At 69.9% G+C, this 111133-nt stretch carries 109 protein-coding genes and 3 pseudogenes (2 of these 112 only partly in view); 65 read left to right on the top strand and 47 right to left on the bottom strand.

Annotated features, from left to right (window positions below; genetic code table 11):
• A protein-coding gene (locus FM076_RS00825) for an amidase (RefSeq protein WP_173868031.1) crosses the window boundary here: on the top strand, positions 1–773 show its 3' portion. It extends 655 nt beyond the left edge of the window; only the last 773 of its 1428 coding nucleotides appear in the window; its start codon lies beyond the left edge, outside the window; it ends in the stop codon at positions 771–773.
• A gap of 275 nt (positions 774–1048) precedes the next feature.
• Here the strand turns inward: FM076_RS00825 and FM076_RS00820 are convergent, their stop codons facing one another.
• Positions 1049–2605 (bottom strand): AMP-binding protein, encoded by a 1557-nt coding sequence (locus tag FM076_RS00820; RefSeq protein WP_173868030.1) that lies wholly within the window; start codon positions 2603–2605, stop codon positions 1049–1051.
• Positions 2606–2943: 338 nt separating this feature from the next.
• On the opposite strand from FM076_RS00820, the gene FM076_RS00815 reads away from it, so the two are divergent.
• Positions 2944–3090, top strand: a complete 147-nt coding sequence (locus tag FM076_RS00815; protein WP_180217688.1) for a serine hydrolase — start codon at positions 2944–2946, stop codon at positions 3088–3090.
• 11 nt (positions 3091–3101) lie between these two features.
• Here FM076_RS00815 and FM076_RS00810 read toward each other — a convergent pair whose 3' ends face one another.
• Positions 3102–4061 (bottom strand): phosphotransferase family protein, encoded by a 960-nt coding sequence (locus tag FM076_RS00810; RefSeq protein WP_345944833.1) that lies wholly within the window; start codon positions 4059–4061, stop codon positions 3102–3104.
• A gap of 575 nt (positions 4062–4636) precedes the next feature.
• Between FM076_RS00810 and FM076_RS00805 the strand changes: the two genes are divergently transcribed.
• Positions 4637–5128: a DinB family protein gene (locus FM076_RS00805; protein ID WP_173868029.1), complete on the top strand. Its 492-nt coding sequence runs from the start codon at positions 4637–4639 to the stop codon at positions 5126–5128.
• A 165-nt stretch (positions 5129–5293) separates the two neighbouring features.
• Here FM076_RS00805 and FM076_RS00800 read toward each other — a convergent pair whose 3' ends face one another.
• Both FM076_RS00800 and FM076_RS33230 read right to left on the bottom strand, forming a co-directional pair.
• Entirely contained in the window at positions 5294–5743 is a 450-nt protein-coding gene (locus FM076_RS00800; RefSeq protein WP_173868028.1) for a hypothetical protein, read from the bottom strand.
• Positions 5740–6195 carry a DUF2867 domain-containing protein gene (locus tag FM076_RS33230; RefSeq protein ID WP_345945386.1) on the bottom strand — a complete coding sequence of 152 codons (456 nt, stop codon included), beginning with the start codon at positions 6193–6195 and terminating at the stop codon, positions 5740–5742. The genes FM076_RS00800 and FM076_RS33230 overlap by 4 nt, the downstream gene beginning before the upstream one ends.
• A gap of 112 nt (positions 6196–6307) precedes the next feature.
• On the opposite strand from FM076_RS33230, the gene FM076_RS00790 reads away from it, so the two are divergent.
• A complete protein-coding gene (locus FM076_RS00790) occupies positions 6308–6871 on the top strand; it encodes a TetR/AcrR family transcriptional regulator (protein ID WP_345945385.1) in 564 nt (187 codons plus the stop codon).
• Positions 6872–7096: 225 nt separating this feature from the next.
• Here FM076_RS00790 and FM076_RS00785 read toward each other — a convergent pair whose 3' ends face one another.
• The 3 genes from FM076_RS00785 to FM076_RS00775 all read right to left on the bottom strand — a co-directional run bounded on the left by FM076_RS00785 (position 7097) and on the right by FM076_RS00775 (position 9007).
• The gene (locus FM076_RS00785; protein WP_173868026.1) at positions 7097–7513 is read right to left on the bottom strand and encodes an arsenate reductase ArsC; all 417 of its coding nucleotides are present in this window, start codon (positions 7511–7513) and stop codon (positions 7097–7099) included.
• Entirely contained in the window at positions 7506–8531 is a 1026-nt protein-coding gene (arsB, locus tag FM076_RS00780) for an ACR3 family arsenite efflux transporter (RefSeq protein ID WP_243274719.1), read from the bottom strand. The genes FM076_RS00785 and arsB overlap by 8 nt, the downstream gene beginning before the upstream one ends.
• 83 nt (positions 8532–8614) lie before the next feature.
• Positions 8615–9007: an ArsR/SmtB family transcription factor gene (locus FM076_RS00775; RefSeq protein ID WP_173868025.1), complete on the bottom strand. Its 393-nt coding sequence runs from the start codon at positions 9005–9007 to the stop codon at positions 8615–8617.
• A gap of 80 nt (positions 9008–9087) precedes the next feature.
• Here FM076_RS00775 and FM076_RS00770 point away from each other — a divergent pair, with 80 nt between their 5' ends.
• The gene (locus tag FM076_RS00770; RefSeq protein ID WP_173868024.1) at positions 9088–9561 is read left to right on the top strand and encodes an ArsI/CadI family heavy metal resistance metalloenzyme; all 474 of its coding nucleotides are present in this window, start codon (positions 9088–9090) and stop codon (positions 9559–9561) included.
• Between the two features lie 259 nt (positions 9562–9820).
• Here FM076_RS00770 and FM076_RS00765 read toward each other — a convergent pair whose 3' ends face one another.
• Positions 9821–10534: an SDR family NAD(P)-dependent oxidoreductase gene (locus FM076_RS00765; RefSeq protein WP_173868023.1), complete on the bottom strand. Its 714-nt coding sequence runs from the start codon at positions 10532–10534 to the stop codon at positions 9821–9823.
• A 106-nt stretch (positions 10535–10640) separates the two neighbouring features.
• Positions 10641–11630 carry an amidohydrolase family protein gene (locus tag FM076_RS00760; protein ID WP_173868022.1) on the bottom strand — a complete coding sequence of 330 codons (990 nt, stop codon included), beginning with the start codon at positions 11628–11630 and terminating at the stop codon, positions 10641–10643.
• A gap of 269 nt (positions 11631–11899) precedes the next feature.
• On the opposite strand from FM076_RS00760, the gene FM076_RS00755 reads away from it, so the two are divergent.
• The 4 genes from FM076_RS00755 (at position 11900) to FM076_RS00740 (ending at position 14428) form a co-directional block, all read left to right on the top strand.
• On the top strand, positions 11900–12352 hold the full coding sequence (locus FM076_RS00755) for a MarR family transcriptional regulator (RefSeq protein ID WP_173868021.1): 453 nt from the start codon (positions 11900–11902) through the stop codon (positions 12350–12352).
• A 511-nt stretch (positions 12353–12863) separates the two neighbouring features.
• Positions 12864–13397 (top strand): sigma-70 family RNA polymerase sigma factor, encoded by a 534-nt coding sequence (locus FM076_RS00750; RefSeq protein WP_173868020.1) that lies wholly within the window; start codon positions 12864–12866, stop codon positions 13395–13397.
• Complete coding sequence (locus tag FM076_RS00745) at positions 13394–14125, top strand: hypothetical protein (protein WP_345944831.1); 732 nt, start codon at positions 13394–13396, stop codon at positions 14123–14125. The genes FM076_RS00750 and FM076_RS00745 overlap by 4 nt, the downstream gene beginning before the upstream one ends.
• A gap of 108 nt (positions 14126–14233) precedes the next feature.
• On the top strand, positions 14234–14428 hold the full coding sequence (locus FM076_RS00740; protein ID WP_173868019.1) for a hypothetical protein: 195 nt from the start codon (positions 14234–14236) through the stop codon (positions 14426–14428).
• A gap of 13 nt (positions 14429–14441) precedes the next feature.
• On the opposite strand, the gene FM076_RS00735 is transcribed toward FM076_RS00740, so the two are convergent.
• On the bottom strand, positions 14442–15104 hold the full coding sequence (locus FM076_RS00735) for a TetR/AcrR family transcriptional regulator (protein WP_173868018.1): 663 nt from the start codon (positions 15102–15104) through the stop codon (positions 14442–14444).
• A gap of 63 nt (positions 15105–15167) precedes the next feature.
• Between FM076_RS00735 and FM076_RS00730 the strand changes: the two genes are divergently transcribed.
• From FM076_RS00730 to FM076_RS00715, 4 genes are all read left to right on the top strand, one after another.
• A complete protein-coding gene (locus tag FM076_RS00730; protein WP_173868017.1) occupies positions 15168–16676 on the top strand; it encodes a monooxygenase in 1509 nt (502 codons plus the stop codon).
• Positions 16677–16696: 20 nt separating this feature from the next.
• A complete protein-coding gene (locus FM076_RS00725) occupies positions 16697–17104 on the top strand; it encodes a RidA family protein (RefSeq protein WP_173868016.1) in 408 nt (135 codons plus the stop codon).
• 797 nt (positions 17105–17901) lie between these two features.
• On the top strand, positions 17902–18867 hold the full coding sequence (locus FM076_RS00720) for an amidohydrolase family protein (protein ID WP_173868015.1): 966 nt from the start codon (positions 17902–17904) through the stop codon (positions 18865–18867).
• Positions 18868–19538: 671 nt separating this feature from the next.
• A complete protein-coding gene (locus FM076_RS00715; RefSeq protein WP_173868014.1) occupies positions 19539–19985 on the top strand; it encodes a spore-associated protein in 447 nt (148 codons plus the stop codon).
• A 199-nt stretch (positions 19986–20184) separates the two neighbouring features.
• Here the strand turns inward: FM076_RS00715 and FM076_RS00710 are convergent, their stop codons facing one another.
• The gene (locus tag FM076_RS00710) at positions 20185–20700 is read right to left on the bottom strand and encodes a hypothetical protein (protein WP_173868013.1); all 516 of its coding nucleotides are present in this window, start codon (positions 20698–20700) and stop codon (positions 20185–20187) included.
• Between the two features lie 211 nt (positions 20701–20911).
• Between FM076_RS00710 and FM076_RS00705 the strand changes: the two genes are divergently transcribed.
• Positions 20912–22144 (top strand): hypothetical protein, encoded by a 1233-nt coding sequence (locus tag FM076_RS00705; protein ID WP_173868012.1) that lies wholly within the window; start codon positions 20912–20914, stop codon positions 22142–22144.
• A gap of 75 nt (positions 22145–22219) precedes the next feature.
• Here the strand turns inward: FM076_RS00705 and FM076_RS00700 are convergent, their stop codons facing one another.
• Positions 22220–23296: a hypothetical protein gene (locus FM076_RS00700; RefSeq protein WP_173868011.1), complete on the bottom strand. Its 1077-nt coding sequence runs from the start codon at positions 23294–23296 to the stop codon at positions 22220–22222.
• Between the two features lie 1594 nt (positions 23297–24890).
• Here FM076_RS00700 and FM076_RS00695 point away from each other — a divergent pair.
• The 5 genes from FM076_RS00695 (at position 24891) to FM076_RS00680 (ending at position 27793) form a co-directional block, all read left to right on the top strand.
• On the top strand, positions 24891–25322 hold the full coding sequence (locus tag FM076_RS00695; protein ID WP_173868010.1) for an Rrf2 family transcriptional regulator: 432 nt from the start codon (positions 24891–24893) through the stop codon (positions 25320–25322).
• 88 nt (positions 25323–25410) lie between these two features.
• Complete coding sequence (locus FM076_RS00690; RefSeq protein WP_173868009.1) at positions 25411–26163, top strand: SDR family NAD(P)-dependent oxidoreductase; 753 nt, start codon at positions 25411–25413, stop codon at positions 26161–26163.
• A 60-nt stretch (positions 26164–26223) separates the two neighbouring features.
• Positions 26224–26349: a hypothetical protein gene (locus FM076_RS34560; protein WP_274598774.1), complete on the top strand. Its 126-nt coding sequence runs from the start codon at positions 26224–26226 to the stop codon at positions 26347–26349.
• 198 nt (positions 26350–26547) lie between these two features.
• Positions 26548–26964, top strand: a complete 417-nt coding sequence (locus FM076_RS00685) for a nuclear transport factor 2 family protein (RefSeq protein WP_173868008.1) — start codon at positions 26548–26550, stop codon at positions 26962–26964.
• 388 nt (positions 26965–27352) lie between these two features.
• Positions 27353–27793, top strand: a complete 441-nt coding sequence (locus FM076_RS00680) for a hypothetical protein (protein ID WP_173868007.1) — start codon at positions 27353–27355, stop codon at positions 27791–27793.
• A gap of 681 nt (positions 27794–28474) precedes the next feature.
• Here FM076_RS00680 and FM076_RS00675 read toward each other — a convergent pair.
• Positions 28475–30469 (bottom strand): SMI1/KNR4 family protein, encoded by a 1995-nt coding sequence (locus FM076_RS00675; protein ID WP_173868006.1) that lies wholly within the window; start codon positions 30467–30469, stop codon positions 28475–28477.
• Positions 30470–30700: 231 nt separating this feature from the next.
• Between FM076_RS00675 and FM076_RS00670 the strand changes: the two are divergent.
• Positions 30701–31341: pseudogene (locus tag FM076_RS00670) on the top strand (LysE family translocator).
• On the opposite strand, the gene FM076_RS00665 reads toward FM076_RS00670, so the two are convergent.
• Positions 31249–31983 (bottom strand): TetR/AcrR family transcriptional regulator, encoded by a 735-nt coding sequence (locus FM076_RS00665; RefSeq protein ID WP_345944830.1) that lies wholly within the window; start codon positions 31981–31983, stop codon positions 31249–31251. The pseudogene FM076_RS00670 and the gene FM076_RS00665 sit on opposite strands and share 93 nt — an antisense overlap.
• Before the next feature lie 36 nt (positions 31984–32019).
• On the opposite strand from FM076_RS00665, the gene FM076_RS00660 reads away from it, so the two are divergent.
• The 4 genes from FM076_RS00660 (at position 32020) to FM076_RS00645 (ending at position 35519) form a co-directional block, all read left to right on the top strand.
• Positions 32020–32346 carry a rhodanese-like domain-containing protein gene (locus tag FM076_RS00660; protein WP_173868005.1) on the top strand — a complete coding sequence of 109 codons (327 nt, stop codon included), beginning with the start codon at positions 32020–32022 and terminating at the stop codon, positions 32344–32346.
• A 228-nt stretch (positions 32347–32574) separates the two neighbouring features.
• Positions 32575–33060, top strand: coding sequence for a MarR family winged helix-turn-helix transcriptional regulator (locus tag FM076_RS00655; protein WP_173868004.1), 486 nt, complete (start codon positions 32575–32577; stop codon positions 33058–33060).
• Between the two features lie 493 nt (positions 33061–33553).
• Positions 33554–34534, top strand: coding sequence for a zinc-binding dehydrogenase (locus FM076_RS00650; RefSeq protein WP_173868003.1), 981 nt, complete (start codon positions 33554–33556; stop codon positions 34532–34534).
• Between the two features lie 76 nt (positions 34535–34610).
• Complete coding sequence (locus FM076_RS00645; RefSeq protein WP_173868002.1) at positions 34611–35519, top strand: NmrA family NAD(P)-binding protein; 909 nt, start codon at positions 34611–34613, stop codon at positions 35517–35519.
• A 148-nt stretch (positions 35520–35667) separates the two neighbouring features.
• Here FM076_RS00645 and FM076_RS00640 read toward each other — a convergent pair whose 3' ends face one another.
• Positions 35668–37068, bottom strand: a complete 1401-nt coding sequence (locus tag FM076_RS00640) for an MFS transporter (protein WP_243274249.1) — start codon at positions 37066–37068, stop codon at positions 35668–35670.
• Between the two features lie 212 nt (positions 37069–37280).
• Between FM076_RS00640 and FM076_RS00635 the strand changes: the two genes are divergently transcribed.
• Positions 37281–38198 (top strand): LysR family transcriptional regulator, encoded by a 918-nt coding sequence (locus FM076_RS00635; protein ID WP_173868001.1) that lies wholly within the window; start codon positions 37281–37283, stop codon positions 38196–38198.
• Positions 38199–38297: 99 nt separating this feature from the next.
• On the opposite strand, the gene FM076_RS00630 is transcribed toward FM076_RS00635, so the two are convergent.
• The 3 genes from FM076_RS00630 to FM076_RS00620 all read right to left on the bottom strand — a co-directional run bounded on the left by FM076_RS00630 (position 38298) and on the right by FM076_RS00620 (position 40960).
• Positions 38298–38963 (bottom strand): maltokinase N-terminal cap-like domain-containing protein, encoded by a 666-nt coding sequence (locus tag FM076_RS00630; protein ID WP_173868000.1) that lies wholly within the window; start codon positions 38961–38963, stop codon positions 38298–38300.
• A gap of 411 nt (positions 38964–39374) precedes the next feature.
• Entirely contained in the window at positions 39375–39767 is a 393-nt protein-coding gene (locus tag FM076_RS00625; RefSeq protein WP_428814619.1) for a DJ-1/PfpI family protein, read from the bottom strand.
• 263 nt (positions 39768–40030) lie between these two features.
• A complete protein-coding gene (locus FM076_RS00620; RefSeq protein ID WP_243274246.1) occupies positions 40031–40960 on the bottom strand; it encodes a LysR family transcriptional regulator in 930 nt (309 codons plus the stop codon).
• A 118-nt stretch (positions 40961–41078) separates the two neighbouring features.
• Between FM076_RS00620 and FM076_RS00615 the strand changes: the two genes are divergently transcribed.
• Positions 41079–42404: an MFS transporter gene (locus FM076_RS00615; RefSeq protein ID WP_345944829.1), complete on the top strand. Its 1326-nt coding sequence runs from the start codon at positions 41079–41081 to the stop codon at positions 42402–42404.
• 23 nt (positions 42405–42427) lie between these two features.
• Here FM076_RS00615 and FM076_RS00610 read toward each other — a convergent pair whose 3' ends face one another.
• Positions 42428–43003: a CGNR zinc finger domain-containing protein gene (locus FM076_RS00610; RefSeq protein ID WP_173867999.1), complete on the bottom strand. Its 576-nt coding sequence runs from the start codon at positions 43001–43003 to the stop codon at positions 42428–42430.
• Between the two features lie 103 nt (positions 43004–43106).
• On the opposite strand from FM076_RS00610, the gene FM076_RS00605 reads away from it, so the two are divergent.
• On the top strand, positions 43107–44279 hold the full coding sequence (locus tag FM076_RS00605) for an epoxide hydrolase family protein (protein WP_173867998.1): 1173 nt from the start codon (positions 43107–43109) through the stop codon (positions 44277–44279).
• A 322-nt stretch (positions 44280–44601) separates the two neighbouring features.
• Here the strand turns inward: FM076_RS00605 and FM076_RS00600 are convergent, their stop codons facing one another.
• Positions 44602–45096, bottom strand: coding sequence for a hypothetical protein (locus tag FM076_RS00600; RefSeq protein WP_173867997.1), 495 nt, complete (start codon positions 45094–45096; stop codon positions 44602–44604).
• Between the two features lie 347 nt (positions 45097–45443).
• Positions 45444–46055 (bottom strand): TetR/AcrR family transcriptional regulator, encoded by a 612-nt coding sequence (locus FM076_RS00595; RefSeq protein WP_173874418.1) that lies wholly within the window; start codon positions 46053–46055, stop codon positions 45444–45446.
• 239 nt (positions 46056–46294) lie between these two features.
• Between FM076_RS00595 and FM076_RS00590 the strand changes: the two genes are divergently transcribed.
• The 3 genes and pseudogenes from FM076_RS00590 (at position 46295) to FM076_RS00580 (ending at position 49423) form a co-directional block, all read left to right on the top strand.
• On the top strand, positions 46295–47437 hold the full coding sequence (locus FM076_RS00590; RefSeq protein WP_345944828.1) for an MFS transporter: 1143 nt from the start codon (positions 46295–46297) through the stop codon (positions 47435–47437).
• Positions 47438–47789: 352 nt separating this feature from the next.
• A pseudogene (locus FM076_RS00585) lies at positions 47790–48347 on the top strand (FAD-dependent oxidoreductase); the annotation flags it as partial.
• A 287-nt stretch (positions 48348–48634) separates the two neighbouring features.
• Entirely contained in the window at positions 48635–49423 is a 789-nt protein-coding gene (locus tag FM076_RS00580; protein ID WP_173867995.1) for an MBL fold metallo-hydrolase, read from the top strand.
• Between the two features lie 255 nt (positions 49424–49678).
• Here FM076_RS00580 and FM076_RS00575 read toward each other — a convergent pair whose 3' ends face one another.
• Positions 49679–50815, bottom strand: a complete 1137-nt coding sequence (locus tag FM076_RS00575) for a glycosyltransferase 87 family protein (RefSeq protein WP_173867994.1) — start codon at positions 50813–50815, stop codon at positions 49679–49681.
• 143 nt (positions 50816–50958) lie between these two features.
• Between FM076_RS00575 and FM076_RS00570 the strand changes: the two genes are divergently transcribed.
• From FM076_RS00570 to FM076_RS00560, 3 genes are all read left to right on the top strand, one after another.
• Entirely contained in the window at positions 50959–52188 is a 1230-nt protein-coding gene (locus tag FM076_RS00570) for a sensor histidine kinase (RefSeq protein WP_173867993.1), read from the top strand.
• Positions 52167–52850, top strand: a complete 684-nt coding sequence (locus FM076_RS00565) for a response regulator (protein ID WP_173867992.1) — start codon at positions 52167–52169, stop codon at positions 52848–52850. Before FM076_RS00570 ends, FM076_RS00565 begins: the two co-directional genes overlap by 22 nt.
• A gap of 485 nt (positions 52851–53335) precedes the next feature.
• A complete protein-coding gene (locus FM076_RS00560) occupies positions 53336–54433 on the top strand; it encodes a serine hydrolase domain-containing protein (protein WP_173867991.1) in 1098 nt (365 codons plus the stop codon).
• Positions 54434–54743: 310 nt separating this feature from the next.
• On the opposite strand, the gene FM076_RS33225 is transcribed toward FM076_RS00560, so the two are convergent.
• Positions 54744–55325 (bottom strand): hypothetical protein, encoded by a 582-nt coding sequence (locus FM076_RS33225; RefSeq protein WP_243274245.1) that lies wholly within the window; start codon positions 55323–55325, stop codon positions 54744–54746.
• A 967-nt stretch (positions 55326–56292) separates the two neighbouring features.
• Here FM076_RS33225 and FM076_RS00545 point away from each other — a divergent pair.
• The 4 genes from FM076_RS00545 to FM076_RS00530 all read left to right on the top strand — a co-directional run bounded on the left by FM076_RS00545 (position 56293) and on the right by FM076_RS00530 (position 60821).
• The gene (locus FM076_RS00545; protein WP_173867989.1) at positions 56293–56733 is read left to right on the top strand and encodes a MarR family winged helix-turn-helix transcriptional regulator; all 441 of its coding nucleotides are present in this window, start codon (positions 56293–56295) and stop codon (positions 56731–56733) included.
• An 83-nt stretch (positions 56734–56816) separates the two neighbouring features.
• Positions 56817–57902, top strand: coding sequence for an FAD-dependent oxidoreductase (locus FM076_RS00540; RefSeq protein ID WP_173867988.1), 1086 nt, complete (start codon positions 56817–56819; stop codon positions 57900–57902).
• A 355-nt stretch (positions 57903–58257) separates the two neighbouring features.
• Positions 58258–60021: a pyridoxal phosphate-dependent aminotransferase gene (locus FM076_RS00535; RefSeq protein WP_173867987.1), complete on the top strand. Its 1764-nt coding sequence runs from the start codon at positions 58258–58260 to the stop codon at positions 60019–60021.
• Positions 60018–60821 (top strand): phosphatidate cytidylyltransferase, encoded by an 804-nt coding sequence (locus FM076_RS00530; protein ID WP_173867986.1) that lies wholly within the window; start codon positions 60018–60020, stop codon positions 60819–60821. The genes FM076_RS00535 and FM076_RS00530 overlap by 4 nt, the downstream gene beginning before the upstream one ends.
• 203 nt (positions 60822–61024) lie before the next feature.
• On the opposite strand, the gene FM076_RS00525 is transcribed toward FM076_RS00530, so the two are convergent.
• Both FM076_RS00525 and FM076_RS00520 read right to left on the bottom strand, forming a co-directional pair.
• Positions 61025–61384, bottom strand: coding sequence for a DoxX family protein (locus tag FM076_RS00525; RefSeq protein ID WP_173867985.1), 360 nt, complete (start codon positions 61382–61384; stop codon positions 61025–61027).
• A gap of 615 nt (positions 61385–61999) precedes the next feature.
• Positions 62000–62449: a MarR family winged helix-turn-helix transcriptional regulator gene (locus tag FM076_RS00520; RefSeq protein ID WP_173867984.1), complete on the bottom strand. Its 450-nt coding sequence runs from the start codon at positions 62447–62449 to the stop codon at positions 62000–62002.
• A gap of 354 nt (positions 62450–62803) precedes the next feature.
• On the opposite strand from FM076_RS00520, the gene FM076_RS00515 reads away from it, so the two are divergent.
• Both FM076_RS00515 and FM076_RS00510 read left to right on the top strand, forming a co-directional pair.
• Positions 62804–63124, top strand: coding sequence for a DMT family transporter (locus tag FM076_RS00515; protein ID WP_173867983.1), 321 nt, complete (start codon positions 62804–62806; stop codon positions 63122–63124).
• Positions 63125–63172: 48 nt separating this feature from the next.
• Entirely contained in the window at positions 63173–63574 is a 402-nt protein-coding gene (locus FM076_RS00510; protein ID WP_173867982.1) for a DMT family transporter, read from the top strand.
• A 283-nt stretch (positions 63575–63857) separates the two neighbouring features.
• On the opposite strand, the gene FM076_RS00505 is transcribed toward FM076_RS00510, so the two are convergent.
• Positions 63858–64781 carry an alpha/beta hydrolase gene (locus FM076_RS00505; RefSeq protein WP_173867981.1) on the bottom strand — a complete coding sequence of 308 codons (924 nt, stop codon included), beginning with the start codon at positions 64779–64781 and terminating at the stop codon, positions 63858–63860.
• Positions 64782–64824: 43 nt separating this feature from the next.
• Here FM076_RS00505 and FM076_RS00500 point away from each other — a divergent pair, with 43 nt between their 5' ends.
• A complete protein-coding gene (locus tag FM076_RS00500; protein ID WP_173867980.1) occupies positions 64825–65301 on the top strand; it encodes a MarR family transcriptional regulator in 477 nt (158 codons plus the stop codon).
• 510 nt (positions 65302–65811) lie between these two features.
• On the opposite strand, the gene FM076_RS00495 is transcribed toward FM076_RS00500, so the two are convergent.
• A complete protein-coding gene (locus tag FM076_RS00495) occupies positions 65812–66252 on the bottom strand; it encodes a WapI family immunity protein (RefSeq protein WP_173867979.1) in 441 nt (146 codons plus the stop codon).
• A 300-nt stretch (positions 66253–66552) separates the two neighbouring features.
• Complete coding sequence (locus FM076_RS00490) at positions 66553–67479, bottom strand: NAD-dependent epimerase/dehydratase family protein (protein WP_173867978.1); 927 nt, start codon at positions 67477–67479, stop codon at positions 66553–66555.
• Positions 67480–67852: 373 nt separating this feature from the next.
• Here FM076_RS00490 and FM076_RS00485 point away from each other — a divergent pair, with 373 nt between their 5' ends.
• The gene (locus tag FM076_RS00485) at positions 67853–68122 is read left to right on the top strand and encodes a DUF1330 domain-containing protein (protein ID WP_173867977.1); all 270 of its coding nucleotides are present in this window, start codon (positions 67853–67855) and stop codon (positions 68120–68122) included.
• A 314-nt stretch (positions 68123–68436) separates the two neighbouring features.
• Here FM076_RS00485 and FM076_RS00480 read toward each other — a convergent pair whose 3' ends face one another.
• Positions 68437–69219, bottom strand: coding sequence for a polysaccharide lyase family 7 protein (locus FM076_RS00480; protein ID WP_345944827.1), 783 nt, complete (start codon positions 69217–69219; stop codon positions 68437–68439).
• 317 nt (positions 69220–69536) lie between these two features.
• Between FM076_RS00480 and FM076_RS00475 the strand changes: the two genes are divergently transcribed.
• Entirely contained in the window at positions 69537–71462 is a 1926-nt protein-coding gene (locus tag FM076_RS00475) for a protein kinase domain-containing protein (RefSeq protein ID WP_173867976.1), read from the top strand.
• A 22-nt stretch (positions 71463–71484) separates the two neighbouring features.
• Here FM076_RS00475 and FM076_RS00470 read toward each other — a convergent pair whose 3' ends face one another.
• Both FM076_RS00470 and FM076_RS00465 read right to left on the bottom strand, forming a co-directional pair.
• Positions 71485–72273 (bottom strand): FHA domain-containing protein, encoded by a 789-nt coding sequence (locus tag FM076_RS00470; protein ID WP_173867975.1) that lies wholly within the window; start codon positions 72271–72273, stop codon positions 71485–71487.
• Between the two features lie 3285 nt (positions 72274–75558).
• Positions 75559–76122, bottom strand: a complete 564-nt coding sequence (locus FM076_RS00465) for a hypothetical protein (RefSeq protein WP_180217686.1) — start codon at positions 76120–76122, stop codon at positions 75559–75561.
• 363 nt (positions 76123–76485) lie between these two features.
• On the opposite strand from FM076_RS00465, the gene FM076_RS00460 reads away from it, so the two are divergent.
• From FM076_RS00460 to FM076_RS00445, 5 genes are all read left to right on the top strand, one after another.
• Positions 76486–76788, top strand: coding sequence for a hypothetical protein (locus FM076_RS00460; RefSeq protein WP_428814618.1), 303 nt, complete (start codon positions 76486–76488; stop codon positions 76786–76788).
• Complete coding sequence (locus tag FM076_RS00455; RefSeq protein WP_173867974.1) at positions 76785–77537, top strand: SDR family NAD(P)-dependent oxidoreductase; 753 nt, start codon at positions 76785–76787, stop codon at positions 77535–77537. Before FM076_RS00460 ends, FM076_RS00455 begins: the two co-directional genes overlap by 4 nt.
• A gap of 329 nt (positions 77538–77866) precedes the next feature.
• Positions 77867–78730, top strand: coding sequence for a viomycin phosphotransferase (vph, locus tag FM076_RS00450; RefSeq protein ID WP_173867973.1), 864 nt, complete (start codon positions 77867–77869; stop codon positions 78728–78730).
• A gap of 336 nt (positions 78731–79066) precedes the next feature.
• A complete protein-coding gene (locus FM076_RS34555) occupies positions 79067–79192 on the top strand; it encodes a hypothetical protein (protein ID WP_274598771.1) in 126 nt (41 codons plus the stop codon).
• A gap of 291 nt (positions 79193–79483) precedes the next feature.
• The gene (locus tag FM076_RS00445) at positions 79484–79933 is read left to right on the top strand and encodes a DUF6196 family protein (protein ID WP_173867972.1); all 450 of its coding nucleotides are present in this window, start codon (positions 79484–79486) and stop codon (positions 79931–79933) included.
• A 473-nt stretch (positions 79934–80406) separates the two neighbouring features.
• Here FM076_RS00445 and FM076_RS33020 read toward each other — a convergent pair whose 3' ends face one another.
• Positions 80407–80706 carry a hypothetical protein gene (locus FM076_RS33020; protein ID WP_202034899.1) on the bottom strand — a complete coding sequence of 100 codons (300 nt, stop codon included), beginning with the start codon at positions 80704–80706 and terminating at the stop codon, positions 80407–80409.
• 522 nt (positions 80707–81228) lie between these two features.
• Between FM076_RS33020 and FM076_RS00435 the strand changes: the two genes are divergently transcribed.
• Both FM076_RS00435 and FM076_RS00430 read left to right on the top strand, forming a co-directional pair.
• Positions 81229–81588, top strand: a complete 360-nt coding sequence (locus tag FM076_RS00435) for a hypothetical protein (protein ID WP_173867971.1) — start codon at positions 81229–81231, stop codon at positions 81586–81588.
• Between the two features lie 193 nt (positions 81589–81781).
• A complete protein-coding gene (locus tag FM076_RS00430) occupies positions 81782–82237 on the top strand; it encodes a VOC family protein (RefSeq protein ID WP_173867970.1) in 456 nt (151 codons plus the stop codon).
• A 759-nt stretch (positions 82238–82996) separates the two neighbouring features.
• On the opposite strand, the gene FM076_RS00420 is transcribed toward FM076_RS00430, so the two are convergent.
• On the bottom strand, positions 82997–83623 hold the full coding sequence (locus tag FM076_RS00420) for a TetR/AcrR family transcriptional regulator (RefSeq protein ID WP_173867968.1): 627 nt from the start codon (positions 83621–83623) through the stop codon (positions 82997–82999).
• Positions 83624–83794: 171 nt separating this feature from the next.
• On the opposite strand from FM076_RS00420, the gene FM076_RS00415 reads away from it, so the two are divergent.
• Entirely contained in the window at positions 83795–84868 is a 1074-nt protein-coding gene (locus FM076_RS00415) for an aldo/keto reductase (protein WP_173867967.1), read from the top strand.
• A 321-nt stretch (positions 84869–85189) separates the two neighbouring features.
• Here FM076_RS00415 and FM076_RS00410 read toward each other — a convergent pair whose 3' ends face one another.
• Both FM076_RS00410 and FM076_RS00405 read right to left on the bottom strand, forming a co-directional pair.
• Entirely contained in the window at positions 85190–86089 is a 900-nt protein-coding gene (locus FM076_RS00410) for an MBL fold metallo-hydrolase (protein ID WP_173867966.1), read from the bottom strand.
• A gap of 189 nt (positions 86090–86278) precedes the next feature.
• Positions 86279–87181 (bottom strand): LysR family transcriptional regulator, encoded by a 903-nt coding sequence (locus FM076_RS00405; RefSeq protein ID WP_173867965.1) that lies wholly within the window; start codon positions 87179–87181, stop codon positions 86279–86281.
• 307 nt (positions 87182–87488) lie between these two features.
• Here FM076_RS00405 and FM076_RS33220 point away from each other — a divergent pair, with 307 nt between their 5' ends.
• Entirely contained in the window at positions 87489–88880 is a 1392-nt protein-coding gene (locus FM076_RS33220) for an SDR family NAD(P)-dependent oxidoreductase (protein WP_243274243.1), read from the top strand.
• Between the two features lie 354 nt (positions 88881–89234).
• On the opposite strand, the gene FM076_RS00395 is transcribed toward FM076_RS33220, so the two are convergent.
• Positions 89235–90086, bottom strand: a complete 852-nt coding sequence (locus tag FM076_RS00395) for an SDR family oxidoreductase (RefSeq protein ID WP_173867964.1) — start codon at positions 90084–90086, stop codon at positions 89235–89237.
• Positions 90087–90207: 121 nt separating this feature from the next.
• Here FM076_RS00395 and FM076_RS00390 point away from each other — a divergent pair, with 121 nt between their 5' ends.
• Positions 90208–90603 (top strand): winged helix-turn-helix transcriptional regulator, encoded by a 396-nt coding sequence (locus FM076_RS00390; RefSeq protein WP_173867963.1) that lies wholly within the window; start codon positions 90208–90210, stop codon positions 90601–90603.
• Positions 90604–90673: 70 nt separating this feature from the next.
• Positions 90674–90898, top strand: a complete 225-nt coding sequence (locus tag FM076_RS00385; protein ID WP_173867962.1) for a hypothetical protein — start codon at positions 90674–90676, stop codon at positions 90896–90898.
• Between the two features lie 695 nt (positions 90899–91593).
• On the opposite strand, the gene FM076_RS00380 is transcribed toward FM076_RS00385, so the two are convergent.
• Positions 91594–92712 carry an FAD-dependent oxidoreductase gene (locus tag FM076_RS00380; RefSeq protein WP_173867961.1) on the bottom strand — a complete coding sequence of 373 codons (1119 nt, stop codon included), beginning with the start codon at positions 92710–92712 and terminating at the stop codon, positions 91594–91596.
• A gap of 110 nt (positions 92713–92822) precedes the next feature.
• On the opposite strand from FM076_RS00380, the gene FM076_RS00375 reads away from it, so the two are divergent.
• Positions 92823–93584, top strand: coding sequence for a TetR/AcrR family transcriptional regulator C-terminal domain-containing protein (locus FM076_RS00375; RefSeq protein WP_173867960.1), 762 nt, complete (start codon positions 92823–92825; stop codon positions 93582–93584).
• A gap of 9 nt (positions 93585–93593) precedes the next feature.
• On the opposite strand, the pseudogene FM076_RS33215 reads toward FM076_RS00375, so the two are convergent.
• Both FM076_RS33215 and FM076_RS00370 read right to left on the bottom strand, forming a co-directional pair.
• A pseudogene (locus FM076_RS33215) lies at positions 93594–93803 on the bottom strand (hypothetical protein); the annotation flags it as partial.
• Positions 93804–93987: 184 nt separating this feature from the next.
• A complete protein-coding gene (locus FM076_RS00370; RefSeq protein WP_173867959.1) occupies positions 93988–94653 on the bottom strand; it encodes a TetR/AcrR family transcriptional regulator C-terminal domain-containing protein in 666 nt (221 codons plus the stop codon).
• A 64-nt stretch (positions 94654–94717) separates the two neighbouring features.
• On the opposite strand from FM076_RS00370, the gene FM076_RS00365 reads away from it, so the two are divergent.
• The 9 genes from FM076_RS00365 (at position 94718) to FM076_RS00325 (ending at position 100930) form a co-directional block, all read left to right on the top strand.
• Positions 94718–96232 (top strand): monooxygenase, encoded by a 1515-nt coding sequence (locus tag FM076_RS00365; RefSeq protein ID WP_173867958.1) that lies wholly within the window; start codon positions 94718–94720, stop codon positions 96230–96232.
• An 11-nt stretch (positions 96233–96243) separates the two neighbouring features.
• Positions 96244–97104 (top strand): Rid family hydrolase, encoded by an 861-nt coding sequence (locus FM076_RS33210; protein ID WP_243274242.1) that lies wholly within the window; start codon positions 96244–96246, stop codon positions 97102–97104.
• Positions 97101–97457, top strand: a complete 357-nt coding sequence (locus tag FM076_RS00355) for a hypothetical protein (protein WP_173867957.1) — start codon at positions 97101–97103, stop codon at positions 97455–97457. Before FM076_RS33210 ends, FM076_RS00355 begins: the two co-directional genes overlap by 4 nt.
• Positions 97457–98140 (top strand): alpha/beta fold hydrolase, encoded by a 684-nt coding sequence (locus FM076_RS00350; RefSeq protein WP_173867956.1) that lies wholly within the window; start codon positions 97457–97459, stop codon positions 98138–98140. The genes FM076_RS00355 and FM076_RS00350 overlap by 1 nt, the downstream gene beginning before the upstream one ends.
• Positions 98141–98649: 509 nt before the next feature.
• Positions 98650–99339, top strand: a complete 690-nt coding sequence (locus FM076_RS00345; protein WP_173867955.1) for a DJ-1/PfpI family protein — start codon at positions 98650–98652, stop codon at positions 99337–99339.
• Positions 99340–99403: 64 nt separating this feature from the next.
• A complete protein-coding gene (locus tag FM076_RS00340) occupies positions 99404–99721 on the top strand; it encodes a hypothetical protein (protein ID WP_173867954.1) in 318 nt (105 codons plus the stop codon).
• Positions 99718–100194: a hypothetical protein gene (locus tag FM076_RS00335; RefSeq protein ID WP_173867953.1), complete on the top strand. Its 477-nt coding sequence runs from the start codon at positions 99718–99720 to the stop codon at positions 100192–100194. The genes FM076_RS00340 and FM076_RS00335 overlap by 4 nt, the downstream gene beginning before the upstream one ends.
• Before the next feature lie 2 nt (positions 100195–100196).
• On the top strand, positions 100197–100493 hold the full coding sequence (locus FM076_RS00330; protein ID WP_173874414.1) for a DUF3817 domain-containing protein: 297 nt from the start codon (positions 100197–100199) through the stop codon (positions 100491–100493).
• Positions 100490–100930: a DUF6010 family protein gene (locus tag FM076_RS00325; protein ID WP_173867952.1), complete on the top strand. Its 441-nt coding sequence runs from the start codon at positions 100490–100492 to the stop codon at positions 100928–100930. Before FM076_RS00330 ends, FM076_RS00325 begins: the two co-directional genes overlap by 4 nt.
• Positions 100931–101323: 393 nt before the next feature.
• On the opposite strand, the gene FM076_RS00320 is transcribed toward FM076_RS00325, so the two are convergent.
• Positions 101324–102151, bottom strand: coding sequence for an alpha/beta hydrolase (locus FM076_RS00320; protein ID WP_180217683.1), 828 nt, complete (start codon positions 102149–102151; stop codon positions 101324–101326).
• 106 nt (positions 102152–102257) lie between these two features.
• Positions 102258–103970 (bottom strand): MFS transporter, encoded by a 1713-nt coding sequence (locus FM076_RS00315; RefSeq protein WP_173867951.1) that lies wholly within the window; start codon positions 103968–103970, stop codon positions 102258–102260.
• Positions 103971–104286: 316 nt separating this feature from the next.
• Between FM076_RS00315 and FM076_RS00310 the strand changes: the two genes are divergently transcribed.
• Positions 104287–104445: a hypothetical protein gene (locus tag FM076_RS00310; RefSeq protein ID WP_173867950.1), complete on the top strand. Its 159-nt coding sequence runs from the start codon at positions 104287–104289 to the stop codon at positions 104443–104445.
• Between the two features lie 196 nt (positions 104446–104641).
• Here the strand turns inward: FM076_RS00310 and FM076_RS00305 are convergent, their stop codons facing one another.
• The 4 genes from FM076_RS00305 to FM076_RS00290 are packed head-to-tail and all read right to left on the bottom strand — an operon-like array spanning position 104642 to position 107936.
• Positions 104642–105547: an SCO6745 family protein gene (locus tag FM076_RS00305; RefSeq protein ID WP_173867949.1), complete on the bottom strand. Its 906-nt coding sequence runs from the start codon at positions 105545–105547 to the stop codon at positions 104642–104644.
• Positions 105548–105604: 57 nt separating this feature from the next.
• On the bottom strand, positions 105605–106495 hold the full coding sequence (locus FM076_RS00300) for a fumarylacetoacetate hydrolase family protein (RefSeq protein ID WP_173867948.1): 891 nt from the start codon (positions 106493–106495) through the stop codon (positions 105605–105607).
• Complete coding sequence (locus FM076_RS00295; RefSeq protein ID WP_173867947.1) at positions 106492–106830, bottom strand: hypothetical protein; 339 nt, start codon at positions 106828–106830, stop codon at positions 106492–106494. The genes FM076_RS00300 and FM076_RS00295 overlap by 4 nt, the downstream gene beginning before the upstream one ends.
• Positions 106827–107936 carry an epoxide hydrolase family protein gene (locus tag FM076_RS00290; RefSeq protein ID WP_180217682.1) on the bottom strand — a complete coding sequence of 370 codons (1110 nt, stop codon included), beginning with the start codon at positions 107934–107936 and terminating at the stop codon, positions 106827–106829. The genes FM076_RS00295 and FM076_RS00290 overlap by 4 nt, the downstream gene beginning before the upstream one ends.
• Positions 107937–108030: 94 nt before the next feature.
• Between FM076_RS00290 and FM076_RS00285 the strand changes: the two genes are divergently transcribed.
• The gene (locus tag FM076_RS00285) at positions 108031–108957 is read left to right on the top strand and encodes a LysR family transcriptional regulator (protein WP_345944826.1); all 927 of its coding nucleotides are present in this window, start codon (positions 108031–108033) and stop codon (positions 108955–108957) included.
• A 538-nt stretch (positions 108958–109495) separates the two neighbouring features.
• Here FM076_RS00285 and nhaC read toward each other — a convergent pair.
• Positions 109496–110983: a Na+/H+ antiporter NhaC gene (nhaC, locus tag FM076_RS00280; RefSeq protein WP_173867944.1), complete on the bottom strand. Its 1488-nt coding sequence runs from the start codon at positions 110981–110983 to the stop codon at positions 109496–109498.
• A 42-nt stretch (positions 110984–111025) separates the two neighbouring features.
• A protein-coding gene (locus tag FM076_RS00275) for a PLP-dependent transferase (protein ID WP_173867943.1) crosses the window boundary here: on the bottom strand, positions 111026–111133 show its end. Its footprint extends 1050 nt past the window's final position; the window shows 108 of its 1158 coding nt (coding positions 1051–1158); its start codon lies off the right edge, out of view — the gene reads right to left on this strand; the stop codon is at positions 111026–111028.

The following is a 111133-nucleotide window of genomic DNA, read 5'->3' as shown; positions in this document are numbered from 1 at the left end:
CCATGGCCCGCAGTGTGCGGGACGTCGCGGCGGCGTTCTGGGTTCTCGCCGGTCCCGACGGGCACGACGGCTACGTGCGCCAAGCGCCGCCGTTCCCGCGGCCCGCATCGGCCGGCGGCGATCCACGACGGCTCGCAGAGCTGCGGATCGGCTGGGCGAGCGATCCCGCCTTCGGCCCGGCGGACAGCGAAGTGACCGCCACCGTGGCGGCTGCGGCGGACGCGCTGAGCGACCTCGGTTGCACCGTCGAGCCGGCGGCTCCCGCCGGTCTGCAGACCATCGACGCGACAGCGCTGAGCGCGGTGCTCTTCACCGCTGAGGTCGTGCCGTATTTCCGTGAGGCCGCCGACGGGCGCACGGCAGAGCTGAGCACCGTCCTCCAGCGGACGCTTGCCGCGCCGGAGGTGGCTCTTGCCGACTATGTCGCAGCACAGCAGCAGGTCGAGCAGCTCAGTCGGATGTTCGCCGGGTACTTCGAGCGCTATGACGCACTGCTCTGCCCTGTGTGTCCCATTCCGGCCCCGCCGCACGCCAGGAGCACGTTCGAGGCCGGCGGAGTGACCGTCCCGGCACGCGGCATCATGCGGGCGACCGTTCCTTTCAACCTCACCGGACTCCCCGCTCTTGCGCTGCCGTTCGGAACCACGAGCGGCGGTCTGCCGGTTGGTGTGCAGCTCGTCTCCCGCTGGTATGCCGAAGCGACCATCCTCGGGCTGGGGAGCGCCCTCGAAACGGTCAGCCCCGTACGCGGTCGCAGCCCCGGCCTCACCTGACGCGACCGCCGTACCCGTCGCAGGCGGCGCCCCAGCGCATCAGCGCCCTGGCATGGCACTGGCAGGACACCTGGACCGGCTCCCGTGCACCCCGTCCCGGAGGCGGCGGGCCGGGCAGCACGCCCGGCCCGCCGCCCGCCTCTGTGGTATTTCTTCCGCCCCCGGCGCCGACGTACTCCGTCTGCCCTCCGCCGCATTCGGCGGCGATCCGGCCCCGGCCGTACGGCTGACGGCCGGGGCCGAAGCAAGGTGGCGGGAGGGGGTTGCCCGATGGCCTACGCGGCCGCCAGCAGGGCTGCTCGGAGCGCCTTTTTGTCGGTCTTGCCGACAGCCGTCCTCGGGAGGGCGTCGGCTACCACATAGGAGGCGGGTGTGTAGAGGTCTCCCAGCGCATCGACGATCTCACGTGTCAGCCGCGGCAGGTCCGGGACGTTGGCAGGGTCCCGGGGTACCAGGACCACGTGCACGGTCTCCTTGTCGTCGTCCCCGGGCAGGCCGACGGCGGCGGCGTCTTTGACACCGGGCTGCGCCAGGAGGAAGTCGTCGAGAAGCCGGGAGTAGACATTGTCGGCGGTGGTGCCCGTGACGATGACGTCCCGTACCCGGTCGACCAGGTACAGGTAACCGTTCTCGTCCTGACGGGCGATGTCTCCACTGCGGAACCAGCCCTGGTCGTCGAGCACCTCGGCGGTGCGTTCCGGGTCGTTCCAGTAGCCCTCCATGACCGTGGGGCTGCGGACGTACAGTTCGCCGGGCTCACCTACCGGTACCGGCTTGCCCTCCTCGTCCCGCAGCTCCACCTCGACCCCGGGTGCCGGCCGCCCGCAACTGGTCAGGGACTCGGGCCGCTGCGGGTCGTGCTCCTCGGGGCCGAGCTGGGTGACGAGCCCGTCCTCGGACGCGCCGTAGATCTGGTGCAGCACCGGACCGAAGCATGCCATCGCCTGCCTGAGGCGTTCGGGGGAGGCGGCCGCGCCCGTGTAGGTGAGGGACGTCAGCGCGGGGAAACGCCCGGGGACGCAGTCCGGATGGCCGAGCAGCTCGTACAGCATGGGCGTCACCAGTATCACCCTGGTGATGCGCTCGCTGTCCATCACGGACAGGGCCGTGCCGGCGTCGAACGTCCGCAGCAGCACAACGGTGTGTCCGCTCAGGATGCCTTTCAGGAAACCGCCGTGGCCGCTGCTGTGTGTCAACAGCGTGCACACCAGCAGCGCGCCGGAAGACGCCTCGCCGGCGTACCTCTCAGTGGCGATCCGCGCGTGGTCGTCGTAGAAGCTGCTGCGGTGGACGACCAGCTTCGGCAGCCCGGTGGTACCGCCGGTGTAGAGGAGCGTCGCGAGGTGACGGCCGTCGGCGGCCGCGTGGAGCGGGAGGCCGGCACTCTCGGACGCCGTGACCAGGAAGTCGTCAGCGAGCGAGGACGCGCCGATACCGAGGACATGCGGAATGTCAGTCCGCTCAGTGATCCGCCGGGTCCGCTCCTCGAAGACCGGGTCGAAGAGAAGCATCTTGACGTCGGCGCGCCGGATCAGTGCTTCCAGCTCGGAGTTGCCCGGCTCGGGCGGCACGAAGACCAGTCGGCAGCCCGCGAAATGGACGGCTATCTGCAGCAGCAGCGCTTCGGGGGAGTTCTCCACGAACAGCGCCACGCCGTCACCCTCCCGCAACCCGCTGTCCCGCAGAGCTGCGGCGAAGCGCAGGACCGTACCGGCGGCTTCGGTGCCGCTGATCCTCCGCTCTCCCGCGACGATCGCGTCGCGGTCGCCTTGCGCCAAGAGCCGTTGCAGCACCGGGACGGTGTAGTTCTCGCTGGCAAAAACCTTGCTCATGATCCTTCTTCGTGCTTACGCATGTCTCCCGGGGAGGCGGTCCCCGGGCTCCTCATCACTCCTCAGCAAACCATGTGCATAATGCAGTTAATTCACCGGGCCGGGGGGCGGTGATCGGGCGACCCGACGCGTGCACCCCGAGCACGGGCAGACCGGGAGGCCAACTCGCCCCGCCCCAGGCCGATTCTCAGTGCTCCGGACCGGTCGGCGGTTGGACGGCTGTGACCGACCAGGACGACGTCCGGCCGCGACTCGGACCGCACCATCGAGTGGGACGAGAACACCCTCACCAACGTCTGGTCCGTCACCAAGACCGTCACCAGCCTCACCGCGCGCTCATGCTCGTCGACGGCGGTGACCCCGACGTCCACGCGTCCGTAGCCGGGTACCGGCCCGAGTTCGCGGCCAACAGCAGGCGGGACGTCGAGATCCGGCACCTGCTCTCGCACACTTCCGGAGTCTCCGGCCTCCGTACCGTGCCCTGAATCGAGGTATTTCAGCCCAGCGTGGCCATCAGGGCGGTGACGTAGGCATCCAGCCGCTGCTCCACGACTCGCGTCGTCAGATCGGCCCTTCCTGCCTCACGCCACGGCCGGGCCACCTGACGCACTTCTTCCGAGCACGCCAGCCCGTCCCGCACCTGCCAGTACAGCCGCTCACTCGCGGTCGCGGCCAGCACACCACCGGCCTCCTCGTACGCCTCGGAGAACCGTAGCCCCCATGCCGGGCCGTGCAGGAGCGCGAGAACGGCCGAGCAGTGCGCCACATCGAGATCCGCCGGGCCCCAGGAGACCGCCGCCCAGTCGACGACCCCGGTGATCCGAGCGCCGTCCGGCTCGGAGGACGACACATCGAACAGGACGTTGCCGGGCTGGAAATCCCGGTGCAGGAACCGCCCCTCATAGGGCGGCGCCGGCTGGCGGATCACGTCGATCGCCGCGGACCATACCGCCGCGTCGGCACCCCTCGGCGTGACGACGGTGTCGGCCGTCGTCAACGTCGCGTACTCCGGGGGCCGCTCGGCGGGTCGCAAGGCGTGAATCGCCACGAGCTGACGGGCCAGCAGCTGGACGCGCGTCTCCACTCCCTCATCGGTGAGGACGGTCCGGCCCGTCAGATGTGTCATCAGCAGGGACGGGTGCTCGCAGTGCGCGGCGGTCGCATCCACCGCGACCAGGCCAGGAGTCGGCACGTCGGTCCCCGCGAGCTGGGTCAGGGCGACGGCCTCCCTGTTCAACCAGTCCTCGGCGTACTTCGCAGAGAGCGGATCGACGAAGGACCGCAGCACCAGGTCGCGGGTACTGCCATCGCGAGCGCCGACGGTCAGCCTCCGCATCTCAGCAGTGATGCCGCCGTGCAGCGCGTCAATTTCGACGATCCGTTCGCCGGCCTCCAGGTGGCGGCTCACCCACGCCAGCGTCAACGGTCCGACAGCCGCCTCGTCATGGTTGCTCACCGGTCCACCCCAACATCCGGACGGCTGCATACGCAAAGGCTTTCCTTACGGCGCGGCCCAGACCGGCCCCAGCCGCGAACATGCCGAGTCGGCAGAGGCCCCGTCCGGACACCCGGCCAGGAGGCCAGGTCCCTCGGACGACTCTCTCAGCTCCTTGACGGTGGCAGGCTACTGAGACGGACCTGCGCCCTCTGCTGGGGTAGAGTTGATGTCGGCGAGGTCTTCTGCGGCAGCTCGGACGCAAGAGTCCGAGGAGATGCCGGCCTTGTCGTCTCGATGGGCCAGTTGTTCGTCATCGACGTTCCCCCTCCCTGCTCGGCCCCCTCGGCCATGGCGACCCGGCCGACGCCCGGTTCGCCTCCGACTCCGAACCGATCGCATCGGCCCGCTCTGCCGCGTGCAGCCGGATGCATCGCCGCCTCTCGGGCCGGCTGGAGCCGGCAATCCTCGCCCGCCACACCGAAACCGCGCGAGGCGGCGGCCTCGATACACCCGTCCGGCCTGGGCACATCGCCAGCCCAGTCGAGCGGAAGCGTGCGCGCTCCCACCCATTCCCGCGAAAGGACACATGACCAATGAAGAACCCGACTCGTCTCACCGTCGGCCCCGAGCGCCGGCTGCTCGAGTACATGCTCGACCACATGCGGACCGAGTTGACCGACACGGTGCGCGGTCTGTCGGAAACAGAGGCACGCCGCCGGCTCGTCCCGTCCATGACGACGCCGATCGGGCTGGTCAAGCACGCCGCGTTCGCAGAACGCATGTGGTTCCAGCACGTCCTGGGAGGTCTGCCGGAATCCGCATGTGACGGTGCGATGGCGGGTGAGGACAGTTTCTCGGTCAGCGAGGACGAAACGGTCGCTGACGTGATCGCCGAGTTCGAGCGCGCCAGCAGCCGCTCACGAGCGATCGCCGCGGACATCGACCTGGACGCCACTCGACAGCGCCCCGGCTTCGGCACCGTCACCCTGCGATGGATCTACCTGCTCATGATCCAGGAATTCGCCCGCCACGCCGGGCACAGCGACATCCTGCGCGAGCAGATCGACGCCACCCGCCGGACATGAGCCAGACGGCCGGATTCCGCCCAGCCCGCGCCGCGTCCGGTCACCTGCCGCCCCGGGGCTGCGTCACCGCAGGATCACCGACCCACCCACGGCACGCGGCAGAGGAAGACGGCTCACGACGGTGTTGGGAGACCTGGCGTGGGAGTGTTTCGCAGGGTTCCGCCGTCAGCCGCGTCTCCCGCCAGGACAAGAGGAACTCGGGTTCGCTGCCGCGCCCGCGTGTGAGACGCGAGGGATGCCGCGGCCGATGGCGCGGCGGCCTCCGACCAACAGCAAGATGTTCGCGAGCAGGAGGAGCGGCCAGGGAGTGGTGATGAGGATGATGGCGTCCACCGCCCCCCAGATTCCCAGCGTCCACGCGAGGAACAGCGGTGGGGTGATGCCACGGCGGTCCAGCCACAGGACGAGCGGACCGGCCACGACGAGAGGCGGGCCGAAGCCCTCCAAGGACAGCCGGAGCGCGCTGTTGGCCGGGCTCATGCCGGAGAAGTCGTCGCCCCACGGCGCCCCGCTGAACCACTCTCCGGCGTGGCGGGCCGCTCCCTCCGGCGTCAGGGCCAGGAGTGTGTGGGCGCCCCCGAGGAACACGAGGAGCCAGCCGGCACATTTGCTCATTTCGGTCTTCCCATCCGTTGGGGAGGTGCGGCGGGTTCGGACACGGCTGTTCTTCCGGCATGGCCCGGTCGGTCAGGGCCGGCGCATTCTGCGCTCACGGCGCGTCCGTCCGGCTGCCGGGGGTGACGGCCGTGGTCGAGCCAGGCACGTTCCCATGGGCGGGTCAGCGCCGGGTAGACGACGGGATACCGGGACGGTGCGATGGCGGCCATATAGAGCCGTCCGAACAGCCCGTTGGGTCTGACCAGGGCGGCCCTGCGCAGTTCGTATCCACCCTCGATGGTCGGCGCCCAGCCCAGGTGCATGATGCTGTGGACGGTTTTGTCGGCCGGTTCGCGGGCCGCTTCGTCGTCCAGCTGGTACACCTCGGTGAACGGGTCGGCGCCGTGGACCGCGCCACCCCGGTGCGATCGCTGTGCCGGCTGTCGACTTCGCCGAGACGAAACCCCCAGTTCTGGAACCGATGCTTCCGTTACTCATGATCTCGTGTGATGCAGCCATGTCCGTGCGAAAGCAAGCCCGTAATCAGGGGGCCGCCCCCGCGACAGCCGCGTCGACGACGCCATCGCCTCCGCCGTTCGAGAGTTGCTGACCGAGGTGGGATATGCGCGGCTCATCATGGCCGAGGTGGCCGCGCGGGCCGGCGTGGGCAAGGCGGCGATCTACCGGCGCCACGCCACCAAACAAGGAATGATCTTCGACGTTCTCCTGCCGGATCAGTTCCTGGCGGTACCGCCCGACCGTGGGTCGCTCCACGCCGACCTGTCCGCCGTGCTGGCCGAGATCGCGGACAGCATGGCCTCTCCGCCGCAGGGGACGGTCCCCGGCCTGCTGGCGGATATCCACGCCTATCCCGCACTCCGCGACCGGTTCGCTGAGAAGTATCTCGAAGCCCAGCGCCAGACCCTCACGGAGATTCTGGACCGCGCGGCCGCACGCGGTGAACTGACCACCCGCCCCGACCCGGTCGCCCTCAACGCCCTGCTGGTCGGCCCCGTCCTCGCCTGGCTGTTCCTGCTGCCGGAATCCCCCGAGCAACTCCCCGTCCTGAACTCCGTATTTCTCGACGCGACACTCGCCCTCACCGGCACCCGGTCTCCGGGCGCACCGGACGACTCCCCGCGGTGAGACGGTGAGGTGTGCCAGGTGCACGAAGGCGGGCGAGGGGCGGGCGCACGAGGCCGATGGCTGGTCACTTCCCGGTGGCGCACGGGGGGTCCGCGGTGGAGAACGGGCGAGGTGGGGATGCCGCCTTGCCGTCGGCGACGACCGCCTGGGGGCCCGGAGCGCCGCCGCCTGCGGAACCGGCACGTGCCGCGTCATCGGACGAGGCACGTACGTCGGTCTCGGCAGTCACGCGCGCGTCTCGATGCCGAGTTCGGAGAGAAGGCCGCGGGTGTGTTGCTCGATCTGGTCACGGATGGGGCGGACGGCCTGGATGTCTTGCCCGGCGGGATCGGCCAGGGCCCAGTCGAGATAGCGCTTTCCGGGGAAGACCGGGCAGGCATCGCCACAGCCCATCGTCACCACCACGTCGGAGGCGCGCACCGCTTCCGTGGTGAGCACCCTCGGCCGTGCTTGGGTCAGGTCGATGCCCACTTCGCGCATGGCGTCGACCACGGCCGGGTCGACCTGGTCGGCCGGAGCGGAACCGGCGGAGCGGACCTCGACCTGGTCGCCCGCGAGGTGGGTGAGGAGGGCGGCGGCCATCCGGGAGCGTCCGGCGTTGTGGACGCACACGAACAGCACCGATGGCTTGTCCTCAGACATGGGCGGAGTCCTTTTCGGAAGGAGCCGGTGCGAGGCCGGTGCCGGGCTGGGGGAAATAGCGGCGGGTGTGCAGGGCGACGTGCACGAGTCCGATGAGGACGGGGACTTCGATGAGAGGGCCGACGACTCCGGCGAGGGCCTGCCCGCTCGTCGCGCCGAAGGTGGCGATGGCCACCGCGATGGCCAGCTCGAAGTTGTTGCCCGCAGCGGTGAACGCCAGCGTCGTCGTCTTCGGGTGGTCCAGGCCGATGGCCCGGCCCAGAGCCATGGATCCAGCCCACATCAGCGCGAAGTACACCAGCAGGGGCAGTGCGATCCGGGCGACATCCTGTGGCCGGGATGTGATCGCCTCCCCCTGGAGGGCGAAGAGGACGACGACCGTGAACAGCAGCCCGTACAGGGCGAAGGGCCCGATGCGCGGGAGGAGCCGGCTCTCGTACCAGGTACGGCCTCTGACCTTCTCTCCCAGGCGGCGGGTCGCGTAGCCGGCTGCCAGGGGAATGCCGAGAAAGATCAGCACGCCCCGGGCGATCTCCCACACCGCCACATCCAGCGTGGCTTGTTCCAGGCCGAGCCAGCCGGGCAGAACAGTCAGGTAGAACCAGCCCAGGGCGGAGAAGGCGATCACCTGGAAGACGCTGTTGAGCGCTACGAGAACGGCGGCGGCCTCACGATTGCCGCAGGCCAGGTCGTTCCAGATGATGACCATGGCGATGCAGCGTGCGAGACCGACGATGATCAGCCCGGTGCGGTACTCGGGCAGGTCCGGCAGGAAGAGCCACGCGAGAACGAACATCACCGCCGGGCCGAGAACCCAGTTCAGCAGCAGAGAGGGCAACAGGAGCCGCCTGTCGCGGGTCACGGTCTCCAGCCGGTCGTAGCGGACCTTGGCCAGGACCGGATACATCATCACCAGCAGCCCCAGCGCGATCGGCAGCGAGACGCCGGCCACCGTCACCCTCGCCAGTGCGTCACCCAGACCGGGTGCCAGACGCCCGAGACCCAGGCCGACTGCCATCGCCGCGAGGATCCACACCGCCAGCCACCGATCCAGGAACGACAGCTTCCCCCTCACCTGCTTGTCCGCGGTCGCATCGTCCTTCACGAGGCGGCGTCCGCGCGGTCGGGCAGCGAGGTGCCTGCGGGTCGGGTGAGGATGCCTGCCAGGCGGTCGGTCATCTCGGGAATGAGCCAGTAATACACCCACGTACCCCGCCGCTCGCAGTCGATGAGGCCGGCCTGCCGCAACAGTTTGAGGTGGTGGGAGATGGTCGGCTGGGACAGATCGAAGTGCGGCGTCAGGTCGCACACGCACACCTCCCCACCGGCCTGCGAAGCGATCATCGACAGCAACCGCAGCCGGACCGGATCCCCCAGCGCCTTGAACACCCTCGCCAGCTCCGCTGCTTGGTCCTCGGCCAGCGGGGCGGTCAGCAGTGCCGGGCAACAGCCCTCGACGTCCCGGCCGAGCACCTCGGGCCCTTGTTTCGTCATATCTCTATGTTGGCGTCTTTCGATCCAGGGTGCAAGCTCGAAATTGAAGAGTATCGATGCAACCTGTTCGGAGGTTTGCCATGTCGCGTCTGCAGCTCGCTTTGAACGTCCCTGACCTGGAAGGATCGGTGGCCTTCTACACCAAGCTCTTCGGTGTCGAGCCGGCCAAGCGCCGCCCCGGCTACGCCAACTTCGCGATCGACGAACCGCCGCTGAAGCTGGTGCTGATCGAGGGCGAGGACGGCCAGGACACCCGGCTTGACCACCTGGGTGTCGAGGTCGGGGACACCGCACAGGTCACCGCCGCCACCGAACGCCTGAAGGACGCCGGGCTGGCCGCCTTCGAGGAGAATGACACCACCTGCTGCTACGCCCTTCAGGACAAGGTCTGGGTCCACGGCCCCGGCCGCGAGCCGTGGGAGGTTTACGTCGTGAAGGCCGACGCCGACTCGCTCGACGGGGCATCGGTCCCTGGCGGGGACGGCACCCCACGCGTCAGCAGCGCCACGACAGCCGACGCGGCGTCCGCGCCGGCCGGATGCTGCGGAAGCTGAGCCGTCGGCATCAAGGCCGTCCGGCATCAGCCGGGCGGCCTTTACGTGCCCCGAGCGGCCGACGATGGCCGCCCGACGCTCGACGCACCGGCCACTGTGACGGGGCTCCCAGCCGCCGCCTGCTCGTCCTCTCCGGTGGCCGGCTGTTCACCGGGGCGGGCAACGACACCGTAGGCGCGTAGCGGTCTGCGGCGATGGTCCGTGTTCGGCGCGCGTCCTTCGACTCGATGGGGCGACATCTCAGGTCACCAGTCACGAGTCACCAGGGGACGGGCTCCCCGAAGCGGTCCAGGTAGGCCAGGCCCTTGTTGCCGAGGTGCGAGAGCAGTACGTCCACGATGAGCGGGATGCTTTCCCGCACGGTGTACGGCGCGTCGTCGCCGCCCAGTTCGGTGCGGATCCAGCCGGGAGCCATCAGGAGCAGCGCTCGCTCGGTGTCGGCCTGGCGGGTGGCGTAGCTGCGCAGGAACATGTTGAGTGCGGCTTTGCTGCCACGGTAGACCTCGCGCATCCCGTTTGTGTTGTTGGTGATGCTGCCCTGCCCCGAGGACATCACACCGATCAGGCCGCTTGAGGTCACCAGGCCGTCAAGCGCCTCGATGACGCGCAGGGGGCTGAGCGCGTTGGTCACCATGACATCGATGAAGTCCTCGGTGGGAACGGCTCCGATGGGGGTCTGCTCGTTGTTGGTGGTTCCTGCGTTGACGAACAGGATGTCGAGCTGCCGCCCGGCCAGGCGCTCGTGCAAGGGGGCCAGTTGCTCCGGCTCGGTGATGTCGAGGTGTTCCACGCGTACGCGTTCGGGATGACGGTCGGCGAGGTCGTGCAGGGGCGTTCGGGCAGTACCCCGGACGGTGCCGATGACCGACCATCCCCGGTCGGCGAGTTCGGCGGTCATGGCGCATCCGAGTCCGCGGGACGCGCCGACGATCAGGGCGGTCGGGTGGTGTTCCTCTGTGATGGGCTGCGACATGTCGCGTCCTTTCCGAGTCGGTGCTGTGAACCTTCATCAGGCAGGCGCTGGTAGATACCGGCAGAGGCGAGGGGGAGGGGTGCGGACGGGCGGAGGGGGCTGTCGGTCAGGGGGCGGGGGCGGTGCGGCCGATACCGAAGAGGTCGGCGGCGTTCGCGGAGCGGACCTTGTACCGGTCGGCGTCGGTGGCGAGGTGGCCGAAGAAGGCGTCGATCTCGTCCCGGGAGGGCTGTTGGAAGGGGTAGTCGGTGGAGAAGATCAGCCGGTCGGTTGTCGTCACCGTCAGGGCGTGGTGCAGAAAGGCGGGGTTGAGCATTCCCGAGGTCGTGATGAAGACGTTGGTGCGGGGGTAGTCCGAGACCGGTCGCTGGAGACCCGCGAGACGCGAGAGGCTGTCGGCCCGGTCGAGCCAGAAGAGCAGCAGCTCGCCCCAGTGCCCCAGCACGATCCGCAGGCCGGGATGGCGGTCGAGAATGCCGCGCAGGATGAGCCGCAGTGCCGCGGTCGCCGCTTCCACGTGCCAGCCCCAGCCGAAGGTTGCCAGGCCCAGGTCGGTCATGGGGTCGAAGCCCCGGTAGGCGGCGTCCCGCAACGCGTCGGAAGGGACCTGCGGATGGATGAAGACCGGCTGGCGCAGGTCGGCCGCGGTGGCGAAGAAGTCGTCGTAGACGGGATCGTCGAGGAACCGGTCGCCGGACCGTCCGTAGACCATGGTTCCCACGTGGCCCTGGGCTGCGGCGCGTTCAAGTTCGGCGGCGACGTGGCGCGGCGAGGACATCGGCAAGGTCGACAGGGACCGGAACCGTGTCGGGTGGGCGTTGACCGCTTCGATGGCTGAGTCGTTCGCCAGGCGACTGAGCGCGACTGCCTCCTCGGGCGGCAGCGCCTGGGTTCCCGGAGGGGTGAGGGCGAGTACGGCCAGGTCGATGCCCTGGGCGTCCATGGTGGCGATCCGGCCGTTGCCGAGGTCTTCGAGTCGTTCGCCGGCATCGCCCCGCTCGTTGAAGAGGAGGCTCTCGTCCGGCTGTGAGGCGGCCTTGAGGGCGGAGGTCAGCTCCGGCAGCATCCAGTGTTCTTCGATGGCGATGAGGGGCATGGGCAGCGTCCCTTCGGTGGTGCTTCGGTATCGCAGACGGATGTGCGTGCGTGCAGGTGGAAGGGAGTGGGAGGACCGCGAGTGCCACGGGACGCGGACGAACCCTGCGGGGCGGACGAACCCTGTGGGGGGGGAGGGTGCGCTTGTGGGGAAGGAGCGCGCAGGAAATGAGACCAACGGGCGTCCCATGCTCACGGGCAAACGTAGATGCGGGCGAATTTGTCTGTCAAGTGATAGGAATCGGATGACGGTCAAATTACACTGAGGTCGTGGACGAGGAGCACAAGGCCAGACTGTTCGAGCTCGCCGACCTGATTCTGGCGATCAGCCGGCACCTTCACGCCGCCAAGGCGGACGCGGCAGAGCCGTGGACGCCGCTCGAAGCGGCGGTCATGCGCTTCATCGACCATCGGCCGGGCGCCACCGCGACACAGGCGGCCGAGGCAACGCAGCTGATCTCCAGCAACTTCAGCCGGGCACTGCGCAAGCTGGAGCGGAAGGGGATGGTGCGCCGCGAAGCCGACCCCGCCGACGCCCGGCGTGTGCGCCTGTATCCGACGCGGAAGGCAGGTGAGAACCTGGCGCGTCTCCAGGACGCCTGGAGCCGTCTCCTGGGCGAGGTCGTCCCCGGCACCGCTGAGGTGGACGCGGCGATCGCCACACTCCGACGCGTCGAGTCGCAGCTCCTGGAGCGAATCCGCAGCGGTGCGGACCGCGACTGAGCGGGTCGCTGAGAGTCGAGTGGATCAGGCGACCCGTCGGCGCCACCAGCGGTCGCCCCGCACGGACATGACGCTCGCCCCATGCGGGCCGCAGTCTTGCTGATGTCGCCGATCAACCCCCTTGCTGAGCAAGTGACTTGAGGTGTTTTTCACTCGGCTCCGAAGGGTGTGTCCCTTCGGGTTGCGAGGCTTCGAGAGGCCAGAGGTGTCGATGCTCTTCGAGTGAGTGCGTGGCTCCCACACCTCCGTACGGTATGACATGCGTCACGTTGGCGGAGTGCTAAAGGTGTAGACCCCCACCCTGAAGCCGCCGTGAAAGGGCAGCTCATGCGCGTGTTACCTATGGGTAGAGCATTACCGCGCGCGACGCGTTGCCTTCATTGTGTGATTTTCAGTTCCCGGAGCCATGCGTGAATGCCCGGTTCGAGGGGTTGAGTAGCCGTCACTCGAACGCGACTCGCCGTGACGTGGGTCACCGCGCCGTCGTGCCACTCCTCGACGAAGAGGCCCCATGACAGAAGACGCCCACACCACCGCCGCCGCCTTCAGCAAGACCGCACCGGGAGTGCTGCCGAGACCGATGCCTCTGGAGTTCGAAGCGCTCTGGGTGGCCAACCAGGAGGATTTCCACCAGTACGCCCGCCTGGTGTCCGGCAGTTGGCAGGCCGCTGAAGAAACGGTGCACCGCGCCTTCCTGGAGATCCTGAACCTGTGGGACGAACTGCTCCACTCGCGCAACATGCAGGCCGAGATCTGGGCGATCTTCCGCAAGACGGTGGTCTCCCAGGAGCTGAACGCCTTCCGGGAGGGACTCTCCCGCCTGGAACCGGAGGAGGAGATCGGCCTCTACCGCGCGCTGCGGAAACTTCCCCCGCGCCAGTTCGACGCCATCATCCTGAAGCAGGTGATGAACCTCGAGACCGACAAGATCGCCTGGTACCTGGGCGTGACCACGCGCACCGTCGACTATCACTGCCGCAAGGCCAAGGAGCGTCTGGAGCAGGCGGTTCCCTCCTACCTCAAGGCCGAGGGGGACTCCAAGTGAGCAACATCTCCACAAGCGTCGACACCATGCTCACTTCGCTCGGCCAGTCGCTCCGTGCCGAGGAGCGCGTCTTCGACGAGGCCGCCGCGCTGCGCAGGCTGGCAGGGGAGGCCGGGTACCGCACCCCGCCGCCCGACCCGCCCTCTGCCGTGCTGCCCGATCTGCCGGCCGCGGCCAGCCGGCAACTGACCGTCGTCGTGAGCTGGGGACTGGAACAGCCCGGCGCCGTCGAACACGTGGAGCGCCTGGCCGAGGCGATCGGTGAGAGAAGGGGCACCGGCATCGAGGACAGCTGGATGCTCCTGGTACGTCTACGCGACCTCGCGGAGATCGATGTGGACGGCGCACATGTCTTCGCCTGCATGCTCCACCAGGCTCAGCACCATGAGAGCGCCCAGTTCTGGTGGCAGTTCGCCGCCGGAGCCGGCAAGGGGATTTCCGCCTTCTGCCTCCACCTCCACCACCTCAGCCGGGGCGAGATACCCGAAGCCCAGCACTGGTTCCGGATGCTCGCGGCCTTGGAGACCCGGGAGATGCTGGACGCGGTCTTCTTCCGGGCCACCCGCCAGTTCGCCGCCTGGCAGTGGCGCCACGGGAAGCCCGCCATCGGTCAAGTGCCTGCTCTGACCGACGAGGTCCACCGGCTGGCCACCCTCCAGGACGCCGACGAGGTCCTGGTGTGCCGGCCCGACCACGAACTGGCCCTGCGCCTGCAGGAATCGGCCTGAGAGCACGGACAGCGAAGAGCCCGCCCGGCGGTCTCCGGTTCCGAGGCCAGTGGACCGCCGGCGGGCTCCTCATCCCTCGAGAACGCCCACAGAATGGACGGCTCTGCCATGCAGCGTAAGCCTCCGCGCGCCCTCGTACCGGACAGTTCCACGACGCCGAACGCCTGCACCTCTTCGCAGCGCAGACGGTGGCATGGGCGCCACTACCGCCTCCTTGCCGCGTGTCTGCTGCGGGGCCTTGCCTACGGCACCGGCACAGGGATCGCCGGTCTCCTCGCCTACTGGGCCCAACAGCATCTGTAGACCGGCCGCCGGCTCAGCGCCGTGCCCTCAGTCCCTCGATGAGCAGGCCCAGGCCGAACTCGAAGAGCTGGGTGAAGTCCGTACTGGTGAGCGCGGGCAGGCCGGCCTCGAGGTTCGGATACGGTCCGGTCGCCACCGTGTCGGCGAGGACACCCGGGTCCGCCGTGCCGCTGCTCTCCTCCTGGAGGGCGGCCTGCTCCTCCAGGGTGTGGCCCACGGTGAAGTTGGCCACGGTGTAGAGCGCCCGCGCCGCGTCGTCGTCGGGGAAACCCGCCGCACGCATGACGCCTACGACCGTGTCGGCGAAGCCCAGGATGTTCGCCCCTGTCGAGTGCGTACCGGCGAAGACCCGCGCGCCGTCGCGACGGGCGAGCAGGGCTGTGCGCATCGCGCGGGCCAGGGCGGCCAGTCGCTCGCTCCAGTCGTCGCCGCCCGCATCGGCGGCGGCGTCCGCGACGCCGTCCATCATGCGCTCGGCCATCGCTGTCAGCAGGTCCTGCTTGGTCGCGAAATAGCGGTACAGCGCGCCGGCCTGCACGTCCATCGCGTCGGCGAGCCGCCTCATGGTCAATGCGTCGAGCCCTGACCGGTCCAGCAGGTCGAGGGCTGTCCGCAGGGTGCGCGCACGGTCGAGTCGCGGGGGCCGGCCCCGGGCCGGGCTTGACGAGGAGCTCATGGATCCCAGTATAGTGAACCTTGTTCACGTGAACGTCGTTCACAAAAAGACAAGGACACTCCGATGAACGTCGATGTGATCATCGCGGGAGCAGGGCCGACCGGGCTCATGCTCGCCTGCGAGCTGGCGCTGGCGGGTGTGCGGACCCGGATCCTGGAGCGCCGCACCGAGCCGCAGCGGGATTCGCGGGCACTCACACTGCATCCGCGCAGCCTGGAGCTGATGGATCAGCGCGGGCTGCTCGACCGGTTCCTGGCGCTCGGCCGGACCGTGCCCGGCTGGCACTTCGCCCAGCTCCCCACCCATCTGGACTTCTCCGCGCTGGACTCCCGGCACGGCTACACGCTCTTCCTCGCCCAGGCCCGCACCGAGGCGCTGCTCGCGGAGCGGGCCCGTGAGCTGGGCGTGGAGATCCTGTACGGACACGAGGTCGTCGCGCTGAGCCAGGACGACGACGGCGTCGAGGTGCGGGTGCGGGGCCCCCAGGGCGTCGGCACGCTCCGCGCCCGGTTCGCGGTCGGCTGCGACGGCGGGCGCAGCCGGGTGCGGGAGGCCGCCGGGATCGGCTTCCCAGGCACCGACGAGACCCTCACCGGCGTGCTCGGTGACGTCGCCGTGATCGACGACGACCCGGCGGTCCTCGGCGCGGCCCGGGCCCGTGGCATTCTCGTCGCGCCGCTGGAGGACGGTCTGACCAGGCTGGTCTACGTGGATCCGGAGCGGATGCGGGTGCCCGCGCGTGAGCCCGTGGCCTGGGAGGAGTTCCGCGCCTCTCTGATCAGGATCTGCGGATCCGACTGCGGTGTCGCGGAGCCCCGGTGGCTCTCCCGCTTCGGCAACGCCACCCGGCTCGCGGAGAATTACCGCTCCGGCAGGATCCTCCTGGCCGGCGACGCGGCCCACATCCACTTCCCCGCAGCGGGCCAAGGGCTGAACACCGGCCTCCAGGACGCCATGAACCTCGGCTGGAAGCTCGCTGCCGCCGTCCACGGCTGGTCGCCGCCCGGGCTGCTGGACAGCTATGACGCGGAGCGCAACCCGGTCGGCCGGGCGGTCACCGAGAACACCGAGGCGCAGACGCTGCTCGCGGAGCTGACGCTCGTCCCGCAGTACCAGCGGCCCGGAGCGGCACTCCGCCAGCTCCTCGACGAACTCCTGCAAATCGAAGAGGTCAACCACAGTCTCGCCGCCCAGGTCTCCGCGCTCGGCACCGCCTACCCGCCCGCGAACCCCGGGGCTGATCCGCTGGTGGGACGGCGGATGCCCGATGTCGGACTGACCGCCACCGGGTCGGAGGCGACGCGGGTCTACGAGCTGCTGCACGAGGGCCGGTTCGTCCACCTCGACCTCGCGGGCGACCCGCAGCTCGGGGCGGCCGTCGCGGGCTGGGGCCCACGTGTCACCGCCGTCACCGTCACGAAGCGGGACGACCACCCGGACCTGGAGGGCGTGAGCGAGATCCTCGTACGCCCCGACGGGCACATCGCCTGGGCCACACGCACCGCAGACATCGTCACGCGCCGTGACGAGCGGCACGAGGCGCTTTCCGCCTGGGCCGGAACACACTCCTGAACCACCGAAAGGGCTTGGACATGTCTGTAGAACGCCTCAACCCCCCGGCCGTGCACAACCCGTCCGGGATGATCAGCCAGGTCGTCACCGTCGAGGGAGAACGGCTGGTGCACCTGTCGGGCCAGGTCGCCTGGGACGCCGAAGGCCGGCCCGTCGGGCCTGGTGACCACGAGGCCCAGAGCGCGCAGATCGCCCGGAACATCGAGGCAGCCCTCGCGGCCGTCGGTGCCACCCGGGACGACATCATCATGGAAACCGTCTACGTCGTGGACTACAGCCCCGAACTGATGCCTGCGATCTTCGGACCGCTGCGAGCAGGTGTCACCCAGGCCCCCGCCAGCACACTGGTGGCTGTGACCGCGCTCTTCGCACCGGAATACCTGCTCGAGGTCTCGGTGGTCGCGGTGGCGCGAGACCGAGAGAGCTGAGGCGGGGAGGGCTGAGACCGGGAGAGCTGAGGAGGTGTCGAGGAGGGGCCTCGCGGATGGCGGCCGCCCCGGTCTCCATCCGCAAGCCGGAACGCGCGTCGTACCGGGACAGGTCCGCGCCGCGGCCTCGTCGATCTCGGCGGCAGCCCGGTAGGCGTGCGGTTGTGCCGAGCCGATCAGCGACTCGGCCTGCGCGACGGGGAGTCGCGTGGCGGGCGCGGCGGCCTGGTTGGCGTAGAAGGGGCAGGTCACGGCCCGGCTCGGGGCCCTCCGCGAAACCAGGTCGAACGCGGCCTGCGCCAGCCCGGGCCGGGCTCCGGCGGGTACCGCCGCGGACACCGGTGCGAAGGCCGGCGACAGACGGTCTCCTTGGTGCGGGGGGCGGTATACCGGCCCTCCACCGTGTCCGGTGACGATGGGGAGCGGTGGCCCGGAACAACGGCCGCGAGCCGTCCCGCACACGTCGTTCCCGCCCGAGCGCCCGCCCGCCCGGGGAAACGGTGGCCCGAGAAGGCACGCCTGGTACGCCACCGGTGGGCAAACTTGGTACACCGGGCGAAGCCGCCGCCGGCCTCGGCGGTACCGTTCGTTGGTGTCGTCGGTCTCCAGGCCGGCAACCGCTGCTGGAGGATGATTGCCATGCATGATGCCGTGCCCTGTGGCCGGGCGAGCATCGCGACGGCGGGAGCCCCGCCCCGAGCGCCGGGCGCTGCCACGCCCTCCTCCGGCGGAACACGTCTCCGGTTCCCGGCGGTACCGGTACCTTCCCACCAGCCCACGCGAGGATGTGGTCGGCCATGACGACAGTGACGACCGGTCGGATCGATCTGCACCAGCACCTCGTGCCGCGCGGGTACCGGGAGGCTTTCGCCGCAGCCGGCGGGGAGCACGCACTGCCCCAGTGGAGCCCGTCCGCGGCGCTGGCGATGATGGACGAACACCTCATCGCGACCGGGGTACTGTCGCTTTCGACCCCGGGCACCCACTTCGGTGACGACGCCGCGGCACGGCAGCTCACGGAGCGGATCAACGACGACCACGCCGAGTTGGTCAAGGACCGGCCCGACCGGTTCGGCATGTTCGCCACGCTCCCGCTGCCCGACGTGGACGGAGCGCTGGCCGCCCTCTCCCATGCCTATGACGACCTCCGGACCGATGGCGTGATCCTGCTCGCCAACTACCAGGGGACGTATCTGGGCGACCCCGCCTTCGACCCGGTGTTCGCCGAACTCGACCGCCGCGGTGCGCTGGTGCTCGTGCATCCCGCCGAACTGCCCGGCCCGAGTATCCCCGGACTGGCCCCGCCTGTCGTGGACTTCCTGCTCGACACCACCCGGGCGGCGGTCAACCTCGTCCTGCACGGCGTCGCGAGCCGCTACCCCCATGTGCGGATGATCCTGTCCCACGCGGGCGGCTTCCTGCCCTATGCCGCGCACCGCATCGCCAACCTGACCGGCGCGAACGAGTTGGTGACCCCGCGGGCGGGCCTTCATCCCGGACTCGACCAGGAGGCCGTGCTGGAAGGGCTGCGCGGCTTCTGGTTCGACACCGCTCTGTCGGGCAGCCCCTCCGCCCTGCCCAGCCTGCTGGCCTTCGCCCGGCCCGGGCACGTGGTGTTCGGCTCCGACTGGCCCTTCACCACCCCCGAAGGAGTCGACTACTTCACCAGCGGGCTCGACGCCTACCCCGGTCTCGACGCGGCCGGGCACGCCTCGGTCGATCGCGGCAACGCAGAGGCGCTGCTTCCCCGGTTGGCCGGCTGAAACCGGCCTCTTCCACGCGGCTGCAGCCGACACCGTGCCGCCACGTGCCCTGGGCGACACTGAGCAAGCCGAGGTATGCGCCGAGATCGCGGAGTGCTCGGCGGCGATCTCCCTGACGGCTGGGCGAAGGTGACCCTGCGGTGGTCCGAGCATGGCCGTCGGCGGTTCGTCGGCCTCCCTGGCCGTCGTGGCCGAGGACGGCAGGAGTCTCAGCGCTGTGGGAATCCCGCGGGGCGTCACGGAACTGTGCCGGCGGCTGCGGCTGGGGATGTACACGGAGACCGGCGGCACTTGGTTCTGCTCGGCACGATCCGGGTGGTCGACGCGGTCGCCCCTCGCGAAATCGTGGTGAAAGGCGTGCGCGCGCGTGCACCGTCGGGCCGCGCGGACTGGGCGGGCCGGCCTGCCACGGCTGCGCCCGCGCGGACGGCATCGTGCCCAGCCTACCCGATCGGGAAGGACAATATTACTTATCTCATGGAAAGATCGGTATGCCGGAAATTCGTTTCTCGCTCCAATGCGCTGGGCATGCAGTCGGTTGCCAAACGAAACCCTCAAGAGCGGTCGGAGTTCACGCCACTGCCGTCGAGTTGGCGGTGAGCCTCGACGGGGCCCGCGTGTTCGGAACTCGGAGCCTCAGGTTTCGCGGTGTCGACAAGTGAGGAGAAGCAGTGGGGTCCACACGTTCTGCCTTGGCCCTTACGGCGTTAGCAGGTCTGTTGGCGGGGTTCACAACCGCCGTGGCGGCACCCGCCTTCGCTGCCCCCGGCGTCACACCACAGGGCGTCTGCGGAAAAAGCTACAAGACGGTGAACTCGATGCCCGTGCGGTCGTTGGGAACCGTCTATCTGACCTACAACTCTTCCAACGGCATGAACTGCGTCGCGACGATCCGCCAAAAACCCGGCCGGGCGGTGAGCATGTCCGTGTGGCTCGAAGTCCCCGACACCGGAAGCGCGGCTCAGGACAGCGGTCAGTACACCTCACACGCGGGGCCGGCCTACCTCAGAGGCAAGGGATACTGCGTGAACTGGGGTGGCAACATCGACAACAGATTTGTGCAGGTCTACAACTCCAATTGCAGCCTCAGGGAGCACCGGGTCTCCTTCACACGTTGACCCTGGTGTGTGTCTGCTCTGGGGGAGGAGCGTTTGAGGACGGGCCCTCGTCTGTTCAGGACGGACGAGGGCAGACGCATGCAGCGTTCGATCGATCAACGTCCAGTGACCCGGAATCCTGCGGGAATGAAGACGTGGATACGGCGGTTCCACGTCATGGAGGACTCATCGGAGTCCTGCTCGACCCGGTCGCACACTGTCAGCGGACCAGGGCGGCGATGCCTCCCGTGAGCAGGCCCACGACGAGGATGACCGGGCTGCCCTTGAGGGCAGCGTTCAGGTGGAACCGCAGGTCGCGGTATTCCGCCATGCCCTCGGTGCCGGGCAGGACCAGCAGGCGGGGGCGCAGCCCGGCGAGGACCATCCAGTCGAGGACGACCAGGTCCCAGGCGGTCAGGGTGGCGAAGACGAGTGCTGCGCAGACCGCCGCGGGCAGGAATTCCAGGCCGTCGGCCAGTGCGCCGTCCAGTCCGATCATGGCGGCGGTCATCAGCGGCAGGCCGCAGACGCCCCAGACGAACACGCCGAAGAGGGTCGCCACCCGGCGTCCGCGGGCGCTCTTGGGTTTGCCGTACCGGCGCTGGATCGCGGGCGGGTAGTCGTCCAGCAAGAAATCCCTGCTGGCGGCCGCGCCAGCGAAGACCGCCGCCGTGAAGAACAGGCTGAGCACCAGCCCGTATCCCACGCCGTAACCCACCACCGCCGACCACCGCACACCGGCCCTCCCGACACTCTCCCCACCCAATCTTCGGTAAGGCTTACCTAACCTCCTCGTGTTCCCGAAGTCAACGACCTTTCCGCTCAGTCGGTCCACGGCGGCATCAACGGCCGGACCGGTGGGCACAACGTTCCGGGCAAACCTGGACTCGCCGGTCGGCTGCCGGGTAGGGGGCGGGGTGTACATGATCGAGTGCTAGGAGTCTCAGGTGAGGAAAGGTTGGTCACGGCGGGGGATACTGGGCGCCTCTGGTGCGGTACTGCTCGCCGCGGGATGCTCGAGCGGACCGGACGGCCACGATGTCGGTCCCTCCGAGGGCTCGCGCCCGGTTGACGGGCCTGAGGGGGCGCTGGGCGCGAACTTCAATGAAGACGCCGACAGCGTCACTTTCAATGAGCTGCGCGACCTCTCCGCGTGCTGGCTGCGTGGTTTCGTCCCACTGCGCGAGCTGCCGGACGAGGTTGCCGAACAAGCCGCGGTCAAGAAACTGCTGGCGGCCCATCGCGACGGCTATGGCACGGTGCTGTCGCTGAAGTTCCCGTTCAACCACCGCTCGATACCGGAGCCGGGCAGCGCCGCGATGGCGGTGCAGCTCTCCCGGGTCGACAAGGTGCTGGAATCCGTCCTGGACAGCGTCGACGTCCTGGCCATCGGCAACGAGCCGTTCATCGAAAGCCTGCCGGAGGACCGCCGCTCGGGCGCGCTCAACTCCTTCTACGAGAAGGTGGCCACACATGTCATCGCCTACCGCGAGAAACATTTCCCCAAGGGCTGCCGTACCCGGCTGTACATGGGGGCGCTCAACCACCTCGACCAGCCGGACAAGCGCACAGAGGCCACCGGGCGCTGGCTGTCCTTCGTCCGCGCCACTCCGCAGATCGAGGGCGTGGACATCCACCCGCACGTGTCCTCACCGCAGGGCGCGCAGGCGTATCTCGACTACATCCTTCCCCGGCTCCGCAAGGACCAGAAGTTCCTCGTGACGGAGTTCTCCTTGGTGCAGCTGTGGGAGCAGCACCTGAGCGACCCCGTTCCCGCCGGGTTCGCGCGAAAATACCGTATACCGCAGGACACCCCGGTGTGGAAGCTGATCAGGGACGCGATCGAGCAGCCGATGCCGGCGGGGAAGTGGCGGGACTTCCTCTCCATGAGCCCCTGGTTCGAGAGCCACCAGCACTTCTTGCGCAATCAGGTGCGTGCGTTCCGCCGCACCGGCCGCCTCGCCGTGGCCACGTACGGGGTCAGCCAGGCCGCCGCCATGACCGAGGACTTCGGCCCCCGCAAACAGCCCTGGCTGCTCAACAGCCTCTACTCCAACCGCACCGTCGAACCGTCCCGTGACGGCCTGCCGGCCCGCTCCTACGGGTTCTTCGACGACTTCCGCGCCCTGCAACGCGAGCAGGACCGCCGTCCGGTGCGGTGGAAAAAGGTCCCCACCTGACCCCACCTGGCCTCGGCGATCAGACGCCCGCGCGCGGGGGCTTCGAACGACGCTCCTCCTCCGACCACGGTGCTTTCAGCCGTGCCGCACACCCCTTCCCTCCGCCGGCACCGTCACGTTCACCTCGCCGCAGCCGACGTGCCTCGCCTCGGCCTTGACGTACGAGGGAAGCACGGCGAGACCCAGCGATCGGCGGTCCCGGGGCGCGTCGTCCCCCTCCGCGGGCTCCTTCTCCCACGCCACGAACGCGGCCCGGCCCCGTCGGCAGTCCGCCGTGTAGACGCTGAGGCCGCCCGCGTGGGCGCCCTTGCCGTCGCCGCCGAGAGGGTCGGCGCGCTCTCCGAGTACACGGGCGACGAGGCGCGCGAGTCGCGGATCCGCCACGGTCGTCAGCCGGATCCTGTTCAGACCGAAAGGCCGCCCCACGTCACACGAGCGGACCCTGCCCGGGATGGGCCCGTCCGGCTTCGTACCCGGTGTCGTGCGCGCCGCGGACACGTCCTCCCCGCGGGCCCAGCGGGGCAGTTCCACGCCCCGGAGGCCGCACAGCCGGTCGTTGTCCACTGGCGTGACGCTCTTCCCCTCCGGCGGGCCGGGCAGCCTCGGCGGGTCGGGATACCGGTTCTCGCAGCCATACCTTTTCATGACCCCGTTGACCAGCCGCACGATCGCGCGCGACATCGCGTCGAGGCCCCGCCGCGCATCGACCTCGTTCACGTAGGAGGGGTCGGACGCCCCCGAGGCGAGCGTGACCACCCGCAACGGCGGCTTCTCACCCGGCTCGTAGGTCCGTTCATGGCAGCTGGTCGGCAGCGCCACCCAGGCGCGCTGGGAGGACGCCATGCCGGTGATCCCGCCGCCCAGCGGAGTCATACGGGAGGAGAGGTACTGCCTCGACCAGTCCCACGCCTGCGCGCCCTTGAGCCGGCCCAGCGTCCGCACCGAAGCGGTGACCTCCGACTCCAGCTCATCGGAGCCGAACCCCTGCATGCTGCACTCCGTGTGCATCTGGTCCACCGTTGCCCGGCGCAGCGGCAACTCCTGACTGCGGACATCCGTGTCGGAGAACAGCGCCCCCGCGACTTCGGGCGAGAGCGAGCCCCAGCACATGTCCCGTGCCAGAAACGGCAGTTCACCGGCGCGCCAGCTCATGATGCCGGTGCCGAGCAGCGCCCCGACAAGCGCGCCGATGACAGCGGTGCCGCCTCGGCTGCGGGCGGTCCGGCGCAGGCGTCCGGGAGACTTTGGGGCGGAAGGCTGGGCGGCGAAGGTGGACGGATCGGTATTCCGCGGCTCGCGGGCTGACGCTTCGGGAGCATGCGGTTCGTGGTTCAGGTTCACGTTCAGGTTCCGGTCCTGCGGTTCGCAGGCCCCGGACGCAGAGACATACGGCCTTTTGGGCTCGTGACCGGCAGCTTCGGTCTCGGATTCCTCCGGCTTGTCGTTCATATCGCGCTTCCTCTGTGGTCTTCCCCGGCCATTCGCGTGGCCCTGACCTTTCCACCTGTCCACCTGCCGACAACCGACAGGGGAGAAAACGAAGTTGGGGGACTGGTGAATCCGCGTCACATATCCGGGGCGGCGGGCTCGGGCCCGGGAGCCGTCCGGGTGCAGGGAACGGACGAAAAAGCGGCGGCCCGCCCCCGCACTCACTCGTGACCAGCCCGCTCTCACCCCCGCTCAACGGCCCCGTCCCACAGCCCGGGGCGGGAGGTTGCCGAGTTGCTGCCCGCCAGAACCGCCCCTTCCCAGGAACACGAGGCGGCACAGGCGAGGACACGGGCGAGGGCACGGGCGAGGGCACGAGCAAGGTGTCGCGCTGAGGTGTCCGCACCGTCTCCGCCACGCTTCTCCCTCCCCCGTTCCATGAGGCTCCCGCCCGCTGTTCGACGGGCGACAACCCGAGGAGACTATCCACCCTGTGGTTCACCCAGCATGGCTGCCACCCATGGACGCAGGGATTCGAGGAACTCTTTCCGGGGATCGCACGAGAGACGGCCATCGCGCTCACCATGGCCACAGCCGCGTACAGGCTGCCGACCACGGCCCATCGGAGGATGTACCTGGCCTCCGCCGATGTGACCCGGCGGAAGGAGCGCTTGGCTGCCGTGAGGGTGATCGGCAGAAGTACGCCGACGGTGACGCCGCATCCGATGCCGTCAGCCGGCCAGTACGCGGCCAGACCCCACAGCTCGTCACCGAGTCACAGCGACACTGCGATGAACCCGCACAGGGCTACGACGGCGGCGGCCTGCTTGGCGTTCGTCTTCGGGCTCGCCTTGGAACGGCTCATCAGCGGGTCCTTTCGGTGGTCTCGTGCGAGCGGCCGATGCGTGGCCCGCGGTCGCGAGCCCGCCGCGCCTGTGAGGAGTACGAGGTGGGCGGGCGCATGGCGCGCTACCTGCGAGCGGCCGACTGCGCCAGGTGAACCAGAGCGGCTGCGATGCGTTGCCTCATCAGGCTCGGGCCTTCAGCAGGCACGGTTCCCGGTTTCCGCGCCTGCGGGGTGGTGGTTTCGCGGACACCGTATCGGCACGGTCCGGACCAGGAGCTGCCGGCCGTGGGGGTGTACGAGCAGAGCGACGAGGTCGTCGGCCACCGGGGCGGGGGAACCACGGGAGGTGCAGGGTGGTGTGCTCTGCGACGAGGCCGGACAGGCCCGGCCAGCACCGCGGAGCTTGCCCGATGTCATCGTAACGATTACTGTTACAACAGGGCGCGGAGAAGTGAGGAGGTGGAGTCCGATATGAGTGCCAACAGCAGGCTGACCATTGCGGCGCACGCCCTGACATGGATCGGGCTGTATCAGCGGCGCGGTCACGAGGTCGCCACTTCCGAGCAGATCGCCACGAGCGCCAACACCAACCCGGTGGTGATCCGCCGCCTGCTGGGCGAGCTGCGCAAGGCGGGGCTGGCCGATTCGCGGCGCGGCGCGGGGGCGGGTTGGATGCTCGTGCGGGATCTGGCGGAGATCACCCTGCTCGACGTCTACCAGGCGATCGAGCCCGGACCGGTCTTCGCCCTGCACCCCGCGACCCCGGACCCCGAGTGCGTCGTGGGCCATGGCATCGGGCCGGCGATGAGTGCCGTGTACGACAAAGTGGAGGCCGCCCTGCGCAGGGAGCTGGCCAGGACCACGCTGGAGGACGTACTGCGGGACATCCTGAAAGCCGCCTGACCTCCGACCGTTGGCTCCCTGGAGCGAAGGGGGTCGCGCCCACATCACTGTCGTAACGAAAATGGTTACATCAAGGCTGGAGAAACTCATGGGACAGCTGAACGACAAGACCGCCCTCGTCACCGGCGCCTCCAGCGGCATCGGCCTGGCGATCGCCCGCCGGTTCGCCGCCGAGGGTGCGACCGTCTACCTCACCGGCCGCCGCAAGGCCGAGCTGGACGCCGCCGTCGCGCAGGTCGGCGCCCGGAGCATCGCCGTCCAGGGTGATGTCTCGGACCTCGGCGACCTCGACCGGCTCTTCGCCGAGATCACGAACCGCAGCGGTCGCCTGGACGCCGTGGTGGCCAACGCCGGGGTCGGGGAGTACAGCCCGCTCGGCGCGATCACCGAGGAGGAGTACGACCGCACCACCTCGATCAACCTCAAGGGAACGGTCTTCACCGTCCAAAAGGCACTGCCGCTGCTGACGGCCGGCGCCTCGGTGATACTGCTCTCCTCCAGCTCGGCCCTGCGGGCCACCCCGGGCCTGGGCGTCTACGCCGCGACCAAGGCCGCGATCCGCAGCCTCGCCCGCACCTGGGCCGCCGAACTGGTCGGCCGCGGAATCCGCGTCAACGCCCTCACCCCCGGCCCTGTCGAGACCCCGGGCCTGGAAGAGCTGCTCGCCGCTTTTCCGCACGGTGATCGGCCCAGCGCGGTCGAGCCCGCCCCGCCGACCCCGCTCGGCCGCGCCGGGCGTCCCGAGGAAGTCGCCGCCACCGCCCTCTACCTGGCCGGCGACCACAGCAGTTTCACCACCGGTGCGGAACTGTTCGTCGACGGCGGCGCCACACAGCTTTAGGCGTCAAACCTGCGACGCCGACGCGTTCGGCGCTCCAGGACGCGGGTCGGCGAGATCGGAGTGCGTGTCAGAGCCTCCCCGTTCGCCACCTACATTCCTCCCGCCCCCGGCGGGAGGAACGGCAACCAGGTCGCGTTCTTCGCCGGTGACGAGGAGGGCGCCGAGACCCCTTCGCGCGGCTGCTGACCGAATGCGGTTTCGCGCCGGTCGAGCTTGGTGCGCCGGTCGACCTTGGCGCGCTGTGCGAAGGCAGGGCGCTCATGCGGCTCGGCGGGCCGCTGAGCTTCGAGCACTTCCTGTTCCAGGGCTGAGATGCGACCGATACCTGGGGCAAACGAAGAGATAAAGGATAAGAAGGCAAGAAGGGTTAGAAGGGTAAGCACGATGGCAACAGATGCACAGACCTCGCGGACCGTGGCCGAGAAGTTCGTGGAGCGCCTCGGTGGGCAGGACCCTGACGGTATCCAGGAACTGTTCGCCGAGGAGATCGACTGGTACGTCCCCGGCAGTGACGCGCTGCCCTGGACCGGGCGCCGTACCCGCCGGGAGGAGGTCGCGCCGTACTTCACCACGATGTGGCCGCACTTCGCGCCCGGCAGGAGCAAGGTCGCGCTGGACCGCGTCATCGTCGACGGTGGTGACGTGGTGCTGCTGGCGGTCTGGACGCACACCGCTGTGGCCACGGGGAAGGAGTTCACCACACCCGCGGCCATGCACCTGGTGGTCGAGGACGGCCGGATCGTCCGCATGCACCTGTACGAGGACACGTTGACCGTCGACGAGGCGTTCAACGCAGGCTGAGCGGACGGTAATCAGGGGCCCAACGCGTCCGGGGCGGCCCCGGCCGCACCCGGCGCGCCCGCTTCCACCATTCCGCCCCCCAAGGCCCGCGTCGGGGAACGCAACCTCACCGACCAGGTGCGTGCCCTGCGCGAGGCCCTCCCGCCCCTGACGGCTCCGGACGTGCGACGGCCCCCCAGCGCGCCTGGGCACTCCCGAACAGAAGTGCCCAGGCGCCCGGCCGGCCCGGAGACAACCGCCGCCGACGAGACGAAAAGCCAGTGACCGCCCGCTCACACGGCACACTCCAGGCTCACACGTCCCTCATCCCACTCCCTGTACCGCTCGACCAAGCACTTGGCGCGACATGCCCTTGACGCCGCACCTGGGCAAGGCTGCACTTTTCTCCATGCCGAGACACAGGACTGTGGTCTTCCTTCTTCCCCTGGCGCTCCTGGCTGCGTGTGCGGAGGAGAAAGCTCCAACGAAGAACGCAGCCTGCGCCGAGGGCGACGCCCGCGCCGACCTCAAGGGGATGGGTTCTGGCAGCAGCGGGGACGGCGACCGCACAATGACCGTTGAGTTCCAGATCACGAACAGTACGGCCGCGACGTGCGACTACGACTTCAAGTTCGTCTACACGGACCTCAAGGGCAAGCAGCGGACACTTACCGCCGACATGGGCTCCAAGGGTCCCGACACCTGGCGTGCGGTCGGTCCAGGAGAGAACCGAACGCACGACATCCAGGACGTCCCGGCCAAGGCGCCCGGGGAGGACTGGGAAGACGCTTCCGGGGACATCTCCTCCGAACACCTTGTCGCCTTCGAGCGGAAACCGCACACGGATTGACGACCACGAACTCCTTCTCCGTCATATCTGACATGTCTGACCGAACTCCGGCCCGGGGGCAGGGATCGCGACGGAGGCCGCTCTCACCGGTGATGCTCTTTGGTTGCTGTGGGGGAGCGTGCCGCGTATTCAAACTGAAGTAGGGTGCCCCGCCGCCCCTGGCGGGGAAGGTCCGCTCTCAAGGACACTGCCGTCCCCTGAGCGGTGAATGGACAAGGGGCGGTGGGGCCTGGGCACGTCGCACCCAGAAGGGCCGGAGGCTCTGGCCGCTGCGGGGCAACGGCCCTCGCAACCGGGCCCCCACCGCAGTGTTGCCAACCGCGGAGCCCGCGAATCCAGTTGATCGCTGCATCCAGCGGCCCGTCGCGCCCAGGGCGCACCACCCGCGTGGTCCCTGGGCGAGAGGCTGTTGCTTCATTTGAAGGAGGACGTTTCGACACACCCCTCGGTCACCCGCAACCACCAAGCCCGCTGTCCGCAGGCGGAAGGCGACCGGTCCCGCAGCCGGCGTGTCGGGCGATCCCGGCCCGGGCCGAACGTCGCCCACACGCCGGCCCTGCAGGGGTTTTCCGGAGCGCCCACCGGGGACCCGCACTCCGCACGGCCCGGGACGAGTCGGTGGCGGCAGGCCCTCGTCCGCTCCGCCGCCGAACCGGTCCCCGCCTGCCTGCACTCCGGGCTCTACGCGCCTCCCGGTCCGCCACCGTCTGCCGTCCACGCGCTGTCCGGAACAGGACCGGGGTGGAAGCCGAGGCGGATCACCGCGTACGTCTCTCCGTCCCTGGGCGGACGCGTCCAGGAGCGGGTGGTGCATGTGTGCAGCCGTCCGTTCACGAGGGCGTGTCGTGGCAGCTGGACGCCGAACTCCTGGGACACCGCTTCCAGCAGCGGCCGCTCCGCCTCCGCGACGCTCTCCGGCTCGCCGAGGAACCGGCTCGGGTCCAGCGCCGGGGGTATCTGCCCACTCCGCCGGACCTCGCCTTCCGCGTAGGTGAACGCGTACTGCTCGACGCCGTCCCGCGCCACCGACAGGTGGAAGAACTGCTCCAGGCGCTCTCCCTTCAGGCCGCTCCACACCACCACCGCGCGGGTGCCCGCGCCGACAGCCGTGGCCGGGGAGACGAACCGCTCCTTGTCGAACGGGGCCGGGGTACCGTCGAAGGCGAAGCTCCAGCCGGTGCCGGTGCCGGTGCCGGTGCCGGCCCGGCCGACGGCCATGACCGGCCGGTCGTCATAGGCCGAGAACTCCACCTGGCCGCCCCGCAGGCTGTCGCCTGCCTCCCACAAGGTCATGGGCTCGTTCAGTACGACGCCGTTCTGGTCTCCGGCCGTGCTCGCGTCCTCGTCCCCGAGACGGGCGGCCAGCTCCTCCGGCCCCAGCCCCTCCGCCAGGACGAACCGGTAGGACGCGAAGCCGTTGCCCGCAGCCGACTCCGCGAGCCATGCCAGATCGCCGGGATCGAGCGCGGCTGTCGGCTTCGGCTTCTCGCCCGCCATCCCGCCCCTGGGGGTCGACAGCAGCTCCCGGCCCCGCTCCGGGGTCCACAGCGGCCCGAGCACGGGGTCGGCCACCCAGCCCAGTGGGGCCAGGTGGTCCGGACCCAGTGGTTCCCACAGGGGCAGAGCGTTCATCAGCGTCCGCCACGCCCCATCGGTGTCTCCCCACCGTGCCAGCTCGCGCGCCCGCTCGACCGCCTCCCCGAACGGTCCGGTCGCCGCGTAGCGATAGGTGCCCCGCCTCACCCGGTCCAGCGTCGCGTGGGCCAGCGACACCACATCCTCATCGGCGCCCCGCAGATGGAACATCAGTATGGAGTCGTCGCGGTACGAGTGCTTTGCATGCTCGGCGACCAGCGGGGGCAGCAGATCGGGCGCGTAGCGCGGGTCGGACACCAGGTCCTCGAAGTGGACCGTGGAGGTCTCTGCGAGCAGGCGGCGTATCTGGTCGCCCAGTCCGGCGGCCCGCGGCCTGCCGTACTCCTTGGCCTCGTCCAGGGCCTCCTGGGCCTGCTCCCAGCCGCCGCGCAGAGCCTCCAGCCGGGCCTCCTCCACCAGCGAGTCCAGTTCTCGCGTCGTGTCGTTGGCGAACTCCGGTTCCCCGACGCCCGGCCGGGCCTGCAAACTGTGGAACTCCCGGTACAGGTCCTGCATGAGCTCGGTGAAGTTCGCATACCGCTCGGGTGGCTCAGCCCGCCAGCTCGCCCACGTGTACACGGCCCACTCGCCGCACTCGTCCACGTCCTCGGGGTCCAGGAGGATGTAGGTGGCGTCGGACTCGACATCGAGTTGCAGCCCGCGCCGCCAGATCTCGGCCTCTTGCCGCTCCTCGGGCCCGGCGTCCTCGTCCAGGTACTCCTCGAATATCTCGGCAAGCCCTGACTCGTCGTTGTGCCAGTGCGCGTCCGCCGTTCCCGCCAGCAGCCACACGAATTCGCCAGCGTGCCGCCACCCGTCGCTGACCTTGAGGAACCCCCGGTAGGAGGGCGGCATTCGCCGGCCGAGGCGTTCCTCCATGGCTGTGATCCGCTCCTCGGAGGCGGGCGGGAACCCCAGCCACCGCGCCTGGCGGGCGGCCTCGTCGTCCTCGGTCCGGTTCTCATCCGGCAGGCAGTCCGCCCACTCCTCGCTCCACCGCAGGAGGAATGGCCGCCAGTCGAATGCCGTGGTGTCCGTCATGGGCCCGATGCTGCCACCCGCCACTGACAGCAGCGCCTGATCCAGCAACGTCCCGCGGCACCAACTGCCCCCACTGGGGCCCGGATAGCGAGCCGGGCCGGCCTCGCTCGGGCAACGCGGGCCCTACGCCACTTCCCCGGCGGCCCTCCTCCGACCGTGTCGTTCGGCTTCCGTCTCATCGGTCGGTAAACCATGGGCAGAGCGGGACTTCCCTGTGCTTGTCCCGGCTCCATGGCGTCCACCGACCGCCTGCTCGCCTTCGCGGCCATGTCGGTCCTGCTGATCATCGTTCCCGGCCCCAGTGTGCTGTTCGTGATCGGGCGGGCGCTGTCGCAAGGGCGCCGCGCGGCGCTGACCTCGGTGGCGGGCAACACTCTCGGCGCCTACATGATCGTCGCGGCGGTGGCCCTGGGATCGGGTGCGTCGTGGAACGCTCGATCATCGTCTTCACGGTGCTCAGACTGGTGGGGGCCGCCTATCTGGTGTATCCCGGGGTCAGGGCCTGGCGGGAGCGCGGTTCGCTGCGGGCCTCGTTCGCCGACGGCGACGGGGGGGGCGCGGTGGCCTGTGCACGTTCGGGGAGGGGGGTCCTGGTCGGGGCCTCCAACCCCAAGACGCTTGTGTTCTCCGCGGCCGTACTGCCGCAGTTCGTCGACCGCGGTCAGGGGCGTGTCGTGCTCCAGATGCGCGTGCTCGGCTTGATCTTCAACGCCATCGCTCTCGCCTCGGACTGCGTCCGGGGCCTGGCCGCGGCCACCGCGCGGGACTGGTTCGCGCGCTCACCCCAGCGGCTTTCCCTGGTCGGGGGAGTCGGTGGCATCGCCATGATCAGCCTCGGCGTCACCGTGGCCGCGACCGGGCGCAAGGACTGAGTCCCGCTCCGGCGCCGGGGCCTGGGTCCGCATCGCCGAGCGGGCGAGGCGGATGAGGCCGGCCCGGAGCCGTTGTTCGCCGAGTTCTGGGAGAAGCGCGGCGACGTGCTCGGCGGCCAGCGCGGCGAGCAGGGCGTGTGCCGCGTGTTCGGGGTCGGGTGTGTCGCTCAGCAGGATCGCGGTGTGGCGGTGCCAGAACCGGTAGGCCCCGATCCGATAGCGGGCACCGACCGCGGCGGTCTCCGAGGTGCGGATGAGGGCCAGGTTCTCCAGCAGGTAGTCGAAGTAGGCGTCGATGAACGCGGTGAGCCGCTCCTCGGCGGCGGCTCCGGGGCCGAGCGGCGGCGGTCCGTGGAGGATCGCCTCTTGCAGCACGCGTTCCCGGGCGTCCAGAAGCGCGGCAGCCAGCCCGGACTTGTCGCCGAAGCGGCGGTACAAGGTGCCTTTGCCGACCCCGGCGGCCGCGGCCACCTGGTCCATGGAGACCGCTTCCACCCCGTGCTCGGCGAACAGCCGGGCGGCCGCGTCGAGCACGGCGGCGCGGTTGCGTGCCGAGCGTGCCTGCTCCTTCGGCGGCGGGGTGCGCAGGAGTTCCAGCAGCGTTGCAGAATCGGACTGCGGTCCGTTATTGTCTCGAGCCACACCCGGACTATAGTCCGTTTTCTGGAAGGTGGAGCTATGACCGCACTCATCACACGAGACGAGCTGAAGGCGGCGATGGATGCCGGCAGTGTGACCGTCGTCGACGCCCTGGGTGGCGAGTACTACGCCAAGGAGCACCTGCCCGGTGCGATCGAGCTGGTCCTGGCCGACGTGGAGGCGAAGGCGCCCGACCTCCTCCCTGACCGCGATGCCGCGATCGTCACCTACTGCTCCAACCCGGCGTGCGCCAACAGCGGGCAGGTCGCCGACCGGCTCACCGCTCTCGGCTACACCAACGTCCGCAAGTACCGCGAGGGCATCCAGGACTGGGTGGAGGCGGGCCTCCCCACCGAGTCCGCCTGACGCCAACCAGGGGGAGGGCAGGCCGAGGGGGTCTGCCCTCCCCTTGGTGTGTGCCCCGTTCGTTGTGCCGTGTCCCCGTTTCTCGTGCCGCCGTGCCACCGTGCCGCCGTGCCGTCAGGGAAGTGCCGCAGTCGATCGGGGCGGGACGGCGCGGCGCACTTGCGCGAAGCGCTCCCACGAGTAATAGTTGGTTTGTCAAAACCAACCGAATGGATCGTGGTGTCGGAGATGGGACGCACGTCTGCCGGTTCCGCTGGTGGACCGGACGAACAACGCGAGGCTTCCGGCGAGGTGGCGGCGGCCCTCGCCACGGTGGGGAACTGGATGTTCTCCACCGCGGCACGACGCCGCATCATGGCGGCTTCGGGCCTCGAACTCTCCCTGGGCGACTACACCTTGCTCGCCCAGATCTCCCAGCACGCACCGGTGCGGCTCTCCGTCCTCGCGGACGTCATGGAGGTCGACAAGTCGACGCTCACGCCGCCCGCCAAGCGTCTGGAGGCCCGCGGCTTCATTGTCCGTGAACCGGATCCGGCGGACGCCCGCGCCCATCTCGTCAGTGTCAGCCGGGAGGGCAAGCTCGCCGTCCGCAAGCTCTGGCGGGCGCGGGCCGACATCGTGGCCGAGCTGATGGACGACTGGAGCACCACCGAGATCAGGAATCTGGCCACCCACCTGGCCGCTTTCGCCGAGGCGATCAAGAAAAAGGGGTAGTCCAGCCCCCTCTGTCAGCCCAGCACATCAGCCCCTCACGCGGCGTCTGCGGGCCGGGACCCCCGGGCTCGGCGTCAGTCCCGCACGCCCTCCGGGCCGGCTGCGGCCAAGTACCGTAGCCGGGCAAGCGGTGCTTCGTGCCACCCGGCGCGGCTGTGGCGGTCATCGTGCTCGTGCCCGCGCCGCCCGTCCGGCAGCTGAGCCTTGGTCCCCGAGACCTGATCCGGCCCTTCCCCCCCCCCGTCTTCGAGGTGGGTCGGGGCCCTGCACCCGCCGACGTCCAAGCAGTGGCGTCCGCGACGTCGTCGTGCGCTCGAATCCCGCCACCCTTCCCCCGCAACGCGGGCGACCATCCCCTGGGCGCGGGTGGCCGTTCCGAAAGACCTCCACCCGACCCGTCGCCTCCCCCTTCCATCACCGCAGGCGAGAAAACCCGTCAACGAATACGCGTAGCAAACCGCGTTGACGACCCCCCCCCAAGGAGTGAGGACAAGTGCGTGCCGTTCTGCTGAAAGAATTCGGTCCACCGGACCGGCTGGTCCTGGCCGAGGTGCCGAACCCGCGCCCCGCCCCGGGCGAGGTGGTGATCCGGGTGGCGGTCGTCGGCATCCAGTTCATGGAGACCCAGCTACGCTCGGGCACGATGCGCGGAGCCCTGGGCGATGCGCCGCTGCCCGTCGTCCTCGGCAAGGAGATCGCGGGCGAGGTCGTCGCGGCGGGCGCGGGCGTCGACCCCACGCTCGTCGGCAGCCGGGTGCTCGCCACCACGGCTGGTACGGGCGGCTACGCCGAACTCGCCCCGGCTCCCGTGGAATCGCTCATCCCGGTGCCGTCGGGGCTGGACCTCCGGGACGCTGTCGCGCTCTACCGCTACGGGGCCACCGCCCAGGGACTGGTCGATGCCGGGCGCGTCACCGCGGGGGACCGGGTTCTGGTGCAGGCCGCGGCCGGCGCCGTCGGCACGATCCTCGTCCAACTGCTCAAGCGGACCGGCGCCCATGTGATCGGCGCGGCCCGCGGTGAGCACAAACTCGCCCTCGTCAAGGAACTGGGCGCCGACCAGGTCGTCGACTACGCGACCGCCGATTGGACCGGCCACGTGCGGCAGGTTGCGCGAGGGGCCGTCGAGGTCGTCTACGACCACGTCGGAGGGCAGCTCGGGCGCGAGTCGTTCGCGCTGCTCGCCACCGGTTCCGGTCGCCAGATCGTGTACGGCTTCTCCAGCGGGCAGCCGCTCGATGTGAAACCCATGGAGCTGTTCGGCCGGGGGCTGACTTTGACCGGTTTCAGCGCCGGCCTCATCTGGAACCGGCCCGCGTACGCCCGTGACCTGGTCACCGAGATTCTGGAGCTGGCGGTGGCCGGGGAGATCAAGGCGGTCGTCGGGCAGAGCTTCCCGCTGGAGCAGGCGGCCGAAGCACATGCCGCTGTGGAGTCCCGCGGCACCGTCGGCAAGACCCTGCTCATCCCCTGAACCGCCTTCCGCACCGCACAACCCCCTATGCGCCCGGACCAGAAGCGGTCCGGGACCCACTGAGGAGACCACTACGATGACCACCACACCCGAGACCTTCGTGGTCGGCGCCACCGGCCTGCTGGGCAGCCGGATCGTCACGTCCCTGCTCGACGCGGGCGCCCCTGTGCGGGCCCTGATACGGCCGGGCACCGCGGGGGAGAAGCAGGCCGCGCTCAAGGCGCTCCACTCCCGCGGCCTGGAACTCGTCGAAGGCGATCTCACCGACCCGGCGGAGAAACTCGCCGACGCGATCGGCGGTGCCACGACCGTGGTGTCGGCGGTGCAGGGCGGCCCCGACCTGATCGTGGACGGGCAGCTGAACCTGGTCCGCGCCGCGGAGAAGGCCGGTGCCCACCGTTTCATCCCGTCCGACTTCGCCGTCGACATCACGAAGCTGGAGGACGACGACAACTTCATGATCGGCTGGCGGCGACAGGCCGCGGTCGCGTACGGCGACACCGGTCTGGAGGTGCTCTCCGTGCTCAACGGCGCCTTCTACGAAGTCATGATCGGCTTCATGGGGATCGTCGACTGGAAAGCGGGCACCGTCTCCCACTGGGGCGACCCCGAGCAGCCGCTGGACCTCACCTCGGTCGCCGACACAGCCGCATACACCGCCGCCGTCGCCCTGGACCCGCAGGCCAAGGGGACCCATCGGTTCGCCGGAGAGGTCGTGTCCATGCGCCAGTTCCACCAGGCGCTCCAGCGGGCCACCGGCCGCACCCTCACCCTCAGGACCCTCGGCACCGCTGACGAACTGCGCGCCGAGATCACCCGGCAGGCCGGGCTCACCCAGAACCCGTTCGACTACGTGGGCCTCCAGTACCAGTGGTGCATGGTGACGGGCAAGGCCAAGTTCGACACCCTGGACAACGCCAAGTATCCGCACGTCCGGCCGGTTCCGCTGGAGGACTTCGTCCGGGAGGCCGCCCCCGAGGCGTAACCCGCTACTGCGGCAAGGCGCAACGGCACGGTGTCCGGTGCGGCGGGCACCGTGCCGTTGCGAGCGGATCCGGCCCGGAAGGGAAGACGGGCCGGCGGTGGGCGGTTGGCGCCCTCAAGGTCGGCCCCGCTGGGGGAGGGGCCAGTGTTCATCGCTTCGGGTGCGCCCGCTGGAACCAGAGGGCCGTGGCCGCGCACACCGAGGCCGCGACCGCGAAGGCCCAGGGGCCGTCGGTACCGGCGGTGAGCGGTGCGCCCATGGCCGCGATGCCGAGGCTCGCGCCCGCCTGCCGTACGGCGTTGAGCAGCCCCCCGGCGGCTCCGCCCGCCCCCGGTGGCGCGGCCGTGGTGATGGCGGTGACCAGCGCGGGCAGGGCCAGTGAGATGCCGACACCGGCCAGCAGCAGGCCCAGCGCGGACCAGATATAAGGTGCTGCGGCCCACGCCGCTGCCCCGAGCACACCGGAACCGGCGGCGAGCAGGACGAGCCCGGCGAGCACCGGTGGCCGTGGCCCGGTCTTCGCGACCAGGCGGCCGGTCAGCGGCGGGTTCACGACGAACGGCACCGTCAGCGGGAGGAACGCCAGCCCCGTGGCCGTCGGGGACATCCCCCTGGACTGGAAGAGGAGCGGCAGCACGAAGAGCGTACCGGTGAGGGCGAAGTTGACCGCCGCGCCGGCGGCCAGGCCCGCCCGCACGGCCGGTGTGCCCAGCAGCGCCCGGTTCAGCACGGGAGCGGGGCTGCGCTTCTCCAGACGTACGAAGAGCACACCCGCCGCAACGGCACCTGCCAGCGCCGCTGCCGTATGGGACCACGAGGCCGCGCCCGCGGCGATCAGTCCGTCGGTCGCCAGAGCGAGCGCGGCGCAGGCCGTCAGCTGGGCAGGCCAGTCCAGTCGCCGGTCGCCGCGCTGACAGCGCAGTCTCCGTGTCGCGGTCAGTGCCAGAGCCACCGCGCCGAGCGGGACGTTGACGAGGAAGACGGCCCGCCACCCGGCGACGCCGACCAGGGCGCCGCCCGCCAGCGGCCCGGCGGCGACGGCGGCACCGCTGATCGCGGCCCAGCTCGCGACGGCCCGCGCGTGTTCCCGTCGGTCCGGGTAGAGGCGGCCGATCAGTGCCAGGGACGCGGGCACGCACGCCGCCGCCGAGGCGCCCAGCAGCGCCCGCGCCCCGACCAGTGCCGTCACGTTCGGCGCCAGCGCGCACAGCGCGGACTCCAGCGCGAACAGGGCCACTCCGGCGCGGAAGACGCGGTCGGCGCCCAGCCGGTCGGCGAGGGCGCCTGCCGACAGCAGCAGGGCCGCGAAGACCACGGTGTAGCTGTTGGCCGCCCATTGGAGACCGGTCACCGAGGTGTGCAGGGAGGAGGCGAGGTCCGGTTCGGCGACCGACAGCACGGTGCTGTCCAGCAGCACCATGAAATAGCCTAGCGAGACGCCGAAGAGGACCGGCCCTCTGCGGCGGCGTGACGATACGGCGTCCGGACGCGGCCAGGCGGGTGCCGTCGCGGCCGCTCCGGACGGCAGAGAGGATTTGTCGAGCGTCATGCCGTCACTGTGCGATCGCGCACGGCGAGGCTCCACCGGCACAGCCGTACACTCCGTTCGGGAACACCGAAGGGCGTGCGAAGAGCGCTCCTGCACGAGAAGGACCTGTTGCACGAGAAGGGCCTCTCGCACAAGAGGGACGTCTTGCGTGAGAAGCCGCTCCCATGCGAGCAGCGCTCTCGCGCGGGCGAGGGAGGGGAGGAACACCGGGCATGGAACTGCGGCAACTGCGCACGTTCGAGGCGGTGGTGAAGCACGGAACGGTCACCGAGGCCGCGCACGCCCTCGACCTCGCGCCCTCGTCGGTCTCCGCCCACATCCGGTCCCTGGAGGAGACGGTGGGAGCCGCCCTCTTCTCCCGCACCCCGCACGGGATGCGCACGACGGCGGCGGGCGACCGCATGGTGGAGTGGGCGCGACGGCTGCTGGACCAGGCCGAGCAGGCCGTCAGCGAGGTCGGGGGAGCCGCGCGTCGGCTGCGGCTCGGGGCGCTGGAGACCATCGCCGCCCACTGCGTACCGGCTGTGCTGCGACGGCTCTCCGCACGGCAGTCCGGTCTCAGGGTCGAGACGCGCGTCACCGGCGACCGCGGCGTGCTGCTCGACGAGGTCACCGAGGGCACCCTGACCGCCGCCCTGCTGCTGGACAGCGGCCGGTCACTCGGTGAACTGGGCTTCCCCGTGCCAACCGTGCCGTTGGCGAGCCTCGACGTCGGCACGGTCCCCCTGGACCTGGTGGCCGCACCCTCACACCCGCTGGCCGGCCACCCGCTCGCCCCCGACGACCTCGCGGGGGAGCGGCTGCTGGTCAATGTGGACCAGTGCTCCTTCCGCCTGGTCGCGGAGCAGCTCCTGGGACCGGAGGTGGAGCGGGTGGCGGCAGGGGGAGTGCCGGTGATGCGTGCCTGGGCCGAACAGGGGCTGGGCATCGCCCTGTTGCCCCGGTTCGCCGTCGCGGACCAGCTGGAGCACCGCCGGCTCGTCCGGCTCGGCCTGACCGCCCCCGGTCTCGCCCTGCGCCTGGTATGGGCGAAGGAGCGGGAGGGCGAGCCTGAGGTGCGTGAACTGCTGTACGCGGCGGCCGGTGGGTCCGGTGAGTTCGGAGCCGGTGGGTCCGGGGCCGGTGGGTGAGGCAGGGAGGCCCCCTGTCACGTTGCTGAGACGGCCGGTCGTACTCCCTTGGCCACTGGCGCGGGCGCAGCTGTGCCGACCCGCGCCAGTGCCCCCTGGTCAGTCCCGTTTTCCGGGGCGCAGGACGGCGAACAGCCCCCGGACGCGGGAGCCTTCGGGTGTCTTCCAGGCGCCGGCGACGTGGCCGGTCGCTCCGCGCGGAGCGAGAAGCGGGCCGTCCGCGGCGGGCTCGGGCCGCAGGACCCGGTGCAGCCGGAGAGTCACGCCCTGTGGCGTGGTCAGCATTGTGCTGTCCTGGTCCTCGGTCGCGGTGAACTCCGTGTGGGCGGGGCAGGCACCGGCGAGGGAGGCGGTGACCTCCCGGTCGGGGGTGTCACTGCTGTCCTGGTCCTGGGCCTGGGCCCGCCCGGCGATCAGGGCGAGCAACTGGGCAACCGCCACCGGGTCGTAGCAGGCGTCGTAGATCCAGCGCTGCCCCAGCACACCGTGCTCCATGGTGCCGACGAGGGCGTGCTCCGCCCCCTCCAGCGCAGCACCGCGATAGGTGAGCGGTACCAGGTAGGTGGTCGGATCCGGACCCGAGGCGTCGGTGACGACGATGAACTCGATCCCGACCTCGCCCTCCGGGTCGTCCAGCCGGAAGCCCCCGGCCTTGGCCGGCGCGGGTCCGTCGGCGCTGCCGCGGTACCACGGACGGGACGGCAGCCAGGAGGTGAGCAGTTCCAGCTTGGTCGGTTTGACAACGGTGTGGTGGATGACGGCCATGCCGGGGTCCCCTCTGTCGCGGTGTTGTGCGAGGAACGATAGAGGCAGCGCATCGGGTCGCACCGCAACGCCCTCAGCCCGATGTTCGCGGGTATCCGAAGCTGTGCGGTCGCGGCGTGCGCGGCCGACCGGGCGGGGTCCTTGTGCCCGGTAGGGATCAGCTGTCGGCGGGGCCTGGTGTGCCGGCGCAGGGCGGGGACGTCGGCCTGGCAGGCGCTCTCGGCGAATCACTGGAACATGCGCTCGGCGATGGGTTCGGGCTCCAGGCGGGTGGGGATGCCGGTGCGGCCGGTGTCGGTGCCGGTGGCGCGTTCGGCCCCGCCGACCGCGCCCGTGCGAAGCGATCACCCGCCAGCCGGAAAGGAACGTGCACAAGCCGGTCAACAAGGTGAACAGCGTCCTCTCCGCGGGTCAGCCCTCCGCGCGCCACACAGTGCCCCGGCGTTCGTGCTCCAGGACCATCTCGGCACGCAGCGCGGCCGCGGGGCCGTAGAGGCGCTCGACGAGCCAGAGGGCCAGGTCGAGCCCCGAGGTGACACCGCCGCAGGTGATCAGGTCGCCGTCGTCCACCACGCGCCCGTACGTGAGCTTTCCGCCTTCCCCGGCGAGGTCCTCACGGGCCGCGAAGTGCGTCGTGCACGGCCGGCCACGGGTGATCTTCGCCGCCGACAGGAGCATCGCGCCGGTGCAGATCCCGCCCATGGTCAGTCCGGGCCGCGGGCGTGCGGTGGTGAGCGACACGGGGATACCGCTGGGGGTCGAACTGGCGCTGGAGGACGTTCCCGGGACCGTGGGCACGGTCATGGTGCCCGGCTATCCGACGGTGAACGGCGCCTGCTCGGGGCACCTCCGGCGGTGTACTGAGCGCGATTCCGGACGACCAGCGCGTAGGCGGACAGCCGGCGCGGGGAAGCACCCCGCGTGCTGCACCGGTCCGGCCCAGGGGCGGCTCTCCGACTGCTTTCCCACGGCCGCCGGGAACAGACTCGGGCGAAGAGTGTGTCACCAAGACGCCGAAGCGGTGTGGGTTCGATTCGCGGGAGTGTCCGGAACCCTGTGGTGCGGGTTCAGTCCGCCGGAGCCTCAGGAACCTGTTCGGCCAGCAGCCTCAGGAACGCACGGGCGGCCGGTGAGGTCGTGGCGGTGAGCCACACTGCCCGCACCGTGCGAGGCGGCACCCCGGTGGCCGCCACGGCGGTGACTCCGGTCATGCGGGCGGCGGTGGCGGCCGGGACGAGTCCGATACCGAGGCGGCGGGCGACGAGCTGTTCCAGCAGCGGCATGGAGTCGGCTTCGAAGGAGACGGTCCGGGTGACGCGTGCCGCGGCGAAGGCCGCGTCGGTGTGCCGTCGGATGCCGGAGCCGAGCGGCATGTCGACCATCTCCTCCTCCGCGAGCCGGGACAGCGTCACGTGTGCCGCTCCGGCCAGGGGATGTCCGTGCGGAACGATGGCGACGAGATCGTCGTGCGCGAGGACCCGTCCCGACAGTCCGCGGGGAAGTCCGCCCGGGCCCGTGTCGACGAAGGCGATGTCGCAGGTGTGGTCGTGCACCTGTTGCAGCAGGTCGCGCACCAGCCTGGCGTGGAGCGTGACGCGCACCTGGGGGTGGCGTTCCCGGTAGGTGGCGAGCAGACCGGGAAGGTCCACAGCGAGGAGAGGGCTGAGGGTGCCGACGACCAGCCGGCCTCGTATCTCACTTCCGCTCGCGACCGCCTCACCGCGGGCCCGCTCGGCGGCGGCCAGAGCTTCCCTGGCCGGTCCGAGAAAACCCTCACCGGCGGGGGTGACCCGCACCCGCCGGCTGGTGCGTTCGAAGAGCCGCACCCCCAGTTCCTTTTCGAGCCGGGCGATCTGGTCGCTGAGCGAGGACTGTACGACGAAGCAGCGGTGCGCGGCGCGGGTGAAGCTTCCGGTCTCGGCGACCGCGACGGCATAAGCGAGTTGGCGGAGTTCCATCCATGCATCGTTGTAGCCGATCGCTGTGATGGCAACCATCTGTTGGACCGATCCACAGTGCGTGGGAGAGCATCGACGCGAGCCGTGACCGATCGGCTCGACCGGCGCCGCGCACCCTGCTCCACCTCCCGCCCGCCCTCCTGGAAGGAAACACCACGTGGCTTCCTCCTCGGTCCATCAGCCGCCCGCCCGTCCCGGCCCGGGGAACGCACGCGACGCCATCCGGTACCCGGGGCGCGGCACGGTCCTGCTCATGTCCGTGGCCGTCGGACTGTGCGTGGCCGCCAACTACTACGCACAGCCCCTGCTGGACACCATCGCCCAGGAGCTGCGGCTCTCCTCCTCCGCCGCCGCACTCGTGGTGACGGTCGCCCAGGTCGGCTACGCACTGGGGCTGGTGTTCGTGCTGCCGCTCGGCGACCTGCTGGAGAGGCGCCGTCTGGTGTGCGTACTGACCCTGGCCACCGCCGCCTCCCTGGCGTTGACCGCCGCCGCCCCGAACACCGGCCTGCTGCTGGCCGGTACCGCACTGACCGGGCTGCTGTCGGTGACGGCGCAGGTCCTCGTGCCCTTCGCCGCCGACCTGGCACCCCCCGAGCAGCGCGGCCGGATCGTGGGCACGGTGATGAGCGGGCTGGTACTCGGCATGCTGCTGGCCCGTACCGTCTCCGGAGCCCTGGCCGAGATCGCCGGATGGCGCACGGTCTACTGGGCCGCGGCGCTGGTGATGCTGGCCCTCACGGCGGCACTTGACCGCAGGCTTCCGCGCCACCAGGGAACGGCCGGGCTGCGCTATGCGCAACTGCTGTGCTCCACGGCCCGGTTGCTGAGGATGGAACCGGTGCTGCGGACCCGGGCCGCGATCGGTCTGCTGGCCTTCTCCTGCTTCGGTGTGCTGTGGGCCTCGCTCGCCTTCCTGCTGGCCGGGCCCGGTTACGGCTGGTCGGACAGCGACATCGGACTGCTCGGCCTGGCCGGCGCGGCGGGTGCGGTCGCCGCCCAGCTCGCCGGGCGGCTGGCGGACCGGGGCCGGACGACCCTGACCACGGGCGCCTGCGCGTTCCTGCTGCTGGGCTCATGGGGCCTCCTGCTGCTGGGGGCCCACCACCTGTCCGCACTGATCACCGGGATCGTGCTCCTCGACTTGGCGCACCAAGGAGTGCACATCAGCAATCAGTCGCTGATCTACGCCCTGCGGCCCGAGGTGCGCGGACGCCTCACCTCCGCGTACATGACGTGCTACTTCACCGGAGGGGCGCTCGGCTCCGCCCTGGCCGGGGTGGTGTACTCCCGCGCCGGGTGGGACGGGGTGTGCACACTCGGCGCCGCGCTCGCCATGCTGCTGTGCGTGCTGTGGGCGGCATCGACCCGCTGGATGCGGGAGCGGTGGCGGCGGCAGTCCGACGCGGCAGCGGTCCTCAGCGCCACACTGATGGGCGGAAGCGTGCTGGTGGCCGGCGCCTCGCTGGTCCGCCTGGCCTGACGGAAGAGAGGACTGTACGGGACTCAGTCCGCTGATCCGGGGGCAGTGCGCTGGTTGGCATTGAAGCGCGCCTTCTTCTGGCGATTCCCGCATGTGTTCATGTCACACCACTTGCGGGTGCGGCTTCGGCTGGTGTCGAAGAAGGCGGCTCGGCAGGTCGGTGATGCGCACAAGGCCAGCTTTCCGTCCCGCTCGCCTGCGATGATGCTGATCGCGTCGGCGGCGATCACGCTGAGGGCGTCTTCGACGCACGAAGCCGAGCCGAGCCGCCATCGCCGCTTGCCCTCGGGTGTCAGGAACGCCGCGGCCCGGCCCTGAGTGCTGCAGGCATTGATGACGTGGACAGCGGAGGGCGGGAGGCCCTCCTGGAGCGCGGCCGCTGTCGCGGCGGCGTGGATCGACTCCCTCAGTTCCCGCGCGTGGTCGAGCTGGGCGGTGGTGCAGGAGTCGACGGCGAGGCCGTTCACTGCCAGCCAGTCGATGAGCCGGTGCGGCGTGGGGATGCGCTCCACACGGTTCCCATGACGCTCCGAGAGAGTCCCCGTGAAGCTGGTCGCCAGCACGTTGCCGAGGCGGAAGTCAGGGAACCGAGCACACATGGAACCACCATAGCTGGTTGCAGTGCGACTCGGGGAACTGCTAGAACCGTCATAGCCGGTTCACGATAGATCGTAGCCGGTTCCACGACGGCCAGGAGGTCTCATGCCCCGCCCCACCAGCGACGTGCAAGCCTTTGAAGTCCACGCGACCGACGCCGAACTCGACGACCTGCGAGCGCGACTGGCCGCCGCGCGGCTGCCGGAGGCCGAGACGGTCCATCGCGCCCCGCCCGGCCCCGGCCGCTGGGCCCAGGGCGTTCCTCTCGCGGACCTCGTCGATGTTGTGCGCTACTGGCGCACTGAGTACGACTGGCGGCCGTTCGAGGAGCGCCTCAACCGGATAGGCCAGTTCCGCACGACCATTGCTGACCTGGGGATCCATTTCCTGCATCGCCGGTCCGCGCGCACGGATGCCACGCCTCTGCTGTTGTCGCACGGCTGGCCGGGCAGCATTGCCGAGTTCATCGATGTGGTGGACGAGCTGGCCGATCCCAAAGAGGCGGACGCGCCGGCGTTCCACGTCGTGGTCCCGTCGTTGCCAGGCTTTGGTTACAGCGACAAGCCGGCCACCACCGGTTGGGGAACCGAGAAGATCGCGGCCGCATGGGTGGAACTGATGGGGAGGCTGGGCTACAGCCAGTTCCTGGCCCACGGCGGCGACTGGGGAGGTACCGTCACCACGGTTCTCGGCGGCAGGTTCCCGGCGCATGTCCTCGGCATCCACACAACGTTCGCGGAGGCGCCGCCCGGGTTGACCACGGACGGGCTGACGGCGGCCGAGCGCAGGTGGACCGAGGAAACCCGCGACTTCTGGCGCCACCGCGCGGCCTACGCAAAGCAGCAGGCGACCCGGCCGCAGACCATCGGCTACGCGCTCGTCGACTCACCGGTCGGGCTTCTCGCCTGGATCCTCGACAAGTTCGCCGAGTGGTCGGACACCGAAGACAGTCCGTTCGAGACGATCTCCCGAGACCGCGTTCTTGACGACGTCACCCTGTACTGGCTGACGCGGACCGGCGCATCGGCGGCCCGCATCTACTACGAAAGCCACAACTCGCTGGACCCCGAGCTCCGCGTCGACGTCCCGTCAGCGATCACCATGTACCCCCGCAACATCGAGAAATACCCGCGCCCTTGGGCACAGGAGCGGTACCGGCAGATCGTCCGGTGGAGGTCGCCCGAAGCCGGAGGACACTTCCCGTCGCTGGAGGTTCCCGAGTATTTCGTCAAAGACCTCCAAGAGGGCCTCGCGGCAGTGCTGGCCGCCCATCGGTGAACGCGGCTGAGTACCGGTACTCGGTCACCGTGTGATCCGGCTCACATGGGGGTGTCGAGATCTTTCGGACGACAGTGCGGGACCTTCCAGTCCCGGAAGGCCTCGGCGCCCCCTTCAGACGCGGCGATGTCACTGAATGACATGGTCGAGGACCAGTTACGAAGGAAAGCAGAACGAACCGGATGGGAAGAGGGCCAACGGCACCGCCCAGGAGGGAAAAACCCTACCGGGGCGCCGGCGTGCACGCGGCGGTTCCCGATCCTGTCCAAGTCCAAGCTCACCGGCCGCATCCCGCTGCACACGTCCGCGGACGTGTTTCCCTTCACCGGCTCGGGCGCTGACGGGGCCGGCTTCGGCGCAGGGGGAGGAGCATCGTCGCGGCTGCGAGCGGCGCTCTGCGGACGGTGACGTGGGAGTCCTGGGTGAAGGACATCCCTTGCTCGTTGAGATCCGTCCACTCGAGGACGGCTTCAGCCGCGGGCCACCGGAAGGCCAGGCAGAGACTGGGAGCGGGTGAGAAGCCCTGTACAGCCCCGAGGACGAAGGTGCTCTTCTCCGGCCCTTTGACGATCTTCCACCTGCTCTGCTCACCGAGGCCCACCCGTTCCCCGGCCTCAGGCACCTCGGAATGGTGCAGATAGCTCTCCTGCGCCACGGAGCGCACCAGGTAGAAGCCCTCACCCACATACCGCAACTCCCACTGGTGCCTGTCCTCCTGGCCGAGCCCCACCGGCAACAGGGTGACTTCCCTCGCCGTCGCGCTGAGGTATCGGTTGCCCACGTGGATGCGGTAGGTGCCATCGGCCAGGAGCGGCATGACGTTCCCCTCACGGAATATTGGGCGCGGAGTGATGGGCGCTCACCGGTGCGCTCGCCTCTGCTTCATGACTGTGCTGCAAGACGCGGCCGCTCGGGCCGTATACCACCCCAACGAGTGATGGGGGACACCGATCTTCCAGAAGACCATCGTTTCGTACATCCGGCGGCCGCAGAGGTACGTGCCGATGGGGGCGGAAGGGGTCGTTGATGAAGGTGTGCACCTCTTGGCCGGATGCTCCGGTGTCGATCGATCTGCCACAGTGCTGACTGCGGCTGCGCAAGCTCGCGGAGCTGCTGGAGGAGGGCGCGCGGGACACCCCCGGCAGGACACCCGGCGACTGGTCGTCAGTCCTGGGCGGCGTGCTTCGACGCTGCCCGGGCGAGTGTGTCCGCCACCGTCGTGCACGCGATCCGGGCCACCGAGCGCAGCTCGGCATCCGAAGTGCCGGCCCGGCTCAGTACGGCCAGCGACTGGTTGACGGCGACGACGAATGTCGCGAGTTCGTCGAGCGTCTGGGCGTCGGCCGGGGAGTCCGCCAGCGCCGTGCGTACCCTTTGACGCTGCACATCGAGCAGGCCACGCACCACAGTGCTGCTTTCCTCCCTCAGAGTCGGTGACTGCGCGGCGGACTGTGCGATGAGGCATCCCACGGGGACCGACGGGTCGGCGATGCGTTTCAGGATGACATCGAAGAACGCCTCGACCGCACGTACCGGATCACCGGGGTGCGCGGTCAGAGCCTGCTCGTACTGCACTCCGTAGACGGACACGTAGCGGGCAAGGCACTGGCGGAACAGGGCGTCCTTGGTGCCGAAGGTGCCGTAGAGGGAACCGCGGCCGAGACCGGTGGCGGAGCCGAGGGCATCGAGTGAGGTGTCCCCGTATCCGCGCTGCCAGAACACTCGCATGGCCTGGTCCAGGGCTCCACCCACATCGAACTGCTTCCGGCCGGGCATGGCGTGCACCTCCTGTTTCACGGCTCCGGTGTGAGCCTATCCACATCTTGGACCGGTCGGTCACCTCATCTTTGACTGATCAGTCCAAGATGGATAGCGTCATGGGTGCCGGCCCCCGGGTTGAGGGGCCGGCACCCTACGCGAAAGGCCGCACGATGACCCACGACATCGCCCCAGACGGCCGCACAGAACTCGTTCCGCCCGTAGCCGGGCGCCGGGCGCGCGCGGGATTCTGGCTCGTGGCAGCGGTGTACGCCCTGGTCATGCTGGGTGGGACGCTGCCGATTCCGCTGTATGTGTTCTGGGCGCCGCAAATGGGCTTCGGGCCCTTCACCACGACACTGGTCTTCGGCGTCTACGCCTTGGGGACCGTGTTCGCACTGATGGTCTTCGCGTCACTCTCCGACCAGGTGGGCCGCCGCCCTCTGCTGGCTGCCGCTGTCCTGGCCGCGGCCGCGAGCACAGTGCTGTTCCTCGTCGCTCACGACGTCGGGACCCTGCTGGTGGCACGGTTCCTGTGCGGCCTCAGCACAGGTGTCTTCACCGCCACCGCGACCGCTGCTCTGGGCGAGCTCGCCGGAGCCGAGCACACCCGGCGAGCGTCAACCGTCGCCGCGGTGGCGAACATGGGCGGACTGGGGCTGGGCACCGTTCTGGCCGGACTCTTCGCACAGTACGGGGCGGATCCCACGCATCTGGTGTTCTGGGTCTATCTCGCCGGTCTGGCCCCGTCGCTCCTGGCCGTCCTTGTCACCCCGGAGACCGTCTCGTCCCGGCAGCGCCCTGTGCTGTCGGTGCGCCGCCCGGCCATCCCCGACCAGCGGTCGGCTCGGGCCGAGTTCCTGCGGGCCGCCACGGCCGTCCTCGCCGCCTTCGCCGTCAGCGGTCTGTTCTCGTCCTTGGTTCCTTCCTTTCTTCGTGAACAGCTGCACGTCCACAACGTCGCGGCTGTCGGCGCACAGGTCGGACTGCTGTTCCTGGTCGCCCTGACCGCCCAAGTGGCCGCTCCGCAACGGTGGACCTCCGGGCGCTGGCCGGCACCGGCGTTCCTCATAGCGGGCGTCGTGGTCTTCGAGACCGGCCTGTTGATACGGTCACTGCCCACGTTCGCCGCCGGAACCCTGCTGGCGGGCGCCGGTATCGGCCTGGCTTTCCGCCGCGGCATCGGGATCACTCAGCGGCTCGCCGACCCGCGACGCAGAGCGGACCTGCTCTCCACGTACTTCCTGTCCGTCTACACCGGCACCGTCGTGCCCACGCTGGCGCTCGGACTCCTCGACCAGGCCATCAACCAGGATGTCGCGACGCTGATCCTCGCCGTCGCCGTCGTGGCGGCAACTCTCGCCTGCGCACTGATGCGTCCCACCCGTGCCCTCACTTGAGTGGCCGCCACCTCGGCACCGGCGACCTGCGCCTGCCCACCGTGACCGGCGGCGAAGGGCCTCCACCCGTACCGCTGGCCGGTTGGCCCCAGACGTGGAGCGGCCGGCGTCTCCTGATCCTCGCGCCGGCCCAGGACTTCGGGAGCGATACGCGTGCTCACGCTGCCGTTTGGCCGAGTGCGCTCGTCGAGGACGGCGGCTTCTTTGGCCGAAGCGCTTGACCGGCGTGGTGGGTGGGTCGTGGTGCTGGGCATGCCGTAGCCCTACCTCTTGGTTGAGCGGGTTCGAAAGCAGAGCGGTTGCACTATTGGACCGGTGTGCTCTTCTGGGGTGGTGGCCGTGAGGCACCGCCCAGCATCCCGATGTCACCGAGCTCGTCGGCCAGGGCGGCGCCGCCGCGGCCGACGGCGACCGCGGCCTGTTCGCCCAACGCGACAGCGGCGGCCACATCCGCGCCTCCATCATCCAGCGCGTCCCGGCCGGTTGGATCACCGCCGGCGGCCTCACCCTCCAGGACACCAGCGGTATCCGCGCCCACCTCCTGGAGTGCTACCGCGACTGGTCACCCCGCCTGCGCCGGCTGATCGACGACAACGACGGCCCCTATGTCGACCGCCCGATCTTCGCCCTGCCCGTCCCGCACATCTGGGAGCACAACCCGACGGTGACCCTGCTCGGCGACGCCGCCCATCTCATGCCCCCGCTCGGCGTCGGCGTCAACGTCGCCATGCCGGACGTCTGCGAACTCGCCCTCGCCATAGCGCACCACAACACCACCGGCCAAGCCATCCACGCCTACGAGGAGATCATGCTTCCCCGCTCCACGGAGATGGCCCAGCTCCTCGACGGCGCCGTCGACGGCCTGCTGTCCACCGAGCTGCCCGACTTCGCCTCCGCCGACAGCCACTGACCACTTCCCCCGGTGTCGGTCGAAGTGGTCAGCCCCCCCCGTGTCGCAGCAGGTAGCGCTTGCAAGGGGTGGAGCCGTGTGCCAGGAGGTCGACGAAGTGTCCTCCTGGCGGGGAGACGGCGCTGTTGGCGACGTCGAGGGCGGGGTACTCCTCCGCCCCTGATGCGGGCGGTGGCGCGGGCTCGGCGGGTCGAGGTCTCGCACATACTTCTCATGGTGAGACTTGCGGTTATCCGTGACACCTTCTATGTTCACGGATAACCCACTCTCTTTCCGTGAGGTCTTCCATGGCTGGCACCAGCACGACCACCCCGCAGATCCCCATCCGCGTCTTCGGCGGCCCGACCGCCCTGTTCGAGTACGGTGGCCTGCGCTTTCTGACCGACCCGACGTTCGACGCGCCCCGCGAATACCACGTGCCGGGCGGGCAGTTGACCAAGACGGCGCCTCCCGCCGCCGCGCCGGCCGAGCTGGGCCGGATCGACGTGGTCCTGCTCTCCCATGACGAGCATCCCGACAACCTCGACGACTCCGGCAGGGCCCTGCTGGCCGACGTTCCGCTGACTCTGACCACACCAGGGGGAGGGCAGCGCCTGGGTGCTGGGGCCAGGGGGCTGGCCGACTGGGAGTCGGTCGAACTGGACCGCCCCGGCAGCGGCACCATTACGGTCACCGCCGCGCCCGCCGTTCACGGACCGGGCACCCGCGAGGACGTGGAACCGATCACCGGAGAGGTCGTCGGATTCGTCCTCACCGGTGAGGGCCTGCCCACGGTCTACGTCAGCGGCGACAACGCCTCGCTCGACCTGGTCGGGGAGACAGCCGAACGGTTCGGTCCGGTGGACACCGCCATCCTTTTCGCCGGGGCTCCCCGCTTCTCTGTTCTCTTCGACGGCGCGCTGATCGTCCTCGACAGCGCGCAGGCCGCGGAAGCCGCCCGCATCCTCGGCGCCCGCCGGGTGGTTCCCGTCCACTACGACAGCTGGGCGCACTTCACCGAGGGCCGTCCCGAACTGGTCGCCGCGTTCACCGACGCCGGACTGCTCGACCGCCTGGACTTCTGCGACCAGGGCTGACCGCTCGGTCGGCACACACGGCAGCGACCGATGCCTCCGCAGGGCCGCCGCACCCGTGACCGCCCGATCCGGGCCTCGGGCTTGCCCCGCCCACGGTTCTGGTCGCCACCGCACTGGACGGTGTGATCGGCGATGTCAGTCGTCCGCGCAGGCGGCCCGCCATCAGGCCGAGTTCTCGGACGGACGTGTCGAGGCCGCCCTGCAGGGGCGGGAAGCCGCTGGTGACGATCAGTGAGCGCGGGCGGGAGGTGTTCGTCATGCGAGGGTCTTCTCCGCGAAGGGTGCGACGGGGGTGACAGGAGTGCGTCCGTGCTGCGGTCCGCGGAATGCCAGCGCCCCGAGTACCAGCGGATAGATCAGATAGCCGAAACGGGTCGCGGGCATCAGGGCCGTGGCCAGGCCCAGACCGAGCGCGAGCCGGGCGGCAGCTGTCCGTGTCCTCCCCGGTGGCCGCACTACCAGCGACACCGCGATCAGCAGGGCGCTCACCGCGAGGAGTGCGAGCGCGATGACCCTGCCGCCGGGCACATACGCCGCGAGCAGATGGCCGGGCAGCGGGCTGGCCGCCGGTGAGGTGATGTCGGTGAGACCCAGCGGGAAGGCGATGACATTGCGGTAGAAGCCGACGGGATCAGCGAGGGCGAAGGGCAACACCGCCGCCGTCGCGGTGGACAGGGCCACGGCCGCGTACCGCAGCGCGGGCCGACCGCCCCGGCGGACGGCGATCAGTGCCAGGGCCACGGGCAGCGCGGGCCACGCCGTCCACTTGAGCGCGGCCGCGGCGCCGAGCACCAGCCCCGCCCGGCCAGACCGTCCCCGCCCGGCGAGCACGATCCCCAGGCACATCAGACCGACCAGCGGGAGGTCGATCCCGCCCACCGCGAGAGGCAGCGCGACCAGGGGGCAGGCGAACAGCCGGGCACGGCCCAGACCGGCCGCAGCGAGGGCCGCCACGAAGACGCCGCCCATCCACCAGCGCGCATCCCCGGGCAGCACACCGAAGAGCGCCATCCCCGGCAGGTAAGGGTTGAAGTCCGCGACGGCTGCGGGGTCGGTGGCGTACGGGCTGCCGGTCGTGAGCAGCGACTGCCCCGACCGCTCGACGACCGTGAGCTCCAGTTGCCCGAGCCCGGCCGCCACCAGCGAGACGAGCGGCACCACGACAGCACCCGCCACCGACACCAGCCGCGCGACGGGGCGTGAGCGTGCGCCGCATGCCAGGACCGCCGCGGCGGCGTAACCCGTCGCCGCCACCGCCCCCCACACGCGGTGCGGCCCCAGGTCCGAGACCAGGGCGAGTCCCAGCGCGACGACCGCGCACCCGGCCCACGCATACCGCTCCTCACCTGGGCGCCGGATGTGCCGCACGTACCGTTCGAAACGCTCCCTCATGTCAAACGACGGTAGGAAACCGCAGGTCAGCAGGCGTCAATCGAGACTCCGCACTGGGGAGTCAACCCGTGGCATGACATCTGGCCCCAGGCTCAACCCGTGCGGCGACGCGCACACCCGTCTCGTCACGGACCATGGATGCTATGCGTACGCCCCTTCAGCAGCGGTTCCGTGCCTGGATCGCCTCACCCGCCTACCCCTGGGTCACCGGCGGTGCCCTGACCGTCGGCGCCGTGGCCGAGCTGATCGCCTATCCCGGGTCCCTGACCACCACCCTCGGGGTTCTCGTCTCCTCCGCCTCGCTGATGTGGCGGCGGTCCTTCCCGCCCGTAGCCGTGGTGACGGTCGCGGCCGGACTGCTGGGGTTCGCCGGGGACGTCAGCCTGTACATCTCGATCATGGTGAGCGGGCCGGTCGGCTTCTACATCCTGGGCCGCTACCGGGTGCGCCATCCCGCCGTGATCGTCGTGGGCGGGGCGCTGGGGGCCGTCTGCGTGAACCTGGTGCACATCCGTACCTGGTCACGGATGAACCTGCCGGTGCCGCCACTGTGGCAGAAGGGTTCCCTCAGTCTCTTCGCCGAGTCCTTCCTGCTGACCGTGGTCATCTTCGGAGCCGTGATGATGGGGGACGCGGTACGCTCCCGCGACCAGAGCCGTCGTGAGCGCGACCAGGCCCAGGCTCAGTTGATCGCGTTGGAACGGCAGCAGGCCGCAGAGGCCGAGCGGGCCGCCATCGCCCGAGAACTGCACGACATCGTTTCCCACGCGGTGTCGATGATCGCCGTCCAGGCCGAAAGCGCCACGTACGCCACTCCCGGACTCACGCCCGAGGCCCGCGACGGTTTCCAGCAGATCGCCGGCACCGCCCGCTCCTCGATGGCCGAACTGCGTCGTCTCCTCGGTGTCTTGCGCACCCCGCAGGCCCAGAGGGAGACGGCACTCAACGCCCCTCAGCCGACCCTCGACCATCTCTCCGAACTCGTCGAGCAGCACCGGGCGGTGGGCGGCGAGGCCGAGTTGAAAGTCACCGGGGAACGGGTGTCGCTGCCCGCCACATGGGAGCTGTCCGCCTACCGCATCGCCCAGGAGGCACTGACCAATGCGCGCAAGCACGCGCCTGGCGCACGTACGGTGGTGGAGATCGACTACGGTGCCGACCAGATGCTCACGCTGCGCGTCCACGACGACGGCCCCGGTCCGGGACCCCGTCCCGCGTCCGGTGCGGGCCACGGTCTGACCGGGATGCGTGAGCGGGCGGCCCTGGTCGGTGGCCGGCTCAGCGTGGGCGCGGGCCCGGGCGGAGGCTTCCTGGTGGAGGCGCGGCTTCCCTGGGGATCCGGGGGATCGGCATGGAGAAGGGAACGAGTGTGATCAGGGCATTGGTCGCCGACGACCAGGCGGTCGTGCGCACCGGCTTTGTCAACCTCCTCAACACGCAGGAGGACATCGAGGTCGTAGGCGAGGCCGAGGACGGTGCACAGGCCGTGCGCGTCGCCGCCGAGGCCCGGCCCGATCTCGCACTCCTCGACATCCGGATGCCGCACAAGAACGGTATCGAGGCAGCCCGCGAGATTCTGGCCGCCTCGGACGGCGCGACAAAAGTCCTCATGCTGACGACCTTCGGGCTCGACGAGTACGTGTATGACGCGCTCGCGGCCGGCGCGGGCGGCTTTCTGCTCAAGGACGCCACCTTTCCCGAACTGCTGCACGCGGTGCGGGTGGTGGCGGCCGGGAACGCGCTGCTGTCGCCCGAGATCACCAAGCGGGTGATCGGCGAGTTCGTGCACGCACGGGCGTCACGGCTGCCGGTGCACTCCGCGGGGGAACTCACGGCACGTGAGGCCGAGGTGCTCACCCTGATCGCTCGGGGGCTGTCCAACGCGGAGATCGCGGGCCGGCTCACGATCACGGACCACACCGTGAAGACGCATATCAACCGGCTGTTCGCGAAGCTGGAGCTGCGGGACCGGGCACAGGCCGTGATCGCTGCCTATGAGTTGGGCCTGGTGCGGGCGGGACGCGGAGCCGGCTGAGAGAGTTGCCGGGGGAGGGCCGGCGAACCATCGGCACTTCGGTCGGCACTCCAAGCACGGTCAGCGTGTGTGTGAGAACCGGAGTCACCGTGGCCGCCCCGGCACGCGATACGGACCGGCGTGCTGCGGCGCCCTGGAGAGCAGCCGCGACGTGCGGCGGGATGCCACCGAGATGACCAAGGTGAAACCTCTCACGTACTTCCCGAACAAGCACGTCCCGGCCAACGGCCGAGGCCGCGACTACGGCACCACGACGTTTGCCGGTCACCGGTTGCACCCCAAAGACCTCCGACCCCGTGTATGACCGGGACGACATGGCGGTGATCGCCGGTCACGTGCACTGCGGCGCTGCGCGTCTCCGGCCGCGCCTGGTTCGGTTATTCCGAACCCCCGAGCGGGGGCTGACCTCAGTGACCCGCGGGCAGGCGTGTCGTGGAATGGAGCGCGCGGAAATCATCCGTCACCTTCACCACCGAAGGAGCATCATGCGCTTCGTTCGTTCCTTGTCCGCCTGTCTGCTCGCCGCAGCGGCAGCAGGTGCCCCGGCTGTGCCCGCAGCCGCGGCCGACGACTCCCCGACCGGCGTCCAGCGGGACCTGGACCGCCTGGTCCGCAGCGGCGCCGTCGGTGCGCAGGTGAGGGTGACCGGGAAAGACGGCACCTGGCTGGGCAGAGCAGGCAAGGCAACAGCCGGGGGAGAGGCACCGGTACCGCTCGGCGGGCGGTTCCGGATCGGCAGCGCCACCAAGATGTTCACCGCGGTGACGCTGCTCCAGCTCGTCGGCGAGGGCCGGGTAGCACTGGACGCGCCCGTAGCCCGCTATCTGCCGCCGGGTCTCCTGCCGCAGGGCGACCGGATCACCGTTCGGATGGTGCTCCAGCACACCGCCGGGCTGCACGACATCGCCCGGGACCTGCCTCAGGGCAAGGAGTTCGTCCGCAGGCGCTTCCGTCACCACGACACCGAGGAGCAGGTGAGGAAGGCCGCCGCGAAACCTGTCGACTTCCCGCCCGGCACCGGCTACCGCTACTCGAACACCAACTACCTCGTCGCCGGGCTGATCATCGCCCACGTGACGGGGCGGCCGTACGCCGACGAGGTACGGGACCGGATCATCCGCCCGCTGGGCATGCGGCACACCTTCGTCCCCGGTGACAGGGCGCGTATCAGAGGTCCGCACGCACACGGCTACATGGCACGGACGGACATCAGCACGCTGAACCCGTCCTTCGCCGGCCCGGCAGGCGAGATCGTCTCCACGCCCGGAGATCTGGACCGACTTCTCAAGGCGCTGACGCGTGGAAAGCTCCTGCGCCCCGCCGAGTGGCGCCAGATGAACCGCACCATAACCACCGGTGCCCCGGGCGCACGCTACGGACTCGGGCTCAAGGTGCAGAAGCTCAGCTGCGGCCGTACGGCGATCGGGCACACCGGCGGCATCCCCGGTTACGCGACGCTCGCCTTCACCACCCGGGAGGGCGGGCGAAGCGTGGTGCTCTCCGCCAACCTGGCCGACTGGCCCGCTGACGAACGCATCGGCGAGCCCATCGACGACGTGCTGGACGACGCACTGTGCGAGTGACCTCCGGTGCCCGGCACCGGACCCGGAGAGCCCGCGGAGCCGGCCGGCCGGCTCCGGACTCACATCTGGAGAGCTGTTTGAGGGCCAGGCGCGCACCCTTGCGTTGGTCCGCGCACATCTGACGGGCTGCTCGAAGGGCTGCCACCGTTTCGGGAGGTTTTTCCGGGAGGCGGACGCGGTGGTCGTCGAGGTGGGGGGCGCTGCTCGCCGCGGCGCTCCACGAGGCGCAGTGCGGCCGCGGTCTTGAACAGGGTCCTTTGGACACCAAACGCCGCGCACGGCCGGGCACTTCGTCGGCGGGACGGAGCTGTCAGCCGCCGGCGACCGCACCGGTGGGGCCGACGATCCCCCAGGCGGTTGCCAGTTCCGAGGGGTGCAGGTTCTGGCCGTTGCCGTAGAGCTCACAGAACTTCATGATCAGGGGGTCCCACCGGTCGGCGTCGATGTGGCGGTGGTTGTCCGGCACCAACAGGGCCTCCTCGACGTGCACCCGGATCACGCGCGTCTCGACAGCCACCACGCCGGAGCCCTCCTCCCCGAAGGGATGGACGCGCTCGACGACGGCCTCCAGCTGGACGGGGCACTGCGCCACCCTTGGCGGGCTCACCTTCTCCGAGGCCGTCTCGGACAGCTCCGCGGCTCGGAACTTGTCACGCTCGTACCGGTAACCCTTCTGCTGAAGAGCCGGAAGCCTCTCCGGGTGGGCCAGCGCCCATTCGCGCAGGGCCTTGCCCCAGGCCATCAGCCTGCCGCCCGGGTCGGTGTCGGGCACCGCGTCGCCGGCAGCCTCCACCGCCTCCGCGAGCGAAGTGGCGATTCCGCTGATCAGCGCGGTGATCAGGGCATCCCTGGTGGGGAAGTAGCTGTAGATGGCGCGAGCTGTCATCCCCATCTCGCGGGCGATGCCGCGCCGCCCGAGGGCTTCTCCCTCCCGGCTCAGGCTCCTGACAGCAGTCGTTGATCATGTGGCTTTCGCCTCGGGCATGATCTGACGGCGGGGCCTGGCCGCATGGAACGAGACCGGTATGCGGGACGAACGACGCCTGCCGCTGGCGAAGAAGTCGCGGTCGGTGAGTGCGCCACGGTCGGCCGGGAAGCCGGACCGGTCACGGGCGGTGATCGACCGCTCCCGCGTGCGGGCAGCTCGGCACCGCGCCAAGCGGCCCCGGCCGGGTGACCGTCCACGGAGGGCGCGGCGAGACCACGCCATCGCCGACGCGCAGAGCATCCCGCTCGGCGGTGTCGCTCACCGGCGGAAATCACGGCTATGTCACACAGTTTCTGTCGCCGCTGGACAAGGTCCCGGCCGTGGCCGGTGGCACCGGCTGCTCCAGACGCGGGCCAGACACACTCCCCGTTGTCCGCGGCTACGACCTCGGCCCGCACCACCGCCCGGTGCAGGAGCGCGGGATCCCACGGTCACCGCCGAACGAGGCCAGGTGCACAGCAGCGCTCCGGGATCTCCCGCGGCAGGTCGAGCGCACGATCACCTGGCTGTACGGCTGCCGCCGACTGCGGACCCACCAGGGGGCTGCGACGACATCCGCGAAGCCCTCCTCCGGCACGCCACCCGCCTCGACCCCACCGTCACGCCCAGCACCGCTGCGGGGGCCGGGTCCGAGAACGGTGGCGACATTCTTGGGCGGCCACGCGGCAACCCCAGGTCGCGGACATCGGTCACTCTGAGCCGGTTTTCCCCGGCCGGCACCACGACCCGGTGCGTCCGCTTGATCGCGGGGAGCCACCACGAACGGTTTCTTCTGCATGCGGAGGTTCGGCGTGAGCAGCGTGTCTGTCCGAATGGGGGGCCGAGTCCGGCAGGCTTGATAGTTAGCGCTGCAACAGTTAGCCTGTTAACCATGAAGGAGCGGAAGCGGGAGAGCACGTTGGAGTTGATGCGGTGGGTCGTGTGGGCGCAGCGACGCACCGCCGATGACTGGATCCGGGAACGCGGCCTCACCCACGAGCAGAGCGCCGTACTGGCGTACCTGTCGAAGAACCCGGATGCCATCCAGCGTGACGTCGCGCGGGCCACCCGCACCAGTGCGCCGAGCGTCTCGCGGCTCCTGGCCGGGCTCGAACGGCGTGGACTCGTGGAACGCGAGACGCAGGAGGGCGACACGCGCAGCCGCCGGGTGCGCGTCACCCCAGCGGGCTCCGAGCTGATCCAGGGCTTCGAAGAGGCCATGGATCGTGTCGAGGAGTCGATCCTCGCGCCGCTGGGCGCCGCGGGGCAGGCGCGGCTGCGTGACCTCCTGGAGCAGATCGCATCCCGGATCGAGCCACCCGGTTCCGCCTGACCCGGCCCTGCCGCTCAGCGTGCTGGCCTGGCCCTCCGGGGGCAGGGCGGCACCAACATCCACCAGCAGTAAGGAACATATACATGACTCAGATCACCATTATCGGTGCCGGCCTTGCGGGGCTGACACTGGCGCGAACCCTGGCGGTTCACGGAATCCCGTCCACGGTGTACGAAGCGGAAGCATCCGCGCAGGCCCGAGGCCAAGGCGGCATGCTCGATATCCACGACTACAACGGGCAGCACGGGATCCGTGCCGCCGGCCTGATGGACGACTTCCGGTCCCTCATCCTCGAGGGCCGCCAGGCGTCCCGCGACGTGGCACCCGACGGCACCATCCTGGCGGACCAGCCGGACGATCCCGCCGGAGGCCGTCCGGAGGTGCAGCGTGGCGAGCTCCGACAGTTGCTGCTGGACTCCCTCCCCGCCGGCAGCGTCGTCTGGGGCCACAAGACTCAGAAGGTCCGGACCCTCGACGACGGTCGTCACGAAGTGACCTTCGCCAACGGATCCACAATCGTCACCGACGTCCTCATCGGTGCCGACGGCGCCTGGTCGAAGGTCCGGCCGCTGCTCTCTGATGCCACGCCCAGCTACGCCGGACGCTCGATGGTCGAGACGTACCTGTACGAGAGCAACACCCGGCACCCTGCCACCCTGGCGCTGGTCGGTGGCGGGTCGATGACCGCCTTCGACGAAACCACCGGCATCGGCCTCGGCGTGCAGCGCGAGCGCGCGGACACCCTGCACTCTTACGCCATGTTCGACCAGCCGCTCGACTGGTTCGACGGCATCGACTTCAACGACGGCCCTGCGGCCGCCCGCACGATCGCGGCGATGTTCGAGGGGTGGGCGCCGGAACTCGTCGCGCTGGTCGCGGACACCGACATCCCGCCCATTTTCCGCCCCTTGTACGGGCTGCCCATCGGACACCGCTGGGAGCATGTACCCGGTGTCACGCTCATCGGGGACGCCGCCCACCTGGCACCGCCGGACGGCGAAGGAGCGAACTGGGCCCTCTTCGACGCCGGCCAACTCGGCAACGCCATCGCCGAACACCCCGAGGACATCGACGCCGCCATCCGCGCCTACGAAGCCGCGCTCTTCCCGCGCAACCTCGACACCGCCACCGCGGCCGCGGCCTTCTACCCCGGCTTCGAGCCGGGCTGACCACAGCAACGAGATGAGTATGGGGCCTCCGGCCGTCCTCGGTCATGGGCGGCCTGGACAGCGAACACCGACGGGCCGTCGACGGTAGCCCCGCCCTCTGTTGTCCGCCGGCCCGAAGCCGGCGCCCTGGGCACAGGGACAAAACACCCCTGCATCCTGCACCCCCGCGCCCGAAATCCGCTGTCTGCACGGGTGCGCCGGGTGCGATGCATCTCAGCGCCTCGGCGGCGCCTGTGCCGATGCGCGGCCGGCGCCGGTGGTTCTCCATCTGGCTGAGTACGCGTACTCAGGTGCCGTCTGCCGGATTCGTCCATGCTGGGCCGCGAAAGCCGGACCGTCTCAGGGGAACATACGCATGGACCACGCCCTGCAGCTGCGCGCTGCCACGCCTCAGGATCACGACTGGATCCACGAACTGCGCCACCGCGTCTACGCGGAGGAGCTCGGCCAGCATCCGGTGGATCCGTCGGGCAGGCTGAGTGACGGACTCGACGGCGAGAACGTCTACCTCGTGGCCGCGCGCGGCGATACGCGGATCGGTTTCGTCAGCCTCACCCCGCCGTGGGTCGGCCGCTACTCCCTCGACAAGTACCTGACGCGCGAGGAGCTGCCGGTCCTGGACGAGGAGGCGCCGTTCGAGATCCGCGTCCTGACCGTCGAGGAGCAGTGGCGGTCCACCGCGGCGGCGCCACTCCTCATGTACGCGGCGCTGCGCTGGGCCGCGGCGCGGGGTGGCCGCCGGGTGGTGGCGATGGGCCGCACGGAGCTGCTCGACATGTACCTCGCCGCCGGACTGCGGCCTGTGGGGCGCACGGTCCGCTCGGGTGCGGTCTCGTTCGAGGTTCTCAGCGGTTCCGTGGCCGAGCTGACGAAGGCGGTCGCGGAGCGCCACGGCCGGATCCTGGAGCGGCTGCGGACGGGCCTCGAATGGCGGCTCGACGTGCCCTTCGCGCCGCGTGCGGACGGCTGTGAGCACGGCGGGGCCTTCTTCTCGGCGATCGGCACCGACTTCCGGACCCTGTCCCGCCGTCACGAGGTGGTCGCGGCGGATGTGCTGGACGCCTGGTTCCCGCCGTCGCCAGGGGTCCGCGCGGTCCTCTCGGAGGATCCGGGGTGGGCGGCCCGGACCTCGCCCCCGACTGGCGCGGAGGGACTGGTCGCGGAGATTGCCAGGGCCCGCGGGCTGCCGGTGGAGTCGCTGGTCGTCGGGGCGGGTTCGTCCGATCTGATCTTCCGCGCTTTCGGCCGGTGGCTGACGCCGGGTAGCCGCGTGCTCCTGCTCGACCCGGGCTACGGGGAGTACGCGCATGTCACCGAGCGGGTGATCGGCTGCCGGGTCGACCGGCTCCAACTGCGCCGGGAAGACGGCTGGCTGCTCGATCCGGCCCGGCTCGCCGCCGCGACCTGCGACGGACGGTACGACCTCGTGGTGGTGGTCAACCCGAACAACCCGACCGGCCGGCATGCCCCGGCCGACGCGCTGCGCGCGGTGATCGAAGGCTCGCCCGCGCAGACCCGGTGGTGGATCGACGAGGCGTACCTGGGATACGCCGATCCGGCTGACTCGCTTGCCGAACTCGCCTCGGCCGACGCCCGGGTCGCGGTCTGCACCTCTCTCTCGAAAATGTACGGGCTGTCGGGCATGCGGGCCGCGTACCTGGTGGCCGATCCGGAGACGGCCGGGGAACTGCGACGCTGGACGCCGCCGTGGCCCGTGAGCCTGCCGGCCCAGCTGGCTGCCGTCACGGCACTGCGCGACCCCGCGTACTACGCGGAATGCTGGGCCCGCACCCAGGTGCTGCGCCGGGGACTGGCGCACGAACTGGAGAAGTTGGACGGGTTCTCCTCCGTCGACGAGGGGGTGGCGAACTTCCTCACAGTGACCCTGCCGCCGGACGGGCCGAGCGCGGCGCGGCTCGTGCGCGAGTGCCGGCGGTACGACGTGTTCCTGCGCGACCTGTCGCCGATGTCCCCGGCGTACGAGGGGCGGACCGTCCGTATCGCCGTCCGCGACACGGCGGACAACGCGCGGATCGTGGCGGCGTGCCGGAGCGCACTGGATGCGCTGCGCACGCCGGCCGCAGTGGTCCCGGGCGCGTCGGGACGGGCCTTCCGGTGACGACAGTCGCCGGTCTCGTGCCGTACCTCGGTGGGGCACTCGCGGTCGGCGGCGTCGCGGTGGTGGCGACCCGGCGCCGTGAACTCATGGTCCGCTGGTGCGTGTGGGCGCTCGGGGTGCCCCTGGTGACCGCCGCGTTCTGGTTCGGTCCGCCGGGGATAGCGGTGCTCGCGGCCGTGGTCGGTGTGGTCGCGGTGGCGGAGTTCGGTGGGCTGCTCCAACTGGGCCCGGTGGACCGGGCGGTGCTGGACGCGGCGATCGTCGGACTCGTCCTCACCGCCTGGCTGGCCCCCGATGAGGTGCTCCGGGTGGCGGCGGCCGGGGCGCTCGCGCTCGCCGGGGTCCCTTTGCTCTCGGGCGACACGGAACATGGACTCCGCCGCTTGGGGGCGGGCCTGCTGGGGCTCGTGTGGCTGGGTGCCCTTGCGGGCCTCGTATCGTCCGGCGTCCTCGGCCTCGTGCTGTTCGTGGCCGTGTCGATCGCCGACATCGTCGCGTACGCGGCGGGTCGCCGGCTCGGCGGCCCCCGGCTCTCCCCGCTGTCGCCCGCCAAGCGGTGGAGCGGCACGCTGGCCGGTGCCGCGGCCGGTCTCCTCACGCTGGCCGTACTGTCCTCCCTGACGTGGCAGACGGCGGTGGCCGTGGCGGTCGGCGGCCCGTTGGGGGACCTCCTGGAGTCGATGGTCAAGCGGGGCGCCCGCGCCAAGGACGCCGGCCGGTGGCTGCCCGGTTCGGGCGGCATCCTCGACCGGATCGACTCCCTCCTCGTCGCTCTGGCCGTGCTGTTGGTGCTGGCATGAGCCACGGGGCGGTGGCTTCGTAGGAGGGAAGCGGATGCGGCTCGACTTCCGTGACGCTCTCCCGGTGTCCGCCAGCCGCAGCAGGGCGCGCTCCGGCTGGCGGACGCTCTCCACGAGCCACAAGCTCCGGTTCAGAGGCCCCGTGCTGCGGTCGGTCGGCGTCGGCCGCTTTCTCGACGCCGTCATTGCCAGTTGCCCCCGCATCACAGGTTGGTGGCCAACCAGATGGTCACGGCCGCGGTGGAGAGGAGGGCGATGTTGAGTGCGATCCGGCGATCTTCGCCGGTCACATGCATGACGATCGCCCCCGTCTGGAGGAGGACGAAGCCGATGGCGGCGGCTGTCGCCAGCGAGGGCGCGATGCCGGTCAGCGGTGGCAGGACCAGGCCGGTGGCGCCGAGTATTTCGACCGTCCCCAGCGCCCTCAGGGCAGGCACGGGTATGCGGTCGACCCAGGCCATCATCGGGCGGAGTTGATCGCGGCCGCGGATCACCTTCAACGTGCCCGCGTAGTAGTAGAAGAGGGCGAGCAGTCCCGCGACGATCCAGTAGATGGTGTTCATCGTTCCCGTTCCCGGGCACCGGTTCCGCGGGGCCCTTGATGGTGTCACTTGCCGGAGAAGCCTTTGGAGAAGGCCCTCGGTCATGCTCACAAGTGCACCGTGGGGCCCCGCCGCTGTCCATGACCGGTCCCGCAGCGTCGATACCTCGCGGGTATCGCTGCAGCGTGGAGACTGTCCTCGCGTTTGGGCACGGTGCTGCTCGACAAGCGCGGGCCTGTCTTTCGCCAGGTCGAGGAGGGCCACGAGTCGTAGCTGACCGAGTCGATGATCACCCGCCGCCGCACTCGCTCGGGGTGCGCGGGAGCGAAGCGCTGGCCGATGGTGCCGCCGATTTGAGCCGGGCGAAGCAGTGTTCGGCCATTGTGCTGCTCAGGGTCGAAGGTCGGCGGCCTCGAAGGCTTCGTGCATGCCTCACCTTGGGCGCCACCCTCTTCCAGGGGTTAACATGGTTGCACATGCATGTAATACCCTGAAGAGAGATGTGCCCCAGCTCGCCGGTGGTTGTCCGCGCAAGCAGAAAGTACCCGGCCGTTCCAAGGGTTCGGGGCGCGGGGCGGCGGGGTCGCCGGGGCTGGGCTCCGGGCAGGGTGGAGGCAGGGGTGAGGCGGGGCGGGCTCAGCTCCGCGGGGCGCGCAGCGCCTGGACGGTGGGTCCGAGTTCGGGGTCGGCGGTGAAGGCGTTGAGTGCGGCCGAGAGGACCTCGGAGTAGGTGGCGCGCGCGGCCTGGTAGCGTCGGCGGCCGTCGTCCGTGATGACCGCGTAGACGCCACGCTTGTCCGACGGGCACAGGTCCTTGTAGGCGAAGCCGGCTTTTTCGAGGCGCCCTACCAGGCGCGTCACCGAGGACTGCCCCAGGCCGACCCGGTCGGCGAGATCCTGCATGCGCAGTTCGTTCGTGTCGGACTGGGTGAGATGCTCCAAGGCGCGGTATTCCGACAGGCCGATGCCGTGACGGTGGTGCAGTGCGAGCGTCAGTTCGCGTTCCACGTGCGCGTGCAGAGCGAGGACACGATTCCACGCGGCCTGGTCGGACGTGTGCGGGGGCGCGAGGTGTGACGTTGCCATGGGTGCGACCTCTCCAGGATGGCGATTGACATCAGGATACATGCTCATGCAAGCTTCTCGGCGTTCCCCCTTGATTGCGTCTGTGGGCGCACCAGGGCGATCGGAAGTTGCATGTACAACCAACTAGGGAGTTTCCCGTGTCCTCCGGTGCCGACGCGCCACGTACCGCGGCCGACCGTGACCGGCCGGCGCTCGCCAGAGCGCACCAAGGCCGCACGGGAAACCCGACTCGACCCCGCACCGCATACGGCTGCTGACGCCGGTCCCTGTCCCCACCGGACAGGCGCTGCACCGCCGCTCCTCTGCGCCGGTCAGCCGACAATGTGCGACCACCGAACCGAAAGGACCCGCCTCATGCAGTGGCTCTTCCTCGCCATCGCCGTCGTCTTCGAGATCGGCGTCGCCATCGCGGCCGGCAAGGCCGAGGGCTTCCGTAACCGCAAGTGGACGGCCATCACCCTGGTCAGTGGTGCTCTCGGCACCTATTTCCTCAGTCTGGCCCTGCTGACCTTCGATGTCGGCGTCGGCTACGCCCTGTGGACCTCGGTCTCCGGCATCGGCATCACTCTCCTCGGCGCCCTGCTGTTCGGTCAGCGCCTCAGCTGGCGCAAGGCCCTGGGCATCGTCGCCATCATCGCCGGGGTCGTCGGCCTCCAGCTCAGCGGCGCTGCCTGACGGCCGTCCGCCCGTCGGACCCGAATCTCACGAAAGGCACCTACTCTCATGTCCTCGACCACAGCCTCCGCCGCCAACTCCTGGCTCATGCTCCTGCTTGCCGGCGTCTTCGAGATCGGCTACGCGCTCTCCGTCGGCGGCAGTCACGGCTTCACCCGACTGACCTGGTCGCTGGTCGCGGTCGTCTTCTTCCTGCTGACGCTGTGGGCGCTGAGCGTCGCACTGCGCACCATCGATATCGGCATCGGCTACGCCGTCTGGGCCGGAATCGGCGCCGCCGGAGCCGCCGCGCTCGGCCCGGCCTTCTTCGACGAGAGCCTCACCCTCGTCCAGTCCGTGTGGCTCGGCGTCATCATTCTCGGCGTTGTCTGGCTCAAGCTCGCCGACAAGCCGGACGGCACCGAACAGCCCGCCGACCACCCGAAGGCAGCCCAAGGCGTCGGCGCCTGATCATGCCTCCACTGCACCGGGGGCAGTCGCCTTGCACGAGCGGGCACCCCCGGTGCCCGGAGCCGCCCCCTCACGAGGCCGGCTCCTCCCTGCGGAGCGACCGCCTCGACACCTGGTGCCGTACGGCGGAACCAACCGTCACGATCAGCCACAGGCACTTGGCCGAAGGCGAAACCCCGCGGGCACATGCCCTCTCGGTGCCCGGCTGGGCGTACTCGACTGTGCCGTGCTCCCGCTGTCGTCGGGCCCGCAAGGCCCAGTCCGGGTACGGGGCGAGGTTGACCTACTTCGCTGACGTATGTGCCTCGCACTCGGCGCGCACACGCTGGCGGAGGAAGAGAGCTGCGCGGTCCAGAGCCTCGTCAGCCTCGTCCAGAATGCCGGCGAACGACTGGAAAACGTGCGGTACGTCGGCGGTGACGTCCAGGATGACGTCCACCCCGACCGCCCTCGCACGTGCGGCGAGGCGCGTGGAGTCGTCCAGCAGGATCTCGTTCGTGCCCACCTGGATCAGCATGGGGGGAAAGCCGGTCAGGTCGGCGAGGACGGCCGGGCTGAGCAGGGGCTGGCGGGGGTCGGCTCCGGCGAGGTACATGGCCCCGGTGTGTTCAACGGCCTTACGGGTGAAGGTCGGGTCGATGCCTTCCTTGGTGTCCATGCTCTCTCCCGTGCGGGTGGCGTCGAGGCCAGGGGAGAACGCCACGATGGCGGCGGGCAGCGGGAGGCCCGCGTCGCGGGCGGCGAGGCAGGTGGTGACAGTGAGGCCGCCGCCGGCCGAGTCGCCGGCGAACACGATGGACGAGGGGTCCATGCCTCTTTCGAGGAGGGCGCGGTAGGCGCTCAGGGCGTCTTCGATCGCGGCCGGGAACGGGTGCTCGGGGGCAAGCCGGTAGTCCAGCGAGTACGCCCTGAAGCCGGTCTTGGCCACGAGGTGCCCGGTCAGCGACAGGGTGGTCTCGGGGGAGCCGAACACAAAGCTGCCGCCGTGGAGGTACAGGATCGTCCCGGCGCGGGGTCCGTTGTCCGGCTCGACACGCAGGGCGGGTCGGTCGCCGAGCGTCGTCTGTGTGGTGCGGACAGTGTCGGGCACGATCATCCGGGCCATCAGCGCTGCGAAACCAGCGCGCAGTTCCTCGACCGACCGGGGGCCCTCGGGCCGCGGCTGCCGCATCATCGCGTCGATCCGGGCGCGCTGCTCCTTGCTCATGGGTGTGCTCCTGTCGTAAGTAGCTTCCCCTACACTATATGCCGTGGCATCTAAATTGAGTGGTGACGAGGTCGACCTCCCGGGCTTCTTCGCCGATCTGGTCAGGTGCGAGACGCGTCTGTACAACGCCCTCAACGACCGTCTCCGTGAGCGGCACGGGATCGTCACCTCGCAGTTCGAGTTCCTGCGCTTCCTGCGCGACCGCCCCGGGGCCCGCGTGGCGGACCTCGCCGCCGAGTTCGCCATCGGCGTCGGGGCGACCAGCAAGAGCGCCGACCGCCTGGAGAAACAGGGATGGGTCGTCCGGCAGCCGAATCCGTCCGATCGCCGGTCCTCCCTGCTGGATCTGACCGACGAGGGCGCGCGACTCGTCGACGCGGCGGAGACGACCTTCACCAACGGCCTCGCCGAGCTGATCGGAGACACGCTCGACGGCTCCTCGGCCGCGGCGGCCGTCCGCGTCATCTCGAAGCTGCGCTGCGTGCTCGAACGCGACCAGATCGGCACGCCCACAGGCTGACGGATGCCGCCCCGGGCCCGGGCGGGCGGCGCTCAACTGCAGTTGACAAGTTCGTCAGTTATGCGCCGTCACGTCAGTTACGCACCGTTCGGTTGTGGGCCGACGCGGCTACGGATGTCGGGTGACCACCCTTCGGGGCGCTTGTGCAGCCAGTCGCGATCGGCGAGCTTGGTCGACGGCCCGCAGCGGCTCCATTTTCCGTCGTACCGCCGCACCTCGAGTCCCAGCTCTGCGCCCACCACTCTGACGTCCACCGGGCCGTCGGCGGCTCAGTTCCGACAACCCTGCGCCCTCCTCGGGGCCGGCGCCGTACCCGCACAGCGACGGTCGGGAGGCAACGCCTCGCAGCAGGAGCAGCAGAAACCGGGGAACGCTCAAGCCGCCCAGTCAAACGATCCCTGCCGGGGACACTCGTCACCGACCAGCGCGAGTACGCCGGAATCCGCGCACATCAGCTCACCCGACCTGCAAATTTTCACGAAGTACAGTGCTCAGGGCCGAACTTCCGAGTCAGCGCGGTGGGAACGGGGCCAGACAGCGATCCCACTCGTCCGCCGCCTGGTGCAGGTCGGCGATGGTGGTCTTGATCTCGAGGACGTATTCGTCCAAGCCTTCATCGCGATCCCGCCATGGGGGCGCGGCCTCATGAGAGAGACGGATTCGGACGAGGCCGGAGCCAGTGCGGCTGAAAGACAGAACGGGTTCCAGGAAGTGGAGGTCCGACTGTGCGTCTGTCGGCATTGCCCCACCGACGGCGCGCAGCCACGGCGAGAGCTGGCGGGCCTCATCGGTCAGGAGGCAGGGATCGGCGAAGGACCAACCGCCCTCGGGCGTGGTCACCTCACCTCCGATGACCAGCCAGTTGTCGTCGTACTGGTCGCCGCTGGCCACCGGGAACCGGTAGCGCAGCGCACGCAGCTTGATGCGATGTTCGTGATCAGCCAGCAGCACCACATAAGAATGTCAGTCACTGTCCACACCACTCAACCGGTTGAACGGCAAGGCCCGTGCCGTTCGTTCAGCTCCTCTGCTCGTTGGCCCGGGTGTGCCGTCGGCTGAGGCGCAGTGGGCGCGGATCGAGCTGCTGTTCCTGGAGAGACTGCGCCGCCTCCGCCGTCGTCCGTGCTGGGCCTGCCAACTGGGCTGCTCCGAGGAGACACGAGGTTCCTGGTCCCGCAAGCAAAGCGAGCGCGCCTGCTGCAACTGAGACCGGGGCTCCTTCGACTGCCGCCATCGCGGCGGTGGAACCGCTCAGCCGGGCTCACCCGACGTCAGCCGTGACCGCACCCAGTCGGTGACGGAGGCATGCCGGGGACGCCATCCCCACTCGGCACGGGCAAGGGCGCCGCGGACCCGGCTGTTGGAGCCGAGGGCGTAGACGGCGGGCTCGTGGCCCCATTCGTCGATCGCGGAGTCGATGTCCCAAGGCTGCGCCGGTCCCAGGTCCAGGGCGTCGGCGACGGCCCTGGTGATCTCGGCGAAGGACGCCTCACCGTTCTCCACGAAGCAGAAGGAGCCCGGTGCCGCGTTCTCCAGCGCCGACACGTACAGGTCGGTGACATCGTCGAGGTGCACGGTGGACCAGATGTTGCGGCCTGCGCCGATGTGGCGCGCGACGCCGCTGCGCCGCGCCTGGCGCACGAGGCGGGGGATCTGCACACTGTCCCTGGACGGCCCGCGGCCGTGGCCGTAGATCAGCGAGTTGCACAGCACGACCGCGCGCACGCCCTGGGTGGCCGCGTCCAGCACCAGCCGGTCGATGGCGACCCGTGCCGCCTTGTCCGGCTCCGGCTCCCACCCGCTGCCGGATGCGACGTCCGCTTCCTCGAAGACACGCTCCGCCGCGGTCTCACCGCGTGCGTCGTCCCCCACGATGCTGGAGCCGCTGGTGTGCAGCAGCACCTTCCCGGTGCCGGTGAGCGCGTGGACGAGGGTTTCGACCGCCCCACGATGATCGCTGTCTGCGGCGTTGACCACGCCGTCGGCGGCCCGTGCCGACGCCACCAGGGCCTCCGCGTCGTCCAAGGTCCCGACCACCGGTGTGATCCCCAGCCGCTCCAGGGCGGCTGCCTTCTCCTTGCTCCGCACCAGCCCCGTCACCTCGTGTCCCGCACGGACCAGCTGCAGGGCCACGGAGCCGCCGATGTATCCGCTCGCCCCGGTCACGAATATCCGCACCACCGGCCTCCAACTAATTGCGTACACCTATCGGTTCGGATCGAAATATACAGCATATGCAAGTAGGCGCGTGCGCAAGGGATGTTCGACGGTGGCGTACTCCTGGTCACGGAAACGCCCGGAAGTACCCGGGAGGCGTGAGGCCGACGGCTTCGACGGCTCCTTCCGCTCGGCCGCGATTCCGCGAGGGCCTTCTTGCGCCTGCCGGCGGTCTCCTCCATGCCGTCGTCGCGTGCGCTCGGTGCCGGTGTTCGCCGAGGGTGACGAGGCCGAGGGAGACGAGGGCAGCGGTACGGCGGCGGCGCCTCCGACCGGCGGTCCGAAGATGTGACGGCGCGGGCTCTTGATCCGCCGGCGCCGAAACCTGAACGGGATGGGGAACGGAACGGACTGGGCGCCTGCCGGCCGAGGTGGTGGAAGCATCTGGCCCGGCAGCATGGTGCTGATCGAGTTCCCCGACCTGGCGGCGGCCCGCGCCTGGTACGAGTCCCCCGCTTACCAGGAGATTCTGCAGCTTCGGACCGACCACATCGAGGGCGACCTGCTGCTGATCGAGGGAGTGGGACCGGGGTACGACCCGCGGGAGAGGGCGGCGAAGATCCAGGCTGAAGCGGAGCGGCAGGAGGTCGGCACCGAGGCGTGACCCATCGAAACCGCCTGTCGGGCTGCTGGGATCAAGCCCCGTTCAGCGTGTGGTCACGTCATGTGGCGCAGGGCGTCGTTGGGGGAGAGAACCCGTGTGAGAGGCAGATGGCGGCACTCCCATGAGTGCAGGGAAATCTGCCGACATGTGGGACTGGCCCGCCGCTCAGGGCACAGGCGGGCGCGTCGGACGCGGTGGGCGGGCGACCGGCCAGTCAGCGGAGACTGATCAGTCAGGGAGACCGACCGGTCGGTCCGCGAACAGGTTGCGTGACCGGCCGCCGTCCCTCGACGTCAGACGTGCCGCGCCGTCGGTCAGGTGTGGGTGACCTTGAGGGCGGAGAGGCGGACCTCGCCGTAGTTGTCGTCGTCGCACGGATCGGAGTTGTCGCAGTTGGCCTGCGTGTAGGCCCCCGCCTTGAAGTAGTTGGTGTCGCCGTCGTGGGAGATGGTGGTCTGCAACTCGCCGTTGTAGTACACGCCGATCTCTCCGTCCTCGGCCACGAACTTCGCCTCGAACTCGGTGCCCAGCTCGTAGTCGTCGGTGACGAGGTGGTGGTGGCGGTCGTCGCCGTCCGTGACGTAGAGCTTGCTGCCCTCGAGGCGGAAGACGGTGACATCGTCGTCCCCGCCGTGGACCTGCGCACCGACCACGTACGGCCTCTCCTCGGGCAGTGCCGTGAACGACTCCCTGACCACAAGGGTGTGGGTGCCGTCCGTGGTGGCCCATGCGGCTTCGTCCTCGCCGCCCTCGGTCATCTCCCGCAGTTCGGCGCGCGGGTAGCTGGAACCGCCCGTCGTCACACCGTTGACGGCGGCCCGGAACCTGACGGCGTCGCAGCCGGTGTCGGCCCGGAACCAGGGGTCGGCGGAGAAGGCCGCCAGTTCGGGCTGGGTGATTTCGGTGGGGTCCTCGTCCTCGCCGGTGGGCAGGGTCAGCTTCCAGTTCGTCAGGTCGAGGACGTCGGCGGGGTGCGCGCACCGGGTGGCCCGCGGCTCGTGCCGGGCCGCGGTGTCGGCGTGAGCGGACAGCGTGAGTGTGGCGGTCGAGACGGCCGCGACGATGCCGGCCAGCATCGTGGTCCGGGTTCTTGGCACGGGGAGTCTCCTTCTCGTCGAAGTGTTGGCTTCCACGCTGACGCGCACCGTAGTGGCTTCTTCCGGGACCCTTCCCGGCGGTTCCGCGTTACGCATTCCCGGCGGTTCCGAGCTGCGAGGTCTCGGCGGTTTCGGAACTGCGCAGTCGCCAGGAGCCGTTCCGCCAGTCGTTCATCTCTCGCCCCACCGCGCACGGATGCGCGCGACTGATGGAGACTCCGGGCAGAGACTGCGCACGGCCCGACGCAGGCAGTAGATTCGATGCGCGTACACGCTGCGGGCCGTGTGCGCTCCGGCATCGATCGAGGGGGAGATCTGTGCGTTCCGGGGACGACTTCGCCGGCCGCTATGTCCTCAAGGAGGTCATCGGCACAGGGCGGGGCGGGCAGGTGTGGCTGGCCCATGACACGGTGGTGGGCCAGGATGTCGCGCTGAAACCGGAGCTGCCGGAGGGGGATCACGAAACCGCGGTGCGGCGGTTGCTGGGCGAGCCGCGCGCGCTGGCCAAGTTCCGCGATCACCCCCACGTCGTGACCCTGTACGACGTCGTGACCGTGGAGCCGGACGAGCGCGGACGCGGCACGGGCGCGGAGACGTACTGGTTCGTCATGGAGTACGTGCCCGGTGGCGGACTGGACCGGCTGCCACCCGTCTCCCCGGTGCGGGCGGCCCGCATCGGTGCCCAACTCGCCGACGCCTTGGCCGCGTTACACGCGGAGGGCATCGTCCACTGCGACGTCAAGCCCGCCAACATCGGCCTCACCCGGCGCGGAACCGCGAAACTGCTGGACTTCGGAGCCGCCTACCGCGTCGGCGGTACGGAAACCCTCACGCTCAACGGCCCGTTCAGCTTCACGCCCGACTACGCCGCACCCGAGCTGGCCCGGGGCAACGTCCCCCGGCCGGCCTCGGACGTGTTCTGCCTGGCCGCCACGCTGCATGCCCTGGTCACCGGCGCCCCACCGCGCGGCGGAGACATCGGGAGCGACGCCGTCCCCCATGGGGCGCGGAACGGCAAGGAGGACGCCGACCGCTTGCGGCACTGGAAGGCCGAGCAAGGCGTCGTCGAGATGGACGCGGATGCCCTGGGGCCGCTGCATCCCGTGCTCACCGCCATGCTCCAGCGTGATCCGGACCGGCGTCCCAGCGCCGCCGAGGCCGAGCGCCTTCTGGCGGCCGTCGGCGGGTCCGGTGACCCGACTGGCCGGCCCGCCCCCTCGCCCTCAGGCCGCCCCGGGTGGCGTCGGCCGCTGATCGCGGCCCTCGGCATCAGCGCCGTACTGGCTGGAGGACTTGCCGCCATTGCCGGCCAGGGCGACGGCGGTGACAAGACCCCCGCCGGCTCCGGTGGGAGCCGGCAGGAGGAACGCGGTTCGGTCGGCGCGTCGCGGGCCCTCATCGGTGATCCGCACCAGGTGGATGTGTGCGCGCTCGCCGACCCCGCGGCTCTCGACCGCTTCGGCAGGGCCGAACTCGACGCGGACTACGGCAACTTCGACCAGTGTGACGTACTCGTACGCTCCGACGACAGAACCCGGATCGACGTGTCGATCCGGCTGCGCCGGGGCTCGCCGCCGGAGATGTCGAAACCCTCCAGGACGATCGGAAGCATCGGTATCCAGGAGGAGGAGTCGGAGAGCGACGAGTGCAAGCTGCTGCTGACGCCCAAGGGCGACACGGGCGGCAGCCTGGTCGGGGTCCGCGTCAACATGGGCGAGGGTTCGGTGGCCGGCGGCACCGCGACGCTGTGCGCGGTCGCCGACAAGGCCGCCGAGCACGCGGCAGAGGTCCTGAACGAGGGGCCGGTCCGCCGCCGTCCCGTCGCCTACCCGCATACGTCACTGGCCTGGACGAGCGCCTGCGAGCTGCTCGACGCCAAGGCACTGTCCGTCGTACCCGGCCTCAAAGTGGACGTGCCGGAGGTCGGTGTCGCGAACTGGAGCTGCGAGTGGTCGGGCGATGTCGACGAACTGGGCGCCGAGATCGCCTTCATGCGCGACCAGCCCAGGTCCGCGACGGGCGGCGCCACCGCGCGCACACTCAGCGGGTACCGCACGATCGTCGAACCCGACGACGACTCCTGCGAGGTCTTCGTCGAGTACCGTAGATACAACGGCAGGGAGGCCGAGACGGCCGCAGAGATGGTGCGCCTGACCGTTCGCGGCAACCGGACCACGGACAAGCTGTGCGGGATGGCCACCGACCTCGCGGCCTCCGCCGCCGCCGAACTCCGCGCCAGGTGACCCCGGGCGGCGAGCTGCCCGCTCAGGGGGCGACCTCCGGCCAGCCCGCGTCGTCCTCGATCAGCTCCAGGTCCGGCGGCACGAGAGTGGTGGACTCCACCAGCCCCTTGATCAGGTTGTGCAGCAGGCTGTTGTCGGTGGGGCGGCCCTGCGACTTGTCGTGCATCAGCGGGTAGCGGAAACCGCTGCGGTCCAGACGGCGGCGTACGGCCTCGATCCGGTGCTCGATCCTGCGCTCGTTCCAGCCGGCGTCCCGGCGGAGGTAGGCGAGCTGCCTGGCGGCCATGGAGTAGGTCAGGGGGCGCGGGTCCTCCTCGTACAGCAGATACCGCTGGCCCAGGACGACCAGCAGCAGCCGTTCGTCGTCGTCGAGCGCGAAGGTCTCCGGCCGTACGGTCTCGGCACGCCGCCGCGACACCGGCCCCTGGTCGTCGTGGCCCGAGACATACAGCTCGACCAAGTGCTCCCGGTAGCCGGTGCCCTTCACGAACAGCGGGGTGTAGCCGGTGTCGAGGGGGATGGGCTCGGTGCTGAGGTGCATCATCCGGCCACGCGGCAGCCGGACGAGCTGTCGTCCGGTGTTGCGCAGCCACCACATGCCCTGGCGGTACGTCAGTTCCCCGTGCCGCCGGCTCACCCGCAGGTCGTCCACGCCGACGCCCAGGTCAACGTCGGGTTTCTCACCGCGCCCGAAACACAGGGTGACCCCCTGGCGGGGCGGTGCGCTCAGCTCGTCGGTGACCGTCCGCGCGTGCAGGGTTCCCGGCGCGGCGGCCGCGACACCGCGAGCGAGACTGGTGGAGAGCGCCATCGCTGATCTCCTCGGTTCATGGACTTGTGAGTGCGGACTACGCGGCACTCGTACCGCGCTGTGACCAGTGTGCGCATCCGCTGCGGGACCCCTCCCCGGAACCGGCCGGTAGGAAGACGCGCACGCCGACGCGGGCACCGCCTGCGCGGGCAGCGGCAGTGGGACGACAGCTCCGGGGGAGGGGCTTCGGGGAGGGGCTCCGGGGGAGGGGTTTTCGAAGAGGGGGAGGGGCGGGCCGTCGTCCACGACAGCCCGCCCCGAGTTGGAGCGACGGCCGGCGCAGCGGAACCGTTCGTCGGTCACACCAGTGGGCCGGGACCGGTCCCGGGCGGTCTCCCCTACCGTCACCGCGGACCAGGAGACCAGGGCTTGTCGAGCCGCGTCCAGCAGTGAGCGGGCCGGCTCGCCCCGTCCAGTCATGAGGAGGCGCCACTTATGCATCTTCGGGGAGTTCCGGAACCACTCGGCCGTCCCCCGCGAGCGAAAGGACGCACCGGTGCGCCGGAGCAGCACCATCCGGGTCCTGCCTTTCTGGTGCTGGTCAGGAACTTCCACCTGGCCAACTCCGTCGCCGTGGGCATGAGGTCGCGGCTCGCCGAGGCCGGCGCCCACGCGCCGGTCCTCGTACCGACCATGTACGAGGACCAGTTCGCCGCGCCGGATGCGGCATGGCGGCTGCGCACCTGGTGGGACCGGCAACGCACCGGCGTCGAACTGTCCGAGGCGGTGGTGCTGATCGTCGACGTCGAGGAACTCGCCGGGCTCGGTCGGGTCACGTATCTGGCGGCGCAGCCGGGGCACACGAGGCGTTCGTACCAGCGCGGCGGTGCTGTTGTCGAGGTACCGGCGGGCACGGTCGGTGAGCTGACGGACATCGTGGTCTCCGGCACGCTCGGTGACGGCGGACCCGGTGCGCGACCGGTGGCAGCGCGGCCGGTGTTCTCGGCGCCGCGCCCGGAGCGCAACGCGACGCCGCTGTGGGACCGCCAGCTTGCTCGTACGGCTGCGCTGACGGGGGCGCTGGGGATCGGTGCCTGGCTGCTGTCCGCGGTCGTGCAGCCGGGCCAGGCACAGGCCGCGGACGGGCGCCAGCACTCCCACCACCAGCAGATCGACAGCCAGCAGGAACGCGACAACCCTCGGGACCCCGGCGCCGGCGCGGGATCCGGACAGCGCGCGGAGACCGCGTTCTCCGGGCCCGGGGGGTCGGACGATCCGGTGCCGCCGCCTCCGCCGCCTTCACCGCGGGAGCCGACGCCGTCCCAGGCGGCTCCCCAGACAGGGGCACCGGAGCCCGGCGCGGTCCCCGCACCGCCGCCCGGGTCGCCGCTGTCGGACTTCATTTCGGGGAAATGGGCCGACGACGGCACCGCGGCACCCCCGTACGACCAGTTTTACGGCCTGACCGGGACCGTGCCCGCGCCGCACCCCGGGTCCGGGACACCCGACCCCGAGGGCGACGGGCCAGAACCACCGGTGGCTGCCCCCGACAGAACCGCACCGGGCGCGCCCCCGGCCGCTGCGACCCCGCAGCCCGGGGCCGGCCAGGACGCTCCCGCGGACGGTGCCCCCTCGGCACCCGGGAGTGGGAGCCGACCCGACGGGGCGAACGTCAACGCTCACGCGAACGAACCCGCCCCCACCCCCGGATGGGACTGGAGCGACTTTTGGGGGCGCACCTTCGACGGTGGCTACACCGGCTTCGTCAGCCCTGATCAGATCGTGTCCGCTGTCGAGGGTTTCAGGGACCCGGACAATGTCCGCCGGCTCCCCGAACCTGAGGGCGAAAGTGACGGCAAGAAGGCGGCAAAGGGGATTCTCAAGCGGGTTCCACCCGTCACAGCTGCTCTGGGCGCCCTGTGGAACGCGAGTGCCTACACCAACGAGCACGCCACGCCCGAGTACAAGAGGGCCATACGTGAGATGGACGGCGGGATCCCACCGGACCCGTCGCGGGACCCCCTCAACCCGGCGTTCCAACCCACTCGGGCTGAGGTCTCCGCGGGCGTAGCCAAACCCCCCGGCCAGGGGAACGGCCCAGCCCCGTACATCCCCGGTCCGATCAACGGCGGCATACTGCCGAACCAGCCACTGGCCAACCTCCAGGAAGTCGCGCCGCAGCCGGAGCCGCCCGCGTCGTCACCTTCGGAGCTGGCCCGTGCGGAGGAAGCGCGTGCGGCTCAGGCACGTGCGGCCCAGGAGCACGAGGAGAAGCAGGCGCCGACGTCGCCGCCGCCTGGGACGGCTCCAGAGCCCGAGGCTCCGGCCGGTACGCCTCCGACTCCCGGCCCGGCTCCGGCGCCGCTTCCGGCACCCGGTACGCCTCCGGCTACCGCGCCGCTTCCGCCTCCGCCTTCGGCGTCGGCGCCGCAGCCGGAGGCTCCCGCCCCGGCGCCCGAGGATGGAGCCCCGGTCGAATCGGCCCCGCCCGCGCCTGAGGGCGAGGCGCCCGACCCGCTGGTGCCGGACGCCCCGCCCGCGCCTGAAGACGGCGCTCCTGGCACCTTGCCCGCTTCGCCGGTGCCCGGAGATGGCGCTCCGGAAGCGGCGCCTGTGGCTGAGGCCCCTGCTCCACCGGCTCCCTCCGCGCCCGAAGGCGAGGCGCCGGCCCCGCCTCCGCCGCCCGCGCCGGAACCCGCACCCGAGCCCACGCCGGAACCCGAGCCCGCCCCTGCGCCGGAGCCCGAGCCCGCACCGGATCCTGCGCCCGCGCCAGAACCTGCACCTGAGCCTGCCTCGGAGCCGGAGCCGGAGCCGGAGCCGGAGCCGGAGCCCGCACCTGCCCCGGAACCCACGCCGGAACCCGAGCCTGCACCGGCCCCTGACCCCGCCCCGGAACCCGAGCCCGCGCCCGCACCCCCACCACCTCCTGCTCCCGCTCCGTAACGACCCTCCCGCTGCCGCCTGGCCCGGGCGGCAGCGGGTTCCGTTCCCAAGAACCTCACGCCGGGGCCCTCATCGCTGGGACGGCCACGCCTACGTTCCTGCAACGGACCACTGCACTCGGAGGAGGGAGAGCGGCGGTCTTCCTCCGCCAACATCGATATCTGGACCAACTACGGACACCGACGCCTCGGAAGAGGCGCTGGAGCGTCTTCGGTACGCCTGTACGCCTGTACGCCTGTACGCCGACATCGTCATCTCGCCCCTCGCCACCCACCCCTGCCAACCGAGTCTCCAATCGGCTGCTCGGCGCTCACGGGGAGCGGTTGGCTGAGGCGGCAACTGTGGTTCTCAGCCAGCTATGCCAGGATCGAGCCAGGCCGTCCCCAGCAGCCGACGGTGTCAATGCCCGGGCATCCCCAGTGCCTGGTCGGCCGTCGTGAAGCGGTGCTCCGTCGGCTTCAGTACTTCGTAGAGGTAGCCGAAGTATTCCGTTTCCGCTGTTCCGGTGAGCACCGCCAGCAGGAAGTCGAGGCACCCCGTGTCGTGGTGCTCCCACAGGGGGCCGCGCCCCTCGTTGTAGAGCACGGTCCACTCGTCGGGGTGCTGACCGGACCGCACCAGCCAGTACAGGAACGCGCCCGTGCCCTCCTCGAACGCCCATGGCAGCACCCCGGCGCCCGCCTCCTGCAGGCCGGCCGGCTTGTCCTCGAACTCCCACAGGCCGGCCAGGATGTCGCTCCGTTCCGCTGCCTGCTTGTGCAGGTTGCAGTCGTCATGGGCGGAGTCGGGGACGAGCAGCCAGATCGTCTCGTCGAAGAGTCCGTCGCCGTATGCCTCCACAAGCTGCTTGTAGTCGGCGGGCAGAGCCGTACCGAGGGAGCGCTCGGTTCGCGTCCAGTCCACCGAGGGTGGCGGATCGGCGGGCGGCGGGCAGAGGCGAATCAGCGTGTCGAGGGCGGTCATGGGACGGACGTTATCGTTGTGCCCGCCGATACCCGTAAGCGGGCGGGGAGACCGGGGAGACCCACAGACGAACCTGGTCCACGTACACGGCCCGACGGGGTGTGGCCGTCTGCTGGGGTAGCCGCGTTTCTCGGTGGTCGATGTACGTGCTTGGCCGGTGGGGCGCCTTTCGGCAGCGCCGGCTGGGCGATCGAGAGCCGGACGACGGCCCGGCCGAAGCGCAGTTCATAGGCGAGTGCGAAAAGTTACTCCAGTTCGCGGGGCGCCAGTCCGGCCATGCCTCCAGGTTATCGCTGAAGGGCAAACCGGTCTTGGACGCGGGCGCAGCGCAGAGCCAAGAATGGCGGCCTGATCAACCACACGATGATCCTCTCCTTCGATCAGCCGCTGCCCGATACCGAACTCGATCAGTACCTCACAGACATCGAACAGGTCGTGCTCGACTCCGGTGCCGTGCAGTCGGTCACCACTCGGCGTCACATTTCCGTCCCCGGCGAGGAGGTCATTCCCGGCCTGATCGCCACCGCGATCGTGGAGGTGGCCGTCGCCGACACCGACGCCCTCGCGAAGGCTTTCTCCGCACCGGGCGTGCTCGAGGTCATCGGCCGCCGGCAGTCCCGGCACCCGTACAAGATCTCCTGGGCCAACCAGGAGGCACTGGCATGAGCGGCGCTTCCCGAAGGGCGGCCCTGGTCACCGGGGCAGGCAGCGGCATCGGCCGCGCGGCGGCGCTCCAGCTCGCCCAGAGCGGCGCCGCGGTGGCCGTGCTCGACATCGACGCGGACGCAGCCGCCGAGACCGCCGAAACGATCAGGAAGGACGGCGGGGAAGCGCTGGTCGTCACCGTCGACATCGCGGACGAGCGATCCGTCCAGGCGGCCGTCGAGCGCACGACCGCGGCGTTCGGAGGGCTCGATGTCGCGGTGAACAACGCAGGCATGGCCTCGCACGGCCACAGGCTCGATGAGATGACGCCGGACGAGTTCGAGCGGGTGGTCCGCGTCAATCTGACCGGCACTTTTCTATGCATGAAGTGCGAATTGCCGGCGCTGCGGCACCGTGGAGGCGGCGCGATTGTCAACATCGCTTCCAACGGCGGCCTGTACGCGATCCCGACCGCCCCCGCCTACGTGGCCGCCAAGCACGGCATTGTCGGCCTCACCAAGGTCGCCGCGGTGGACTACGCACCGGACGGCATCCGGATCAACGCGGTGTGCCCAGGTCCGACCCTCACTCCCGGGTGGGAGGAAGTGGCAGCCGGTACCGACATGATGGCGCGGCAGGCGGCGAACACGCCGCTCGGCCGGTCGGCCGCACCGGAGGAGGCCGCAGCGGCGGCACTCTGGCTCTCCTCGGACGCCGCGTCCTATGTCACCGGGATCACGTTGTCGGTCGATGGCGGACGACGGGCATGAGGGTCATCGCGGTCGAGGAGCACATGGCCACCGAGGCGTTCCTGCGCGTCGCGCACCGCTTGGACGTCCTACCGGGTGACGAGAGCGAGGTGGCTCTGATTCGTCCCTCCCCGGTACGGCCACTCCCTACCCCGGCCGAACTCGGCCGGCCGTGCACTCGCTGGTCGTTCCACAAGCGCGGCGACTCGCGGTATCCGCTTCGCCAGGGAGCCCACATTCGCAGCTTTATAGGTGCACGCTGGGGCAGAAGCCAGCTCGCCGACGTCGCCCCCTGACAGCACCCCGTGCACATCGCTTCCCGGGCCCACCGAAAAACTGAGAGGACACCTGTGAGCATCCGTACGACGCATCGGGCTCTGCTGAGCCGTCTGCTGCCCGATGACGAACCGGACGACCTGACCGTACGCCAGGGACAATTTCACGTCGTGGTCATTGGCTCGGACCGCGTCGTGTGCCTGCCGCGCACCCGGGCGGCGGCTGCACGGTTGCCCCAGCGGGTGGCCGCACTACGCGCACTCGCCGGGCTCGACCTCGGCTTCCGCACGCCTGAGCCGCTGCTCCAGGGCGGCGCCCACGGCACAGACGAGTCGCCGTTCCTGGTCCTCAGCCGCATCCCCGGGGAACCGCTGGAGGCCGACGCCCTCAACGATCCCCGAGTCGTTGACACCGTGGCGGCGCAGTACGCCACGCTGCTGTCCGGTCTGGCCCGTGCCGGCGCCGACAAGACGGTACGAGCAGTTCTCCCTGAGGCGCCAGAAGACCAGTGGCGGCGGTTCGCGGAGAACGTGCGCGCGGAACTGTTCCCGCTCATGTCGAGCAGCGGACGCCTGCGGGCCGAGCGGGAACTCGCAGCACTCGACGGCCTTCCTCACCTCACCCGGGCGGTCGTGCACGGCGACCTCGGTGCCGAAAACGTCCTATGGGACTGGACGCACGGCCTGCCGCACCTCTCCGGCGTACTCGACTGGGACGACGTCACACTCAGCGACCCGGCCGAGGACCTCGCAGCCATCGGCGCCAGCTACGGCCCCCAACTCCTCCAAAGGATCGTCACTCTGGGCCGCCCATCAGATCACCGGCTTCTTGCCCGCATCGCCGCGATCCGAGGCACATTCGCGCTGCAGCAAGCCCTCTACGCGATCCGTGACGGTGACGAGGAAGAACTGGCGGACGGCCTGACCGACTACCGCTGAGTGGCGCCAGCTGTGCTTTCCCGTCGGCGGGCAACCGCTGGAGCTTGCGGCACCGGGCACGAGCACACGACCGCCTCTCGGATTGCTGTCCGAACCAGAATCAGCGTCGGCCTTCCTCTCGGGAAGGATCGGAGCAGCCACCGATGCCTTCGGCGACAAACGGCAGCTCTACCTCCGCGCACTGCGCCGCTGCTACGAGACCAATACCGTTGTGCGGACCGAACTGCGGGGACAGCCTGGTCCGGTCAAGGACCGGTTGCGGAACCTGAGGGTGCAGGCGATCGACATCGACCTCACGGACCCGCCCTCCTCCGGCTGCCTCATTATTCGACCTCCATGGAGCTGGCCAACACCGACCCCGATATGGCACAGGAAGTGCAGCACCGCTTCACCACCGCCGAACAGGCCGCCCACGCCGCCCTCGCGGGGAGGCAGCGCAGCGGGGAGATCTCCCGCGCGTGAGCCGGTCCGGGCCCGGTACCGGAACCTGACGGGCCGACCGTCCCGGCGTAGAGAGTCTGGCGGCCGAGGGGTCGTCCAATCGCGCCATTGCCACTCCGCGAAGCCTGTCCTGGTCACAGTAGCTCTCGCCGGCTCCCTGCTGCCGGGGGCCAGCGCCACTTGAACGACGGCGAAGAACGCCGAGACGCGCACTCGTACCGATTGGCCGGCGTCGACAATGGCCGTCCCGATGGCGACGCCGATGCCCCCGGGGAGGGGGAATCGATGAGTGCCCCACCTGGTTGCAGGGTCATGGTCAGCATCAGTCGTGAAACACCACAGGAAACGCGCACCCGGCTGGGCCAGGTCCTCGCGGAGGCCGCCTTCGCGGTGCTGCCCGGGCAGTGGGCCTACCACGAATATCCCGCGAGCCCGGTACCGCAGCCGTCCGCCGGCGCCCTGGCACTGGTACGGGATGAAGAGAGCTGGTGCGTCCTCGAACCGGCGCGCGGAGACAAGGCGGAGCTGTTCGGCGCCTTCTCTTTCCACTTTCCCCAAGCAGCCGACAACAGCGGCTTCGTCGGCTGGCTGGCCGGCGAACTGAAGGACCGCCTCGGCACCGGCGTGGCCGTGCTGTGCGGGCACAACTCCGCGCAGGGCGGCATCTACGACTACTGGCTCGTACCCGCCCAGCTTCTGGACCAGGCAGTGGCGCACGTGCGTAGCCTGGCGGGCGGGGGTGGTGGTGCGGACCGTCGGTAGGCGGCGTCGGCCGACGACCTCGTCGGGATGCGAAAGGCCCGCCGGGGGTGGCCCGGCCGCTCGGTCGACGGGCCGGTCGGCCGATTGTGTGGTGGGGGAGGGGCTACGCGGTGGCGGACAGCAGCGCCGGGTCGTGGCGTGGACTCGAAGGCGCTTGAAGACGGCTGTGGCCGCTTTGTCGTAGCAGGTGAAGTCGTCGTGCAGGACCGACTCCGCGTTGGCCAGTTCCATGAGTGTCATCAGCTCGAAGGCGAGTTTCTCTTTTGGCGGGGCGGCCCCCTGCGCGAGTTCCGCCGCGAACTGTGCATGCCGGCCTCCCGCATGGTCCGCCGGTTCAGCTGCGGGCCTCGGTCTGCTGCGTACGGCTCGCCCCTCCCTCACCGAGCCCCTTCCTGGGGTGCTGGATCACCTCAGCGAGGCGGTGCGGCCAGCGACGGCCTGTACGGAGCGAGTATTCGTCTCGGGCTCGCCGGTCACTGACAGGCCGCCATGGCCTTTCCGCTGCTCCATTCCGTGGCGGTGGGCATCGCGGTGGGCCATTGCACCGAGCAGGAGGTGTGCCCGCGACATCGGTGGGGTGTTGTCAGGATCACCTCGCTGACCTCGCCGAGCTGTTCGACCTGCTGTGGTGTCAGCAGGTCGAGCTGGTCGAACAGGTGGGCGCGGACGCTGTCGATGGGTGCTGGGGCAGCGGTCCTCAAGGTGGTGAGGCCGTCGTCGGTGAGCGTGGCCAGCCAGTCGCGCCGGTCACCCGGATAGTGCTCGCGCCGCACCTACGCGTTGGCCTCCAGCCTGCCCAGGGCGTACGAGATTCGGCTCCGACTGGTGTTGGTGCGCTTGGCCAACTCGCGTATTGGCAGGGCTCGTGCCGAAGACTCGGAGAGCATCACCAGCAGTTCTTGGCAAGGGATCGGCATGCTGGCGGAAGTCTGCAGGGTCACGGTCGAGCCGGTCGGTCAGCAGGCGCATCGCGGACCTGGAGGCCCGCCAGGTGCGATGCTCGTCATCGGTCAGCCATCGCGTTATGAAGAGTCTTCCAAAAAGTTGCGAGCTGAACTACCCGCTGCGTGCGGTCGCGTTCAGTCATCAAGTCCTGAACTACTTCGTTCACGTGCGGCTAAAAGAAACGTCCAGCCGTACCGCCGTGGTTTACGGCGGTTGGTACCCCGGATGGATGTTTCTTCCGGAGGTTTCAGTAATCATTCCGTATGCGTCGACAACAACTGCCAGCCGAACGGAGTGAATGAATGGCGAATCATAGACGACGACTGTGGCCGCGTCGTTCTGTCCGGGCGATGCAGGTACTCTCGACAGTGGCCGTGGTCGGAGGTCTGGTCCTCAGTACGGCCCCCCAGGCCGCGGCTGCGGTCCCGTACCGCGACTGGACGCAGGCGCCCGGCAACGCGGCAGGTGTCGTCTTCGACCCGTGCGGCGACGACTGGCGCCTATGGGACAACGTGAACGACGGGCTGTCGGCCTCGGCCCGCTTCAACTACAAAGGCGTCAAGGACAGGTGGAAGACCGTGATGTTCGTCAAGGACGGCTACGGTCACGCATCCCGCAACGTTTCCGAGAAGTACCACATCTACTTCCAGGTCCGTAGCCCGTACGGTGACTCACCGATCGTCGAGTACAGGACCAGCGGCTGTCCGTGACGACGCCGGTGTCCGAAACCGCCCGTCGGGGCCGCTTCCGCACAGTCGGGCGGCGTCAGGCGGGCGGTCGCCGTTGGGCACGGCGCTCAGGCCCGGAGTAGCCGCTCTCACTACTGTGAACAGCAGACCGATCAAGCTCGGGGTGCCTTGAGGTAGTTGTTCTCCTGTCAGTCCCCTCTGGGACGCTCCGAACATGGAGATGACAGTGCAGCTGACGATCGACTGCTTCGATCCGCAGAGAATGGTGACTTTCTGGGCCGAGGCCCTGGGCTACGTGCCTGAGCCTCCGCCGGACGGGTATGCCACGTGGCGTTCTTACTGGGCGGCTCTGGGGGTGCCTGAGGCAGAGTTGCCGACCGGTGCCGGCGATGTTCCGGAGTCGATCATCGATCCCACCGGACGTGGACCAAGGGTGTGGTTCCAGCAGGTCCCGGAGCCGAAGGCCGCCAAGAACCGGTGGCACTTCGACCTGAAGGTCGGTGGGGGCCGTGATGTCCCACTGGACGTCCGCACACAGCGAGTCAAGGCTATGGTGGAACGGTTGGTCAAAGCTGGTGCGACCGTGCTGCGGATCAGCGATGAGCCGGACAAGGGGTTTTACGCCGTCGCCATGCAAGATCCCGAGGGCAACGAATTCGACGTCATCTGAGGGACGCTCGCTGCGACGGCCCGGTGCGCCTGAGCCGGTCGCCCCTTTGTGTTCCGGCCTGTCCCGCCACGGAGCACCGGCCCGGGTCCGCCACCGTATTCCGCCTACCAGCCGTGGCGCCCGCCGGACGAGCCCGCCTCCGACAACTCACGACACCCTCCATCGTGCCGCTGTCAGCCCCTGTCCTTCGTTCTCAATACGCCTGGCCAGAACGGTGACAACCCGGTGTTCGCCAAGGTGCTGGCACCATCCGGATGCCCCAGCCGGTCGGCAGGCTGGGGACGAAACGGGAGAGAGTCCTCGGGGAGGAGGCGTATTCGTTCCGGGCCAGCCGTGGTCATCTCCGTAGTCGTGGTCTCCTGGCAGTGATTCCACAGCCGACCGGCCAGGCATCGGACCGCAGGCGGCCGGACAGTCGCAGCTGTCGGCCGCCAGCCATCGGCCGTGAGGTTCGCAAGCAGAGCAACGCGATCGAGCGCTGTGCCAACAAGCTCAGGCAGTCGTGCGGTCTGGCCACCCGCCATGGCAGGACCGCACCAGCGTCAGCCTCGCCGCACTCCCCATAACAGGGACCTTCATCCGCACCGCGAGACGATCCGAAGGAGACGCCTTGGGCATGCCGGGCCGTCGAACAGCGCTGTGCGGCGGCCCCTGTGTCACCGGCCCGTAAAAATCTCGCCCTCCGCAGCCTGCTCCGCACGGTTACGGCCGGCCGGGATCTGCTCCGAGATCCTGTGGCCGTTCAGGCGTGCTGCCGTCTCAGCGCCCCGTGCGGAAGGCGCCCGCGCGTGCCGCTTCGTACGCGGCACGCGCCGCGCGCTCGGCGGCGGCTTGGTCGAGCGGAGTGCCGGTGGTCAGCAGCTGGTAGTAGAGGGGTGCCGAGACGGCGCGTACGACTTGTTCGGGGTCCGTGTCCGCGGGCACCTCTCCCCGCTCAGCGGCCTGCCGTACGCACGGCGCCCACTCCGCGACCCGGGCCGCGTAGAACCGGTGCAGCGCTTGGGCGGCGTGGGCGTCGGATGTCGCGGCGGCGATGACGGCCTTGAACAGTGCGCCCTGCCGCGAGTCCGTCAAAGTGCGCCGCACCAGTGTGGCGTTGGCCTCCAGCTCGCTCAGCAGCGAGCCCACCTCCACACGGGGCTCGGACTGCTCGGCCATGTCGTCGAGCAGGTCGGCCAGCAGCGCCGTGACCGTGCCCCAGCGCCGGTAGACGGTCGTCTTGCCGACTCCGGCGCGGCGGGCGACCTCCGCGAGATCGAGGTGTGCGAAGCCGCGCTCGGCGAGGGCGTCCCCGGCGGCGCGCAGCACTGCCTCGCGTACCCGCGCCGTACGCCCTCCAGGGCGCACCGTGCCGGGTACGGCGCCGGCGTCCGGCGCGGTCGTCATCCGCCGGTTTCCCTGCCCAGTTCTCACAACGGGTCTCCAGTTCCCTTAACGGCTCGCACTTGCTACAGTACTGGCAAGCGTTAACGGAACCAGGGTCCCGTTAATCGCCGGTCGGGCTGCGCGGAGGCATACGCACAGTTACCTGTCAAGACGAGGAAGTGGGAGCAGGTCATGGAATATCGACAGTTGGGCGCTTCCGGGCTGCGGGTCCCCGCGCTGAGCCTGGGAACCGGTACCTTCGGCGGTCGTGGGCCGCTGTTCGGAGAATGGGGCGACACCGACGCCCGCGCCGCGCGCCGTCTGGTGGACATCGCCCTCGACGCCGGGATCACGATGTTCGACACTGCTGACGTCTACTCGGCCGGAGCCTCCGAAAAAGTGCTCGGCCAGGCGGTCAAGGGCCGCCGCGATCAGGTGCTCATCGCCACCAAAGCCGGGCTACCCATGGGCGAAGGGCCCGGCGACTACGGCACGTCACGCGCCCGGCTCATCAAGGCGACCGAGGACGCGCTGCGCCGCCTGGGCACCGACCACATCGACCTCTTCCAACTCCACGCGTACGACGCGGCAACCCCGCAGGAAGAGATCCTCGCGACCCTCGACCAGCTGGTCCGTGAGGGGAAGATCCGCTACACGGGCGTCTCCAACCACTCGGGCTGGCAGCTGATGAAGTCCCTCGCCACGGCCGATACCTACGGCTACCCGCGACACGTGGCGCACCAGGTGTACTACTCCTTGATCGGCCGCGACTACGAGTGGGAACTGATGCCTCTGGGGCTCGACCAGGGGGTCGGCGCGGTGGTGTGGAGTCCACTGGGCTGGGGACGGCTGACCGGCAGAATACGCCGCGGACAGCCGTTGCCCGAGGGCAGCCGCCTCCACCGCACCGCCGCCTTCGGCCCGCCCGTCGATGACGAACTACTCCACCGCGTGGTCGACGCGCTCGACGCCGTCGCGGAGGAGACGGGGCGCACGATCCCGCAGGTCGCGCTGAACTGGCTGCTGCGCCGTCCGACGGTCTCCTCCGTCATCATCGGTGCCCGCGACGAGGAGCAGTTGCGGCAGAACATCGGCGCGGTCGGCTGGAGCCTCACGCCCGAGCAGGTCGCCAGACTGGCCGAGGCCGGTGCCAAGGACGCGGCCTACCCCTACTTCCCGTACCAGCGCCAGGAGGGCTTCGCCCGGCTCAGCCCCCCGCCGGTCACCCTCGACCAGCCCGCCCCGCCCGACGCACAGGCCGCCTGACCGCCTGACCCTGTGCGGCCCCTTCCCCCGGTGCGGGAAGGGGCCGGTCACCGACGCCGATGTCGAACGTGTCGTCGTCAAGACACTCAAGGAAGCACCGAGGAAAGCCACCCATTGGTTGAGGAGGGGCTGACGCGATCCTCGACAAAGCTGTCACCTGCTGCCGACGCATCGCTGGCTCAGTCAGGGGGAGCGCAGGGGCCGGACCGGTGGTCGCCCGGGAGCCATGGTCGGCAGGGACCGCGGGCGAGTCGAGGGCGGCGGACGCGCCGGGGAGGCAGGACGTGCACGGGAGAGGAGAGGCGCGACGGTGAGTCGTAGTCAGCTGACCGTCAGCCAGGCGGGCTCCGCACGGGACTGGTCGACGCGGCCGAAGACCACGTCGGCGAAGTGGACGCCGAAACCGACCGTGCCCTCCTCAGCGAGTTCGGCGACCAGGCGGCGGCGCTGCTTCGCCGCCTGGCAGGTGTCGAGGTCGACGGCGACCGGCCACTGGGGGTGGGTCACCTGGAGCGGTGAGTGCATCGCGTCCCCGAACACGATGAGGCGTTCGTTTCCCGCGGTGACATGGTAATGGACGTGGCCTGCGGTGTGGCCGTCGGAGGCCACTACGTGCACGCCCGGGAAAATCTCCTCCCCGTTGTTCACCGTGCGCACGTGGGGGGCCATGGTCTGGAGGATGTCCTCGCTGACCCCGCGTTCCCTCAGCGTGTGGCGATGCTTCCACTCGGGCTCGGCGACCAGGTACGGGGAGCCGTCGAACGGGAGCCTGTCGCTGTCGGGGAGCGGGCTGCGGGCCCAGCCGATGTGGTCGAGGTGCAGGTGAGTGAGGGCTACCGCCTCTATCTCCTGCGGCGTACGGCCGGCCGCGGCCAGGCTGTCCAGCAGCGCGCCCCCGTGGACGGCGCCACGCGGCTGGCCCGGCCGGGCCTGGAGCGCATGCGGGCCGAATCCTGTGTCGATCAGCAGGGCGCGGCCGTCCCGCTCGACCAGCAATCCGCCGACGCCGCCGGTCAGCCTGCCGCGGTGGTCGAGGTACTCCGGGTGCGCCGCCCAGTCCTCTTCGGTGCTCCCGGGGAACATCCTGAGGGGGTCGAAGTCCAGCTCGCCGTCGGGGAGGCAGGTCACCTTGACGCCGCCGAGCTGGAGCGACCGTAGCCGGAAAGGTCTGCGCAGCCGGTCGGCCGTCGGGGGTGTCGCGACCCTGCGTCTGGGCGCCATTTGTTCTGCCGGACGGTTTGCGGCCTGATCGCGGGGACCGTCCTGGACATCGGTGATGGGCATCACTGTGCTCCCTGAGCGAGGCTGTTCACCCACGGGCCGCCATTCCGCGGGCGGCGGCCCTGCTGCTGGCGACCAGTCCACCGCGCGGACCGGCGAGCGGCCAGCGGCAATCCGCGATGGTGCCGATCACGAATCCTGATCGGCCCGTCCCGCCTCGCGGCATGCCTCCACCAGCGGGCGCAGCCGCCCGGGGTCCGCTTGGGTGTGCACTGTCAGAACCGTCGGCAGTGAGAAGCCCGGAGAGTCCACCGGGAGGAAGGTGACCCGCCCTCCGGGCAACTGGCGGGCCTCGGCAGCGTAGACGACGGTCCACCCGTCCGCCCCCGCTCCCAGCATCGCGAGTGAGTCCCGCAGGGAGCTGTGGAGCGGCCCGGGCACTGGTGCGAACCCGGCGTTCCGGCAGGCGTCCGTCACCAGGTCCACCAGCGGCGGATTGTTCCGGCGGGCGGTCAGCGACAGCGGCATCCCGGCGAGCTGTCGCAGGTCCACGCTCTGCTGCGCGGCCAGCGGCAGCCGTGCCGAGAACGCCACCACCAGCTCGTCCTGCCACACGGGGATCTGCCGCACCTGAGCGGGCGTGACCCTCTCCCCACGGACGAAGGCCGCGTCCCATTCCCGGTCGGCGACCCGCCGCAGACGTTCCCCGGCCTCGTCCGAGCGCAGCTCCACGCGCAACCGCGGTGCTCTGCGGGCCAACGACTCCAGGACCCGCTCCAGCCGTTCCCCCATCCCGCGGCTGGTGCCCACCCGCAGTACCGTCGCGCGTTCCGTGACGAAGGTTCCGATGGCGGCGAGCGCCCGCTGCTCGGCGTCCAGCACAGCGCGGGCCTCCGGCAGAAAGACGGCACCCGCGTCGGTCAGCCGGACACGGCGCTGGGAGCGGTCGAACAGCTCCACCCCCAGTTCCCGCTCCAGGCGGCCGGCCTGCTGGCTCACAGCGGACTGCACGATCATCAGCCGCTCGGCCGCCCGCCCGAAGTGCAGCTCCTCGGCCACAGCGACGAAATATCTGAGCTGGCGCAGTTCCATGGCCTCAACAACCCGAGCGTCTCGATCTACCGTAGCCACGCCACGCTACGACGTCCGGACCCAGCGCCCGCGTAGTGGCTGTTGCCGCGGCCCCTGTGGCGTGCGAGGAGGCTTTCCGTGTGCTGATCAAAGTTTCCGCGCGCAGATCGAAGATCGAAGAAGAAGATCGAAGAAGGACAACGCTCGGGAGAGACCGCACCGGACCATGATCTCGCAGCCCTGGGAAGCTTGCTGCTGAACACGGTTGTGGGCCTGCGGCTCATGGCGCGCGTCGCGGAAGGCTCTGATCGGCTCGTCCGGGTGATCGATGCGACGGTCGGCCCTCTCTGACCGCAACCGTAACCCAGTACTCGCTCCGCTCGAGGTGGCTGTTGCCCACATTCCGTGCTCCGAGTTCAAGAACTGGAGTGTCACGGACCTCGACCTCACCGGTAAGACAGCAGTCGTGACCGGGGCCAGCCGGGGCAGGGGGCTCGCCACTGTCCGGACTCTCGCAGCCGAAGGCGTTCGCGTCGTTGGCGCCGCCGCACCATTACATTCGGGACAAAGGGAACCGGTGCCTACACGGTGTCGGCCGATCGAAGCACCGCCGAAGGCGTCGCCACTCTCATGGAGAGGCCCTCACCGAACTGGGCGGCATCGATCTGCTGGTGAACAACGTCGGGCCGAGGCCGACGTGCAGTCCGTCGGTTTCCTCGACACCGACGACTCCCGGTGGACCCGCACCTTCGACCTCGAACTGCTCAGTGCCGTGCGTGCCGCCGCCCGCGCGGCACTGCCTAGCCTGATCGAGCGCCGAGGATCGATCGTCAGCGTCTCGTCCATCAACTCGCGGCTGGCCGCCGCCGGCCCGGTCGCCTACAGCGCGGCCAAGGCGGCCCCGGCCGCACTCGGCGCATCCCTGGCCGAGGAGTTCAGGTCCCAGGGCAGGGGGTGCGCGAGAATCACCCGGGGTGGTGCGCACTGCCATATGGGAGGATGCAGGGCTTTGGCGGCAAGGCGGCGGCCGAGGCCGGGGCGGAGCACACCGCGCTCCTTGAGCAGATCCCGCAAGCATTCAAACCTCACTACCGGCCGCATCACCGAGCCCGAAGAAGTAGTGGCCTTGATCGCATTCCTTCTCTCGACGTCGCGGGTAACATCACCGGCGCGGACCGCTTCATCGCCGGTGGCACAGTCAAGACATTCTGAACCACGCAGTCCCCACCGGCGCGGGGCTACTCCTGCGGGGCTGACTTCTGTGGTTGCGGGTTGCGGGCTGCGGGCTGGAATCGGCCACGTTGCGGGCCCGCCACAGCGCCCGGTCTCTCTTGCTGCCGACGAGTTCGCCTGCGTCGAACTGGCCGATCCACCACATGGTTCGGTCCTGCGCGATGCGTGCGTAGCCGCCTCGGGGCCGCTGGGGGACGATCGTGACGAATGTGGGATCCGGTCCCTGCCGAGGGCGTCGGCGAGGAGGCTGTTGAGGTCCGGGCTCGGCACCATGAGGAATCGGCACCATGAGGAACTGGTGGGTGGCCGGGTCGTAGAGACCGCGCGCATCGGGTGTCCGGCGGCGTCGAGGAACCGGGCCTCGACGGTCCCGCCCTGCGCCGGACATCGCCCCGACGCCGAGGGTGTCGAACTCCCGCAGCGTTGGGACGCAGGCCGATGCCGGCCCCGGCGGCCCGCACCTGCGGCGCCTGTTCCAGCACGGTGACCTCATGCCCGATCAGCCGCAGCGTAGCCGTGGTGTGAAGCCGACCAGGTCGCCCCCCACTCACGGTGCATCGTTCCCTCGTTTGCCGTCCGATGCGGTGGTGAGGCCAGCCGAGGACGGGAGACGGTGCCCTGACCGCTCTGTTCGGAGGCGGCAATGTTCGGCGGCTGCGCGCACCGAAGCCGGGCGCCGTCCAACATCGAGGTCGCGGCCACTCGGTACCTCGCGGAGGCAACCATGACGTCGTACCTTGAGCGAATCCTGCAAAGGCTCGAACTCCGCGACCGGATCCAGGCCGTGATCTGTGGAACTCTCCATGCCTGACCCAACACGTCACAGATCGCGCGTCAAGATCTACTTGAATGCGGTGACGTGATCCGTGATGAAGGTTCGCAGGCTACGGGGACCGTGTCCGGTCAGGGTGGCGACGTCATGGGACAGCCACGCGGCATCCCCTTCAGCGATCAGTCCGAAGACCTGGGCATTGGAGGCGGCGACCGGCTCGGGAACCCCGGCTCGGACCATCGCCTCGCGGTGCTGGTCGGGCGTGAGTCGGCGGTACTCGATCTCCTCGCCCAGGGCGCGGGTCAGCTCGGCGGCAACGTCGGCGTAGGTGACGAGTTCGGGACCGGTCAGCAAGTAGGTGCTCCCCTCATGGCCGGTGGGATCAGCTGCGACGGCCGCCGCGGCTGCGGACACGTCACGTGAATCGATCATGCCGAACTGGCCGTCGCCGGTAGACATTACAAACCCGTGGGTTTGCTTGATCATCGGAGCCATGAGGAACAGGTTCTGCATGAGCAGGTTCGGGGCAAGCAGCGTGTACGTCAGTCCGCTCGCTTTGAGGTGAGCCTCGATGCGTGCATGATCGCGGCGGCGCTCGACGGGGGAGTCGTCGGTCGCCTTGTGGTTCGTGATCTTGATGACGTGCTTCACAGCCTGGCGGACGGCACTGTCGATGGCCGCGATCTCCTGAGCGGGAACCGAAGGACTGATCAAGACGAGCGTGTCGACACCGGCCATCGCCGCCTCCAGCGTGTCCGGCTGGCCGAAGTCTCCTACGGCGACCTCGACGCCGCTCCAGCTTCCATCCTGCGGCGCACGCGCGGCATCCCGCACCAGCGCCCTGACGGGGAGGCACTTGCTGCCCAAGAGCCGCACCGTCTCGGTGCCGATCTTGCCCGTCGCTCCAGTCACCAGAATCATGGCGCCTCCATCATCAGTGTCGAAGGGATGGTCTCTGCACGCAACGCGGTACAGCCTCTCCAGGCTGCCCAGGCGCCGTATCGTTTGTGAAGTAGGCACCGTCTGGATATATAGGTACCTGATGGATACCAACTCGAAGATCACGTACTCGAAGGACTGCCCGTCGCGCACGGTCGTGAGCGTGCTGGCGAACAAGTGGTCGCTCTACATACTGGGCATGCTCGGCCAGAGCGACCGTCCACTCCGCTTCACCGAACTGCGCCGACATATCGGAGGCGTGACCCAGAAGTCCCTCACGCAGGCGCTCCGCAACCTCGAACGTGACGGCCTGGTCAGCCGCACCGTCTACCCGACCATCCCTCCACGGGTCGAGTACGCCCTCACCAGCCTCGGCCACGAAGCGGAAACACTCACCACAGCCATCGCCGACTGGTCCAAGACAAACGCAGCCCGCGTGCATGCAGCGCGCGACGCCTACGACGCCCGTACGGGGGAGACCCGAACGGGACGGACGTGAGAGGCCGCTGTCACAGAGCGAGTGCGCGGTAGTTGATCAGGCTGGTGGCGATCGAGGTGAAGGCGAGGACGTGCTCGGCCTCGCGCTCGTAGCGTCGGTGCGGTCGTCGCTTGCAGCCGACAGCAAGAGCGGGGCACGCTGGACCACCCCGGCGGTGCTGGCCGAGGGGCTGGGAGGTTTCGACGCCAGGACGGGCGATGTGCGGGACGATGCCCGGGCCCCGACGCCATCGCCGCAGGCGGATGTCGTCGTAGCCCTGGCTGGTTTCATCGGGATTACCTTGCTGGCCGGGTGAAGGTGGCGGTGAGGTGGTGTCCGACCAGGTGGATGGTGGCGGTCTTGCTGTATCGGGTGTCAGCCGGGCCGCGTCCTTGCTTGCGCTTGTTGACACAGCGCTCGGCGGGTCGCGCTGTTTGTGGTTCTCGTTGTAGGTCTCGCGGTCGAAGGCCGGGGACGGCCGCCGAGTCGGCCGCGCCGTTTGCGGTGCGTCGGCTGCTCGACCGGCTGTGGGGGCTGCCGCCCGTGCCCGTCACTGCCGCAGGCGGATGCGGATGGCCCGGGACGCTTATGCCTTGTCGGCCAGGACCGCATCCGGCGTGATCAGCGGATGGCCGACCCGTCTGGGCGCACCCGGAGGCGGGCCATGACCTGCTCGGACGCGGGTGCATTCCCAGTCCAGGTCCCCTCGGCGTCCGCCTGGGCCAGCAGCGCGGCGAACACCTTCTCCCAGGTACCGTGGGCAGCTCACTTGTGCAGCCGGTTGCGCACGCCTTTCGACGACGCGAAACCCTCGGGCAGGTCCGGCCCGTCCAAGGCGTGCCGGTGCGGTACTTGAACGCGATCGCGTCGACCGCCTGCCGGCGACCCCGCCACCGCCCACCCCGCCCGGGGCCCGGTCCGGCAGAGGTAGCAACGGCTCGATGCGTGCCTACGGTGCATCGGCCAACACCACACCCAGGACCAACGGCCAGATGGTCTGAAAGAAACTGCCTAGTCGTGCAGGTCGAACAGGTCGATCAGGTCGTGAGGTGTGTCGTCGCCGTAGAGGAGTTCTTGGAGTTTGTAGCCGTCCCTGGCGGCTGCGGCGCTGCGGGTGAACAGGTCCTGCTCGTAGTCGGCGAGTGCGGCCTCGATGTCGTCGGGGTGGGCGGCGATGGCCTCGGCCAGTTCGGCGCCGTCGTACATGGCCAGGTTGGCGCCTTCGCCGTTGGGAATCGAGAGGTGGGCCGCATCACCGATCAGGGTCACTCCGGCAGTCCGGTCCCACCGGTGTTCCACGGGAAGCGAGTTGAGGATACGCAGGACCGGTGCCGTGTCGCCGTCGGTGATGAGGGCGGTGAGTTCGGGCGCCCAACCGGCGAACTCCTCGGCTACACGGGCCGTGGCTGCGGCGGGATCGGTGAAATCGATGGCGAGGAACCAGTCCAGAGGCTTGACGAGTGCCACGTAGGCGTGGAGCGTCCCGCCGCGCTCCCGGTGCGCATGGATTCCCTTCCCCGGCGCGAGCGCGTACATCGCTCCGCCGCCGACCGCCTTCGCGCAGGCCGGATGCCGGGTGTCACCGTCGTACAGCCAAGTCTCGACGAACGAGGTGCCGGTGTACTCGGGCTCGGCGTCGGACAGCAGCGGCCTGACACGCGACCACGCGCCGTCCGCGCCCACCAGCAGGCTCGTCGTCGTGGTGGTGCCGTCGGCGAAGGTCACCTCGTGACGCCCCTCGCCGAGGGGTCGCACTTCCCTGACCGCGTGTCCCCACCGGACCGCGCCGGCCGGCAATGAGTCGATCAGGATGCGTCGCAGTTCACCGCGCTGCACCTCGGGGCGTCCCCGCTCGCTGTCGTCGGCGTGGAGCAGGGTCCCGTCGGGTCCGAGGACCCGTATCGCCTCCCGGCCCTCCAGGATGATGCCGCGGAACGCGTCCATCAGGCCCGCCGCCCGGAGTGCCGCCTGGCCGTTCTCCTCGTGGATGTCGAGCATGCCGCCTTGCGTGCGCGCGGTCGGCGAGGGCTCGGCCTCGTAGACGGTGGCCGGGATTCCATGGACGTGCAGGACGCGGGCGAGCACGAGGCCGCCGAGACCGGCACCGACGATTGTGACGTGCGGGTTCATATAAGGCTCCTAGTGAGGTGTCGAGGCAGCCGGAAGGGGTCCCGGACGCCTGTGGAATGTCATTCCATAGCCAGTGTGGAATCCAATTCCAGATGTGTCAAAATGGCAGGGTGACATCACGGACCGACAAGAAGTCGCAGCGGCGTGCGGATCCGCTCACACGGGAGCGGATCGCCGAGGCCGCCGTCGAGCTGCTCGACACGGCGGGGGAGCGCGGGCTGACGTTCCCGGCGTTGAGCGAGCACCTGTCGACCGGCCCGGGAGCGATCTACTGGCACGTGTCGGACAAGAGGGACCTGCTCGGCGCGGCCACCGAGGCCGTCATCGGCACGGCTCTTCCCGCCCAGCCCGCCCCGTCACCGCAGGCGCAGCCGCAGCGGGAGCAGGTACACGCTGTCGCACTCGCCCTGTACGACGCGATCGAGGCGCACCCGTGGCTGTCCACGCAGCTCGCCGCTCAGCTCTCCCGCAACCCCTGGGGGCCGGTGACGGCGCGGATCTTCGAAGGCATCAGCCGCCAGGTCATCGCACTGAACGTGCCCGCCCACAGCTGGTTCACAGCGACCTCCGCGCTGATGCACTACATCCTCGGTGCCGCCGCGCAGAACGCCGCGAACGCGGCCAGCGCCCGCGAGCTCGGCCCTGAAGTGAACCGTGCCTCGTTCTTCGAGTCCGTCTCACAGGCGTGGCAAGAACTCGACCCGCACACCTACCCCTCCACCCGGGCCGTGGCGAGCCACCTGAGCGATCACGACGACCGCGAACAGTTCCTCGCCGGGGTCGACCTCATCCTCGCCGGCTTCGCCGCGACCTACCCGTCCGCCGCCGAGCGGACAGTTGCCCAACCGCCCCGCCGACCGGACAACTCCTAGGTTGTCTCCCTAGGCCCAGGGCAGCCTGAGCCGGAGGCGGGCGAGGGGGACCAGTGCCTTGTAGGACGGGCGTGTTTGTCGCGGCGGGCGGCCAGGGCCTTGTCGTGCTTGAGTCGGTTGTAGCTGGGCTCGGCGACGTTGCGGCGCCGACGGGGCTTCCAGTCGAGCCGGTAGCGGCAGGCTCCGGCTTCCGCGGATGCGCCCGTTGATCTGGTCGATTGATCTGGCCGATCCGTTCCGGGGCGCGCTGCCTTCATAGGGGCACGTTCGGGGCACGTTCGGGGCCGCCGCCCGTCAGGCGTCCCGTGTCACTCGTGGGGTGACGGTGCGGTGGATGGTCAGGAGCGTGCCGTCGCTCTGTTTCTACGCGGTTGGGGCCCGCGGTGTCGGACCGTTTGCGGGGTCACTGCCGTACAGCACGCAGGCCGTCCAGGAGCAGCCGTAGTCCGAACTCGAAGTGGGCTGTGAAGTCCGTGCTGGTGAGCGTCGGCAGTGTGGCGGCGAGGTGCGGGTAGGCCCCTGCCGTCGCCGCCTCGTGCAGGTTTCCCGCATCGGCGGACCCGTTGTTCTCCGGTTGCAGGGCGGCCTGTTCCTCCAGGGTGTGGCCCACGGTGAAGTTGGCCACCGCGTAGAGCGCCCGTGCCGCTTCGGCGTCGCTGAAGCCCGCCTCACGCAGCACGCCGGTGAGGCTGTCGGCGAAGCCCAGGGTGTTCGGGCCGGTCGAGTGTGTACCGGCGTAGACGCGTGCGCCGTCGCGATGGGCGAGGAGGGCCGCACGCAGCGCGCGGGCCAGGCGCGCCGCTCTCTCGCTCCAGTCGCTGTCCTCCGCCGGCCCGGCGGCCTCGGCGACGCCGCCGACCATGCGCTCGGCCATGGCGGTGAGCAGGTCCTGTTTGGTCGCGAAGTAGCGGTACAGCGCGCCGGCCTGCACATCCATCGCGTCGGCGAGCCTGCGCATGGTCAGCGCGTCGAGCCCGGACTCGTTCAGCAGGTCGAGGGCGGTCTGGACGGTGCGGGCCTGGTTGAGCCTGGCGGGGCGGCCTCTGGTCGGACTTGACGGGGTGCTCACGGGTCTCACTATACTAAACATCGTTCACGTGAACGCCGTTCACTAAATGGGGAGAACATCATTGATGAACACGGATGTGGTCGTCTCAGGCGCGGGCCCGACCGGGCTGTTGCTCGCCTGCGAGCTGGCACTGGCGGGCGTGCGGACCCGGGTCCTGGAGCGCCGCACGGAACCGCAGCGCCATTCGCGGGCGCTGAGCCTGCACCCGCGCAGCCTGGAACTGATGGACCAGCGGGGACTGCTCGACCGGTTCCTCCCGCTCGGCCGGACCGTGCCGAGCTGGCACTTCGCGGGGCTGCGCACACAGCTGGACTTCAGCGCGCTCGACTCCCGGCACGGCTACACCCTCTTCCTGGCCCAGGCGCGCACCGAGGCGATCCTCGAGGAGCGGGCGCACGAGCTGGGGGTGGAGATCAGCCGGGGATACGAGACCCTCGGCGTGAGCCAGGACGGCGACGGGGTCGAGGTGGAGACGCGCGTCCCCGGCGGCGGCACCGAGACCGTACGTGGCCTCTACGCGGTCGGGTGTGACGGCGGGCGCAGCATCGTGCGGCGGGCCGCCGGGATCGGCTTCCCCGGCACCGACGAGACCCTGACCGGGATGCTCGGGGACTTCGCGGTCGTCGACCCGCGGCCCGGCGCCCTGGACGCGGCACGGGCCCGTGGCGTGATCGTCGCGCCGCTGGAGGAAGGGCTCACCCGGTTCGTCTGCCTGGATCCGGAGCGAATACGGGTCCCGGCCCGGGAGCCCGTGACCCTGGAGGAGTTCCGTACGTCGCTCACCCGGATCACCGGCTCCGACTGCGGAATCGCCGAACCCCGCTGGCTGTCGCGGTTCGGCAATGCCACACGGCTCGCGGAGAGCTACCGTTCGGGACGCATCCTGCTGGCGGGCGACGCCGCCCACATCCACTTCCCCGCGGCGGGCCAGGGGCTCAACACCGGGCTCCAGGACGCCATGAACCTGGGGTGGAAGCTGGCCGCCGTGGTGGGCGGCTGGGCCCCGCCGGGCCTGCTGGACAGTTACGACGGGGAGCGTCGGCCGGTCGGCGAGTCGGTGACCGAGAACACCGAGGTCCAGACCCTGCTGGCAGAGCTGACGCTGGTCGCGCAGTACCAGCGCCCGGCCGCGGCCCTGCGCAAACTCCTCGACCAACTGCTGGGCATGCCGGAGGTCAACCGCCGGCTCGCCGACCAGGTCTCCGCGCTCGGCACCCTCTACCCGCCGGCTGACTCGACCGCCGACCCGCTGGCGGGGCGCCGCATGCCCGATGTCGGGCTGACGGCCGCCGGTTCGGAGGCGAAGCGGGTGTACGAACTGCTTACCCAGGGCCGCTTCGTGCTGCTCGCCCTGGCCAAGGACCCGGCCCTTCGGGAGGCCGTCGGCACGGGCTGGGGCTCACGGGTCACGGCCGTCACCGCTGACACGTACGACGAGCACCCTGACCTCGACGGGGTGACCGAGGTTCTCGTACGCCCCGACGGACACATCGCGTGGGCCACCCGCACCACCGACGGCGGCGCGCGCCGCGACGAACGGGCCCAGGCGCTGACCGCCTGGGCCGGTACGCCCTCTTGAAGGAGCTGAACATGCCTGTGAACCGCGTCAGTCCACCATCCGTGCACAACCCGACCGACCAGATCAGCCAGGTCGTCACCATCGATGGAACGCGGCTCGTGCATCTCTCCGGGCAGGTCGCCTGGGATACGCGAGGGCGGCCCGTGGGACTCGGCGACCACGAGGCGCAGGCGGCACAGATCGCCCGTAACCTCGACGCCGCGCTCGCCGCGGTCGGTGCCACCCGCAACGACATCATCGAAGAGACCGTCTACGTCGTCGACTACACCCCGCAGCTGCTGCCCGCGATCTTCGGGCCGCTGCGGGCCGGTGTCACGGAAGCCCCGGCGAGCACGCTGGTGGGCGTGCCCGCACTCTTCGCACCGGAGTACCTCCTCGAGGTCCAGGTGGTCGCCGCGCTCCCCGCGCGAGGGAGCCATGAGCGAGCCGTACCGGCCGACGAGGCCGCGGCGGGCGAGCCCGCCAGGGCACATGAGCCCCACAGGGCCCGCACGACATCCCCCACGGGCGAAGACCAGGATTTCGAAACGGCCCTCACCCGCCGTGCCTGGGAGGACCCGTCCTTCGCCGCACGACTGGAACGCGAGCCCCTCAAGGCCCTGGCGTCGATGGGCGTGCATGTGCCCCCGGGAGTCAACGTGCAGGTCAGGCTGCAGAAACGCGACACGCTGTACTACGTCCTCCCACCCGCGAAACAGCCGGACGAGCCGGACCGCCGTGAGCCCGTGAACCTCATGGACCTGTGGCGCAGCGGGGACAACTTCGTCTGGCTGCTGCCCGAACGGCTCAAGAGCGAACTGCTGGCCATGCGCCGAGGCTTCCTCGAAGCCCGGACCGGCACCGATACGACATACGACGCGGAGCAACCATGAAACATGACGCCGGAACCCTCCACACACTGCGGCTCGTCAACGACAGCGCCTACCGGGAGAGGCTCGTCGCCGACCCGAAAGCAGTGCTGTGCGAGGAGTCGGGCCACCATCCCCGCGAGGATTTCGCCGTCGAGGCGGTGGAACAGCGAGACGACACCATCGTCATCCTTCTCCCCGCGGAACCGGAGGACGACGAGGACTTCGCGGAGCGGCTCACCGAGGTGTCCCAACGCGTCTACGACGTGCTGTTCTCGTCCGGAGTCGGCGGGTTTCTGATCCCCGACGACCGCCTGAAGTGGATTCTGCGGGACATCCGCTCCTCCTGGGCGGCCAAAGCCGGGCAGGAGGAATGATGGCCACCTTCGTCCTCGTGCACGGCTCCTGGCTCGGCGGCTGGGCCTGGGAGCGGGTCGCCCCCCGGCTACGGGAGTCCGGCCACACCGTAATGTGCCCCTCACTCGCCCCGGCCGGGCCCCGCGTCGGACTGCGCACCCACATCGCGGAGATCGTCGCCCTGATCGACAGGCACGCTCTCACCGACGTGACCCTCGTGGGACACAGCTACGGGGGCATGGTCATCACCGGTGCCGGATACGAACGGCCGCAGCACATCCGGCAACTCGTCTACCTTGACGCGTTCTTCCCCTCGCCCGGCCAGTCGGCCTTCGACCTCCAACCCGTCCTGCGCGACGCGTGCGACGCCGCTGCCGCTCTGCGGCCGGAGCAGGAAGCATGGCTGATTCACCCCTTCGGCTTCGAGACCATGGGTCTCGCGGCGGCCGACCTGGAGTGGGTGACCGCGCGGGCCCGGCCGCTGAGCCGGGCCACTCACGAGGAACCCCTGCCGGAACCCGCGTCCGGCCACCCTCACCCACCGGCGACCTACATACGGTTCGGAGATTCTCCCTTCTTCGCCGACACGGCGAATACGGCACTGCGGCGCGGGGCCCGGCTCCTGACAATCGAAGGCGCCGCCCATATGGCACCCATCTCCGACCACGAACGCGTCGGCGCGGTGCTCGGCCGGACAATCTGAGGAGCTGTTGCCGTGCGCAGCCGCGCCGGTCCGCGCCCGCGTCCTCCTCCTGGACGAGCCGACCGCCGGCATCGATCCGCTGGGCCGCCGACGGCACGTAGGAGAACTGTGCACCGCGCCGCCGGCCCGGGCAGAAGCCGAAGGCGACGCGGAGCGGGTCGTCGCGATCGACTCGCCCATCGTCCGCGCGCACCAGCGAACCATCGTCCGCGCGCACCAGCACGCGGCCGGGGACCCGCCCCCAAGGGACCCCGGCAGGCGAGCCGCACGCCCACCCCCTCGGACGCTCCCGCAGCCGACCGGCCACCAAGACCCACCCCGCTGCCGACGCGCCCTGCCGGCCCCTGGCTTTCCCCCTCCGGGAAAGCCCCAGTTCATCGCGGCTCTCAACCTTCTGTGAGGGCCTGGCACTATCCCGTTGAAACCTGTCACTGGTGCCGCTGGGCGATCACGGCGGCAGCCGGTTGACTTCGCGGTGTCCGAGGGAAAACGACCCCGAAGGAACCTCCATGCACATCCAGGTCGTCTTGTACGACGGCTTCGACCCGCTCGATGCCATTGCTCCCTACGAGGTGCTGTACGCCGGCGGCTCGGCGTCGGACGGCGCGGTGACCGTCGAGCTGGTCACCGCTGAGGGCCCCCGCGAGGTGATCAGCGGCACCGGAGGACTGACGCTGCGCGCCGCCGGTGCCCTCGACCCCCGGCGCGCGGACATGATTCTGGTGCCCGGAGCCTCCGGCCGCGTGGGCGAACCCGGCGAGGTCCCGGAAGAAGAGGTGGGCGCCGGTGAGTGGCGGCAGGACGAATTCATCCCGGTGCTGCTGGGCCGCACGCTGACCACTGAGCTTCCCGCACTCCTCAAGCAGGCGATGGACGACCCGGACACCACGGTCGCCACCGTCTGCGGCGGCTCACTCGTCCTGGCCCTGGCGGGCCTGCTGGAGGGACGTCACGCCACCACCCACCACATGGGCCTCGACATGCTGGACGCCACCGGGGCCCACGTGGTCCGCGCCCGCATCGTCGACGACGGCGACCTGGTCACCGGCGCCGGTGTCACCTCCGGGCTCGACCTGGGCCTCTACCTTCTGGAGCGCGAGGTGGGGCCCCGCATCGCGCACGCCGTCGAAGAACTCTTCTCCCACGAGCGGCGCGGCACTGTCTGGCGCGCCCAGGGACCGGCGCCCACCGCCCTCTGAATGCTCGGTCGTTCGCAGACCGAGCCGCTCACCACCTCCTTGCACAGTCAGGAACACCACCCCCATGCCCGTTGAAGGCACCTGGAACCTGTCCATCTCCACCCCCATCGGCAAGATCAAGGCCGTCGTCGAACTCCGTGAGCAGGACGGCGTCCTCACCGGTGTCGCCCACGGAGCCGGTGAGGAAGTACCACTCAGCAACCTCACCCTCGACGGCGACCGGCTCACCTGGAAGCAGGCCATCACCAAGCCCATGCGGCTTGATCTGGCGTTCGACGTGACGGTCGACGGCGACACCCTCCAAGGCACCTCCAAGGCCGGCCGCCTTCCGTCCTCGAAGGTCACCGGCGAGCGCAGGACCGCCCCGGAGTACCAGGCGTGACCAAGCTCTTTCTGTCCCTGCACGTCCTGGCCGCCATCGTTGCCGTCGGCCCGGTCACTGTCGCCGCGAGCATGTTCCCTGCGACGCTGCGCCGCGCCCTTGGTGACTCCGGCGGCGACGAGGCCCGCACCACCCTGCGGACGCTGCACCGCGTCTGCCGGGTCTACGCGGGCATCGGCATCGCGGTACCCCTCTTCGGCTTCGCCACGGCCAGCAGCCTCGGTGTCCTCGGCGACGCATGGCTGATCGCCTCGATCCTGCTGACTGCGGCGGCCGCCGGCGTACTGGCGCTTGCGATCCTGCCCGCACAGGACCGTGCCCTTGCCCAGGTCACGGGCACCGCCTCGCCGATGCCGACGCCGACCCCCGGGGCGCCGGGCCGTCTCGCCATGGTCACCGGCATCTTCAACCTGCTCTGGGCCACCGTCACCGTACTGATGATCATCCGTCCCGGCTCCACCACGGGAGTGTGACCATGCACCTCCGCTCTCCTCGCCATCTGCGGATCGCTGCTCACGCCGAGCTGATCTCTCTGATCGTGATGCTGGCCAACGTGTTCACCGTCCATCTCAAGCCCGTTTCTTCCTTGATGGGCCCCACGCACGGCTGCGCCTACCTGTTCGTCGTGATCGCGTCCTGGCGCCTCAAGGAAGCGTCGGCCGCCGCCAAGGCCCTGGCCCTCGTTCCAGGCGTCGGCGGGCTGCTCGTGCTGCGACAGCTCGGCCCTGGCGATTCGGCCCATGCCCAGGCGGAAGGAGTCATCCCCTCATGAACCTCGTCTCACCGGTGATCGTCGGCATCCTCTACTGCCTGGTGATGTCCCTGATCAAGGAACCGCACCGACGCCGCTTCAACGCGGTCATGGTGGGCGGAGCCGGCGCCGCCTACCTGAGCGGGGGCGGATTCGGCCCGTGGGAGCTGCCCTTCGTCGCACTCATGGCCTACGTCGCCTACCGCGGCCTGGAGTCCTGGACCTTCATCGGCATCGGCTGGCTGCTCCACACCGCATGGGACATCGCCCACCACCTCAAGGGCAATCCCATCCTGCCGTTCGCCCACGACACATCCCAGGCATGCGCCATCTGCGATCCGGTCATCGCCCTGTGGTGCTTCCGCGGAGGACCTTCCCTGATCGCGCTCGTCCGTCGCTGGTTCAGGCCCAGCCGGACACAGGACCACGCCGAGCACCACGCCTCTGCCCCTTCCTGAGCAGACGGCCCAGGCAGCCCTCGACCGCCGTGTCGTGGTGTGGATCAGGAGTGCTGCGGCCCCGGTGGCAGAGGACAGCACGGAGGTTTCAGCCGGCATCAGCCAGCGTCTCCACGCTGGTGCTCTTGCGCGCGGGAAAGCCGTTGGCAGACGTGGGGGAGGCCGTCGGCGCCAAGGCCGACGGCCTCTGCCTTGCTCAGGCGGCGGAAGACCGCGATTCCGCGCCGGAGCAGGGTGACGGGACCAGCGGGACCACTACCTCGTGGACGCCGAAGCACTCCTGCCCGCCGGCCGCGGTCTGATCGCCGCCGCCTCCAGGAGGACACCTCCCGCCCCCACCTGGCGGTTCAACCGGTCACTCCTGCTTCGCCGCTGCCTCCATGTTCCGGCTGCTTACTGCCCGCGTCCCCGATCTCCCCTTGGACGCGCACGCTCTCGCCCTCCTCGATCCGGTGATGGCCTGGCCGCCTTGGCGCCGATGCGGCCGAGGAGCGCGGCCAGTTCGGCAGGTGCGGACAGGAAGGGGGAGTGGCCGGTGTTCAGTCGTTCGACGTGTGCGGCGCGGGCGGACATCCGCCCCTGCAATGCGGGCGGGAGCGCCTTGTCACGCTCGCAGAGCACGTACGTGGAGGGCACGGTCCGCCACGCTGCCCGGGTCACCCGCTGCTGGAAGGAGCGGCGGCTCTGCGTGACGAGTCGGCCGACGGCGTCCTCGGCCTGCTCGTCGGGCAGGTCCCCGAACAGCGCGGTGCGGGGATCGTCGAAGACGACGGGGGCTGTGCCGTTGAGATCCTCGTCCTGACTGCCGTGATGACCATGGATGCTGAGCAGGGATTCCCCCTCCTCGGGCAGATACGCCGCCAGGTAGACGAGGTGAGCGGCGGCGGGAGGGCCGGCGGCGGCCTGGGTCACCGGGAGTCCGCCGTAGGAATGGCCGACGACGATCACCGGGCCGACTGCCTGCCGCAGATGCGCGGCTACCGCATCCGCGTCGTCGTACATCCCGGCGGCGGGCGTGCGCTGCGGCCCGGCGCTGGGGAGGTCTACCGTCCGAGCCGTCCAGCCATCGGCTGCGAGTGCCTCCCGCACGGGATCCCAGGAACCGGACCGGTGCCAGGCCCCGTGGACGAGAAGGAACGAGAGGCGCGGTGTGGTGGGGGAGGTGTCGGCAGCGGCCGTCACATCGGTGAACACGATGAGGCTCCTGAAGAATCCGGTCAAACGCGTGACGGAAGCGGAGGTGGATGCGCGGTGGGGCCGCCGACGAGTATCGACGGCCCGACCGCGGAAGCGGCTTGCGGGAAGGCGGGCGTCCAGCCGCGCTGCGTCAGGCGCGCTTCCGGTCGGCGGCTGCCGCTGTGCTTTGTGCCGTCACGGGCGCCTGCACCGGCACCCGGGCCCCGTCCGGTTCCTGCTCCTCGACATCACCCGTGCCCTGGCCGACAGCTTGCGAGCTGCCCTGCGCGCGGGCGGTGGCGCGCCCCGTGGCGGCGACTGCGGCGGTCCCGTGGGACGGCCGTACGAAGACCAGGACGATCAGTCCGCCGAGCGCTGCCGCCAGCGCTGCTGCCAAGAACACCCGGTCGAGACCGGTGGCGAACGCCGCGTGCACCAACTGCCGCGCCGCGCTCCGGTGGGCGGCGGGCGCCGCCTCCACCAGGTGCCGGGCCTGCCCGGCGGCCAGCGCCGAGGCGCCCTGCCCCGGGTCGGGCACCGTGCCGGGCCCGGCGAGTACGGCGGCCGTCCGGCTGGTGAAGAGGGTGCCGAAGACAGCGATGGCCAAGGTCATGCCCAGCTGACGGAACGTGTTGACAGCCCCGCCGGCCATTCCCGCCTGCCTCGGCGGCACAGCGGAGGTGGCAGCCGAGACCAGCACCGGTGTGGCCAGGCCGACGCCGATCCCGGTGACCACGAGCCCTGCCATGAGCGCGGTCTGCCCAGCGTCGGCCGTCATCCCCGCACGCAGCAACAGCATGCCCGCGGCGACGGACAGGAGCCCGATGCCGATCGGCAGACGCGGCCCGAGACGCTGGAGGTGACGGCCGGCTGCGGCGGCCACGAGGAACGAAGCCCCGGCCAGCGGGGTCAGGGCGAGACCCGCCCCGACCGGACTGAGGCCCAGCACCGACTGGAGCCACAGCGAGACCAGCACCAGCCAGCCGAAAGCGCCACCCTGCAACAGCAGCGCCCCGCTCATCAACGCGGCGAACGAGGGCCGGCGCAGCAGCGCAAGGTCCAGCATCGGGGTGCTCCCGCGCCGCGCCGTACGGTGCTCGATCACCACGAAGGCGATGAGCGCCGTGGCGGTGACGGCGAAGGCCGCCAGGGTCCCGGACGAGACCCATCCCACCTCCCCACCGCGGATGAGCCCATAGGTGAGCGCGGCTATGGAGACGGTGAAGGCCGTCGCGCCGGGGATGTCGACGCGGGCCGAGGCCCCACTGAGCCGCGCCCCGTGGCCGGGAGATCCGGTGGGCCGGCCCGCGGGCCGGTCGGCAGTTACCACCCGCAGCGTCGTGGCGATGGCTGCGGCGGCGATCGGCAGGTTGACCCAGAAGATCGTCGGCCAGCTGAAGTGCTCGGTGAGCAGCCCGCCGAGCAGGGGCCCCGCAGCCGCGGCGGCCCCGTTGGCCGCGCCCCACACGCCGAAGGCCGTACCCCGGTCCCTGCCCTGGTAGGAGGTGAGCAGCAGGGCGGGGGCGGTGGCGAACATCGCGGCGCCGCCGACGCCCTGTGCCACGCGGGCGGCGATCAGCACCTCCGCGTTGGGGGCGAGACCGCACACCAGCGAGGCCAGGCCGAAGACGCCCAGACCCCAGACGTAGGAACGCCGGTGGCCGAAGCGGTCCGCGAGGGAACCGGAGGCCAGCAGCAGGGCGGCGAGCGCCAGGGCATAGCCGTCGATCACCCATTGCAGCGAGGTGAAGGAAGCGCCGAGGTCGGCAGCCATGCTGGGAAGTGCGACGTTCACGATCGTCACATCCACCAGCAGGATGAAAGCGCCCAGGCAGACCGCCGTCAGGGGCCACCACTTGCGCATGTCGGTTTCTCCGTTCGGATCGAGCAGGTATTCCGGGATCCAGCCCCGACCGCGACCGTGCCGCGGCGAACGAACGGGGCGGGCCGAGCGGCCCGGTGACTGGTCCCACAAAAGAGCCTTGAGCCCTCACAGGCGGATTCGTGAACCACGGTGGCCAACGTGCACGGATCCGACATCACGGAGACCATGACGACCGATCTCGACACTCCTGACCATGCGTACCGCAGCCTGTCGGACGAGGACCTGGGGCTTGAGCACCGGACATCGCGTCGTGGAGGGGGACGAGTTCTTCGTCCTGGTCGACAAGTGACCCGAGGTGACGCAAGACGGTGAGCGGACAGATGTCGTGGGCGTCGTGCTCATGGGTGCTGGCATCGGCGAGAGCACCATCAAGGTGGAAAGCCGGGACCAGCCGCCGCCCGAGCCGGTCACGGACGGCGGCGACGAGTTCTTCGAGACGGCGGCACCACACTGACCGGCGGTATGCGTCTGCGCGCCCTCGTGGAGGACCCGCCCGACGTGCCGGTACTCGCCCCGGCGCAGTCATGGGCCTTCGCTCACCCGGGCGGCCCACCGGTACAGCTGCTGGCCGGCATGCGTTCCAGCACTGGGCCGACGCCGATGGGGACGGCTGCATCATCAGGCACGAGGAGCTGCTCGCGGGGTTCGGCCTACCCGGCGGTCTCCGCATCGGTGGGCTGCGTGTCTCCCGTCTCCACGCGGAAGGGGTATGTCCCGGCTGCGGTGAACGCGTCGTGGATCGGCATGATGAGCGAGGTGAGGCGACGGACGTTCGCGTCGCCGATCGGTGTCCAGAGTGTGGCGCAGCGTGCGTCGGTCTCCGCCTCGATCTGTTCGCGCGCCGCTATGCCGGCATCGGTCGCGGTGCCGTCGGTGTCGAGCCAGCCGCGTGCGGCGAGGCGCGTCGTTGCCGCGGCCACCTCCTCGTCGTCCCACAGCCGGGTGGCACGTGCGATCGCTTCCGGGAAGTGGCCTGTCGCGGTCTGCAGAACGTTGCAGTCGCACGGGCCGAGACCGTTGGCGGCGAGCACGGTGACATGCGCGTCGCCGCGCCACTCGCGCAGCACGGTGATCTGCTGCCACAGCGCGACGAGCGGATCCGAGGGAAGGGGGACCGAGGCGTTGGCGGCGGCCATCGTCTTCCCGGCGTAGTCGGCGCTCGCGACGACCGGGTCGATCAGCGATCGTGCCTCCGCGATCTGGTCGGCGGTGAGGTCCACGCCGACGCGCTGCAAGGCGCGGCCGGCGGCCGTGAATCGGGCGGCCTGCCACTGCTGTGGTGTCGCGGCCTCCCACACGCCTGCCATGGCCTGCACCGACCGGGGGCTGAAACTGTAGAAGGCCGCGAGTGTGACCTGCCACGGGACTGCGCCCATCGGGGCCGACCGGAACGCGAAGTACGCCGGTGCGTACTCGGTCACGCCCAGCTCGGCGGCCTGCTCCGGTGCCTCGGGGATGAAGTAGACGAACAGGTGGGCGGCGTTGATGGTGAGGCTGACCTCGCGGACGGCGTTCAGGTCCATGCTGGTGCGAGGAAAGGTGTTGGCGAGATGCATCGCGGTGGTCTCCCGGCAAGTGGAAGGATCAGGATCGTCTTTTGTGTATCCGGTGAGTCAGGACGGCTCCGGCGCGGTGATCCGTGCGGAGATCGCGCCCAGCTCCCGCACTTCGATCCGGACCGCGTCTCCGGGTGCCAGGTAGGGGCGGTGACCGGACAACTCCTGGATGCAGCCGGTTCCCACGGGGCCGCTGGCGAGGATGTCACCGGCGCGCAGCGTGGTGCCGCGCGACGCGTGCGCCAGCATCTCGCCGAATGACCAGTGGATCTCGTCCCAACTGCCGCCGCCGTAATGCTCGTCGTTGACGTACCCGTCCATCCGCAGCGCATAGCCCCTGTCCGAGCGGTAGGGTTCCAGCTCGTCGGGGGTGACGAGGAACGGGCCGAGACTGGTCGAGGAGTCCTTGCTCTTGGACGGGCCGTACACGAACCCCATCTCGCTCGCGGAGATGTCGCGTGCGCTCCAGTCGCAGTAGACCAGGTATCCGGCGATGTGCTTCTCCGCCGTGGCGGCGTCAAGGTTCGAGCAGTCCCCGGCGATGACCGCGGCGACCTCGACCTCGTAGTCCCACAACTGAGCGTCCGGGGCGATGGGAACCTCGTCGTGCGGTCCCCTGATCGCCGCCGGGTTGGAGAAGTGGAAGAGCGGATACTCGTACCAGACCGGGCTGACCGTGCCATCGCCGGTGGCTGCCCTGCCCGCGTTGCTGACGTGACGTTCGAACGCGGCGAAGTTCCGGACCGCCGGGGGCACCGGTATCGGCGCCAGCAGATCGGCCGTGGCCAGCTCGACGATCTCAGCCGGTTCCCTGGTCGCGGCGGCCACCAGCCCGCCTTCGGCGCGCAGCAGCTCCACCAGCTCCATGCCCACGGCGTGGATCTTGTCACCGCGCACCACGCCGCAGCGTGCGGAGCCGTCGGCGGAGCGGTAGCTGACCCACTTCATCGGGCAAGCACCTCCCGGGTGTCGTCGTAGAGCCGTCCTGCGTCGGCAAGGGACGATGCCTGAGCGTCCAGGGGGACGGCGGCTCCCTCGCTCACGGCGACGGGGTGGCCCCGGGTGCCGGAATGCGGGAACGGCAGGATCTCCCGCACGGCGGTCTCCACGGGCTTGCCGGTCGCGCCAAGACGGCCGGCCTGCGCGGCCTCTGCCGCGTCGTAGTCGTCGGCGAGGCTTGTGGCGACGGCACCGGGGAAGTTGTTCACGTACCGGATGGCGGGGTGGCGGGCGAGGCCGCGCCCGATGCCGTCCGTGCCCCCGCTGATCACTACTGTCTTCACGCGGCCACCGCCCGCGCGAACTTGACGATCTCCTCGGCGAACAGCTCCGGCTGCTCCAGAGCGGCGAAGTGGCCGCCCGCGGGGATGCTGTCGTTGAAGTAGCGCAGGTCGCGGTAGGCGCGCTCGGCCCAGACGCGCGGGGTACGCGTCAGTTCGTCCGGGAAGACACTGACCCCGACGGGAAGGTCCAGCTCGGTCAGAGCGAGGGGCTGTTGGGCGTACTCCCAGTACAGGCGGGCGGAGGAAACAGCGGTGCCGGTGAACCAGTACAGGGAGATGTGGTCGAGGATCTCGTCGCGGGTGAGGGCTTCGGGCCGGGCCCAGTCGAGGAACTTCTCATAAATCCACGCGGCCTGCCCGGCCGGGGAATCGGTCAGGGCGTAGCCGATGGTCTGCGGCCGGGTGCGCTGCACGACGTGGTATCCGGAATGGACGGCGAGGAAGCGGCTGCCCTGTTCGAGGGCGGCCTTCTCCTCGGGGGCCGGGTCGTCGCCGACCGGTGGTGCGGCGAGGAACTCGGGGAAGTTGAGGTGAACCGCGCGCAGGCCCGCCGGACGCTGCGCCCCCATGCGGGTCGCGATGACTCCGCCCCAGTCGCCGCCCTGGGCCAGGTAGGAGTCATAGCCGAGGCGCTGCATGAGCACGCCATACGCGCGGGCGATCCGGTCCGGGCCCCAGCCGGTGGAGGTGGGCTGGTCGGAGAAGCCGTAGCCGGGCATCGAGGGGATGACGAGGTGGAAGCCGTGCTCGGTGAGCGGGCCGACGGTCCCCAGGAACTCCAGGAACGAGCCCGGCCACCCGTGCAGCAGCAACAGGGCGGTGGCGTCGGGGCGGGGCGAGCGCACGTGCAGGAAGTGGAGGCCGAGACCGTCGATGGTGGTGCGGAACTGGCCCAGCTCGTTGAGCCGCCGCTCCAGCTTGCGCCAGTCGTACCCGGTGGCCCAGTACTCCAGCAGCTCCTCAAGCCGCTCCCGCTGCACCCCCTGGCTGCTGTCCCGCGCTGTCTCCCGGCCAGCAAGGCGTACCCGGCGGAGCCGGTCCTTCAGATCCTCCAGGGCACTGTTCGGAACGTCGATACGAAACGATGTCACGCTGTCCGATGTCATGGTCACCACGGTGCGGCCGCGACAAGCGCGCAGTCCAATGATTGTTCCGGTACATGCAATACGGCATGCGTATAAGAGCAGCTAGAGTGGGATGGTGCCCGATCCCTTCCCCGCGCTCGTGGACCTCGACCTGCGCCTGGTGCAGTGCTTCACGGTCCTCGCCGAGCACCAGCACTTCGGCCGTGCCGCCGAGGCGCTGCACACCACCCAGCCGTCACTGAGCCGGCAGATCCACCGCCTCGAACAGCAAGTGGGCGTCCGCCTGCTCGACCGCACCACGCGCGGCACCCGGCTCAGTGAGGCCGGCGAGGTCTTCCTGCCCCAGGCCAAGGAACTGCTGCGCGCCGCGGTCGAGGCGATGGCCCGCACCCGGGCCGCAGTCCGGCCCAGCAGCATCACCATCGGCTACAGCAAGGGGCTGATCATCACTCCGGCCGTGCGCGCCCTGCGGCAGCGCAACCCCGAAGCCGAGGTCCACACCCGTCTGCTCGCCTGGAACGACTCGCGCGGCGCGCTGCTGGAGCACCGCGTGGACGCGGTGGTGACGCGTCTGCCGTTCCCCACCGACCGGCTGCGCGTCACCGTCCTCTACGACGAACCGCGCGTGCTGGTCGTGCCGCAGGACCACCGCCTGGCCGGCAAGGAGTCGGTCACCCTCGACGACATCGCCGACGAGCCGATCCCCCACGTACGCCAGTCAGACCCGCTCCTGAACGCCTACTGGCGGTTCGATCCCCGGCCCGACGGGCGCCCCGCGCCCGACGGCCCCCTGGTCGAAGCGCTTGAGGACAAACACGAACTCATCGCCGCCGGACAGGCCGTGGCCATCGGGCCGCCCCTCGACCACGCGACCGGCCTGCACCCCAGCCTCACCACCGTCCCGTTGCACGGGGTCGAACCGAGCCAGGTCGTTCTCGCCACGCGCAGCGGCGACCGCAACCGCCTGGTCACCGCTTTCCGCAAACACGCCGAAGCTCTGCTCACCGGAGCCCACCGGGACGGACCGATACGTACGGTGTGATCAGCGGGGGGCAGAGGAGGGGGTGGCTCTGCCCGCATACCAAGCGAGCACGTCCCGTGCCTGGTCTGCCGCCACAGCACCCCGACAAAAAAGCGGCGGCCTCGGGGTTCCGGTCCGGGAACAACGGCTCGATACGTGCCGGCTGGGCGTCCGTCAACACCACACCACCGGGAACCGACGATCAGATGCCCCGAAAGAAAACAGCCTGGTCGCCGCCGCGGCGGACCTGGTTGCCGCCGGGGCGGCGGCACCGCGGTGGCGGACCGGCCCACAGAGGCGGTCGCCTGCTACGCGGCCTGGCAGCCGGTGGCGGGTTCTCCGCGGAATACGTCCTTGACGGAGCGGCCGACCAGCAGGCGTAACCGACGTGCTTGTCGAAGTCCCCGGACCCATCCGAGCCACGATGCCAGCGGCGGCACTCGACCGCTCGGCAGATGAACCCCACCACCTCGACCTCTGTCCGAGAAACATGTGCTTGCTCGGGGCGTACGTCGCAGCGGGGTGAGCCTGCGGCTTGTCGCCCGCCCTTTCGCGCCCGTCAGGCTTTCGCCGGTTCCGCCTCGGGCTCCGGGGCCCGGCGGCGGATGCCGAAGTCGTGGGTGAGGGGTGAAAGATAGGCCAGCAGTGCGGAGAAGAGGATGCCGCTCCAGCAGAAGACGGCCCATGGGAGGAAGTCGAAGTTCGCCACGCCCAGCGTCGATGCGAAGAAGGCGCCGGAGACGGTCCAGGGCATCAGCACCTCGGTGATGGTGACCGAGTCCTCCATGCTCCGTGAAAGGTTGGTTGGGTGGAGGTTCCGCTTCTTGAAGGCCTCACCGTAGAGGTCGTTGATGAGGAAGTAGGTGACAAGGGCGTTCGACGTACCGTTGATGACGGCGAAGCCGGAGAGCAGCGTGGCCGTCACAAGGCTGCCGGTGGAGCGCAGCTTGTTGATCAGCTTGCTGAGCAGGAGGCGGGGCACGCCGGAGTTCTCCAGCGCCGCGGCGAAGAAGAACGCGCAGAAGACGAAGAACGCCGAGCTGTACATCGAGGTCAGGCCGCCTCGGTCGAGCAGCTTGGTGACCGGTGCGGAGACATCACCGGGCAGCATGTCGGTGGTGAAGCCGGAGACGGCGGCGTCGAACGTGTCGGCGATGCTGAAGCCCTGGACGACTACGGCGAGTACCGCGGCGGTCATCGAGGACACGAAGAGCACGATCAATGGGGGCTTGCGCATGATCGAGCCGACGAGGACCACTGCGGGCGGCAGGAGCAGCACGGGGTTGAGGACGAAAAGCTGCTGCACCTCGGTGGTGGTGCGGTCGATGACGTCAAGGTTGACCGACCCCGCATCGATCGACAGCCCGGCGAACAGGAAGACCGCGATCGCGACGACCGATGACGGCACCGCCGTATAGAGCATGTGGCGGATGTGCTCGTAGATGTTGGCGCCGGCCGCCAAGGAGCTCACGTTGGTGGTGTCGGAGAGCGGTGAGAGCTTGTCGCCGAAGTACGCACCCGAGACCACGGCACCGGCGGTGATCGCCAGCGAGACGTCCATCGTGGCGGCGACGCTGATCAGCGCGACGCCGATCGTGCCGGCCGCGCCCCAGGACGTCCCCGTGAACGTGGCAACGATGGCTGTGACGACGAAGGACAGGATGTACAGGTACGACGGATCGATGAGTTCGAGGCCGTAGTCGACCATGAGCGGGACGGTGCCCGCGATCATCCAGGTACCGATCAGCAACCCGATGCTCAGCAGGATGAGGATGCCCGGCAGGGCTCGCTTGATCTTCTCGCCCATGTCGGTGAGGACCTGGTCCAGACCGACGCCGTGGAGGGCGGCGAAGACCGTGAACACGATGGCCGCGAATATGAGCATCAACTCTGCGGGAAACTTGAGAATCCCGATACCGCCGACGAAGATCGCCAGGGTGATGGCCACCGGGATGAGCGCCACGGTGAGCCGCGGTTGGAGGCGTGGTCGGAGGCGCGCACGTTTCTCAGCCTGCTCGGCCGACGCCGGGTCCTGCTGAAACTCCATTGTTTCCTCTCAGGCAAGAGTAGTGATGGCGTGGGGAAGCCGTCAGCGGGCGAGTGACGCGAAAGCCCGGTCGAGGTCCTCGATCTGGCTCTGCGCACCCTCAAGCCCCACGGAGAGCCGGATCAGGCCGCCGAGCCCCGGGTCCGGGGC

The organism is Streptomyces albus subsp. chlorinus, from assembly GCF_013302895.1.
Lineage (GTDB): Bacteria > Actinomycetota > Actinomycetes > Streptomycetales > Streptomycetaceae > Streptomyces > Streptomyces chlorinus.
The sequence above is the reverse complement of the archived record's forward strand: the minus strand, read 5'-3'. Positions and strand labels throughout refer to the sequence as shown.

Coding starts and splice junctions, on each gene's coding strand:
- FM076_RS00820 (WP_173868030.1), bottom strand. CDS start 2,605: ATGAGCAAGGTTTTTGCCAGCGAGAACTACACCGTCCCGGTGCTGCAA.
- FM076_RS00815 (WP_180217688.1), top strand. CDS start 2,944: ATGCTCGTCGACGGCGGTGACCCCGACGTCCACGCGTCCGTAGCCGGG.
- FM076_RS00805 (WP_173868029.1), top strand. CDS start 4,637: ATGAAGAACCCGACTCGTCTCACCGTCGGCCCCGAGCGCCGGCTGCTC.
- FM076_RS00800 (WP_173868028.1), bottom strand. CDS start 5,743: ATGAGCAAATGTGCCGGCTGGCTCCTCGTGTTCCTCGGGGGCGCCCAC.
- FM076_RS00785 (WP_173868026.1), bottom strand. CDS start 7,513: ATGTCTGAGGACAAGCCATCGGTGCTGTTCGTGTGCGTCCACAACGCC.
- arsB (WP_243274719.1), bottom strand. CDS start 8,531: ATGGCAGTCGGCCTGGGTCTCGGGCGTCTGGCACCCGGTCTGGGTGAC.
- FM076_RS00775 (WP_173868025.1), bottom strand. CDS start 9,007: ATGACGAAACAAGGGCCCGAGGTGCTCGGCCGGGACGTCGAGGGCTGT.
- FM076_RS00770 (WP_173868024.1), top strand. CDS start 9,088: ATGTCGCGTCTGCAGCTCGCTTTGAACGTCCCTGACCTGGAAGGATCG.
- FM076_RS00765 (WP_173868023.1), bottom strand. CDS start 10,534: ATGTCGCAGCCCATCACAGAGGAACACCACCCGACCGCCCTGATCGTC.
- FM076_RS00760 (WP_173868022.1), bottom strand. CDS start 11,630: ATGCCCCTCATCGCCATCGAAGAACACTGGATGCTGCCGGAGCTGACC.
- FM076_RS00750 (WP_173868020.1), top strand. CDS start 12,864: ATGACAGAAGACGCCCACACCACCGCCGCCGCCTTCAGCAAGACCGCA.
- FM076_RS00740 (WP_173868019.1), top strand. CDS start 14,234: ATGCAGCGTAAGCCTCCGCGCGCCCTCGTACCGGACAGTTCCACGACG.
- FM076_RS00735 (WP_173868018.1), bottom strand. CDS start 15,104: ATGAGCTCCTCGTCAAGCCCGGCCCGGGGCCGGCCCCCGCGACTCGAC.
- FM076_RS00730 (WP_173868017.1), top strand. CDS start 15,168: ATGAACGTCGATGTGATCATCGCGGGAGCAGGGCCGACCGGGCTCATG.
- FM076_RS00725 (WP_173868016.1), top strand. CDS start 16,697: ATGTCTGTAGAACGCCTCAACCCCCCGGCCGTGCACAACCCGTCCGGG.
- FM076_RS00720 (WP_173868015.1), top strand. CDS start 17,902: ATGACGACAGTGACGACCGGTCGGATCGATCTGCACCAGCACCTCGTG.
- FM076_RS00700 (WP_173868011.1), bottom strand. CDS start 23,296: ATGAGCTGGCGCGCCGGTGAACTGCCGTTTCTGGCACGGGACATGTGC.
- FM076_RS00695 (WP_173868010.1), top strand. CDS start 24,891: ATGAGTGCCAACAGCAGGCTGACCATTGCGGCGCACGCCCTGACATGG.
- FM076_RS00690 (WP_173868009.1), top strand. CDS start 25,411: ATGGGACAGCTGAACGACAAGACCGCCCTCGTCACCGGCGCCTCCAGC.
- FM076_RS00685 (WP_173868008.1), top strand. CDS start 26,548: ATGGCAACAGATGCACAGACCTCGCGGACCGTGGCCGAGAAGTTCGTG.
- FM076_RS00680 (WP_173868007.1), top strand. CDS start 27,353: ATGCCGAGACACAGGACTGTGGTCTTCCTTCTTCCCCTGGCGCTCCTG.
- FM076_RS00675 (WP_173868006.1), bottom strand. CDS start 30,469: ATGACGGACACCACGGCATTCGACTGGCGGCCATTCCTCCTGCGGTGG.
- FM076_RS00660 (WP_173868005.1), top strand. CDS start 32,020: ATGACCGCACTCATCACACGAGACGAGCTGAAGGCGGCGATGGATGCC.
- FM076_RS00655 (WP_173868004.1), top strand. CDS start 32,575: ATGGGACGCACGTCTGCCGGTTCCGCTGGTGGACCGGACGAACAACGC.
- FM076_RS00645 (WP_173868002.1), top strand. CDS start 34,611: ATGACCACCACACCCGAGACCTTCGTGGTCGGCGCCACCGGCCTGCTG.
- FM076_RS00640 (WP_243274249.1), bottom strand. CDS start 37,068: ATGACGCTCGACAAATCCTCTCTGCCGTCCGGAGCGGCCGCGACGGCA.
- FM076_RS00635 (WP_173868001.1), top strand. CDS start 37,281: ATGGAACTGCGGCAACTGCGCACGTTCGAGGCGGTGGTGAAGCACGGA.
- FM076_RS00630 (WP_173868000.1), bottom strand. CDS start 38,963: ATGGCCGTCATCCACCACACCGTTGTCAAACCGACCAAGCTGGAACTG.
- FM076_RS00625 (WP_428814619.1), bottom strand. CDS start 39,767: ATGACCGTGCCCACGGTCCCGGGAACGTCCTCCAGCGCCAGTTCGACC.
- FM076_RS00620 (WP_243274246.1), bottom strand. CDS start 40,960: ATGGTTGCCATCACAGCGATCGGCTACAACGATGCATGGATGGAACTC.
- FM076_RS00610 (WP_173867999.1), bottom strand. CDS start 43,003: ATGTGTGCTCGGTTCCCTGACTTCCGCCTCGGCAACGTGCTGGCGACC.
- FM076_RS00605 (WP_173867998.1), top strand. CDS start 43,107: ATGCCCCGCCCCACCAGCGACGTGCAAGCCTTTGAAGTCCACGCGACC.
- FM076_RS00600 (WP_173867997.1), bottom strand. CDS start 45,096: ATGCCGCTCCTGGCCGATGGCACCTACCGCATCCACGTGGGCAACCGA.
- FM076_RS00595 (WP_173874418.1), bottom strand. CDS start 46,055: ATGCCCGGCCGGAAGCAGTTCGATGTGGGTGGAGCCCTGGACCAGGCC.
- FM076_RS00580 (WP_173867995.1), top strand. CDS start 48,635: ATGGCTGGCACCAGCACGACCACCCCGCAGATCCCCATCCGCGTCTTC.
- FM076_RS00575 (WP_173867994.1), bottom strand. CDS start 50,815: ATGAGGGAGCGTTTCGAACGGTACGTGCGGCACATCCGGCGCCCAGGT.
- FM076_RS00570 (WP_173867993.1), top strand. CDS start 50,959: ATGCGTACGCCCCTTCAGCAGCGGTTCCGTGCCTGGATCGCCTCACCC.
- FM076_RS00565 (WP_173867992.1), top strand. CDS start 52,167: ATGGAGAAGGGAACGAGTGTGATCAGGGCATTGGTCGCCGACGACCAG.
- FM076_RS00560 (WP_173867991.1), top strand. CDS start 53,336: ATGCGCTTCGTTCGTTCCTTGTCCGCCTGTCTGCTCGCCGCAGCGGCA.
- FM076_RS33225 (WP_243274245.1), bottom strand. CDS start 55,325: ATGGGGATGACAGCTCGCGCCATCTACAGCTACTTCCCCACCAGGGAT.
- FM076_RS00545 (WP_173867989.1), top strand. CDS start 56,293: ATGAAGGAGCGGAAGCGGGAGAGCACGTTGGAGTTGATGCGGTGGGTC.
- FM076_RS00540 (WP_173867988.1), top strand. CDS start 56,817: ATGACTCAGATCACCATTATCGGTGCCGGCCTTGCGGGGCTGACACTG.
- FM076_RS00535 (WP_173867987.1), top strand. CDS start 58,258: ATGGACCACGCCCTGCAGCTGCGCGCTGCCACGCCTCAGGATCACGAC.
- FM076_RS00525 (WP_173867985.1), bottom strand. CDS start 61,384: ATGAACACCATCTACTGGATCGTCGCGGGACTGCTCGCCCTCTTCTAC.
- FM076_RS00520 (WP_173867984.1), bottom strand. CDS start 62,449: ATGGCAACGTCACACCTCGCGCCCCCGCACACGTCCGACCAGGCCGCG.
- FM076_RS00515 (WP_173867983.1), top strand. CDS start 62,804: ATGCAGTGGCTCTTCCTCGCCATCGCCGTCGTCTTCGAGATCGGCGTC.
- FM076_RS00510 (WP_173867982.1), top strand. CDS start 63,173: ATGTCCTCGACCACAGCCTCCGCCGCCAACTCCTGGCTCATGCTCCTG.
- FM076_RS00505 (WP_173867981.1), bottom strand. CDS start 64,781: ATGAGCAAGGAGCAGCGCGCCCGGATCGACGCGATGATGCGGCAGCCG.
- FM076_RS00485 (WP_173867977.1), top strand. CDS start 67,853: ATGGGGAACGGAACGGACTGGGCGCCTGCCGGCCGAGGTGGTGGAAGC.
- FM076_RS00470 (WP_173867975.1), bottom strand. CDS start 72,273: ATGGCGCTCTCCACCAGTCTCGCTCGCGGTGTCGCGGCCGCCGCGCCG.
- FM076_RS00465 (WP_180217686.1), bottom strand. CDS start 76,122: ATGACCGCCCTCGACACGCTGATTCGCCTCTGCCCGCCGCCCGCCGAT.
- FM076_RS00460 (WP_428814618.1), top strand. CDS start 76,486: ATGATCCTCTCCTTCGATCAGCCGCTGCCCGATACCGAACTCGATCAG.
- FM076_RS00455 (WP_173867974.1), top strand. CDS start 76,785: ATGAGCGGCGCTTCCCGAAGGGCGGCCCTGGTCACCGGGGCAGGCAGC.
- FM076_RS34555 (WP_274598771.1), top strand. CDS start 79,067: ATGGAGCTGGCCAACACCGACCCCGATATGGCACAGGAAGTGCAGCAC.
- FM076_RS00445 (WP_173867972.1), top strand. CDS start 79,484: ATGGTCAGCATCAGTCGTGAAACACCACAGGAAACGCGCACCCGGCTG.
- FM076_RS00435 (WP_173867971.1), top strand. CDS start 81,229: ATGCAGGTACTCTCGACAGTGGCCGTGGTCGGAGGTCTGGTCCTCAGT.
- FM076_RS00430 (WP_173867970.1), top strand. CDS start 81,782: ATGGAGATGACAGTGCAGCTGACGATCGACTGCTTCGATCCGCAGAGA.
- FM076_RS00420 (WP_173867968.1), bottom strand. CDS start 83,623: ATGACGACCGCGCCGGACGCCGGCGCCGTACCCGGCACGGTGCGCCCT.
- FM076_RS00415 (WP_173867967.1), top strand. CDS start 83,795: ATGGAATATCGACAGTTGGGCGCTTCCGGGCTGCGGGTCCCCGCGCTG.
- FM076_RS00410 (WP_173867966.1), bottom strand. CDS start 86,089: ATGGCGCCCAGACGCAGGGTCGCGACACCCCCGACGGCCGACCGGCTG.
- FM076_RS00405 (WP_173867965.1), bottom strand. CDS start 87,181: ATGGAACTGCGCCAGCTCAGATATTTCGTCGCTGTGGCCGAGGAGCTG.
- FM076_RS33220 (WP_243274243.1), top strand. CDS start 87,489: ATGCGACGGTCGGCCCTCTCTGACCGCAACCGTAACCCAGTACTCGCT.
- FM076_RS00395 (WP_173867964.1), bottom strand. CDS start 90,086: ATGATTCTGGTGACTGGAGCGACGGGCAAGATCGGCACCGAGACGGTG.
- FM076_RS00390 (WP_173867963.1), top strand. CDS start 90,208: ATGGATACCAACTCGAAGATCACGTACTCGAAGGACTGCCCGTCGCGC.
- FM076_RS00380 (WP_173867961.1), bottom strand. CDS start 92,712: ATGAACCCGCACGTCACAATCGTCGGTGCCGGTCTCGGCGGCCTCGTG.
- FM076_RS00365 (WP_173867958.1), top strand. CDS start 94,718: ATGAACACGGATGTGGTCGTCTCAGGCGCGGGCCCGACCGGGCTGTTG.
- FM076_RS33210 (WP_243274242.1), top strand. CDS start 96,244: ATGCCTGTGAACCGCGTCAGTCCACCATCCGTGCACAACCCGACCGAC.
- FM076_RS00355 (WP_173867957.1), top strand. CDS start 97,101: ATGAAACATGACGCCGGAACCCTCCACACACTGCGGCTCGTCAACGAC.
- FM076_RS00350 (WP_173867956.1), top strand. CDS start 97,457: ATGGCCACCTTCGTCCTCGTGCACGGCTCCTGGCTCGGCGGCTGGGCC.
- FM076_RS00345 (WP_173867955.1), top strand. CDS start 98,650: ATGCACATCCAGGTCGTCTTGTACGACGGCTTCGACCCGCTCGATGCC.
- FM076_RS00340 (WP_173867954.1), top strand. CDS start 99,404: ATGCCCGTTGAAGGCACCTGGAACCTGTCCATCTCCACCCCCATCGGC.
- FM076_RS00330 (WP_173874414.1), top strand. CDS start 100,197: ATGCACCTCCGCTCTCCTCGCCATCTGCGGATCGCTGCTCACGCCGAG.
- FM076_RS00325 (WP_173867952.1), top strand. CDS start 100,490: ATGAACCTCGTCTCACCGGTGATCGTCGGCATCCTCTACTGCCTGGTG.
- FM076_RS00315 (WP_173867951.1), bottom strand. CDS start 103,970: ATGCGCAAGTGGTGGCCCCTGACGGCGGTCTGCCTGGGCGCTTTCATC.
- FM076_RS00305 (WP_173867949.1), bottom strand. CDS start 105,547: ATGCATCTCGCCAACACCTTTCCTCGCACCAGCATGGACCTGAACGCC.
- FM076_RS00300 (WP_173867948.1), bottom strand. CDS start 106,495: ATGAAGTGGGTCAGCTACCGCTCCGCCGACGGCTCCGCACGCTGCGGC.
- FM076_RS00290 (WP_180217682.1), bottom strand. CDS start 107,936: ATGACATCGGACAGCGTGACATCGTTTCGTATCGACGTTCCGAACAGT.
- nhaC (WP_173867944.1), bottom strand. CDS start 110,983: ATGGAGTTTCAGCAGGACCCGGCGTCGGCCGAGCAGGCTGAGAAACGT.